The sequence below is a fragment of the Streptomyces sp. NPDC045998 genome (genome assembly GCF_056430285.1).
This window is the reverse complement of the sequence record NZ_JBWKLJ010000007.1, coordinates 393,567-482,608: the sequence shown is the minus strand read 5'-3', so window position 1 is coordinate 482,608 and position 89,042 is coordinate 393,567. Positions and strand designations below refer to the sequence as shown.

At 71.9% G+C, this 89,042-nt stretch carries 79 protein-coding genes and 2 pseudogenes (1 of these 81 only partly in view); 46 read left to right on the top strand and 35 right to left on the bottom strand.

The window, feature by feature from the left end; all coding sequences use genetic code 11:
* Positions 1-147 precede the first annotated feature (147 nt).
* The 17 genes and pseudogenes from AC07FJ_RS23205 to AC07FJ_RS23125 all read left to right on the top strand — a co-directional run bounded on the left by AC07FJ_RS23205 (position 148) and on the right by AC07FJ_RS23125 (position 16,267).
* Positions 148-492 carry a MerR family transcriptional regulator gene (locus AC07FJ_RS23205; protein ID WP_479051237.1) on the top strand — a complete coding sequence of 115 codons (345 nt, stop codon included), beginning with the start codon at positions 148-150 and terminating at the stop codon, positions 490-492.
* A gap of 110 nt (positions 493-602) precedes the next feature.
* Positions 603-907: pseudogene (locus AC07FJ_RS23200) on the top strand (cation:proton antiporter regulatory subunit); the annotation flags it as partial.
* Between the two features lie 127 nt (positions 908-1,034).
* A pseudogene (locus AC07FJ_RS23195) lies at positions 1,035-1,372 on the top strand (cation:proton antiporter); the annotation flags it as partial.
* Between the two features lie 637 nt (positions 1,373-2,009).
* Positions 2,010-2,609, top strand: a complete 600-nt coding sequence (locus tag AC07FJ_RS23190; protein WP_479051236.1) for a YybH family protein — start codon at positions 2,010-2,012, stop codon at positions 2,607-2,609.
* A gap of 226 nt (positions 2,610-2,835) precedes the next feature.
* Complete coding sequence (locus tag AC07FJ_RS23185; RefSeq protein WP_479051235.1) at positions 2,836-4,044, top strand: 3-deoxy-7-phosphoheptulonate synthase; 1,209 nt, start codon at positions 2,836-2,838, stop codon at positions 4,042-4,044.
* Positions 4,032-4,655 carry an isochorismatase family protein gene (locus AC07FJ_RS23180; protein ID WP_479051234.1) on the top strand — a complete coding sequence of 208 codons (624 nt, stop codon included), beginning with the start codon at positions 4,032-4,034 and terminating at the stop codon, positions 4,653-4,655. Before AC07FJ_RS23185 ends, AC07FJ_RS23180 begins: the two co-directional genes overlap by 13 nt.
* Complete coding sequence (locus AC07FJ_RS23175; protein WP_479051233.1) at positions 4,652-6,556, top strand: chorismate-binding protein; 1,905 nt, start codon at positions 4,652-4,654, stop codon at positions 6,554-6,556. Before AC07FJ_RS23180 ends, AC07FJ_RS23175 begins: the two co-directional genes overlap by 4 nt.
* On the top strand, positions 6,553-6,927 hold the full coding sequence (locus AC07FJ_RS23170) for a hypothetical protein (protein ID WP_479051232.1): 375 nt from the start codon (positions 6,553-6,555) through the stop codon (positions 6,925-6,927). Before AC07FJ_RS23175 ends, AC07FJ_RS23170 begins: the two co-directional genes overlap by 4 nt.
* Positions 6,924-7,541: a phenazine biosynthesis FMN-dependent oxidase PhzG gene (gene phzG, locus AC07FJ_RS23165; RefSeq protein ID WP_479051231.1), complete on the top strand. Its 618-nt coding sequence runs from the start codon at positions 6,924-6,926 to the stop codon at positions 7,539-7,541. Before AC07FJ_RS23170 ends, phzG begins: the two co-directional genes overlap by 4 nt.
* Positions 7,542-7,584: 43 nt before the next feature.
* On the top strand, positions 7,585-9,441 hold the full coding sequence (gene asnB / locus AC07FJ_RS23160) for an asparagine synthase (glutamine-hydrolyzing) (protein ID WP_479051230.1): 1,857 nt from the start codon (positions 7,585-7,587) through the stop codon (positions 9,439-9,441).
* 38 nt (positions 9,442-9,479) lie between these two features.
* Positions 9,480-9,971, top strand: a complete 492-nt coding sequence (locus tag AC07FJ_RS23155; RefSeq protein ID WP_479051229.1) for a PhzA/PhzB family protein — start codon at positions 9,480-9,482, stop codon at positions 9,969-9,971.
* Between the two features lie 86 nt (positions 9,972-10,057).
* Positions 10,058-10,459, top strand: a complete 402-nt coding sequence (locus AC07FJ_RS23150) for a VOC family protein (RefSeq protein WP_479051228.1) — start codon at positions 10,058-10,060, stop codon at positions 10,457-10,459.
* A 170-nt stretch (positions 10,460-10,629) separates the two neighbouring features.
* Entirely contained in the window at positions 10,630-11,640 is a 1,011-nt protein-coding gene (locus AC07FJ_RS23145; RefSeq protein WP_479051227.1) for a methyltransferase, read from the top strand.
* A gap of 104 nt (positions 11,641-11,744) precedes the next feature.
* Positions 11,745-12,221, top strand: coding sequence for a DUF488 family protein, N3 subclade (locus AC07FJ_RS23140; RefSeq protein WP_479051255.1), 477 nt, complete (start codon positions 11,745-11,747; stop codon positions 12,219-12,221).
* An 89-nt stretch (positions 12,222-12,310) separates the two neighbouring features.
* Positions 12,311-13,894 (top strand): asparaginase domain-containing protein, encoded by a 1,584-nt coding sequence (locus AC07FJ_RS23135; protein ID WP_479051226.1) that lies wholly within the window; start codon positions 12,311-12,313, stop codon positions 13,892-13,894.
* Between the two features lie 70 nt (positions 13,895-13,964).
* Complete coding sequence (locus AC07FJ_RS23130) at positions 13,965-14,816, top strand: PhzF family phenazine biosynthesis protein (protein ID WP_479051225.1); 852 nt, start codon at positions 13,965-13,967, stop codon at positions 14,814-14,816.
* A 95-nt stretch (positions 14,817-14,911) separates the two neighbouring features.
* Positions 14,912-16,267, top strand: a complete 1,356-nt coding sequence (locus tag AC07FJ_RS23125) for a replication-associated recombination protein A (RefSeq protein ID WP_479051224.1) — start codon at positions 14,912-14,914, stop codon at positions 16,265-16,267.
* Between the two features lie 56 nt (positions 16,268-16,323).
* Here AC07FJ_RS23125 and AC07FJ_RS23120 read toward each other — a convergent pair whose 3' ends face one another.
* Positions 16,324-16,719 (bottom strand): RidA family protein, encoded by a 396-nt coding sequence (locus tag AC07FJ_RS23120; protein ID WP_479051223.1) that lies wholly within the window; start codon positions 16,717-16,719, stop codon positions 16,324-16,326.
* Between the two features lie 138 nt (positions 16,720-16,857).
* Between AC07FJ_RS23120 and AC07FJ_RS23115 the strand changes: the two genes are divergently transcribed.
* A complete protein-coding gene (locus AC07FJ_RS23115) occupies positions 16,858-17,847 on the top strand; it encodes a helix-turn-helix transcriptional regulator (protein ID WP_479051222.1) in 990 nt (329 codons plus the stop codon).
* Between the two features lie 127 nt (positions 17,848-17,974).
* Here AC07FJ_RS23115 and AC07FJ_RS23110 read toward each other — a convergent pair whose 3' ends face one another.
* The 4 genes from AC07FJ_RS23110 to AC07FJ_RS23095 form a co-directional block, all read right to left on the bottom strand.
* Positions 17,975-18,478 (bottom strand): SpoIIE family protein phosphatase, encoded by a 504-nt coding sequence (locus AC07FJ_RS23110; RefSeq protein WP_479051221.1) that lies wholly within the window; start codon positions 18,476-18,478, stop codon positions 17,975-17,977.
* Between the two features lie 68 nt (positions 18,479-18,546).
* Positions 18,547-20,076, bottom strand: coding sequence for a helix-turn-helix domain-containing protein (locus AC07FJ_RS23105; protein WP_479051220.1), 1,530 nt, complete (start codon positions 20,074-20,076; stop codon positions 18,547-18,549).
* Positions 20,077-20,126: 50 nt separating this feature from the next.
* A complete protein-coding gene (locus tag AC07FJ_RS23100) occupies positions 20,127-20,483 on the bottom strand; it encodes a VOC family protein (protein WP_479051219.1) in 357 nt (118 codons plus the stop codon).
* Positions 20,484-20,589: 106 nt separating this feature from the next.
* Positions 20,590-21,027, bottom strand: a complete 438-nt coding sequence (locus AC07FJ_RS23095; RefSeq protein WP_479051218.1) for a MerR family transcriptional regulator — start codon at positions 21,025-21,027, stop codon at positions 20,590-20,592.
* Positions 21,028-21,093: 66 nt separating this feature from the next.
* Between AC07FJ_RS23095 and AC07FJ_RS23090 the strand changes: the two genes are divergently transcribed.
* Both AC07FJ_RS23090 and AC07FJ_RS23085 read left to right on the top strand, forming a co-directional pair.
* Positions 21,094-22,194: an alkene reductase gene (locus AC07FJ_RS23090; protein ID WP_479051217.1), complete on the top strand. Its 1,101-nt coding sequence runs from the start codon at positions 21,094-21,096 to the stop codon at positions 22,192-22,194.
* Positions 22,195-22,311: 117 nt separating this feature from the next.
* Positions 22,312-23,178, top strand: a complete 867-nt coding sequence (locus tag AC07FJ_RS23085) for an AraC family transcriptional regulator (RefSeq protein WP_479051216.1) — start codon at positions 22,312-22,314, stop codon at positions 23,176-23,178.
* Between the two features lie 48 nt (positions 23,179-23,226).
* On the opposite strand, the gene AC07FJ_RS23080 is transcribed toward AC07FJ_RS23085, so the two are convergent.
* A complete protein-coding gene (locus AC07FJ_RS23080; protein ID WP_479051215.1) occupies positions 23,227-23,931 on the bottom strand; it encodes a 2-phosphosulfolactate phosphatase in 705 nt (234 codons plus the stop codon).
* 203 nt (positions 23,932-24,134) lie between these two features.
* Between AC07FJ_RS23080 and AC07FJ_RS23075 the strand changes: the two genes are divergently transcribed.
* The gene (locus tag AC07FJ_RS23075; RefSeq protein WP_479051214.1) at positions 24,135-24,899 is read left to right on the top strand and encodes an SAM-dependent methyltransferase; all 765 of its coding nucleotides are present in this window, start codon (positions 24,135-24,137) and stop codon (positions 24,897-24,899) included.
* 257 nt (positions 24,900-25,156) lie between these two features.
* A complete protein-coding gene (locus AC07FJ_RS23070) occupies positions 25,157-27,949 on the top strand; it encodes an aconitate hydratase (protein ID WP_479051213.1) in 2,793 nt (930 codons plus the stop codon).
* Positions 27,950-28,047: 98 nt separating this feature from the next.
* Here the strand turns inward: AC07FJ_RS23070 and AC07FJ_RS23065 are convergent, their stop codons facing one another.
* The 4 genes from AC07FJ_RS23065 to AC07FJ_RS23050 all read right to left on the bottom strand — a co-directional run bounded on the left by AC07FJ_RS23065 (position 28,048) and on the right by AC07FJ_RS23050 (position 33,987).
* Entirely contained in the window at positions 28,048-28,974 is a 927-nt protein-coding gene (locus AC07FJ_RS23065; protein WP_479051212.1) for an FG-GAP repeat domain-containing protein, read from the bottom strand.
* A gap of 249 nt (positions 28,975-29,223) precedes the next feature.
* The gene (locus tag AC07FJ_RS23060) at positions 29,224-29,460 is read right to left on the bottom strand and encodes a hypothetical protein (RefSeq protein WP_479051211.1); all 237 of its coding nucleotides are present in this window, start codon (positions 29,458-29,460) and stop codon (positions 29,224-29,226) included.
* A gap of 102 nt (positions 29,461-29,562) precedes the next feature.
* The gene (locus AC07FJ_RS23055; protein ID WP_479051210.1) at positions 29,563-30,078 is read right to left on the bottom strand and encodes a hypothetical protein; all 516 of its coding nucleotides are present in this window, start codon (positions 30,076-30,078) and stop codon (positions 29,563-29,565) included.
* Between the two features lie 54 nt (positions 30,079-30,132).
* A complete protein-coding gene (locus AC07FJ_RS23050; protein ID WP_479051209.1) occupies positions 30,133-33,987 on the bottom strand; it encodes a GH92 family glycosyl hydrolase in 3,855 nt (1,284 codons plus the stop codon).
* 408 nt (positions 33,988-34,395) lie between these two features.
* Between AC07FJ_RS23050 and ngcE the strand changes: the two genes are divergently transcribed.
* The 9 genes from ngcE (at position 34,396) to AC07FJ_RS23005 (ending at position 46,922) form a co-directional block, all read left to right on the top strand.
* Positions 34,396-35,850: an N-acetylglucosamine/diacetylchitobiose ABC transporter substrate-binding protein gene (gene ngcE / locus AC07FJ_RS23045; protein WP_479051208.1), complete on the top strand. Its 1,455-nt coding sequence runs from the start codon at positions 34,396-34,398 to the stop codon at positions 35,848-35,850.
* A gap of 113 nt (positions 35,851-35,963) precedes the next feature.
* Positions 35,964-36,887, top strand: a complete 924-nt coding sequence (locus AC07FJ_RS23040; protein WP_479051207.1) for a carbohydrate ABC transporter permease — start codon at positions 35,964-35,966, stop codon at positions 36,885-36,887.
* Between the two features lie 17 nt (positions 36,888-36,904).
* Entirely contained in the window at positions 36,905-37,900 is a 996-nt protein-coding gene (locus tag AC07FJ_RS23035; protein ID WP_479051206.1) for a carbohydrate ABC transporter permease, read from the top strand.
* A gap of 229 nt (positions 37,901-38,129) precedes the next feature.
* Complete coding sequence (locus tag AC07FJ_RS23030; protein ID WP_479051205.1) at positions 38,130-39,329, top strand: ROK family transcriptional regulator; 1,200 nt, start codon at positions 38,130-38,132, stop codon at positions 39,327-39,329.
* A gap of 121 nt (positions 39,330-39,450) precedes the next feature.
* Positions 39,451-40,551 (top strand): substrate-binding domain-containing protein, encoded by a 1,101-nt coding sequence (locus AC07FJ_RS23025; RefSeq protein WP_479051204.1) that lies wholly within the window; start codon positions 39,451-39,453, stop codon positions 40,549-40,551.
* Positions 40,552-40,814: 263 nt separating this feature from the next.
* Positions 40,815-41,609, top strand: coding sequence for an ATP-binding cassette domain-containing protein (locus AC07FJ_RS23020; RefSeq protein ID WP_479051203.1), 795 nt, complete (start codon positions 40,815-40,817; stop codon positions 41,607-41,609).
* Positions 41,606-42,889: a sugar ABC transporter permease gene (locus AC07FJ_RS23015; RefSeq protein ID WP_479051202.1), complete on the top strand. Its 1,284-nt coding sequence runs from the start codon at positions 41,606-41,608 to the stop codon at positions 42,887-42,889. Before AC07FJ_RS23020 ends, AC07FJ_RS23015 begins: the two co-directional genes overlap by 4 nt.
* A 436-nt stretch (positions 42,890-43,325) precedes the next feature.
* Entirely contained in the window at positions 43,326-45,239 is a 1,914-nt protein-coding gene (gene dxs, locus AC07FJ_RS23010) for a 1-deoxy-D-xylulose-5-phosphate synthase (protein ID WP_479051201.1), read from the top strand.
* Between the two features lie 198 nt (positions 45,240-45,437).
* Entirely contained in the window at positions 45,438-46,922 is a 1,485-nt protein-coding gene (locus AC07FJ_RS23005) for an amino acid permease (RefSeq protein ID WP_479051200.1), read from the top strand.
* A 5-nt stretch (positions 46,923-46,927) separates the two neighbouring features.
* Here AC07FJ_RS23005 and AC07FJ_RS23000 read toward each other — a convergent pair whose 3' ends face one another.
* The 6 genes from AC07FJ_RS23000 to AC07FJ_RS22975 form a co-directional block, all read right to left on the bottom strand.
* Positions 46,928-47,314, bottom strand: coding sequence for an NYN domain-containing protein (locus AC07FJ_RS23000; protein WP_479051199.1), 387 nt, complete (start codon positions 47,312-47,314; stop codon positions 46,928-46,930).
* Positions 47,315-47,402: 88 nt separating this feature from the next.
* Positions 47,403-49,532, bottom strand: coding sequence for a 3-hydroxyacyl-CoA dehydrogenase NAD-binding domain-containing protein (locus tag AC07FJ_RS22995; protein ID WP_479051198.1), 2,130 nt, complete (start codon positions 49,530-49,532; stop codon positions 47,403-47,405).
* Positions 49,529-50,755: a thiolase family protein gene (locus tag AC07FJ_RS22990; RefSeq protein ID WP_479051197.1), complete on the bottom strand. Its 1,227-nt coding sequence runs from the start codon at positions 50,753-50,755 to the stop codon at positions 49,529-49,531. Before AC07FJ_RS22990 ends, AC07FJ_RS22995 begins: the two co-directional genes overlap by 4 nt.
* Before the next feature lie 199 nt (positions 50,756-50,954).
* On the bottom strand, positions 50,955-52,259 hold the full coding sequence (locus AC07FJ_RS22985; protein WP_479051196.1) for a ribonuclease D: 1,305 nt from the start codon (positions 52,257-52,259) through the stop codon (positions 50,955-50,957).
* A 78-nt stretch (positions 52,260-52,337) separates the two neighbouring features.
* Positions 52,338-52,997 carry a response regulator transcription factor gene (locus AC07FJ_RS22980; protein WP_355364634.1) on the bottom strand — a complete coding sequence of 220 codons (660 nt, stop codon included), beginning with the start codon at positions 52,995-52,997 and terminating at the stop codon, positions 52,338-52,340.
* Between the two features lie 291 nt (positions 52,998-53,288).
* A complete protein-coding gene (locus tag AC07FJ_RS22975; RefSeq protein WP_479051195.1) occupies positions 53,289-53,960 on the bottom strand; it encodes a DUF3000 domain-containing protein in 672 nt (223 codons plus the stop codon).
* Between the two features lie 91 nt (positions 53,961-54,051).
* On the opposite strand from AC07FJ_RS22975, the gene hemE reads away from it, so the two are divergent.
* Positions 54,052-55,125 carry a uroporphyrinogen decarboxylase gene (gene hemE / locus AC07FJ_RS22970; RefSeq protein WP_361424668.1) on the top strand — a complete coding sequence of 358 codons (1,074 nt, stop codon included), beginning with the start codon at positions 54,052-54,054 and terminating at the stop codon, positions 55,123-55,125.
* Between the two features lies 1 nt (position 55,126).
* On the opposite strand, the gene AC07FJ_RS22965 is transcribed toward hemE, so the two are convergent.
* Together AC07FJ_RS22965 and AC07FJ_RS22960 are read right to left on the bottom strand one after the other, a co-directional pair.
* On the bottom strand, positions 55,127-56,515 hold the full coding sequence (locus AC07FJ_RS22965) for an FAD-dependent oxidoreductase (RefSeq protein WP_361424671.1): 1,389 nt from the start codon (positions 56,513-56,515) through the stop codon (positions 55,127-55,129).
* 9 nt (positions 56,516-56,524) lie between these two features.
* Positions 56,525-57,397 carry a DUF4349 domain-containing protein gene (locus tag AC07FJ_RS22960; RefSeq protein ID WP_479051194.1) on the bottom strand — a complete coding sequence of 291 codons (873 nt, stop codon included), beginning with the start codon at positions 57,395-57,397 and terminating at the stop codon, positions 56,525-56,527.
* Between the two features lie 163 nt (positions 57,398-57,560).
* Here AC07FJ_RS22960 and hemG point away from each other — a divergent pair, with 163 nt between their 5' ends.
* Together hemG and hemQ are read left to right on the top strand one after the other, a co-directional pair.
* Positions 57,561-59,021 (top strand): protoporphyrinogen oxidase, encoded by a 1,461-nt coding sequence (gene hemG, locus AC07FJ_RS22955; RefSeq protein ID WP_479051193.1) that lies wholly within the window; start codon positions 57,561-57,563, stop codon positions 59,019-59,021.
* 4 nt (positions 59,022-59,025) lie between these two features.
* A complete protein-coding gene (gene hemQ, locus AC07FJ_RS22950; protein WP_361424680.1) occupies positions 59,026-59,739 on the top strand; it encodes a hydrogen peroxide-dependent heme synthase in 714 nt (237 codons plus the stop codon).
* Positions 59,740-59,864: 125 nt separating this feature from the next.
* On the opposite strand, the gene AC07FJ_RS22945 is transcribed toward hemQ, so the two are convergent.
* The 4 genes from AC07FJ_RS22945 to AC07FJ_RS22930 form a co-directional block, all read right to left on the bottom strand.
* Entirely contained in the window at positions 59,865-60,860 is a 996-nt protein-coding gene (locus AC07FJ_RS22945) for a TIGR04222 domain-containing membrane protein (protein WP_479051192.1), read from the bottom strand.
* A gap of 5 nt (positions 60,861-60,865) precedes the next feature.
* Positions 60,866-62,233: an MbnB/TglH/ChrH family RiPP precursor modification enzyme gene (locus tag AC07FJ_RS22940; protein ID WP_479051254.1), complete on the bottom strand. Its 1,368-nt coding sequence runs from the start codon at positions 62,231-62,233 to the stop codon at positions 60,866-60,868.
* A 124-nt stretch (positions 62,234-62,357) separates the two neighbouring features.
* Entirely contained in the window at positions 62,358-63,119 is a 762-nt protein-coding gene (locus AC07FJ_RS22935; protein ID WP_361424818.1) for a DUF4142 domain-containing protein, read from the bottom strand.
* A gap of 66 nt (positions 63,120-63,185) precedes the next feature.
* Positions 63,186-63,890, bottom strand: a complete 705-nt coding sequence (locus tag AC07FJ_RS22930; RefSeq protein WP_479051191.1) for a peptidyl-tRNA hydrolase — start codon at positions 63,888-63,890, stop codon at positions 63,186-63,188.
* 70 nt (positions 63,891-63,960) lie between these two features.
* On the opposite strand from AC07FJ_RS22930, the gene AC07FJ_RS22925 reads away from it, so the two are divergent.
* Complete coding sequence (locus tag AC07FJ_RS22925) at positions 63,961-64,638, top strand: AIM24 family protein (RefSeq protein WP_479051190.1); 678 nt, start codon at positions 63,961-63,963, stop codon at positions 64,636-64,638.
* Between the two features lie 61 nt (positions 64,639-64,699).
* Entirely contained in the window at positions 64,700-64,891 is a 192-nt protein-coding gene (locus AC07FJ_RS22920) for a hypothetical protein (protein WP_479051189.1), read from the top strand.
* A gap of 21 nt (positions 64,892-64,912) precedes the next feature.
* Here the strand turns inward: AC07FJ_RS22920 and AC07FJ_RS22915 are convergent, their stop codons facing one another.
* From AC07FJ_RS22915 to zapE, 5 genes are all read right to left on the bottom strand, one after another.
* Entirely contained in the window at positions 64,913-65,179 is a 267-nt protein-coding gene (locus AC07FJ_RS22915; RefSeq protein ID WP_479051188.1) for a DUF2087 domain-containing protein, read from the bottom strand.
* An 89-nt stretch (positions 65,180-65,268) separates the two neighbouring features.
* Complete coding sequence (locus AC07FJ_RS22910) at positions 65,269-66,114, bottom strand: polysaccharide deacetylase family protein (protein ID WP_479051187.1); 846 nt, start codon at positions 66,112-66,114, stop codon at positions 65,269-65,271.
* A gap of 94 nt (positions 66,115-66,208) precedes the next feature.
* A complete protein-coding gene (locus tag AC07FJ_RS22905; RefSeq protein ID WP_479051186.1) occupies positions 66,209-67,564 on the bottom strand; it encodes an alkaline phosphatase PhoX in 1,356 nt (451 codons plus the stop codon).
* A gap of 252 nt (positions 67,565-67,816) precedes the next feature.
* Positions 67,817-68,242, bottom strand: a complete 426-nt coding sequence (locus AC07FJ_RS22900) for an OsmC family protein (protein ID WP_479051185.1) — start codon at positions 68,240-68,242, stop codon at positions 67,817-67,819.
* A 41-nt stretch (positions 68,243-68,283) separates the two neighbouring features.
* Entirely contained in the window at positions 68,284-69,348 is a 1,065-nt protein-coding gene (gene zapE / locus AC07FJ_RS22895) for a cell division protein ZapE (protein ID WP_479051253.1), read from the bottom strand.
* A gap of 60 nt (positions 69,349-69,408) precedes the next feature.
* Between zapE and AC07FJ_RS22890 the strand changes: the two genes are divergently transcribed.
* The 4 genes from AC07FJ_RS22890 to msrB all read left to right on the top strand — a co-directional run bounded on the left by AC07FJ_RS22890 (position 69,409) and on the right by msrB (position 72,723).
* Positions 69,409-70,209 (top strand): pyrimidine reductase family protein, encoded by an 801-nt coding sequence (locus AC07FJ_RS22890; protein WP_361424706.1) that lies wholly within the window; start codon positions 69,409-69,411, stop codon positions 70,207-70,209.
* A gap of 136 nt (positions 70,210-70,345) precedes the next feature.
* The gene (locus tag AC07FJ_RS22885; protein ID WP_479051184.1) at positions 70,346-70,831 is read left to right on the top strand and encodes an indole-3-glycerol phosphate synthase; all 486 of its coding nucleotides are present in this window, start codon (positions 70,346-70,348) and stop codon (positions 70,829-70,831) included.
* 43 nt (positions 70,832-70,874) lie between these two features.
* Positions 70,875-72,305 carry a UDP-N-acetylmuramate--L-alanine ligase gene (gene murC / locus AC07FJ_RS22880; protein ID WP_479051183.1) on the top strand — a complete coding sequence of 477 codons (1,431 nt, stop codon included), beginning with the start codon at positions 70,875-70,877 and terminating at the stop codon, positions 72,303-72,305.
* A 10-nt stretch (positions 72,306-72,315) separates the two neighbouring features.
* Positions 72,316-72,723: a peptide-methionine (R)-S-oxide reductase MsrB gene (gene msrB, locus AC07FJ_RS22875; RefSeq protein ID WP_479051182.1), complete on the top strand. Its 408-nt coding sequence runs from the start codon at positions 72,316-72,318 to the stop codon at positions 72,721-72,723.
* 25 nt (positions 72,724-72,748) lie between these two features.
* Here the strand turns inward: msrB and AC07FJ_RS22870 are convergent, their stop codons facing one another.
* The 4 genes from AC07FJ_RS22870 to AC07FJ_RS22855 are packed head-to-tail and all read right to left on the bottom strand — an operon-like array spanning position 72,749 to position 77,589.
* Positions 72,749-73,750, bottom strand: a complete 1,002-nt coding sequence (locus AC07FJ_RS22870) for a GNAT family N-acetyltransferase (RefSeq protein ID WP_479051181.1) — start codon at positions 73,748-73,750, stop codon at positions 72,749-72,751.
* A complete protein-coding gene (locus AC07FJ_RS22865) occupies positions 73,747-75,105 on the bottom strand; it encodes an MFS transporter (protein ID WP_479051180.1) in 1,359 nt (452 codons plus the stop codon). Before AC07FJ_RS22865 ends, AC07FJ_RS22870 begins: the two co-directional genes overlap by 4 nt.
* Positions 75,102-76,352, bottom strand: a complete 1,251-nt coding sequence (locus tag AC07FJ_RS22860) for an ATP-grasp domain-containing protein (RefSeq protein WP_479051179.1) — start codon at positions 76,350-76,352, stop codon at positions 75,102-75,104. Before AC07FJ_RS22860 ends, AC07FJ_RS22865 begins: the two co-directional genes overlap by 4 nt.
* 1 nt (position 76,353) lies before the next feature.
* On the bottom strand, positions 76,354-77,589 hold the full coding sequence (locus AC07FJ_RS22855) for an ATP-grasp domain-containing protein (protein ID WP_479051178.1): 1,236 nt from the start codon (positions 77,587-77,589) through the stop codon (positions 76,354-76,356).
* Between the two features lie 295 nt (positions 77,590-77,884).
* Here AC07FJ_RS22855 and AC07FJ_RS22850 point away from each other — a divergent pair, with 295 nt between their 5' ends.
* Both AC07FJ_RS22850 and AC07FJ_RS22845 read left to right on the top strand, forming a co-directional pair.
* Positions 77,885-79,330 (top strand): coproporphyrinogen-III oxidase family protein, encoded by a 1,446-nt coding sequence (locus AC07FJ_RS22850; protein WP_479051177.1) that lies wholly within the window; start codon positions 77,885-77,887, stop codon positions 79,328-79,330.
* The gene (locus AC07FJ_RS22845) at positions 79,327-80,427 is read left to right on the top strand and encodes a DUF1152 domain-containing protein (protein WP_479051176.1); all 1,101 of its coding nucleotides are present in this window, start codon (positions 79,327-79,329) and stop codon (positions 80,425-80,427) included. The genes AC07FJ_RS22850 and AC07FJ_RS22845 overlap by 4 nt, the downstream gene beginning before the upstream one ends.
* A gap of 124 nt (positions 80,428-80,551) precedes the next feature.
* On the opposite strand, the gene AC07FJ_RS22840 is transcribed toward AC07FJ_RS22845, so the two are convergent.
* Entirely contained in the window at positions 80,552-80,950 is a 399-nt protein-coding gene (locus AC07FJ_RS22840; RefSeq protein ID WP_479051175.1) for a VOC family protein, read from the bottom strand.
* Between the two features lie 49 nt (positions 80,951-80,999).
* On the opposite strand from AC07FJ_RS22840, the gene AC07FJ_RS22835 reads away from it, so the two are divergent.
* Positions 81,000-81,635 carry a nucleoside/nucleotide kinase family protein gene (locus AC07FJ_RS22835; RefSeq protein WP_479051174.1) on the top strand — a complete coding sequence of 212 codons (636 nt, stop codon included), beginning with the start codon at positions 81,000-81,002 and terminating at the stop codon, positions 81,633-81,635.
* A 99-nt stretch (positions 81,636-81,734) separates the two neighbouring features.
* Entirely contained in the window at positions 81,735-82,859 is a 1,125-nt protein-coding gene (locus tag AC07FJ_RS22830; protein WP_479051173.1) for a M24 family metallopeptidase, read from the top strand.
* A 16-nt stretch (positions 82,860-82,875) separates the two neighbouring features.
* Here AC07FJ_RS22830 and treZ read toward each other — a convergent pair whose 3' ends face one another.
* The gene (gene treZ / locus AC07FJ_RS22825; RefSeq protein ID WP_479051172.1) at positions 82,876-84,630 is read right to left on the bottom strand and encodes a malto-oligosyltrehalose trehalohydrolase; all 1,755 of its coding nucleotides are present in this window, start codon (positions 84,628-84,630) and stop codon (positions 82,876-82,878) included.
* Between the two features lie 129 nt (positions 84,631-84,759).
* Positions 84,760-85,668, bottom strand: a complete 909-nt coding sequence (locus AC07FJ_RS22820; protein ID WP_479051171.1) for a GNAT family N-acetyltransferase — start codon at positions 85,666-85,668, stop codon at positions 84,760-84,762.
* Positions 85,669-85,796: 128 nt separating this feature from the next.
* Here AC07FJ_RS22820 and AC07FJ_RS22815 point away from each other — a divergent pair, with 128 nt between their 5' ends.
* The gene (locus AC07FJ_RS22815) at positions 85,797-86,354 is read left to right on the top strand and encodes a DUF1707 and FHA domain-containing protein (protein WP_361424739.1); all 558 of its coding nucleotides are present in this window, start codon (positions 85,797-85,799) and stop codon (positions 86,352-86,354) included.
* Positions 86,355-86,403: 49 nt separating this feature from the next.
* Here the strand turns inward: AC07FJ_RS22815 and treY are convergent, their stop codons facing one another.
* On the bottom strand, positions 86,404-88,728 hold the full coding sequence (treY, locus tag AC07FJ_RS22810; RefSeq protein WP_479051170.1) for a malto-oligosyltrehalose synthase: 2,325 nt from the start codon (positions 88,726-88,728) through the stop codon (positions 86,404-86,406).
* 90 nt (positions 88,729-88,818) lie between these two features.
* Here treY and AC07FJ_RS22805 point away from each other — a divergent pair, with 90 nt between their 5' ends.
* On the top strand, positions 88,819-89,042 hold the beginning of the coding sequence (locus AC07FJ_RS22805) for an MFS transporter (protein WP_479051252.1). It continues 988 nt past the right edge of the window; only the first 224 of its 1,212 coding nucleotides appear in the window; the start codon lies at positions 88,819-88,821; the stop codon falls past the right edge of the window.

The following is an 89,042-nucleotide window of genomic DNA, read 5'->3' as shown; positions in this document are numbered from 1 at the left end:
CTCCTCCCCGTGCTCCCTCTTTTGGGGAAGGAGCCGGGAGAGAAGAGGGAGTGGGGGGTGTGGGTGGGGGGGGGTGGGGGACTTTTTGTTCCCCCCCCCCCCCCCCCCCCCCCGGCCCCCCCGACGCGTCCCCGAAAGAAGAGGTCTATGCCCCCTGGCAGTTCCCGCCACGTCGCCAACCTCGACGACGATGACTACCCCGCCTACACCATGGGCCGGGCCGCCGAGATGCTCGGCACCACCCCCGCCTTTCTCCGGGCCCTCGGCGAGCACCGCCTGATCAGCCCCGGACGCTCGCCGGGCGGCCACCGCCGCTACTCCCGCTACCAGCTGCGCATCGCCGCCCGAGCCCGTGAACTCGTCGACGAGGGCACCCCCATAGAGGCCGCCTGCCGCATCGTCATCCTCGAGGACCAGCTCGAAGAAGCCCAACGCATGAACGAGCAACTGCGCAACCAACGCGGCGAGTCCCAGCCGACGAGCCCCGCCTGACCAAGCCCCGGGGCGCCTCCGGGAACGAGCGGGGGCACCCCGGGCGCGGATGCCGCCGCCCCGTCGGCCGGCACTCGTGCGGGCCACGCGGGGCGGCGGCATCCGCCGGTCAGACCGAGGCGCTCATCAACGCGCTGATGCCCGATCACCGCGCCCCAACCTGCTGTCCACCACGGACCCGGCGCTTCTCGCCGAGCGGATCGAACTGCCGGCCACCTCGCACTGGAACGGGCGGGTCCTCGGGGAGGCCCGGATGCGTACGGAAACGGGCGCGTCCGTCGTCGCCGTGCTGCGGCGGGCCGAGGTGATCCCGTCCCCGGCGCCGGACTTCCGACTGGCAGGCGGGGACACCCTCATCGTGATCGGTACCCGTGAAGGCGTCGAGGCCGCCGCCGCGATACTCGGCCGGGAGTGAGCGCCCGTGCACTCCTCCGCGGTCTTGCTCGTCGAGTTCGGCGCGATCATCCTCGCCCTGGGGCTGCTGGGCCGGCTCGCCGGACGTCTCCGGTTCTCCCCGATACCCCTCTACCTCCTGGCCGTTCGTGCCCGCCCTCGCCCTGGCCGTGGTGACGGCGGGCACGAAGATCGCGACCGGTTACTGGGCCGCCCGGCGTGCCGGGATCTCCGCCAAGGGCCGGTGGCGGGCCGGTGGCGGGCCGGGGGCACCCTCGTGGCACGCGGGGAGTTCTCGATCGTCATCGCCGGCCTCGCGGTGACCGCCGGGATCGAACCGCAACGCGGGCCGCCGGCCACGGCGTACGTCCTCATCCTGGTCATCGCCTGGCCGCTCACCGCCCGCTACACCGAACCGATCGCCACCTATCTGACGGGCCGCCGGCGTACGGCCCCGGCCTCGGCCCCCGAGTCCCGGAGGCAGGCGAGTCCCGGGAGGCCCGCGAGTCCCGGGCGCCCGCGGTGGAGGGCCTGGAGCCGGTGGACGACGGCGCCGCTCGCGACCGACCCTCTGTTATCGGCATGCATCAATCGGTCAACGGACCGGGAAGTTCGTGTGGCATATTCACTCGCGGCGAGCTGCGGTCCAGGCCATTCATTCGGCGCGTCCGGAATTCAACTTTCCTCTTCCTTTATCTGGCGGTGGCCTGCGTCGCGCGCTCACCGGTGAGTGAAATGGTGTGGCGGCCCTCACTTGAGAGGCGCCTGACCGGGGCGATATCGCCGCAAATCGGGCGACCTGCAGAGGTGTCGGCGGCTGGAATTGACGGTTCCTGGTCGCCGACCTCTCCGACCCGCCACCCGGATTCGTGGTGGGCGGTGTTCCGGGAGCGGTGATTGCCGCAGGTCATCATGGCGTGGCCGATATTCCGCTTCAACGTTCGCCCGGAGGAAATAGCGGGCCGGTGCCCCGCGCATTACTAAAACGTTGACAGGGGCCTGTTCCGGACTGTTGTATGACTGTCATCAAGGGGGCGGGATGGCCAATGGGGGAGTGCCAGAGGGCCCAACGCCGTAGACGCGTTGTATCGACCCGTTGCCATCTCCAGTTCTGGGGGGATGTCATGAGCAAAATCAAGCACACGCTTCCGATCGCTGTCGCGGCCATTGCGCTGACGGCCGGAAGCATTGTCGGCCCCACCTTCATACAGACCAAGTCGGTTGCTGCCAGCGCGTCAGCCGACACCACGACACCGGACAGTGACAGCGCCGTCGCCGCGCGGCCGGGCGCGAAGACCCCCGCCGAGTTGCTCCAGCTCCTCGGCGAGAGGATCAAGGCAAAGGACGTCGACGGAATCATCGCTCTCCATGAGCCCGAAGCGGCGATCGTCAATTACGACGGTTCGATCATCCGGGGGCACAAGGAGATCCGGGCGTTCTACATCGACTGGTTCAAGTCGGATCCGGTGCTCACCGTCAACCCTCGCCAGACCGTGCTCGCGGGCGGCAAGCGTACAGGTGACGGCAGGGTGCGCGGCCGCACGGCGGCCATCATGGGCGACTACTCGCTGGAGCAGAACGCCGCGGACGGTACCCGCGAGAGCTTCACCGGGAATTTCTGCGACACCGTGCAGGAGCAGCCGAACGGCACGTGGCTGTACGTGCAGGACAACCCGTACCCGCCCCACGGTGAAGCCGCGCCAGCGGCCCGGGCGCACCACTGATCAGGCCATTTCGACGGCCTTGAATTTCTGCGGACTGAGCTGCCCCGTCGGTTAACCGGCCGGGCAAAATCCGGGATTCACCGTGCCCGCACGCAAGTGCCGCCCATAAGGATTTCCCGGGGGAGTCTCCTGCCGCCCTGTTGGGCTTCGCCATTGGCCCTGATGACCGGCCATTGGCCGACGCCCGGATAGTGCTGTGCCGACATATTGGAGGTGGGAAGCAAAATTGAACATCACCTCGCTCGAAATCTCGCAAACCCCGGTTGCGCGGCAGCAGCCCCAGTGGGAAGACCCGTCACAGGTCCAGCACGTCAGGGACGTGCTGGCAACCCTCCCCCCGCTCGTGGAGCCCGCATCGCTGGGCCGGCTCCGGGGGCTGCTCGCCGCAGTCGCCGCCGGGCAGGCGCACGTGGTGCAGGCGGGGGACTGCGCGGAGGATCCGGCGGAGTGCACCGCCTCTGACGTGCGGCGGAAGGCGGTACTCCTCGACGTACTGGCCGGCGTCATGAGCGCGATCACCCATCAGCCGGTGGTGCGGGTGGGCCGGATCGCGGGCCAGTACGCCAAACCCCGGTCGGCGCCTACGGAGTCGGTCGGCGGCGTCGAGATCCCGGTGTACCGGGGGCACATGGTGAACGGTCCGGAGCCGGACCCGGAAGCCCGACGGCCCGACCCCCAGCGCCTGCTGGCGGGCTACCGGGCGGCGAGCCGGCTCATGGCCCATCTCTGCCCGACGCCGCAGGCGCGCCTCGACCCGGCCGTGTGGACCAGCCACGAGGCTCTGCTGCTCGACTACGAGATCCCGATGCTCCGCCGCGACCGGGAGGGCCGGCCGGCGCTCACCTCCACGCATTGGCCGTGGATCGGCGAGCGGACCCGCCAGCTCCACGGGGCCCACGTCGCGCTGCTGGCGGATGTGGTGAATCCCGTCGCGTGCAAGGTCGGGCCGCGCATGACGGTCACCGAACTGCTCGGCCTCTGCGCGCGGCTCGACCCCGGACAGGAGCCGGGCCGACTCACCCTGATCGCCCGGATGGGCGCCGACGCGACCATGGATCTGCTGCCGCCCCTGGTGCGAGCCGTGCGCGCCGCCGGACACCCGGTGATCTGGCTGGTCGACCCCATGCACGGCAACACCGTGACCACCGCCGAGGGACGCAAGACGCGAGTCGTGCAGACGATCACCCGGGAGGTCATGGCCTTCCAGGCGGCCGTCCGCACCGCAGGCGGCATCGCGGGCGGGATTCATCTGGAGACGACGCCCGACGAGGTGACCGAATGCGCCGATGCGCCGAACCGCACCGACCGGGTCGGCGACAAGTACACGACGTTATGCGACCCACGACTCAACCCTCGTCAGGCGGTGGCGGTGGTCTCCGCCTGGCAGACGCGAACGATGACGGAGAGGTCCGAAGGAGAACCGTGCCGGGCATAGCGCCGATCTCTGCCTACCCACTGCCCACGACGGCTGAACTGCCCACCAACACCGCACAGTGGACCCTAGACCCGCGCCGTGCGGCCCTGCTCGTACACGACATGCAACGCTATTTCCTCGCGCCGTTCCCCGCGTCGGTGCGTGACCCGCTGGTGCGCCACTGCGTGCGGCTGCGGGACCGCTGCGCCGCACTCGGCGTACCGGTGTTCCACACCGCGCAGCCCGGTGGCATGACGGATGAGGAACGGGGCCTGCTCAAGGACTTCTGGGGTCCGGGCATGCGGGTGGACCCCGTCGACCGTCAGATCGTCACGGAGCTCGCACCGCGGCCCGCGGACCACGTCCTCACCAAGTGGCGCTACAGCGCGTTCTTCCGCTCGGACCTGCTCGCGCGGATGCGCGACCAGGGCCGCGACCAGCTGATCGTCTGCGGCGTGTACGCGCATGTCGGCGTACTGGCGACGGCCCTGGAGGCGTTCACCAACGACATCCAGCCTTTCCTGGTCGCCGACGCCGTCGGCGACTTCTCCGCCGAGTACCACCGGCTGGCCCTCGACTACGCGGCCGCTCGCTGCTCGGTGGTCACCACCACCGAGGAGGTGTTCCGATGAACGCGCGAGAGCTGCTCGACCACGTGCTGGGGCCCAACCCCGGTGCCTTCGCCCTGCTGCACCGCCCCGAGACGCTGGGGCCGGACCACGTGGAGATCCTGCGGGGCCGGGTCAGCACCCCGGCCCGGCTCGCCGACATCCCGCAGGCCGGCCCGACCGGGCGGCCCGGTGACGCCCGGCACGAAACGCTGGTCCTGGTGCCCCACCAGCAGATCACGGAGCGCGGCTTCGCGGCCGCGACGGACGGCTCACCGCTGCTCGCGATGTCGGTGACCGACCAGGGGCGGGTCACCACGACCGAGGCGCTCAGATCCCTGCCGGACGAGCCGATCACCCTGACCGGCGGCCGTTTCGACACCGACGACGACGCCTACGCCGATACGGTCCGCGCGGTGCTCGCCAACGAGATCGGCACCGGAGAGGGCTCGAACTTCGTCATCAAGCGCTCCTTCGTCACCACCATCACCAACTACTCCACCCGCAGCGCACTGAGTCTGTTCCGCAGGCTGCTCACCCGGGAGAGCGGCGCCTACTGGACCTTCCTCATCCACACCGGCGCGCGCACCTTCGTCGGCGCCACCCCGGAGCGCCACATCAGCCTGCGGGGCGGCATCGCGGCGATGACCCCGATCAGCGGCACCTACCGCTACCCGCCCACCGGGCCGGTTCTGTCGGAGGTGATGGAGTTCCTCACCAACGGCAAGGAGACCGACGAGCTGTACATGGTCCTGGACGAGGAACTCAAGATGATGGCCCGGGTCTGCCAGGGGGGCGGCCGGGTGCGGGGGCCGTTCCTGCGGGAGATGGCCTGGCTCGCGCACACCGAGTACGTCATCGAGGGGCGCAGCGACCTCGACCCCCGGGACATCCTGCGGGAGACGATGTTCGCGCCCACGGTGACCGGCAGCCCTCTCGAGAACGCCTGCCGGGTGATCGAGCGCTACGAGCCGCGCGGCCGCGGGTACTACGGGGGTGTCGCGGCCCTCATCGGCCGCGACGCCGACGGCGCGCGCACCCTGGACTCGGCGATCCTCATCCGTACCGCCGACATCCGGGCGTCGGGCGTCGACGACAGCGGTCACGTCGAGGTCGGGGTGGGGGCGACCCTGGTCCGGCACTCCGACCCCGACACCGAGGTCGCCGAGACCCGCACCAAGGCCGCCGGCCTGCTCTCGGCGCTGGGCGCCGACGAGCGGCTCGACGCGCACCCGCTCGTCCAGGACGCCCTGGGGCGGCGCAACGAGACCATCGCGCGCTTCTGGCTCAGCGACGCCGACTCGCGGGCGCGACCGCATCCGCTGCTGGCCGGGCGGCGGGCGCTCATCATCGACGGCGAGGACACCTTCAGCTCGATGCTCGCCCATCAACTGCGCGCCATCGGGCTGACGGTGCGACTCAGCCGCTACGACGCGTCCCACCGCTTCGATGACCACGACCTCGTCATCGTGGGCCCGGGACCCGGCGACCCGCGGGAGACCGACCACCCCAGGATGGCCTCCCTCACGTCGGCGCTCGAACACCTGCTGGCCCGGCGCATCCCCTTCCTGGCCGTGTGCCTGAGCCATCAGTTGCTGTGCCGGCACCTCGGGTTCGAACTGAGACGCCGGGACGTCCCGAACCAGGGCACCCAGCGCGAGATCGACCTGTTCGGCTCGCGGGAGCGGGTGGGTTTCTACAACTCCTACGAGGCCCGCGCACGAGCCGAGCAGGTGGAGTGCCCCGGCGTCGGCGAGGTGAAGGTCAGCCTCGACGCCGGTACGGGTGAGGTGCACGCCCTGCGCGGGCCGCACTTCAGCTCGGTGCAGTTCCACCTCGAATCGGTGCTCACCCAGGGCGGGGAGCGCGTCCTGGGCGAGCTGCTGGCCCCGCTGATGAAGACCCCGGAGGCACTGAACGCATGAAAGCCACCATCTCCTGGTGGGACCTCTCCGCGTCCGACCAGACCATCGACTCCTTACGCGTCTATCTGCGGGACGAGGGCGTGGACCCGTGGGCGCGGATCCACGGTCTGCGGTTGAAGTTCTGGATCTCCGATCGGCGGACCAACCGCTGGGGCGCGGTGATGCTGTGGGACTCCGCGGCCGATCTGACGGCACCGATGCCCCCGAACCGGGCCACCGAGCTCATCGGATACCCGCCGACCGACCGCATGGCGACCGACATCGAGGCCATCGTCGAAGGCGTCCACTCCGGCCGCCTGGCCGAACGCGGCCTGGCCTTCGAAACCTCCGACGACTTCGAAGCCACCGAACCGACCAGGAAGACATTGTGAGCGCGCCGACCCGATCCCGGGAGGACGAGGAGTTCTCCACCCCACCCGCCGAACCGGTGGGCCTGCTCCAGGCCTGGTTCGACAGCGCCGTCGCGAACGCCGTCCGCGAGCCGGGCGCGCTGGCACTGGCCACCTCCGACGCCCGCGGCCACGCCTCCAACCGGATCGTGCAGGTGCTCGCCGTCCGCGACACGGGTCTGGTCTTCGCCAGCCACGCCGACAGCCGCAAGGGCCGGGACCTGGCCGAGACGGCCTGGGCATCGGGCGTGCTCTACTGGCGCGAGGCCGGCCGCCAGGTGAGCGTGAGCGGCCCCACCCGGCCGTTGCCCGACGAGGAATCCGACGCCTTGTGGGCTGCCCGGCCGGTCGTTACGCACCCGATGTCCGTGGCATCGCATCAGAGCGCGCCGCTGCTGGACGAGGGCGCGCTGCGGGAGCAGGCCCGGGAACTGGGACGCGACGGCGTGGCACTGCCTCGCCCGGCCCGCTGGCTGGGCTATCTGCTGGAGCCGGCGTCGGTGGAGTTCTGGCAGGCCGACCCGGACCGGCTGCACCGGAGGCTGCGCTACGAGCGCGACGGTGCCGGCTGGCGCGTGGACCGGCTCCAACCCTGACCCTGCACAGGACCGTTGACTCGAGAGGAAGAAGGGCACGTCGATGTGTGGAATCACGGGCTGGGTCTCGTTCACCCGGGATCTGACTCAGCAGCGTTCGCAACTGGACGCGATGACGCAGACCATGGCATGCCGGGGGCCGGACGCCGCGGGCACCTGGCTCGACCGGCACGCGGCGCTCGGCCACCGCAGGCTGGCGGTCATCGACATAGAAGGTGGCACCCAGCCCATGGTGGTGCCCACCGACGACGGACCGGTGGCGATCACCTACAGCGGTGAGGTCTACAACTACACGGAACTCAGGGGCGAGTTGATCCGCCGAGGCCACCGGTTCCGGACCCGCAGCGACACCGAAGTGGTGCTCCACGGCTACCTGGAGTGGGGCGTGGCGGTCGCCGAGCGGCTCAACGGCATGTACGCCTTCGCCGTCTGGGATGCCCGGGTCGACAAGCTGGTGATGATCCGCGACCGGATGGGCGTCAAGCCGCTCTACTTCTCCCGCACCGACGATGGCGTGCTGTTCGGCTCCGAGCCGAAGGCGATCCTCGCCAATCCGCTGGCGGACCGGGCGGTCGACCTCGAAGGACTGCGTGAACTGGTCAGCTTCACGCAGACGCCGGGGAGCGCGGTCTGGTGCGGGATGCGCGAGGTGGTACCGGGTGGCGTGGTCACCGTCGACCGCTCCGGGCTGCGTGAGCGCCGCTACTGGACTCTGCCCACCCGCCCCCACACCGACGACCTGAAGACCACCATCGCCACCGTGCGCGAGCTCCTCGAGGACATCGTGAGCCGCCAGCTGGTCTCCGACGTACCGCGCTGCACCCTGCTGTCGGGCGGTCTGGACTCCAGCGCGATCACCGCACTGGCGGCCGCCAAGCTCGGCCGGCCCGGGGAGCACGGCGAACCCGGTGAGAAGGTGCGCAGCTTCGCCGTGGACTTCGTCGGGCGGGACGACGACTTCGTGGCCGACGAACTGCGCCCCACGTCGGACGCACCCTACGCGCGTGAGGTGGCCGCGCACGTCGGCTCCCGGCACGAATCGATCGTGCTCGACCACGTCGCGATCGCCGACCCGGCGGTGCGCCGAGCCGTCATCACCGCGCGGGACAGCCCCCTCAGCCTCGGCGACATGGACACCTCGCTCTACCTGCTGTTCCAGACCATCCGCGAGCAGTCCACGGTCGCCCTCTCCGGGGAGTCCGCGGACGAGGTCTTCGGCGGATACCGGTGGTTCCACCAGCCGGAGGTCCAGGCCGCGGACACCTTCCCTTGGATGGCGGTCTTCGTCAGCGGCGCGCGGGCCCAGGTGTCCGATCGGTTCAACGCCGACATCACCGCTGCCCTGGACCTGCCCACCTACATCCGCGACCGCTATGCCGACGCGGTCGCCGAGGTCGAGCGGGCCGACGGTGAGAGCGACCATGAGCTGCGGATGCGGGTGATGTGCCACCTCCATCTGACGCGCTTCGTCCGGATGCTCCTGGAGCGCAAGGACCGGATCAGCATGGCCGTCGGACTGGAGGTCCGGGTCCCCTTCTGCGACCACCGGCTCGTCGAGTACGTCTACAACACCCCGTGGTCGATGAAGACCTTCGACGGCAGGGAGAAGAGCCTGCTCCGCGCCGCGACCGCCGACCTGTTGCCCGCGTCGGTGCTGCATCGGGCCAAGGCCCCCTACCCCGCCACCGTGGATCCGCATTACACGGACGCTCTGCTGCAGCAGTCCAAGGAACTGCTCACCACCGACGACCCGGTGTTCGGCCTGGTCGACCGCAGCTGGCTGCAGGACATCACGCGGCAGGACGCGAGCACGATGCCCATCGACGTCCGCAACGGTATGGAGCGCGTACTCGACCTGAGCACCTGGCTGGACATCTACCGCCCCGAGCTCCGGCTCTGACCACATTCCACGCTCAACAAAGGATGGGGGGATTCGAGATGGGAACGGACAACACTCGGCCCGAGGGCTTCGGCACCGACCTCGACCTGCGCGCCCGGAACCGTGCCGTCGTCGCGGATTACATGAGCCGCAAGGGCGAGAACCGACTGACGCGCTACCTGCTCTTCGCGGAGGACGGCAGCGCGGGCCTGTGGACCAGCGACACCGGCGAACCGATCGTCTCCCACGGGCACGAGAAGCTCAAGGCGCACGGCGAGTGGTCGCTGCGCATGTTCCCCGACTGGGAATGGAAGAACGTCGAGATCTTCGAGACACAAGACCCCAACAGGTTCTGGGTCGAGTGTGACGGAGAGGGACAGATCCTCTACCCGGACTATCCGCCCGGCTACTACCGGAACCACTTCATACACTCGTTCCTGCTCGAAGACGGAAAAATCAAGCAGAACCGCGAGTTCATGAACCCGTTCCAGCAGCTGCGCGCGCTGGGTATCGAGGTGCCGAAGGTCAATCGAGGCGGAATCCCCACGTAGGGATGTCCTCTTCCCGGTCCACGGTGTTCCCGGGGTCTCGTCGTCCCCGGGTCCACGTTGTTCGCACTCACAGCAAGGAGCACCAGGTGGGATCTCAGCTCAACCCGTACATCGCCTTCAACGGGAACGCACGGCAGGCGATGGAGTTCTACCACGAAGTCCTCGGCGGCGAGCTGGAGCTGGGCACCTTCGGCGACTTCGGCTCGGCGGAGATGCCCGACGCCGACAAGATCATGCACGCCACGCTCAGCACCGCGGACGGTTTCACGGTGATGGCGTGGGACGTCCCGGAGCGGGTCCCTTACAACCCGGGCACCAACGTCGCGCTCTACCTCGGCGGCGACGACGCCGAACTGCGCGACTACTTCGAGAAGCTGTCCGTCGGCGGCTTCGTGGCGATGCCCCTGGCGAAGCAGTCCTGGGGTGACGAGGCCGGCACGCTCGTGGACAAGTTCGGGATCACCTGGATGTTCAACATCAAGCAGTAGCCGGCCCGCTATCGGGCGGCGGTCCTTCCGCGCCAGGCCTCGGCCGCGCGCGGAAGGACCGCCGCTTGGCCGACCCGCGCGGGTGGCCAAGCGTTGTGACGTGCCGCGGAGGACCGCGGCAGAGCGGGCCGAGCGGTATGGGCCCGGAGGCCGGGATGGGGAGCTCTCACATGACAGTCGACGTACAGGCCACTCGAGACGTGGTCGACATCATCACCGGTGGCTGGAGGGCGCAGGCGCTCTACACCGCGGTCAAGCTCGGCCTGCCCGACCACGTCGAAGCCGGCCTGACCACGAGCGCCGAGCTCGCCAAGGCGGCCGGGGCGGACGAACAGGGCGTGCACCGCCTGATGCGGCTCCTGGTCGCCATGGGCGTATTCGAGGGCGGCGAGACCACCGGGTACCGCGGTACGCACGTGAGCGCGGCACTGCTCGACGGCCCCCAGTCCCTCCGCGACATGTGTCTGCTCTACGGCGAGGAGTTCTACGCCGCCTGGGGTCACGCCCACCACGCCGTCAGCACGCGGAGCTCCGGCTTCGCGGTCGCCTACGGCCGGCCGTTCTACGACTATCTCGGCCAGGACGCGACCACCGCCGGGCGATTCCAGCAGACCATGAATGCCGCGAGCATGTTCTTCCACCAGGTACCCGGGATCTTCGACTTCTCCGGCGGCAAGACGGTCGTGGACGTGGGCGGAGGGGGCGGGCACCTGCTCGCCACGATACTCCGCGCCACACCGGATGCCAGAGGCACGCTCCTCGACCGCGCGCACATGATGCCCAAGGCGCGCGAGCACCTGGCCGCCACCGTCGGACTGGACCGTGTCCAGCTGGTCGCGGGCGACATGTTCGAAGACGTCCCGGCGGGCGGGGACGCCTACATACTCTGCCGGGTGCTGGCCGGGTGGAGCGATGACGCGGTCGTCGGCGTCTTCGAGAACTGCCGCCGCGCCATGGCGGATTCCTCGGCGCGCCTGCTGATCCTCGACCGCTTCGTCGAGGACGAGAATCCCACCGTGCTGCCCGCGCTGTGGGACCTGCACCTCCTGGTGACAACCGGCGGTGAACACCGCACCCTCGGCAGGATCACCGAACTGCTCAACCGGGCCGGCCTGGACCTCACCGGCTCCGCCGAGTTGCCCATGGAGACGACCGCCCTGATCGCCGCGCCGCGCCCCTGACTCCACGGGTCCCCAAGGGACGGCGTCACCACGAAAAGAGCCCGCGCGGAACCGGCGGGCGGGGCACGAGTAACAGCTCGAACAGGAGATCCCCGGTGCTCAAGATGGCAACGATCGGCGTCTATGGCTTCGACGGCGATTCCTACCTGCAACGACTGCGACAGGCGGACGTCCGCCTGCTGATCGACGTACGTCAGCGCCGCGGTGTCCGCGGACCCGACTACGCCTGGGCGAACTCACGGCGGCTGCAGGCGGCCCTCGCCGACGCCGGGATCGCCTACGCGCACCACCGTGAACTCGCCCCGACCACCGAGCTGCGTCACCTCCAGTACGCCGAGGACGACCGCCAAGGGGTCGGCAAGCGCTCCCGCCGCGAGCTCGCCGCCGAGTACACCCGCCGCTACACCGCCGAGATCCTCGACCACGCCGACCTCGCGTCCGTCGTGTCGGCGCTGCCGAGCGACGGGACGGCCGCGCTGTTCTGCGTCGAGACCGACCCCGAGGCCTGCCACCGGTCGTTGGTCGCCCAGCGGCTGGCCGAGCGGTTCGACGTCACGATCGAGCACCTGAGGCCACTGTGAGGCGCGACACTCGCCCGGACGGCGCGCCGCGACCGCGGATCGCGGTGTTCGCCGGGCCGACGGCGACGATTCTGAACACACCTGACCTGGTGACATCGAACAAGGCGCGCGCACGTCACGGTCTGCCGCCGAGCCCCTCGCGCTTCGACGTCCTGCGCCCTCAGCGGCTCGCGGCACCTGTGACGGTGTACATCGAGGCATTCAGCGCGCACCCGCTCGAACGCGACGCGGCCGACCTGTACGCCCCTCCGGACGGCTGGCTCGACAAGGACGGCACCTTCCACCCCGAGCGGCCCCACGACGACGCCACACCGGTGTACGTCGCCGAGCTCGACCCCGCCGACGGCCTCTACCCCCTCCCGTACATGGGCAGACAGGCGAACGGGTCCGCTTGGGAGGAGACCTCCACGGCACCGTTCGCACCGCCGGGAGCCGCTCGGCAGACCTTCTACCCCGACGCCCGCCGCCTGTACGAGGAGATCGAGCGATTCGGCCTCGCCGACCATGGGACCCCGGTCGAGCTGTGGTCGGTCGCCGATTTCGACTTCTTCCGCGCCGCTCCGTCCGGCGGGTACACCACGGGTCCGGATTCCGAGCGCCTCGGGCAGGACTTCTTCGTCTACTACCCCTACCACCTGCAGACCGAACCCGGCCTGGGGAACCTCGCCCAGGCGACCAACCAGGTCCAAGCCGTCCTCGCCACGGGCGAGTACGCCGGCGTGCAGTGGCTCGAAGGGAGCCCGACCGTCGACGAGACCCTGTACTGGCTCGGACTGATGGTCGACACGACGGCGCCCCTCGTCGGACACGCCGCTCAGCGCCGCCACCAGTCCCTGAGCGCGGACGGCGACCGCAACGTGGTGGACGGGGTGAAGTACATCGTCTCGGGGGTCGCCCTCGACGAACGGGGCGAAGACCGCGTCGGTGCCTGCGTGATCGTCGATGAGCTCGTCTACTCGGCCCGGGACGTGACCAAGGTCGACGCCCGACCGGGCGGTTACGAGGTCACCGGCGGACACGGGGGAGTCGTCGCCGACCTGGGTGGGTACGGCCCCCCTCAGCTCACCTACCTCCCCGCCCGCGGCCACACCCACCGCTCCGCCCTCCGTCTGACCGAGCTCCCCAAGCGGGTGACCGGTGTCGCCGGGGCGTTGGGGCCGGGCGTGTCTTTGGTCGACGTCCCGACGAAGGACGCCGACGGACTCCTATCCGGCGCGATGCCGCACGTCACGATCACCAAGTACAGCCGGTACGCGGCGACGGGGGCCGGCCCCGACAGCCCGCCCGCCACCGACGACGAGGTCGAGATCCTCGCGCGGATCAGCGCCAACCTCGCCAACGCGCCACTGGCCGGCTTCGTGTGCGAGGGCATGTCGCCGTTCGGGATGGCGGACCCGACGAGGAACGCGGCACTGAGCGTCGCCATCTTCGCCGGCATGCCGGTGGTCCGCACCGGACGTGGCAATACCGGCGGCATGGCGTACCGGACCGACCCGACGTTCATCTCGGGCAACAACCTCACAGCCACCAAGGCGCGCATGCTCCTCATGGCGGCGCTGCTCAAACTCGGGGCCCTGCCCCCGGCGGCGGACCCCTTCAACCCGACCCCCGAGGAGCGCGCGGCCACCGAGCGGGCAGTCGCTCGCTACCAGACTCTGTTCGACACCCACTGAGCCGCTTCGAGACCGACCCACTTCGAGACCGACCTGCTTCAAGACCGACCCACTTCGAGAACGGGAAACCATGGTTGCGTACGAGTACGTGGTGGCCGACGTCTTCACCGAGGTCCCACTGGAAGGAAACCCGACCGCGGTCTTCCTGGATTCCTCCGGCATCCCCGCCCCGCGCATGCAGCAGATCGCACAGGAGATGCACCTGTCGGAAACCGTCTTCGTCCTCCCGGCCGAAGACGACGGTGACGTGCGAGTCCGGATCTTCACCCCGGTGAACGAACTGCCGTTCGCCGGACATCCGACCCTGGGCACCGCCATCGTGCTCGGCGAGTCGAAACCGGCGGACACGCTCCGGATGGAGACCGCCATGGGCACCGTGGCGTTCGACCTGGAGCGGGCCGGCGACGGCGCGGTCGGCGCGGCCAGCATGTGGCAGCCCGTCCCGACCTGGGAACCGTACGACCGGGCCGACGAGTTGCTCACCGCCCTCGATCTCACGGCGACCGGCAGCACCCTGCCGGTCGAGATCTACCGCAACGGACCGCGGCACGTGTTCGTCGGCCTGGACAGCGTGGACGCGCTCTCCGCCCTGGAGCCCGACCAGCGAATCCTCGCGAGACTGCCCGACATGGCCGCCAACTGCTTCGCGGGCTCGGGCACGCGGTGGAGACTGCGGATGTTCTCACCCGCCTACGGCGTCGTGGAGGACGCGGCCACCGGCTCGGCCGCGGGAGCGCTCGCCGTACACTTGGCCCGGCATGGTCTGATCCCCTTCGGTGAGTGGATCGAGATCCGCCAAGGTGTCGAGATGGGCCGTCCTTCGACGATGCGGGCCCGCGCCCTGGGGACGCCGGAGCGGATCGAGTCGGTCCAGGTGGCGGGGTCGGCTGTCATCGTCGCCCGGGGAACGCTGTACGCGTAGCCGCCGGGACGCAGGAGTGACCAACCCACGGATGAAGGGCCGCCACGCGTGTCCAGGAGAGCATCTTCCACCGACCACCCCGAGGTGGGGCCGCGATGACCGACGAGGACGAGGGACTGTTCGCGTTACCGGCCTCCGACCTCCCGACCGCAGAGCCGGCGCCCGCGCGGGCCACCGCGCCGTTGGCGGTGCGGATGCGGCCGCGCACGCTCGATGAGGTTGTGGGCCAGGCGCACCTGCTGAGCCCCGGCGCGCCACTGCGGCGGCTGGTGGAGGGCGGGGAGGCGGCGTCGGTGCTGCTCTACGGCCCGCCCGGCACAGGGAAGACCACGATCGCGCGCCTGCTCGCGACCGTCGCCACCCGGCACTTCGTCGCCCTCTCGGCGCTGTCCAGCGGGGTCAAGGAAGTGCGCGACGTGATCAGCGACGCACGCCGTCGCCACGACCGCCAGAACCGGCGGACCGTGCTGTTCATCGACGAGGTGCACCGCTTCTCCAGGACCCAACAGGACGCGTTGCTCGGGGCCGTGGAGGACAGGCTTGTCCTGCTCGTCGCCGCCACCACGGAGAACCCGTCGTTCTCGGTGGTGTCGCCACTGCTCTCCCGGCTGCTGGTGCTGCAACTGCGGTCCCTGACCGAGGACGAGGTACGGGAACTGCTGCGGCGGGCGGTGAAGGACGAGCGCGGCCTCGACGGTTCGGTCTCGCTGGCCCCCGAGGCCGAGGACGCCCTGGTACGCCTCGCGGCCGGTGACGCCCGTAGCGCGCTGACCGCGCTGGAGGCGAGTGCCGACGGCGTGACCGGCACGGGCGGCACGGTGATCGACGTGCCGGACGTGGAGCGCGCCATCGCCGAGACCACCGTGCGCTACGACCGCCAGGGCGACCAGCACCACGACGTCATCAGCGCGTTCATCAAGTCGATCCGCGGCTCGGACCCCGACGCCGCGCTGCACTACCTGGCCCGCATGCTGGTTGCCGGGGAGGACCCGCGGTTCATCGCGCGGCGGCTGTTGGTGCACGCCAGCGAGGACGTCGGGCTGGCCGACCCCACGGCGCTCCAGGTGGCCGTCGCGGCGGCACAGACGGTCCAGCTGATCGGCATGCCCGAGGCACGCCTCGCATTGGCGCAGGCCACCGTGCACCTGGCCACGGCACCCAAGTCGAACGCCCTGATCGTCGGCATCGACGAGGCGATGGCCGACGTGCGAGCGGGCGCCGTGGGCGAGGTGCCCGCCCACCTGCGCTACGGCCGCTACGCGGGCGCCGCGGAGCTGGGCAACGCGGTCGGCTACCGCTACCCCCACCGTGTGTCCGACGGCGTCCTGGAGCAGCAGTACCCGCCGGACGCACTGGTGGGGAAGGACTACTACCGGCCCACGCGGCACGGCGAGGAGCGCGTCCTGCGTGAGCGCCTCACCAAGCTCCGCCGCACGGTTCGCGGCGAGTGAAGCCCGCTGCCCGTGCCGGTTCGACCGGCACGGGCAGCGGAGGGGGCGAGGTCAGCTCACGCGACCGCGGTTCCCTCCAGCTCGACCATCTGGCCGGGGATCGCCAGGCGCGTCACCCCGAGCATCGTGGTCGTCGGCGCGACCCCGGCGGCGCCCAGCCGGCCCGCCAGCACGCCGTAGTGCTGGAAGAGCAGGTCGACGTCGGTCGTGTAGACGTTGAGCCGGACGAGGTTCGCGAGAGACATGCCGGCCTTGGCGAGGACGGCCTCGATGTTGTCGATGCTCAGCGCCAGCTGCGCCGCCATGTCACCATCGTGCTCGGGCTTGCCTTCGCTGCTCATCGCGGTCTGCCCCGAGATGTACAGGGTCCGTGAGTGGCCGGAGACGACCTCACCCTGGTTGAAGCCCATCTCGACCGACCAGTTCACCGGGTTGACCGCAGATCGTTCCATCGTCGCACTGGCTCCATTCGCTTCATTGACAGTACGGGCGTTCCAACCACCGTGCGTATGCCGGGGCTTGACGCCGTGTGAAGGAGCCTGCCAAGAAATCATGACACCCTTGGTCAGGTATTTCGTTAAAGTTCTGGCATGCGCGCCGACCGCTTGGTCTCCCTGGTGCTGTTGCTGCGGCAGCGCGGTCGGATGACCGCGGACACCCTGGCCCGCGAGCTGGAAGTGTCCACCCGCACGGTGCTGCGCGACATAGAGGCGCTGTCCGCGGCCGGTGTCCCGGTCTACGCCGAGCGCGGCCGGCACGGCGGCTTCGCGCTGCTGCCCGATTTCCAGACCGCGCTCACCGGACTGAACCATGACGAGGCGCTCGCCCTGCTGGTCGCCGGATCACGGCGAGGCGCGCAGCTCTTCGGCCTCGGCTCGGCGCTCGCCTCGGCCATGCTGAAGGTGGTGGACGCCCTGCCCGAGGGCCTTCGGGACACCGCGGCCGACGCGGCGCGGCGCCTACTCATCGACCCGGAGACCGACCTTCTCTCGCGCCGCGTGGCCGCCGAAGAGCTGCCGGAAACCATGGTGGCCGAGGTCCGGCGCGCGGTCTTCGGCGGGCACAAGCTGCGGATCCACTACGCGGCTCCGGGCCAGGCCCCACAGTGGCGCACGGTGGACCCCATCGGCCTGGTCACCGTGCGCGACCAGGGCTATTTGCTGGCCATGAGAGCAGGTGCGGACCGGACCTACCGGCTGTCCCGGGTGCTGGCCGCCGAGGAGCTCGACGAACCCGCCCAGCGACCGGACACCGTCGATCTGGACCGGACCTGGCAGGAACGCAACACGCGGTTCCGGGCCGGCGGCGACCAGGTCGCCGTGCGGCTACGCGTGGACCCCGCGCGCCGGGAGGAGCTGGTCGGCACTGCGCTGGCCGTGTGCGCCGAGGAACCCGACGCGGACGGCTGGCTGCGGTTGGACGTGATCTTCCAGGACTCCCGGCACGCCGAGTGGGCACTGTGGCAGCTCGCCACGAGCGCGGAAGCCCTGGCCCCGCAGTGGCTGCGCGCCTCCCTACACGACCGCGCCGCCGCGACCGCCACCCGCTACGCGGCACCCCCCACAGAGTCCGGTCCGTGAGGTGACGCCGTTCGGAGCGGCGGATCCGGGGCGGGACCCCCGGGCGCGGCCCATGGACCGGGAAAGCGAGACACCATGAACGTGAGTGCCGCGCCACCGCCGAGGCGTAGGGCGGTAACCCGGACGACTACGTGCCCGGCGCCAATGTCAGCGTGGACTGGAGGATGAGCCGCAGCCGGATCGGGCCCTTGCCGTAGCGGATCGCGTTCGTCACCAGTTCGCTGACCATGAGCTCGGTGGTGAAGGACAGGTCGCCGACCTCCCAGGCGGTCAGCCTGTCGGAGGTGAAGGCGCGGGCCCCCGAGACGGCCGCCGGGTCGGAGGGGAGGTCCAGTGTGGCGACCCGCCCCGGTTCGAGCGCCCGGGTCCGCGCCACCAGCGGGGCGACGTCATCGGCGGGGCGGCTGGGCAGCAGCGCGGCGAGCAGCCGGTCGCAGATCTCGTCGGGTGACCCGGACGGCCCGGAGGAGCCGGGGGAGCCGGGCGATCCTGGCGCCCCTGCCAGGACATCGCGCAGCACCGCCCGTGCGGTGTCCACATCCCGGGTGCGGCTCTCGATGAGGCCGTCGGTGTACAGGGCCGGCAGACTGCCCTCCGGCAGCTCGAACTGGGCGGTCTCGAGAAGTCCCACAGCCACCGCCGCACCGCCATCTGCCCAGCGTATTCTCAGGTCAGAAGGGGTGCGGCGGTGCTGTTCCATCAGATGTCGCGGAAGATCTCGATCTGCGCGCCCACCGAGTTGAGCCGCTCCGCCAGGTCCTCGTAACCGCGGTTGATGACGTAGACGTTGCGCAGGACCGACGTGCCCTCCGCCGCCATCATCGCCAGCAGCACGACCACCGCCGGGCGCAGGGCCGGCGGGCACATCATCTCGGCCGCGCGCCAGCGGGTGGGGCCCTCGACCAGGACGCGGTGCGGGTCGAGGAGCTGGAGGCGGCCGCCGAGGCGGTTGAGGTCCGTCAGGTAGATGGCGCGGTTGTCGTAGACCCAGTCGTGGATGAGGGTCTGGCCCTGGGCCGTCGCCGCGATGGCCGCGAAGAACGGCACGTTGTCGATGTTCAGGCCCGGGAACGGCATCGGGTGGATCTTGTCGATCGGCGCCTCCAGCTTGGAGGGGCGCACGGTCAGGTCCACGAGCCGCGTGCGGCCGTTGTCCGCGGTGTACTCCGTCGAGCGGTCGTGGTCGAGGCCCATCTCCTCCAGCACCGCGAGCTCGATCTCCAGGAACTCGATCGGTACGCGACGGATCGTCAGCTCCGACTCGGTGACCACCGCGGCGGCCAGCAGGCTCATCGCCTCGACCGGGTCCTCGGAGGGGGAGTAGTCGACGTCCACGTCGATGGCCGGCACGCCGTGCACCGTGAGCGTCGTCGTACCGATGCCCTCCACCCGTACGCCCAGGGCCTCCAGGAAGAAGCACAGGTCCTGGACCATGTAGTTGGAGGAGGCGTTGCGGATGACGGTGACGCCGTCGTGGCGGGCGGCCGCCAGCAGGGCGTTCTCGGTCACCGTGTCGCCGCGCTCGGTCAGGACGATCGGGCGGTCCGGCGCGATGGAGCGGTCCACCTGCGCGTGGTAGAGGCCCTCGGTGGCGGTGATGTCCAGGCCGAAGCGGCGCAGCGCGATCATGTGCGGCTCGATGGTGCGCGTACCGAGGTCGCAGCCGCCGGCGTACGGGAGCTTGAACTGCCGCAGCCGGTGCAGCAGCGGGCCCAGGAACATGATGATGGAGCGGGTGCGGCGCGCGGCGTCCGCGTCGATGGCCTCCATGTCCAGGTGCGCCGGCGGGACGATCTCCAGGTCCATCCCGTCGTTGATCCACCGGGTGCGGACGCCGATGGAGTTCAGCACCTCCAGGAGGCGGTACACCTCCTCGATGCGGGCGACGCGCCGCAGGACCGTGCGGCCCTTGTTGAGGAGGGAGGCGCACAGCAGCGCCACGCAGGCGTTCTTGGAGGTCTTGACGTCGATGGAGCCGGACAGCCGGCGCCCGCCGACCACCCTGAGGTGCATGGGTCCGGCGTAACCGAGCGACACGATCTCGCTGTCGAGCGCCTCGCCGATGCGGGCGATCATCTCAAGGCTGATGTTCTGGTTTCCGCGCTCGATGCGATTGACCGCGCTCTGGCTGGTGGCCAGGGCTTCGGCGAGCTGCGTCTGCGTCCAGCCGCGGTGCTGACGGGCGTCACGGATGAGCTTGCCGATGCGTACGAGGTAGTCGTCTGCCATGGCCGCAGGTTATCTCAGATATGAGATGGCGCTCGCGGTGGGGTAGGTCATTAGGGTGACACGCTGTGAGCTGTGGGGTGGCGCGGCTCGTACAGCGGCAGTTCGGCGCCGCTCGGCAGCCGCACGGCCGCGAGCAGCCCCCACCCCTGGTCGCTGACCGGGCGCGCGAGCTCCGCCCCACGTTCCGTCAGCTTGCGCAGCACGCTCTCGATGTCGTCGCACATCAGGTAGAACTCCTGCCGCGGCTCGCCCGACGACGGGTGTACGGCGACCTCGGCGGGCGGCAGCTTGAAGATGAGCCACCCGCGCCCCGCGTCGACATGCGGAAACCCCAGCACCTCGCGGACGAAGGCCCGGTCCGCGTCGGCGTCGTGGGTGTACATGATGACGTGCGCGCCGCTGAACATGCCTCCATGCTCGATACCGTACGAAACCGCCGCAACCGGGGCGCGGCTGGGCGAGCGAGCGACAGGACAAGCCGGGCATGTCGGATAGTTCAGTAATGACGCTCCGTTACGCCGAGTGGGCCGCCTCCGCCCGCCTCCCGCTCTCCACCAGGCGGCCCGCTGCGGCCGAGGCCGCCGCCGAGGCCTCGGCTTCCGACGCCGCGACGATCACCTCGTCCAGCACCTCCCGCGACCGCACCAGATCGCCGATCATCCGGTCGATGCGCTCCCGCTCCTCGGTGAGCTCCGCGACCAGCCGCGCGGTGGCGACCTCGGACGGGCCGCCGTCCGCGTCCCGCATGCACGGCAGCAGTCGCGCGATCTTCGTGCTGTGCAGGCCGGCGGCGTAGAGCGCCTGGATGCGGATGACCCGGTCGACGGCCCAGTCGCCGTACTCGCGGTGGCCGCCCGGCGTGCGCTCGGACGTCAGGAGGCCCTGCTTCTCGTAGTAGCGCAGCGAGCGCTCGCTCACTCCCGTGCGCCGCGCCAGTTCACCGATCCGCATGCCCCACCCCGTCCGCGTACCAAGCGACTTGAATCTGACACTGGTGTCAACTTCTACGGTACCGGCATGACGCAGACACCCGCGGCCTCGCCGCTCCTCGAACCCGCCCGCCTCGGGCCCCTCCACCTGCCGAACCGGCTGGTGATGGCCCCGCTGACGCGCAACCGCGCGGGCGCCGACGGCGTCCCCGGGCCGATGATGGCCACGTACTACGCGCAGCGCGCCTCCGCCGGGCTGATCATCGCAGAGGGCACCACGCCCAACGCCGTCGGGCAGACCTACCCCAACATCCCCGCGATCCACAACGACGCCCACGTGGCCGGCTGGCGGCGGGTCACCGACGCGGTCGGTGCCGCGGGCGGCCGGATGTTCCTCCAGCTCCAGCACGGCGGCCGGGTCGGCCACCCCGACAACAGCGGGCTGCTGCCGCTCGCCCCCTCGCCGATCCCGCTGCCGGAGACCATCCACACCCCCGGCGGGCGGAAGGACGCCGTCGTGCCGCGCGAGATGACGCTCGACGACATCCGCTCCACCGTGGCCGACTTCGCCACCGCCGCCCGCAACGCGCTCGACGCCGGGTTCGCCGGGGTCGAGGTGCACGCCGCCAACGGCCACCTCCTGCACCAGTTCATGGCGCGGAACACCAACCACCGCACCGACGCCTACGGTGGCTCCGTCACCGGCCGGATCCGGTTCGCCGTGGAGGTGGTCCAGGCCGTCGCCGCGGCCATCGGCCCGGAGCGCGTGGGGGTGCGCGTTTCGCCGGGGGTCACCGTCAACGGCATCGACGAGGGCGACACCGAGGCCCTCCACCCGGCGCTCGCCGCCGCCCTGGCGCCCCTGGACCTGGCCTATCTGCACGTCGTGTTCGCCGACCCCGACCAGCCCCTGTTCCACACGCTCCGCAGGGCATGGCCCGGCACGCTGATGGCCAACCCCGCCCTGCCGTACCCGGGCCCCCTCCCCGCCGACGGCGGCCGCCGCGAGGGCGAGCGGCTGCTCACCGCCGGAGCGGACCTGGTCTCCCTCGGCCGGGCCTTCCTGGCCAACCCCGACCTGGTCGAACGCCTGCGCCTCCGCGCCCCGCTCAACCCGGTCCGCGACGACGGCCTGATGTACGTGGGCGGGGAGGCGGGCTACACCGACTACCCGGTGCTGGCGGCGTGACGGAGCGGGCCGACGCCGCTCCTCCTCCGGACCCGACCCGATCGGGCACAGGATGTCGGGTCCGGCAGGGGGCGCGCTCCCTAGCGTGGTGATCGTCAAAAGGAAGGAAAACCGGGCATGCTGGAGCGGCTGAACCAGGCCATGGAGCACATCGAGCGGCGTCTCGACCAGGACATCGCGGTCGATGAGCTGGCGCGCATCGCGGCCACGTCGGAGTACCACCTGCGTCGGATGTTCTCCGCGCTCGCCGGCATACCGCTGTCGGAGTACATCCGGCGACGGCGGCTCACCCTCGCGGGCGCCGAGGTGCTCGCGGGCCGCGAGACGCTGCTGGAGATCGCGGTGCGCTACGGCTGCGGCTCCGGCGAGGCGTTCGCGCGGGCGTTCCGCGCCATGCACGGCATCGGACCGGGCGAGGCCCGGCGTACCGGCGCCGCGCTCAGCTCCCAGCCCCGGATGACCTTCCGCCTCACCATCGAGGGGAGAAGCAGTATGCGATACCGCGTTGTGGACAAGGCGGACTTCACCGTCGTCGGGCTCAAGACCCGGGTACCGCTGGTGCACGCGGGGCCGAACCAGGCGATCATCGACTTCGTCCGCGGGATCGACCCGCAGACGCTGGAGGGCCTGGAGAAGCTGTCGGACCAGGAGCCGCACGGCGTCGTCGCCGTCTGCGACGACCTGGACCCCAGTCGTGCCGAGGGCACCGAACTCGACTACTACCACGGTGTGATCACCTCCGCGGCCGCTCCCGAGGGCACGTCCACGCTGACGGTCCCGGCCGGTACGTGGGCGGTCTTCACCACCTCCGGGCCGGTGCCGCAGGCCATCCAGGAACTGTGGCGGGACGTCTTCACCGAGTGGTTCCCGTCGAACCCGTACCGCAGCCGCACCGGTCCCGAGATCCTGCGCACCCGACTGTCGCCGGACAAGACGGAGGCCGACGCCGAGCTGTGGCTCCCGGTGGAGCCCGAGCACGGCTGACCGCCGCGTGTCAGCGCTCCGGCAGGCCTCCCGGCCCGGCCGGAGCGCTCAGCCGCCCGCCACCCCTTCCGCCGGCGACCGCACGGCGCGCCGGCGGAGGACCATGAGCGAGTCCTCCACGGCCGCCACCATGGCGAAGGGGAACCGGTCGAGCTCCAGGCAGAGCGCGACGTCATCGGGGTGGACTCCTTGACGCACACCCTCCCTCAGCTCGGCGGCGGCGCGCGACGCGCCGGCGCGGCGGAGGAACGCGGCCGCATCCGTCTCGGCTTCGGTGGTCCTCCGGGCGATGTACTGAGCGCACGCCAGGTCCTCGTCGGCCCGCCCGTCCTCGCCGGTGACCACGAACGTGACCGTGTCGCGGGCGTGGGTACGCAATACCCGGGCCGTCGCCTCCGCCACCACGAAACCGGCGCACAGCACCAGCGACGCCTCCTTGACCGCGAGGGCACCGACCGTCCCCGCCGTGGTCTTCTGCACGACGGTCCGTCCGCCCAGGTCCCGGGAGCGCAGCAGGCCCGGCGAGTTGACGGCGTCGAACCCGGGCGCCGACGGCCCGTCCTTGAGCGCCACCCAGTCCGGGTGGCGCGTCTTGAGCACGAGGGCCTCGTCCAGCGACTCGGCGAGGACGATCTTCTCCGCTCCCTGGGCGAAGGCCCAGGCGGCCACCGTGAAAGCCCGCATGACGTCGACCACGACCGCCACGGAGGGAGTTTCGGCCAACTCGTCGATACCAAGGAAGCGCGCGTCCATCCGGTCATGATCGCGCAGGCCCGGCCCGGAACCCTCTGCTGGTGACGCGCATCACAGCGGCGGGCGCGGACCGCACCGCGCGCCCGCACATCCGGCTCGCACGCGTCCGGCTCGCGCGCACCCCTCTTCGGGTGTGCCCAGGAGGGGCGAGCCACGGTGAAAAGCGCTCGGCACACCACTCCGGAAGAACTAGCGTCCGGCCCATGACCTCCTCCGGCCTTCCCCCGCGTCTCGGCGCTCTGACCTTCCACGGCCCGCTCTCCGCAGGCCGCGCCGCGCGCATCGTCACGCGGCTCGCCGACGCCTCGCCCGCCACCGTCCTCGACATCGGCTGCGGCTGGGGCGAACTGCTGCTCCGCGTCCTGGAGTCCGTCCCGGGAGCGACGGGCGTGGGCCTCGACATCAACGCCGAAGACCTGGCCAGGGGCAGGGACCTCGCCAAGCGGCGGGGGCTCACCGAGCGGGTGGAGTTCGCGGAGGAGTCGGCCTTCGGCACGTCGCGCGGGCCCGTGGACGCGGTGCTCTGCCTAGGGGCCGGTCAGGCGCTGTGCGAGCCCGGGCAGCCGTACGATCCCGGCGTCGTCCTCCGTGAGCTGCGCCGCCTGGTCCGCCCGGGCGGGCGTGTCGTCCTCGGCGAGGGCTTCTGGGAGCGCTCCCCGACGGACGTGGAACTGGCCGCCATGTGGCCCGGTGCGCACGCGAGCGACCATCTGAGGCTCGGGCCGCTCGTCGACCTCGCCGTCGAGTCGGGTTTCCGGCCGGCCTGGATCGAGACGGCGGGCCGTGAGGAGTGGGAGGAGTTCGAGTCCGGCTACCGCCATGACACGGAGCTCTGGCTCGCAGCTCACCCGGACCACCCCCTCGCCGCCGAGACCCGCGACCGGGTCGACCACCAGCGGTCGACATGGCTCAACGGCTACCGCGGCGTCCTCGGCATCGCGTACCTGACGCTCGTACCGGTCGCCTGAGCCCGGACGCGGCCGATCCGCCCGCTCCGCCCAGGGGGGCCGAAGGAAGTCCGGTGCGGCAGGTCACGCGGCGCGCGCATGACCCGGCAGCCCTCATGTACTAGAGTTATCTCGACATCGAGATATCTGCCGAAAAGACGCACCGCAGCCGCGCCAGCCGGTAAGGGTTACCTAACTAAGTCTTACCTTAGCGGATCGGCGAGGAGCCATCACGGCAGGATGCGGTAAGAACGCGCACATTGATGAAGGAGACTGTCGTGTCGGCGAACAGCTTCGACGCCCGCAGCACGCTGCGCGTGGGCGACGAGTCGTACGAGATCTTCAGGCTGGACAAGGTCGAGGGCTCCGCGCGCCTCCCCTACAGCCTCAAGGTGCTCCTGGAGAACCTCCTCCGCACCGAGGACGGCGCGAACATCACCGCCGACCACATCCGAGCCCTCGGCGGCTGGGACTCCCAGGCGCAGCCCAGCCAGGAGATCCAGTTCACGCCGGCCCGCGTGATCATGCAGGACTTCACCGGTGTGCCCTGCGTCGTCGACCTCGCCACCATGCGCGAGGCCGTCAAGGAGCTCGGCGGCGACCCGGCGAAGATCAACCCGCTCGCGCCCGCCGAGCTGGTCATCGACCACTCCGTCATCGCCGACAAGTTCGGCACCAACGACGCGTTCAAGCAGAACGTCGAGCTGGAGTACGGCCGCAACAAGGAGCGCTACCAGTTCCTGCGCTGGGGCCAGACCGCCTTCGACGAGTTCAAGGTCGTCCCGCCCGGCACCGGCATCGTCCACCAGGTGAACATCGAGCACCTGGCCCGTACGGTCATGGTCCGCGACGGCCAGGCGTACCCCGACACCCTCGTCGGCACCGACTCGCACACCACCATGGTCAACGGCCTCGGCGTGCTGGGCTGGGGCGTCGGCGGCATCGAGGCCGAGGCCGCCATGCTCGGCCAGCCGGTCTCCATGCTCATCCCGCGCGTCGTCGGCTTCAAGCTCACCGGCGAGCTGCCCACCGGCACCACCGCCACCGACCTGGTGCTCACCATCACCGAGATGCTGCGCAAGCACGGCGTCGTCGGCAAGTTCGTCGAGTTCTACGGCGAGGGTGTGGCGGCGACGAGCCTCGCGAACCGCGCCACCATCGGCAACATGTCGCCGGAGTTCGGCTCCACCGCCGCGATCTTCCCGATCGACGACGAGACCATCAAGTACCTGAAGCTCACCGGCCGCTCCGAGCAGCAGCTCGCGCTCGTCGAGGCGTACGCCAAGGAGCAGGGCCTCTGGCTGGACCCGGCCGCCGAGCCGGACTTCTCGGAGAAGCTGGAGCTCGACCTCTCGACGGTCGTCCCCTCCATCGCCGGCCCGAAGCGCCCGCAGGACCGCATCGTCCTCGCCCAGGCCGCCGAGCAGTTCAACAGCGACGTCCTCAACTACGTCCCGGCCGGCCAGGGCGGGCAGGACCTGTCCTCCCCGGTCGACGAGGCGAGCGACGAGTCCTTCCCGGCCTCCGACGCCCCGGCCTACGGCCACGAGGACAACGGCGCCGGTGCCCCGCAGCACTCCGCCGTCGTCCCCGGCCCCGGCCCGTCCAACCCGGTCACCGTCACCGGCGCCGACGGCGTCTCGTACGAGCTGGACCACGGCGCCGTCACCGTCGCCGCCATCACCTCCTGCACCAACACCTCGAACCCGTACGTCATGGTCGCCGCCGCGCTGGTGGCCAAGAAGGCGGTCGAGAAGGGCCTCACCCGCAAGCCGTGGGTGAAGACCACCCTCGCCCCGGGCTCCAAGGTCGTCACCGACTACTTCGACAAGGCGGGCCTGACCCCGTACCTCGACAAGGTCGGCTTCAACCTCGTCGGCTACGGCTGCACCACCTGCATCGGCAACTCCGGCCCGCTGCCGGAGGAGGTCTCCAAGGCCGTCAACGACAACGACCTCGCCGTCGTCTCGGTGCTCTCCGGCAACCGCAACTTCGAGGGCCGGATCAACCCCGACGTCAAGATGAACTACCTGGCGTCCCCGCCGCTGGTCGTCGCGTACGCCCTCGCCGGCTCCATGAAGGTGGACGTCACCAAGGACGCCCTGGGCACCGACCAGGACGGCAACCCGGTCTTCCTCAAGGACATCTGGCCGTCGGAGTCCGAGGTCAACGACGTCGTCGCCAACGCCATCGGCGAGGACATGTTCTCCAAGTCCTACAGCGACGTCTTCGCGGGCGACGCCCAGTGGCAGGCGCTGCCGATCCCGACCGGCAACACCTTCGAGTGGGACCCGCAGTCCACCTACGTCCGCAAGCCCCCGTACTTCGAGGGCATGACGATGGAGACGACGCCGGTCACCGACATCACCGGTGCCCGCGTCCTCGCCAAGCTGGGCGACTCGGTCACCACCGACCACATCTCCCCGGCCGGCGCCATCAAGGCCGACACCCCGGCCGGCAAGTACCTCACGGAGCACGGCGTCGAGCGCCGCGACTTCAACAGCTACGGCTCGCGCCGCGGCAACCACGAGGTCATGATCCGCGGTACGTTCGCCAACATCCGCCTGCGCAACCAGATCGCGCCGGGCACCGAGGGCGGCTACACCCGCGACTTCACCCAGCCCGACGCCCCCGTGTCGTTCATCTACGACGCCTCCCGCAACTACATCGAGCAGGGCATCCCGCTCGTCGTCCTCGCGGGCAAGGAGTACGGCTCCGGTTCGTCGCGCGACTGGGCCGCCAAGGGCACCGCGCTGCTCGGCGTCAAGGCCGTCATCGCCGAGTCGTACGAGCGCATCCACCGCTCGAACCTCATCGGCATGGGCGTCCTGCCGCTGCAGTTCCCGGAGGGCCAGTCGGCCGAGTCCCTCGGTCTGACCGGCGAGGAGACCTTCTCCATCGCCGGCGTGACGGAGCTCAACGAGGGCCGTACGCCGCGCACGGTCAAGGTCACCACCGACACGGGCGTGGAGTTCGACGCGGTCGTCCGCATCGACACCCCCGGTGAGGCCGACTACTACCGCAACGGCGGCATCATGCAGTACGTGCTGCGCTCGCTGATCCGCAAGTAAGCGGACCCGGCCCGGCCGGTACGCGAAAGGGCCGCACCCCTCGGGGTGCGGCCCTCTTCGTGCTGTCACGCCGGTGGGAACACCGGTGGGAGCACCGGTCAGAACATCATCGGGTAGCCGTTCCAGCCCGAGGTACCGATCTTGGTCGGCTTCGCGAACGGGGCGGCGGCGTTGCCCGTCCCGTTGTAGCGCCACAGCGCGCCCGCGCCGTCGCGTGCGATCAGGTCGGTGCGGCCGTCCATGTTCAGGTCGCCCGTCGACATCAGGTGGTTGAAGGCGTTCCAGCCCCCACCGACCTTGGTGCCCTTGGCGAACGGGGCCGCGGCGTTGCCGGTGCCCTTGTAGAGCCACAGGACACCGGACTTGTCGCGGGTCACGACGTCGGCCCGCCCGTCGCCGGTCAGGTCGCCCTGGCCCGCGATCTGGTTGAAGGCCTGCCAGCCCGAGCCGACCTTCGTCCGCGCGGACAGGGTGCCGTCGCCCTTGCCCTTGTAGAACCAGAGCACGCCGGCCTTGTCACGGGCCAGCACGTCGGCCGGGGTGGTCCCGCCGAGGTTGCCCGCGACGACGATCTTGTCGTAGGCGTCCCAGCCGCGGCCCAGCTCGAGGGTCTCGCCTTCGCCGGTGTAGTACAGGTAACCCTGCTTGTCCCAGGTGTACAGGCCGTCGGCGTTGCCATCGGCGTCCTGGTCGGCCTGGGCGGCGCCCCGGAAGGCGTCCCAGCCGCTCGTGACGTGCTCGCGGGCGCCGAGCCCGCCCCGGCCGTTGGGCCCGTACACGTAGAGGTCGCCGTACTTGTCCATCGCGAACAGCGCGAAGACGGGGGCCGCCGCGCTGGCGGCGAGCGTGCCGTTCTGCGGGACCGGCTGGGTGAAGCCGTCCTGGTTGATGCTCTTCAGCGGTGCGGGGGCCGGCGTGTCCGCCACCGCGGAACCGGCGGAGGCGCCGACCAGGGTGGCGGCTATGGCCGATACGGCGAGACGCGACAGCGCGCGCCCGCGCTTGAGGCCGGAGAATTTGGCCACGTATGTTCTCCATGAGAAAGGGGGTGCGACGATCTCGGGTGGTGGTACGCCCCAGTCGCCGCGGGATCATGGAGATCCTTGCACAACACCTTTACGGGGCAACTGGTTTAAGCCCGGGAAGCGCCCCTGGAAATCAGCCCTTATCGGGATGAAAAGACCTACGCGCCAGGGGCTGCCGCCCTGACGCGCCGTCAATCTGTGACGAACTGGTGACGAAGTAACCGTCGCCACCGGAGCGTGGGCCCGGCCTCACGCCCGCGGCGCCATCGGGTACCAGATGAGGTCCCGGCGGGCGAGGATCCGCACGCCCCAGTACAGGATCATGAACACGCCCGCGGCGATGAACGCGCCCGCCGTCACGGCGGACGCCCGCCGCGGGTCGGCGGCGAACCAGGCGCCCGGCCGCTCACCGGCCACCAGGGCCATCACCACGAACAACACCGCCATGACCAGCACGTTCCCGAGCGCCTGCAGCCCGAACGCCACCGCCCCGTACAGGACGCTGTGACTCTCGGGCCGCGTCCCGGAACAGCTGCCGGGGCAGCGGGAAGGGCCGCCCGATGAGGAACGCGCCGATGAGCGCGCCCATCACGAACATCGGCGCGCCGCGAAAGCGCGCCGAGACGCGCGCCAGCGGGTCACGGGCCAGCCCCAGCGCGGCCAGCCGGACACCACCATGACGAGCCCGATGACGCCGAACACCACCATGGCCTGGATCAGCCGGGGAGACAGACCGGCCGACGCCCCGCCCGGCGCGCTCTCCTGGAACTGCGGCATGCCCGTACCGACGAGCGCGACCACCACGCCGTAGGCCGCCGACACCACCACCGCCCCGGCGGCCGGCGGCCCCAGCGGCCGCAGCACCCGCCCCAGCCGGCCGCGCCGGGTGCGTACGGTGCCCGCGCCCGCCAGCGGCGCGATGGCGCCGAACGCGGCGACGTTGCAGGCGGTGAAGGTACCCGCCACCCCGGTCGCGAGCGCGAGCGCGAAGGCGATACCGGCGAGGGCGCCGCCGATCGGCGCGTCGTGCGCCTCGTGGCCGAGGAGGGCGGCGGCGACGTTCCCGCCGATGGTCCGGTCGACGAACTCCGCGGACCACACCACCGTCAGGGCGAAGCCGAACAGGCCCGGCCTCCGCGCGCCGCTCGTTCTCCCTGCTCAGCCCAGCAGTTCGACCTCCGCCAGCACGCCGCCGGAACCGGCCGACGGGACCAGCCGGTAGTGCCGGTACGAGCCCGGCCGGGCCACCGTGAACACCCGCGTCTGCCGGTCCCAGGCGAAGCTCTCGCCCGTACGCCGGTCCAGCTCCGTCCACGTCGCCCCGTCCGCCGACCCCTGCAGCGCCCAGCCTGTCGGGGCCGCGGCCCGGTCCGACGACGTCAGCGTGTACTGCACCGCCCGCGCCGGGCCCGGGACGCGCAGCTCCAGCGGCGCCGTGAGCTCCGCCGCCGTGGCCGAGGTGTCGTCGAGGAGCGCGCCCCCGCCGCTCGCCAGGTCGCGGCGCGGCGACGGCACCTCGTCGCCCCGGGTGATCGAAACCGGCGCCGCGCCCGGCCCGGTGCCCCACGCCGACGGCCTCGGCCCCATGGCGAACTCCAGGGTGCCGCCGCGCGCGAGGAGGTCGTGCGGCAGCGCCGTCGACGTCCAGCGCTCGCCGTTGACCCGTACCCCCTGCACGTAGACGTTCCGGGCGCTGTTCTCCGGCGCCTTGACCACCAGCGTGCGGCCGTTGTCCATCCGCACCGTCGCCTTGGTGAACAGCGGTGAGCCGATCGCGTACTCCCCGCCGCCCATCACCAGCGGGTAGAAGCCGAGCGCCGAGAACAGCCACCAGGCGGACTGCTCGCCGTTGTCCTCGTCGCCGTGGTAACCCTGGCCGATCTCGCTGCCCGTGTAGAGCCGCGACAGCACCTCGCGCACCTTCTCCTGCGTCTTCCAGGGCTGACCGGCCGCGTTGTACATGTACGTGACGTGGTGCGCGACCTGGTTGGAGTGCCCGTACATGCCCATCCGCACGTCGCGCGCCTCCGTCATCTCGTGGATGACGGAGCCGTACGAGCCCGTGAACTCCGGGGAGGCCGTCTCGGGCGTCGAGAAGTAGGTGTCGAGCTTCTTCGCCAGCCCCGCCCGCCCGCCGTACAGGTTGGCCAGGCCCCGGCTGTCCTGCGGCGCGGTGAAGGCGTAACCCCAGCCGTTCGTCTCGGTGTAGTCGTACCCCCAGATCCTCGGGTCGTACGCCTCCGACGGCACGCGCCACTCGCCCGTGAGACTGCGGCCCTGGAAGAAGCCGGCCCGGGAGTCGAAGAGCGTGACGTAGTTGCGGGCCCGGTTGAGGAAGTACGCCGACTCGTCCTTGTACCGGGCCTTGCCGGTCCTGGCGAAGAGCGCGTCGGCCATCCTCGCCAGGCCGTAGTCGTTGAGGTAGCCCTCCAGGGACCATGACAGGCCCTCGTGCGTCTCGGTCGAGGCGTAACCGAGGAAGGGGGAGGTCTCCATGCCCTTGCGGCCCACGCCCTTGCCGGGCGGCACGACGGTCGCGTTCTTCAGCGCCGCCTCGTAGGCCGCCTCCGCGTCGAAGTCCACGCCCTTGACGTAGGCGTCGGCGAAGGCGACGTCCGACGACGTGCCGGTCATCAGGTCGGCGTAGCCGGGGGAGGACCAGCGGGAGATCCAGCCGCCGTCCTTGTACTGCTGCACGAAGCCGTCCACCAGCTCGCCCGCCTTGCGTGGCGTGAGGAGCGCGTAGGCGGGCCAGGTGGTGCGGTAGGTGTCCCAGAAGCCGTTGTTGACGTAGACCCGGCCGTCGACGATCTTGGCGCCGGTGTGGGTCGGGGTGTCGGGGCCGGTCTGCGGCGAGAAGGGGCTGGCGTAGCGGTCCTCGCCGTCGACGCGCTCGAAGCCCGAGTTGGGGTAGAGGTACAGCCGGTAGAGGTTGGAGTAGAGCGTGACCAACTGGTCGTGGGTCGCGCCCTCCACGCGGACGCGCCCGAGGATCCGGTCCCAGGCGGCCTGCGCCCGCTCGCGGACCCGCTCGAAGCCGGTGCCCATCGGGATCTCGGCCGCGAGGTTGCGCTTCGCCTGCTCCACGCTGATGAGGGAGGTCGCCATGCGCAGGGTCACCGTGCGGTCCGGGCCCGCGGCGAAGCGCAGGTGGCCCGTGACGCCCGCCGAGGCGGAGTCGGTGACCGGCGCGTCGAAGACGCCGTACACGAACATGCGCGTGGCGCCGGTCGACAGGCCGCTCTTGACGTCGGAGAAGCCGGTGAAGGAGCCGTTCGCCGGGTCGAGGGTCAGCCCGCCCTCCTCCGTCACGTTGTCGAAGACGACGGAGGCGTCGGCACCCGGGTAGGTGAACCGCATCATCGCGGCGTGGTCGGCCGGGGCGATCTCGGCCTTCAGGCCGTTCTCGAACGTCACCGCGTAGTGGTGCGGCCTGGCCGTCTCCCGCTCGTGGCGGAAGGGGAGCGCGCGAGCGGTACGCGCGGTGGGCGGGGCGCCGGGCGCGGCCGACGGCATCAGCTGGAAGGTCTGCCGGTCGCCCATCCAGGGGCTCGGCTCATGGCTGGCGCTGAACGCCTGCACGGTGGGCAGGTTGTCGGCGTTGTTGCCGCGCGCGTACTCGTACAGCCAGCTCTTGGAGGCGGCGTTGGTCACCGGCGTCCAGAAGTTGAAGCCGTGCGGGACGGCCGTCGCGGGGAAGGTGTTGCCGCGCGAGAAGGAGGAGCTGGAGTTGGTGCCGCGGACGGTCGAGGCGTAGTCGGACACGCGGGGCAGCGGTTTCACGGGGGCCGCGCGCCCGAGGACGATGTCGTCGATCCAGCCCTGGAACTTCGCCGGGCCCTTCGGCGCGTCGTACGCCACCAGGATCCGGTCCACCGTCCTGCCCGCGGCCACCGTGCCGATGGAGGCCCGCACCTGGTTCCACTGGTTGACGTAGAGCCGCTTGGCGGCGCCCTGGCCCTGGGGGCTGAGGCGCCCGCCGTGGCTGTCGAGCGCGCCGAGCTCGCTCAGATGGGTGCCGTCGGTGAAGGCGAGGTCGACGGAGACGTGCGTCGCCGGGTAGCCGAGGTCCGTCTCCGGCATGGAGGGGAAGATCCGGTACGACAGCTCGGTGTCGCGGGCGACGCGCGTGTCGACGTCGAAGACCTTGTTGTAGGAGTACGCGCGCCCCGCCGGGTGGTGCGTACCGGCGTAGCGCAGCGCCCGCTTGCCGGTGAACCCGGCGTTCGCCTTGGCGGTGGGGGAGCCGCCCGGGCCCCGGTCGACATGGCTGCGCATGTCGGGCGGCACGGGAGCGGAGGCGTCGCCGTTCGAGAACTGGACGTCGGCGAGCTGGGTGATGCCGGTGGCACCGTTGTTCCGGCTGATCTCCAGCCGGTAGTGCGCGTACGGCGCCGCGCGGCTCGCGTCGACGTCGTACGTCCGCGTCTCGAAGCGCTTGGCGAACGTCTCGCCCTGGCGGGTGTCGAGGACCGTCCACTCCTTGCCGTCCGCGGAGCCCTTGAGGGTCCAGTCCCGGGGGTCGCGGGGGGCGGCGTCGTTGGCGGAGGTCAGGGCGTACGTCACCACCTTGACCGGTTCGTCGAGGTCGAACTCGACCCAGGCGGTGGGGGCGAAGGTGAGCCATTTGGTGCTGGGCTGGAGGTCGACCAGGTTCTCCTTGGTCTCCCCGGCGGCGCTGTTCTCGCCGCTGGCGCGCAGCTCCGTCACCTTCTCGGTGACGTCGCCCGGTAAGCCAGCGGAGTAGGCGCCGTCGACACCGGCCGACCGCTTGCGGCCCTCGGCGTCCAGGTCGACGGTGTCGCGCCAGGTGGGTGGCGGTTCACCGGCTTCGAAGGAGGTCGTGAAGGAGGTGCCGGACTCCGTGGCGGCGGCCGCGGCCTGGTGCGGGAGCGGCTGCGCCGCCGACTGACCGGCCGTCACGGTCAGGGAGACGGCCAGGGAAGCGGTCACGGTGGCGGCCGCCACGAGGGCGGCCGTACGTCGCTTGAGCGATCGTGGTCTGGGCTGCATGCCGCGTCGTGCCTCCTGCTCCTGCCGAAGCGCGTCGGACGTCCGTCGGTGGTGCGTCGGTTGGCCGCCGGTCGTACGCGGACAACGTTGTCAGCTGATCTGCGCAGCACCCAGTAGGAGGTAAGTGGCGTGTGGTGTCAAGGGTGTTGGCGCGGCCGGACGGCTGAAAAAACTTCCTGGCGCCGCGCTCTTTCCGGCAGGTCTCAACTCGGAGAAGACTGCTGCCGAAAGTCCGCCTCGATCTTGCTCAGGCGACGCGAAGTGGACTATACCTGTCGGCAACCCAGCACTGTAGCACGACCCACCTGCACAAGACCGCGCGGTGGCGGGGGCCCTTCGCCTGAGGCGAGAAGCGGTTCGGGGCGACCGGCACACCGCCTGAGTCCTGGAGAAGGCGAGTACTTGAGCATGGGATCCACCTCCGCCCGCCATGACCACGAGGGCCCCGGCCGCCGCGAGCTGATCAAGCGGTCCGCCGCACTCGGGCTGATCAGCGTGCCGACGATGAGCTTCCTGTCCGCCTGCGCCACCGGTGGCGGCGGTGGCGGCAGCGAGAAGGAGACGAAGGCGCCCGCCGGCGAGAAGTCGGCCAAGAACCCGCTCGGCGTGGCGCAGGGCGCCCCGCTGGAGGCGTTCATCTTCAAGGGCGGCCTGGGCGACCAGTACGCCAAGGACGCGGAGGCCGACTACAAGGCCACCTACGGCGCCGAGGTCAAGCACACCGGCACCCAGCAGGTCGGGCCCAAGCTCACCCCGCGCTTCGCGGGCGGCAACCCGCCGGACGTCATCGACAACTCCGGCGCCGACCACCTCGACATGAACAAGCTGTCCACCCAGGGCCAGCTCCAGGACCTCGCCCCGCTGCTGGACGCGCCCTCGCTGGACGACCCGGCCAAGAAGGTCCGCGACACCCTCCACCCCAGCACCCTGGAGAAGGGCAAGCACGGCGACAAGGTCGACGTGCTCTACTACGCCTTCACCATCTACGGCACCTGGTACTCCCAGAAGCTGCTGGCCGACCGCGGCTGGACGTACCCCAAGACCCTCTCCGAGATGGTCGGCCTCTGCGCCGAGATCAAGAAGGCGGGCATCGCCCCCTGGACGTACGCCGGAAAGTATCCGTACTACGTCCACTTCAACCTCTTCGCCCAGATCGCCAAGATCGGCGGCATGGAGAAGTGGATCGCCATCGACAACCTGGAGCCCAACGCCTGGACCTCGAACGACGCGGTCAAGGAGGTCGTCGAGCACTACGAGGAGCTCGCCGCCAAGAAGTACTTCCTCGAAGGCAGCCAGGGCCTCACCCACATCCAGTCCCAGACCGCCTGGAACCGGGGCAAGGCCGTCTTCATCCCCAACGGCTCCTGGGTCGAGAACGAAGCCGCCCCCACCACGCCGAAGGACTTCGGCATGGCGGTCGGCGCCCTCTTCGACGGAACCGGCGACAAGATGCCGCACGGCACCCTGCGCGGCGAGCCGAGCGAGCCGTACCTCGTCGCCAGCAAGGGCAGGAACCCGGCGGGCGGCATGGAGCTGCTGCGCATCATGCTCTCGAAGAAGCACGCCCAGAACTTCGCCACCAAGGTGAAGTCGCTGACCTGCGTCATGGACGCCACCGAGGGAATGACCCTCTCGCCCGGCCTCGCCTCCGCCAGCAAGGCCTTCAAGGAGGCGGGCGACAACCTGATCAGCCTTCAGCTGCAGGAGTGGTACCCGGCGCTCACCGACGAGAAGATCGGCGGTCTGACCGGTCAGCTGCTCACGGGCGAGCTCAAAGCCGCCGATTGGATCAAGAAGACCCAGCAGGAGTGCGACCGGGTCGCCAAGGACGACTCCGTGACCAAGTTCAAGCGCACGGCCTGACGCCGGGAGCGCACCGCCTCACGTCACCAGCTACGCACCGCCTGACGCCACCAGCGACGCACCGCCTGACCGACCGCCGGGCGGACACCCAGAGGGGAAGGGCCGGGGAGCCCATGCAACACGGCAAGTACCGATTCATCGTGGGCTTCCTGGCCCTGCCTCTGCTCATCTACGGCGTCTTCGTGATCTCGCCCTTCGTCCAGGCCTTCCAGATCTCGATGACGGACTGGTCCGGACTCGTCGGCACCGCGAAGTTCGTCGGCCTCGACAACTTCGGAAGACTCTGGGAGAACGACGACTTCTGGAACGCCCTGCGCCACAACGTCTACATGCTGGCCCTGGTCCCGGTGGTCACGCTCGCCCTCGGGCTGTTCTTCGCCTTCATGCTCAACGTGGGCGGCCGCCGCCGGAAGAACGAAGTCGTCACCGGGGTCGCCGGGTCCCGCTTCTACAAGTTCGTCTTCTTCTTCCCGCAGGTCATCTCGGTCACCATCGTCGCCGTCATCTGGTTCAACATCTACAACCCCGACCCGGACGACGGCATGCTCAACTCCCTCCTCGGCGCCGTCGGCCTGGACGCCCTGCAGAACTCCTGGCTGGGGGAGAAGAACCTCGCCCTCTGGTGCATCAGCGCGGTGATGGTGTGGAGCCACGTCGGTTTCTACGTGGTGCTGTTCTCCGCCGCCATGGCCTCCATCCCCCGCGACATCTACGAGGCGGCGCTGCTCGACGGGGCCGGCCGCTTCCACACCTTCTTCCGGATCACCCTCCCGCTGCTGTGGGACACCGTCCAGACCGGCTGGGTGTACATGGGCATCATCGCGCTGGACGCCTTCGCGCTCGTCCACATCATGTCGGTGAACATGGGCGGCCCGGACGGCGCCACGGACGTGATGCCGCTGAGGCTGTACCTGACGGCCTTCCGCGACAGCCAGTTCGGCTACGCCGCCGCCATGGGCGTCGCGATGCTCATCGTCACCATGACGTTCGCCGTGCTCACGATGCGCTTCGCGCGCCGTGAGCGGATCGAGTACTAGGGGGAGGGGTGCGCCGGATGACAACCGACGAGATCCGGGACGAGGACGAGAACGGCGCGGTGAGCAAGGAGCAGGCCCCGCCGCCCGCCAAGGCCGCACGGCGGCGGCTCGGCCCGACAACCGGCCGCGCACGCCGCACCGGTCGCACGGGCGGCCCGGGCCGCGCCGGCCGGGGGGCCGAGGGCGGCGTACTGAACGTCTTCTCGCACGGCATCCTCATCGTGTGGGCCCTGATGGTCGGCGTGCCGCTGCTCTGGGTGCTGTGGAGCGCCTTCAAGGACAGCAACGGCATCCTCACCGACCCGTGGGGCCTGCCGACCGCGCTGCGGTGGGAGAACTGGTCCAACGCGTGGGACGACGCGAACATGGGCCAGTACTTCGTCAACACCGCGATCGTGGTGGGCGGCTCGGTCGTCGGCACGATGGTGCTCGGCTCGATGGCCGCGTACGTCCTGGCCCGCTTCACCTTCCCCGGCAACCGGTTCGTCTACTACCTGTTCGTGGCCGGCATGTCCTTCCCGGTCTTCATGCTCGTCATCCCGCTCTTCTTCGTCCTGCGGGACTTCCCCGGCAGCTCGCTGCTGGCCACGTACCACGGGCTGATCCTCGTCTACATCGCCTACTCGCTGCCCTTCACCGTCTTCTTCATGACGGCGTTCTTCCGTACGCTCCCGGCGTCGGTCGCGGAGGCGGCGATGATCGACGGCGCCTCGCACACCCGCACCTTCTTCCAGGTCATGCTGCCGATGGCGAAGCCGGGCCTGATCAGCATCGGGATCTTCAACTTCCTGGGGCAGTGGAACCAGTACCTGCTGCCGATGGTGCTCAACCAGCAGGAGGACAAGTACGTCCTCACCCAGGGCCTGGCGATGATCGCGCTCCAGCAGGGGTACGAGAACGACTGGGGCGCCCTGATGGCCGGCATGATGATCGCGATGCTGCCGGTGCTCGTCGTCTACACGGTCTTCCAGCGGCAGGTCCAGTCCGGCCTCACGGCGGGCGCGCTGAAGTAGTCCGTCACTCCCACGGCCCCGCGCCCTCCGCGTTTTCCCGAACCGCCCGCCGATAGCCCACCCGCTATCGGCGGGCGCTTTTCTTCCCTCGTGAGCGCTTGCGCCCGCTTTGTCCCCCTGTCATTCGCTCATCCGAGGCCCGGAACGCTCAAGGTCTTGACGGGGAGCAACCCGAAAGGCTCAGCTTAGAGTTCACATGTTGGAGAAAACGGCAGGAGTGAGAGAGTCGATGGAGACTCCGGGGTCGCAGACATCTCTGCATCGGGCCAACCTCGAGCGCGTCGTACGCGCCGTCCGCATGGCCGGGTCTCTGACCCAGGCGGAGATCGCCAGGACCACCGGCCTCTCCGCCGCCACGGTCTCCAACATCGTCCGGGAGCTCAAGGACGGCGGCACCGTCGAGGTCACCCCCACCTCGGCGGGCGGCCGCCGGGCCCGCAGCGTCTCGCTCAGCGGGGACGCCGGCATCGTCATCGGGGTCGACTTCGGCCACACCCACCTGCGGGTCGCCGTGGGCAACCTCGCCCACCAGGTGCTCGCCGAGGAGGCCGAGCCGCTGGACGTCGACGCCTCGTCGGCCGAGGGCTTCGACCGGGCGGAACGGCTGGTCAAGCGGCTGATCGCGGCGACCGGCATCGGCCAGGACAAGGTGATCGGGGTCGGTCTCGGCGTCCCCGGCCCCATCGACGTCTCCTCCGGAACCCTCGGCTCCACGTCCATCCTGCCGGGCTGGACCGGCATCAACCCGAGCCAGGAGCTCTCCGGCCGCCTCGGCGTCCCGGTGTACGTCGACAACGACGCCAACCTCGGCGCCCTCGGCGAGCTGGTCTGGGGCGGCGGCCGGGGGGTCAAGGACCTCGCGTACATCAAGGTGGCCAGCGGTGTGGGCGCCGGTCTGGTGATCGACGGCCAGATCTACCGGGGCCCGGGCGGCACCGCCGGCGAGATCGGCCACATCACGCTCGACGAGTCGGGCCCGGTCTGCCGCTGCGGAAACCGCGGCTGCCTGGAGACCTTCACCGCCGCGCGTTATGTCCTGCCGCTGCTCCAGCCCAGCCACGGCGCCGATCTCACCATGGAGCGGGTCGTGCAGCTGGCGCGCGAGGGCGACCCGGGCTGCCGCCGCGTCATCGCGGACGTCGGCCGCCACATCGGCAGCGGTGTCGCCAACCTCTGCAACCTGCTCAACCCCAGCCGCGTGGTGCTGGGCGGCGACCTCGCGGAGGCCGGCGAGCTGGTCCTCGCCCCCATCCGGGAGTCGGTCTCGCGGTACGCCATCCCCAGCGCCGCGCGCCAGTTGTCGGTCGCTCCCGGAGCCCTCGGCGGTCGCGCGGAAGTGCTCGGCGCCCTCGCCCTCGTACTGAGCGAAATGGGGGATTCGACCCTTCTGCAGAGTGCGCTGCCGGGGTCGGCTCCTGCGTTCACTTAGATAACGAATGGCACCGTTGTCATCTCGTTGTCAATTTACTCCTTGACGACGGGGTGGCGGCCGAGTTGACTTCCAGCCACCTCGGCCGCAACGTCGCGGCCTCGTCAGGGAGGCAACCCACATGAACGCATTGACGCGACGCCTTGTCATAGGCACCGCCGCGGTGTCCATGGCCGCGACCCTCGCCGCCTGTGGCAAGGCCGGCGACGGCGACGCCGCGGGTGGCGGCGGCGGCGACGGCAAGACCATCGGTCTGCTGCTGCCGGAGAACAAGACGACCCGTTACGAGACGTTCGACCGCCCGATCATCGAGGCGAAGATCAAGCAGCTCTGCGACGACTGCGAGGTCAAGTACAACAACGCCGCGCAGGACACCGAGACGCAGAAGAAGCAGTTCGACGCGCTGGTCACACAGGGCGTCAAGGTGATCATCCTCGACTCGGTCGACTACAAGGCCACCAAGAAGTGGGTCCAGAGCGCCGAGAAGCAGGGCGTCAAGGTCGTCGCGTACGACCGCCTCGCCGAGGGCCCGATCTCCGCCTACGTCAGCTACGACAACGAGAAGATCGGCCGCCTCCAGGGCGAGGCCCTGGTCAAGGCGCTCGGTGCCCAGGCCAAGGACGCCAACGTCGTCATGATCAACGGCTCGCCGACCGACCCGAACGCCCCGCTGTTCAAGAAGGGCGCGCACAGCGTCCTCGACAAGCAGGTCAAGAAGGTCGTCTACGAGCAGGACATCCCGGACTGGTCGCCCGACGAGGCCAACAAGAAGATGGGCGCCGCCATCGACTCCCTGGGCAAGGACGGCTTCCAGGGCGTCTACTCCGCCAACGACGGCATGGCCGGCGGCATCATCACCGCCCTCGCCAAGCAGGGCATCAAGGTCCCGGTCGGCGGCCAGGACGCCGAGCTCGCCGGTCTGCAGCGCATCCTGAAGGGCGACCAGGCCTTCACGATCTACAAGCAGATCAAGCCCGAGGCCGAGACCACCGCCGCGATCGCCGTCCGCCTGCTGAAGGGCGACAAGATCGACGACCTGGTGAGCGCCAAGGTCACCAGCCTGACCGGTGAGTTCAAGGACATCCCGGCCAAGCTGTACGACGCCGAGATCGTGACCAAGGACAACATCGCCTCCACGATCCTCGCCGACAAGGTCTACACCGCCGCGGACATCTGCACCGCCGAGTACAAGGCGGCCTGCGAGGCGGCCGGCATCAAGTAACCGCCGGCACCCCACCCCCTCCACGCGAGCACCCCCCACGCGAGACCCCTCGCCCGCGAGCACCCCTCGCCCGCGAGCACCCCGCCCCCCACGCGCGAAGGCCGCGCACGCGGCCTCCCCACGCCGGTCCGGCGCCCCGCCCCGTCCATGCCCCGCAAGCACCGGGGGCGGGCGCCGGACCCGCTCTCGCACCCGCTCGCACCCCCTCGCACGCTTCCTCAGCTCATCGCACCACCATCCCCGCCGGACAGGCGGCGAAGGAGATGATTCACGTGTTCGCTACGCCCGTGCTGGCGTTGCGCGGAGTCTCCAAGCGGTTCGGCGCCGTCCAGGCGCTCACCGACGTAGACCTGGAGATCCACGCCGGTGAGGTGGTCGCCCTGGTCGGCGACAACGGCGCCGGCAAGTCGACGCTCGTCAAGACGATCTCGGGTGTCCACCCCATCGATGAAGGCACCATCGAGTGGGAGGGCCGGCCCGTCCGCATCACGAAGCCGAACGAGGCCTCCGACCTCGGAGTCGCCACCGTCTACCAGGACCTGGCGCTCTGCGACAACCTCGACGTCGTCGCCAACCTCTTCCTCGGCAACGAGCTGCGCCGCGGCTCCGTCCTCGACGAGATCGCCATGGAGAAGCGCGCCAAGGAGCTGCTGGACACCCTGTCCATCCGCATCCCGAGCGTCCGCATCCCCGTCGCCGCCCTCTCCGGCGGCCAGCGCCAGGTCGTGGCCATCGCCCGCGCCCTGATCGGCGACCCCAAGATCGTCATCCTGGACGAGCCGACCGCGGCCCTCGGCGTCGAGCAGACCGCCCAGGTGCTCGACCTCGTCGAGCGGCTGCGCGAGCGCGGCCACGGCGTCATCCTCATCAGCCACAACATGGCCGACGTCCGCGCCGTCGCCGACAAGGTCGCCGTCCTGCGGCTGGGCCGCAACAACGGTGTCTTCAACGTGAAGGACACCACGCACGAAGAGATCATCGCCGCCATCACCGGCGCCACGGACAACGCCGTGACCCGCCGCCAGGCGCGTACGGCCACGAAGGGGGACGCGAAGTGAGCGACCTCACCAAGACCTCCGCAAGCGAGAACGCGGAGTCCGCCGCCCCCGTCCCGGCCGTCGACCCCCGCCTGCTCGTACGCGAAGAGGGCCTCAAGGGCTACTGGACCGAGTTCACCCGCAAGGTGCGCGGCGGTGAGCTGGGCTCGCTCCCGGTCTTCATCGGCCTGATCGTCATCGCGATCGTCTTCCAGTCGCAGAACGCGAACTTCCTCTCCGCGAGCTCCGTCGCCAACATCGCCGTCTACACCTCCGGCCTCGGCATCATGGCCGTCGGCATCGTCTTCGTCCTGATCCTGGGCGAGATCGACCTGTCGGTCGGCTCGGTCGCGGGCGTCGGCGCCGCCGTGTGGGCCGTGCTCAACGTGAGCAACGGCATGAACGACTGGCTCGCCGTCGGCATCGCCGTCCTCTGCGGCCTCGCGCTCGGCCTGCTCCACGGCTTCTTCTTCGCCAAGATCGGCGTCCCGGCCTTCGTCGTCACCCTCGCCGGCTTCCTCGGCTGGAGCGGCCTGCAGATCTGGCTGATGGGCAAGGAAGGCTCCATCAACGCGCCGACCGGCTCCATCGTCGAGCACCTGACCGGCTACTACTTCGAGGACAAGGCGGCCGCCTACGGCCTCGCCCTGATCGCCGTCCTCGCCTACGCCGCCTCGCTCCTCCTGGACCGGCAGCGCCGCAGGGCCGCCGGCCTGCTCGCCCGCCCCACCAGCGAGGTCGTCCTGCGCACGGCCGTCGTCGCGGTCCTGTGCTTCGTCGTCGCGTACGTGCTCAACGAGCCCGCCGGCGCCCGTGGTCTGCCGCTCGCGCTGGTGCTCTTCCTGGTCGTCCTGGTCGTCGCCGACTTCGTCGCCCGCCGCACCACCTTCGGCCGCCAGGTCTTCGCGGTCGGCGGCAACGCCGAGGCCGCGCGCCGCGCCGGCATCAACGTCGACCGGATCCGGATCACCGTCTTCGGCCTCTCCGGCCTGCTCGCCGCCTTCGGCGGCCTCTTCGTGGCCAGCCTCTCCGGCGGCGCCACCAAGAGCCTCGGCGGCGGCAACACCCTGATGCTCGTCATCGCGGCGGCCGTCATCGGCGGCACCAGCCTCTTCGGCGGCCGCGGCAAGGTATGGTCCGCCCTGCTCGGCATGATCGTCATCCAGGCGATCCAGCAGGGCCTGAACATGCTCGGCATGGCCTCCGAGATCCAGTACATGATCACCGGCGCGGTGCTCCTCGCCGCCGTCGTGATCGACTCGGTCTCCCGCCGCACGCAGAAGACCGCGGGCCGCGCGTAGGTCGTGTCCGCAAAGTCCCGTCTGCCTGGCGGCGTCTGGCACGCACTCCCCCAGAGCTACGCCTGGGGGTGCCCCCAGCCGCGTTGTCGTCAGTCGCCAATGGCCCCCGTAGCCCTTCGGGCACGGGGGTGCCCCCACCGCAGTGGCTCCCTCCTCCGCCTTGCGATCGCACGCTCCCCCAGAGCTGCGCCTGGGGGTGCCCCCAGACGCCGCCAGGCCCGCCCTCCGGGCGGACGACGCTACTTTGCGGACACTCCCTAGCCTCACGGGTGAGATGCGCCGCAGTGCCCGGCACCGCTGAACCGGTGCCGGGCACCGCTGCGTCTGCGCCAATGTGATGACGTAGGGGGACCCGCCCGATGATGATGATCGGGAGCGGAACATTAGACTCGACAAAATCGGCAGCTCGACCAGCTCAACACGCAAGGAGGCACGGGTGGCTCTGCTGACCCGTATCACGGGCCCGCGCGATCTCGACCGGCTCTCCCCGGAGCAGCTGGAGCAGCTGGCCGCGGAGATCCGGTCCTTCCTCGTGGACGCCGTGTCCAAGACAGGCGGACACCTCGGCCCCAACCTCGGTGTGGTCGAGCTGACCATCGCCCTGCACCGGGTCTTCGAGTCGCCCAAGGACAAGATCCTGTGGGACACCGGCCACCAGTCCTACGTCCACAAGCTGCTCACCGGCCGGCAGGACTTCTCGCGGCTGAAGATGAAGGGCGGCCTGTCCGGCTACCCGGCCCGGGCCGAGTCCGAGCACGACGTCATCGAGAACAGCCACGCCTCCACGGTCCTCGGCTGGGCCGACGGCCTCGCCAAGGCGAACGAGGTGCTGAAGAAGGACGACCACGTCGTCGCCGTCATCGGCGACGGCGCGCTCACCGGGGGCATGGCCTGGGAGGCCCTGAACAACATCGCCGAGGCCAAGGACCGCCCGCTCGTCATCGTCGTCAACGACAACGAGCGCTCCTACGCCCCGACCATCGGCGGCCTCGCCAACCACCTGGCCACGCTGCGCACCACCGACGGCTACGAGCGCTTCCTCGCCCGTACGAAGGAGATCCTCGACCGCACCCCGGTCGTCGGAAAGCCGCTGTACGAGACGCTGCACGGCGCCAAGAAGGGCCTGAAGGACTTCATCGCCCCGCAGGGCATGTTCGAGGACCTCGGGCTGAAGTACGTCGGCCCCATCGACGGCCACGACATCGAGGCGCTGGAGTCCGCCCTCTCCCGCGCCAAGCGGTTCGGCGGCCCGGTGATCGTGCACTGCCTCACCGAGAAGGGCCGCGGCTACCAGCCCGCCCTGGCGGACGAGGCCGACCGCTTCCACGCCGTCGGCAAGATCCACCCGGACACCGGCCTGCCGATCTCCTCCTCCGGTGCGGACTGGACCGGGGTCTTCGCCGACGAGATGGTCAAGCTCGGCCACGAGCGCGAGGACATCGTCGCCATCACCGCCGCGATGCTCCAGCCGGTGGGCCTCGACAAGTTCGCCAAGGCCTTCCCGGACCGGGTGTACGACGTCGGCATCGCCGAGCAGCACGCCGCCGTGTCCGCGGCCGGCCTCGCCACCGGCGGCCTCCACCCGGTCGTCGCCGTGTACGCGACCTTCCTCAACCGCGCCTTCGACCAGGTCCTGATGGACGTCGCGCTGCACAACTGCGGCGTGACCTTCGTCCTGGACCGGGCCGGTGTCACCGGCACCGACGGCGCCTCCCACAACGGCATGTGGGACATGTCGATCCTCCAGGTCGTCCCGGGCATCAGGATCGCCGCCCCGCGCGACGCCGACCAGGTCCGCGCCCAGCTGCGCGAGGCCGTCGAGGTCAAGGACGCGCCGACCGTCGTGCGCTACTCCAAGGGCGCGGTCGGCCCGGCCGTCCAGGCCGTGGGGCGCGTCGGCTCCATGGACGTGCTGCGCGAGGCCGGCACCGACTCCCCGGACGTGCTGCTGGTCTCGGTCGGCGCGCTGGCGCCGATGTGCCTGGAGATCGCCGGGCTGCTCGACCAGCAGGGCATCTCCACCACCGTCGTCGACCCCCGCTGGGTCAAGCCGGTCGACGAGGCCATGGCGCCGCTCGCCGCCCGCCACCGCGTGGTCGTGACCGTCGAGGACAACGGCCGCGTCGGCGGCGTCGGCTGCGCGGTCGCCCAGGCCCTGCGCGACGCGGGCGTCGACGTACCGCTGCGCGACTTCGGCATCCCGCCGCGCTTCCTGGACCACGCCTCGCGCGCGGAGATCCTGGCCGAGATCGGCCTGACGGCCCCGGACATCGCCCGCCAGGTCACCGGGCTGGTCTCCACGCTCGACGGCCGGTACGACGAGGCCGAGATCCAGGCCGCGCGCGACTGACACCGCCGCCACCGCCACCGCCGCGCACCTGATTGGACCGGTCGGAGTACCCGAGGGGTTTCCGGCCGGTCCATTGGTGTGAAAGGGCCCCTCACGGCGGGCGCCGCCCCGTACCCCTCCCGATCATGGCCTTAGGGGCCGATGGGTACGTACGGAGGTACGCCGGTGAGCACAGGCCAGCAATCACGCGATACCGGGATGTTCCGGACGAAAAGCGTGGAGCAGTCGATCCAGGACACCGAGGAGCCGGAGCACGCGCTCAAGAAGTCCCTCTCCGCCTGGGACCTGACCGTGTTCGGCGTCGGCGTCATCATCGGCACCGGCATCTTCGTGCTCACCGGCAAGGTGGCGAAGGAGACCGCCGGCCCCGCCACCGCGCTGGCGTTCGTCGCGGCGGGCGTCGTCTGCGCCCTCGCCGCCCTCTGCTACGCCGAGTTCGCCTCCACCGTCCCCGTGGCCGGATCGGCGTACACCTTCGCGTACGCCTCCCTCGGCGAGCTGCCCGCGTGGATCATCGGCTGGGACCTGGTCCTCGAGTTCGCCCTCGGCACGGCCGTGGTGGCCGTCGGCTGGTCGGGCTACGTGCGCTCGCTGATGGACAACGTGGACTGGCACCTGCCGGCGGCGCTGCAGGGACCGGACGTGGCGGACGGCACCTTCGACCTCCTCGCCTTCCTGCTGGTCCTGGTCCTGACCGCGATCCTCGTGCTCGGCATGAAGCTGTCCGCCAACATCACCGCGCTGGTCGTGGCCATCAAGGTGACCGTGGTCATGATCGTGATCATCGCGGGTCTGTTCTTCATCGTGGGGGACAACTACTCGCCGTTCATCCCCGACCCGGTGACCCCGCCGGCGTCCTCCGGCTGGGACGCGCCGCTCGTGCAGACGATCTTCGGTTACGAGCCGACGAACTTCGGCGTCATGGGCATCTTCACCGCCGCGTCCGTCGTCTTCTTCGCCTTCATCGGCTTCGACGTGGTGGCCACCGCGGCCGAGGAGACCAAGCTCCCGCAGCGCGACATGCCGCGCGGCATCCTCGGCTCGCTGCTCATCTGCACCGTCCTCTACGTCGCCGTCTCGCTCGTCGTCACCGGCATGCAGCACTACAGCAGGCTGTCGGTCAGCGCCCCGCTCGCCGACGCCTTCAAGGCGACCGGACACCCCTTCTACGCCGGTGTCATCAGCTTCGGCGCCGCCGTCGGCCTCACCACCGTGTGCCTGATCCTGCTCCTCGGCCAGACCCGGGTCTTCTTCGCCATGAGCCGCGACGGCCTGCTGCCGCGGTTCTTCTCCGTCACGCACCCGAAGTTCCGCACCCCGTACCGCCCGACCATCCTCCTCGGCGTGCTCATCGCGATCATCGCCGGTTTCACCAGCATCAACGAGCTGGCGACCCTGGTGAACATCGGCACGCTCTTCGCCTTCGTCGTGGTCGCGCTCGGCGTGATCATCCTGCGCCGCACCCGGCCGGACCTGCACCGGGCGTTCCGCACGCCGTGGGTCCCCTTCATCCCGATCCTGTCGGTCGCGGCGTCGGTGTGGCTGATGCTCAACCTGCCGGGGGAGACGTGGTTCCGGTTCGCCGTCTGGATGGCGTTCGGCATCGTCGTGTACTTCCTGTACGGCCGCTCCCACAGCCGGCTCGGCGGCCGCCGGGTCCCGCTGGGCACCCGCGACGCCTAGGGGTTTCAGGAGGGCGGTCCGTGCACCGCCCGGGGCCCGGCGCACTCGGCGCCGTACGCCTCCACCCGCCGCCGCAGCTCCCGGTCGGCCGTGACCACCAGGCACGGCCGGCCGGCCGCTTCCCGGGCCTCGCGCGCCAGCTCGGCGATGAGGTCGTCCCCGCTGCCGGGCGCCGACTCCACCCGCACCCCCGGTACGGACTCCACGCCGCGCGCCCGCCCCTCCACGACCAGCACGACCTCGACCGGCCCCGGGCGCCCGTCCACGCCCTCCGTCGCGTACGGCACCAGCCGGTCCCGCAGCCGCTCGGCGGCGGCGCGCCGGTCGCGCCACCAGCCGTCCGGGACGGAGCCCACCACGTTGGCCGCGTCGACGACCACCAAGACGCTCATGGCCCCAGCCTCCCATCCGGTGCCGACAACGCCACCGCCCCGGCACCGCGAGCGCGCGGTGCCGGGGCGGTGAGGCATGACAGACGGGTTACGCCGGGACGCTCGCCACGCCCTGCGGCAGGAACCGCTTGCCGTTGACGCGCTCCGAGACGCCCTCACGGTCCAGGTACGGCGTGATGCCGCCCAGGTGGAAGGGCCAGCCGGCACCGGTGATCAGGCACAGGTCGATGTCCTGCGCCTCGGCGACGACACCCTCCTCCAGCATCAGGCCGATCTCCTGCGCCACCGCGTCCAGGACGCGGGCGCGGACCTGCTCCTCGGTCAGGACGACGTCGCCCTGCTTGAGGAGCGCGGCGACCTCGGGGTCCAGCTCCGGCTTGCCGGAGTCGTAGACGTAGAAGCCGCGCTTGCCGGCCTCGACGACCGCCTTGAGGTTCGGGGACACCTTGAAGCGGTCCGGGAAGGCGCGGTTGAGCGTCTCCGAGACGTGCAGACCGATCGCCGGGCCGACCAGCTCCAGCAGCACCAGCGGGGACATCGGCAGACCGAGCGGCTCGATGGCCTTCTCGGCGGTGGCCACCGGGGTGCCCTCGTCGATGACGTTCTGGATCTCGCCCATGAAGCGGGTCAGGATGCGGTTGACGACGAACGCCGGGGCGTCCTTCGTCAGCACGGCCGTCTTCTTCAGCTTCTTCGCGACACCGAAGGCGGTGGCGAGCGACGCGTCGTCCGTCTTCTCGCCGCGCACGATCTCCAGCAGCGGGAGGATCGCGACCGGGTTGAAGAAGTGGAAGCCGACGACCCGCTCCGGGTGCTGGAGCTTCGACGCCATCTCCGACACGGACAGCGAGGAGGTGTTGGTGGCGAGGATCGCGTGCGCCGGGGCGACCGCCTCGACCTCCGCGAACACCTTCTGCTTGACCGACATCTCCTCGAACACGGCCTCGATGATGAAGTCCGCGTCCGCGAAGCCCTCGGCCTTGTCCAGGACACCGGAGACCAGGCCCTTGAGGCGGTTGGCCTTGTCCTGGTTGATGCGGCCCTTGCCGAGCAGCTTGTCGATCTCGCCGTGGACGTAGCCCACGCCCTTGTCGACGCGCTCCTGGTCGATGTCGGTCAGCACGACCGGCACCTCCAGGCGGCGCAGGAAGAGCAGCGCCAGCTGGGAGGCCATCAGACCGGCGCCGACGACGCCGACCTTGGTGACCGGGCGGGCCAGGCTCTTGTCCGGCGCGCCGGCCGGGCGCTTGGCGCGCTTCTGCACCAGGTTGAAGGCGTAGATGCCGGAGCGCAGCTCGCCGCCCATGATGAGGTCGGCCAGCGCCGTGTCCTCGGCGTCGAAGCCCTTCTGGAGGTCGCCGTCCTTGGCCGCCTCGATGATGTCCAGGGCGCGGTACGCGGCCGGGGCCGCGCCGTGCACCTTGGAGTCGGCGATGAACCGGCCGCGGGCGACGGCCTGGTCCCAGCCCTCGCCGCGGTCGACGTCCGCGCGCTCGACGACGATCTCGCCCTTGAGGACGGAGGCCGTCCACAGCAGGGACTGCTCCAGGAAGTCCGCGCCCTCGAAGATCGCGTCGGCGATGCCGAGCTCGTAGACCTGAGCGCCCTTGAGCTGCTTGTTCTGGTTGAGCGAGTTCTCGATGATGACCGAGACCGCGCGGTCCGCGCCGATCAGGTTCGGCAGGATGGTGCAGCCGCCCCAGCCCGGGACCAGGCCCAGGAAGACCTCGGGCAGCGAGAACGCCGGCACGGCCGCCGACACGGTGCGGTAGGTGCAGTGCAGACCGACCTCGACACCGCCGCCCATCGCCGCGCCGTTGTAGTACGCGAACGTCGGCACGGCCAGGCCGGACAGCCGCTTGAAGACGTCGTGGCCGCCCTTGCCGATGGCGAGCGCGTCCTCGTGGCGCTTCAGCAGCTCGACGCCCTTGAGGTCGGCGCCGACGGCGAAGATGAACGGCTTGCCGGTGATGCCGACACCGACGATGGCGCCCTCGGACGCCTCCTTCTCGACCTGGTCGATCGCCGTGTTCAGGTTGGCGAGCGACTGCGGGCCGAAGGTGGTCGGCTTGGTGTGGTCGAAGCCGTTGTCCAGCGTGATCAGCGCGAACTTCCCCGCGCCGAACGGCAGGTCGAAGTGGCGTACGTGCGCGCTCGTGACGACCTCGTCCGGGAACAGCTCGGCCGCACCCTTCAGGAGCTCAGCGGTGGTGCTCACTTCTCGCCTCCGGCGTCCTTGTGGTTCGGGTTCTCCCAGATGACCGTGGCGCCCATGCCGAAGCCGACGCACATGGTGGTGAGGCCGTAACGGACCTCCGGCTGCTCCTCGAACTGCCGCGCCAGCTGCGTCATCAGGCGTACGCCGGAGGAGGCGAGCGGGTGGCCGAACGCGATGGCGCCGCCGTACTGGTTCACGCGGGCGTCGTCGTCGGCGATGCCGTAGTGGTCGAGGAAGGCCAGGACCTGGACGGCGAAGGCCTCGTTGATCTCGAACAGGCCGATGTCGCCGATGGACAGACCGGCCTTGGCCAGCGCCTTCTCGGTCGCCGGGATCGGGCCGTAGCCCATGACCTCGGGCTCGACGCCGGCGAAGGCGTAGGAGACCAGGCGCATCTTGACCGGCAGGCCGTTCTCGCGGGCGAAGTCCTCGGACGCGATGATCGACGCGGTGGCGCCGTCGTTGAGGCCCGCGGCGTTACCGGCGGTGACGCGGCCGTGGGTACGGAACGGCGTCTTCAGGCCGGCCAGGTTCTCCAGCGTGGTGCCCGGGCGCATCGGCTCGTCGGCGGTGACCAGGCCCCAGCCGGTCTCGCCGGCCTCGGCGTTGGTGCGGCGCACCGAGATCGGCACCAGGTCGGCCTGGATCTTGCCGTCGGCGTACGCCTTGGCGGCCTTCTCCTGAGAGCGCACGGCGTACTCGTCGGCGCGCAGCTTGGTGATGTGCGGGTACCGGTCGTGCAGGTTCTCCGCGGTCATGCCCATGAAGAGGGCCGACTCGTCGACCAGCTTCTCGCTGACGAAGCGCGGGTTCGGGTCGACGCCCTCACCCATGGGGTGGCGGCCCATGTGCTCGACGCCACCGGCGATGGCGACGTCGTACGCGCCGAAGGCCACGCTGCCCGCGACCGAGGTCACGGCGGTCAGGGCGCCCGCGCACATGCGGTCGATGGAGTACCCGGGCACCGACTGCGGCAGACCCGCCAGGATGCCGGCCGTGCGGCCGATGGTCAGGCCCTGGTCACCGATCTGGGTGGTCGCGGCGATGGCGACCTCGTCGATCGACGCGGGGTCCAGGTCCGGGTTGCGGCGCAGCAGCTCCCGGATCGCCTTCACGACGAGATCGTCGGCACGGGTCTCGTGGTAGATGCCCTTCGGGCCCGCCTTGCCGAACGGGGTGCGGACGCCGTCGACGAAGACGACGTCCCTGACGGTACGAGGCACGATGGCTCTCCTCCAGGGTGCGGGATGGCACTGCACTGCTGCGGACGCGGCTAAGCGTGCGCTTGCAGCCCCCATGCTACTTACGAGTAACCAGGCTGCACAGTCCCCCCGCCCGGAGCGGTGAACGTCACACTGCGTGGTCACAACAGAAGGGTGCCCCCTCCGCCGGAGGGGGCACCCTTTTCCGCTGCTCCTACGCCTACTGCTGTGGCTCGTTCGCGCCGGCCAGCGCCGCCACCAGCACCGGCGTCACCTGCTCGACCTGCCAGGGCCGCGCGCCGTAGCCCGCGAGCGCGGCCGCGACCGCGTCGGGCGTCGGCTCCTTCGGGGGCTCCCAGCAGACCCGGCGGACCGTGTCCGGGGTGATCAGGTTCTCCGGAGGCAGGTTCAGCTGCTCCGCGAGGGCCGACACCGCCGCGCGGGCGGCCGAGAGGCGGGCCGCGGCCGCCGGGTCCTTCTCCGCCCAGGCGCGCGGGGGCGGCGGGCCCGTCACCGGCTGGCCGGGCTGCGGGAGCTCGGCGTCCGGCAGGGCCTTGGCCCGGTCGACGGCCGCCTGCCACTGCTCCAGCTGGCGGCGGCCCATGCGGTGGCCGAAGCCGCTCAGCGCGGTGAGCGCGTGCACGTTCGCCGGCAGGGCGAGGGCGGCCTCCACGATCGCGGCGTCGCTGAGCACCTTGCCCGGCGACACGTCGCGCCGCTGGGCGATCCGGTCGCGGGCCGTCCACAGCTCCCGGACGACCGCCATCTGGCGGCGCCGCCGCACCTTGTGCATCCCGGACGTACGGCGCCAGGGGTCCTTGCGCGGCGGGGGCGGCGGGGCCGAGGCGATCGCGTGGAACTCCTGGTGCGCCCAGTCCAGCTTGCCCTGCCGGTCCAGCTCCTTCTCCAGTGCGTCACGCAGGTCGACGAGGAGCTCGACGTCCAGCGCGGCGTACCGGAGCCAGGGGTCGGGCAGCGGGCGGGTGGACCAGTCCACCGCCGAGTGCCCCTTCTCCAGGGCGTAGCCCAGGACCGACTCGACCATCGCGCCGAGGCCGACGCGCGGGAAGCCCGCGAGCCGCCCGGCGAGCTCGGTGTCGAAGAGCCGGGTCGGGACCATGCCTATTTCGCGCAGGCACGGCAGGTCCTGCGTCGCGGCGTGCAGGATCCACTCGGCGTCGCCGAGCGCCTCGCCGAGCGCGGACAGGTCCGGGCAGCCCACCGGGTCGATCAGCGCGGTGCCCGCGCCCTCGCGGCGCAGCTGCACCAGATAGGCGCGCTGCCCGTAGCGGTAGCCGGAGGCGCGCTCCGCGTCCACGGCCACGGGTCCGGTGCCCTCGGCGAAGGCGGCGATCACCTGCGCGAGGGCATGCTCGTCGGCCACCACGGGCGGCACCCCTTCGCGGGGCACCAGCAAGGGGATCGGCGTCCCGTCGACTGCGCCGTCTGCGACGCCGTCGTCCGGAGGGCCGCCCCCGGTGATGCGCAGTACGGTCTCTGCTGCGGTCTCTTGGGCGTCGCTCACCTGTCAAGGGTATCTGTGAACGGCAAGCGCCCGCCGACGGAACGTTCCGTCGACGGGCGTGGATGTGGTGTGAACCGGTCAGTGGATGATTCCCGTACGAAGTGCCACGGCGACCATCCCGGCCCGGTCGCCGGTGCCGAGCTTGCGGGCGATGCGGGCGAGGTGGCTCTTGACGGTCAGCGCGGACAGGCCCATCGAGACGCCGATGGCCTTGTTCGACTGCCCCTCCGCCACGAGGCGGAGCACCTCCACCTCACGGCCGGAGAGCTCGCGGTAGCCGCCCGGGTGGCTCGGGGCGCCGGGGGGACGGCGGTGCATCCGGGCGGCGGCGCCGATGGGGGCGGCGCCGGGTCGGGTCGGGTGGCCGATGTTGGTGCGCGTACCGGTGACGACATAGCCCTTGACTCCGCCCGCGAGGGCGTTGCGCACGGCGCCGATGTCGTCCGCCGCCGAGAGGGCCAGGCCGTTGGGCCAGCCGGCGGCGCGGGTCTCGGACAGCAGGGTCAGCCCGGAACCGTCGGGCAGGTGGACGTCGGCAACGCAGATGTCGCGCGGGTTGCCGATTCTGGGACGAGCCTCCGCGATGGACGACGCCTCGATGACGTCACGCACGCCGAGTGCCCACAAGTGGCGGGTCACGGTCGAGCGGACGCGCGGGTCGGCCACGACGACCATGGCCGTCGGCTTGTTCGGGCGGTAGGCGACCAGGCTTGCGGGCTGCTCGAGGAGAACGGACACCAGGCCTCCTGGGAAGGTGCGGGACACAGCCGGCTCGGGGAAAAGCCGGGGCGAACCGTGTTTGAAGGGTCACAGACCTCTTCGGCAGCCCACCCGTCCGCCTTTAGGGGAAGATCACGATTTGGTGAGTAACAATTGGGGCAATTCGGACGGGCGATCGATCATCCTACGAGCGCCCCCCTGCGATCGGGGCCGCGCGCCCCCGCACTCCGGCGCCGCCGGACCCGTACGCGGCCGCCCGGTCGTCGCATCGTAGGGCTCGTAACGGCGCGCGAGCGCTCCCGTGGACGGTCAGGGGTGCTGCGGGCCACGCCGCTGCGGCAGCGACACCACGCCCGCGCCCGGCGACCCCGCGCCCCCGTCCAGCGGTCCGGGGGCCGACGGCGGGAGCCCCGCGATCTGGCACAGCAGGTCGCACCAGGCCGTCAGGTGCCCCGCCGCGTCCGGCACGCCGCCCCGCCCCTCGCGCGGCGTCCAGGAGGCGCGGATCTCGATCTGCGTCGCCGGACGGCGTTCCGCGAGTCCACCGAAGTAGTGAGACCCCGCACGGGTGACGGTCCCGCTCGCCTCCCCGTACGCGAGGCCCCGCGCCTCCAGCGCACCCGTCAGCCACGACCAGCACACCTCCGGCAGCAGCGGATCGGCGGCCATCTCCGGCTCCAGCTCCGCGCGCACCAGCGTCACCAGCCGAAAGGTGCCCTTCCAGGCGTCGTGCCCCGCCGGGTCGTGCAGCAGCACCAGCCGCCCGTCCGCCAGGTCCTCCTCGCCCTCGACGACCGCCGCCTCCAGGGCGTACGCGTACGGGGCCAGCCGCTGCGGCGGGCGCGTCGGTTCCGCCTCGACCTCCGGCCGGACGCGCGCCGTGCGCAGGGCGTCGACCGCCAGCGCGAAGGCGGGCGGCACGCCCTCGGGGCCCTCGGAGTGGGCGGGGTGATCGGAGAACTGTCCCTGAGCCGCAGCCATGCGGGGAAGAGTAGGCGGAAGGAGCCCCTCGCGCAGGGAGGGACACCCGCACCGGCGAAGCGGCTTGCGCCCGCATGCGAAGATTCTGGGCGTGAGTGCCATCGACAGCCCCTCGGGCCAGCAGCCGCAGACCAACGCCGTCGCAGATTCCGCCTTCCTCAAGGCGTGCCGGCGCGAACCCGTGCCCCACACCCCGGTGTGGTTCATGCGCCAGGCGGGTCGCTCGCTGCCCGAGTACCTGAAGGTGCGCGAGGGCATCCCGATGCTCGAGTCCTGCATGCGGCCCGAGCTCGTCACCGAGATCACCCTCCAGCCGGTCCGCCGCCACAAGGTCGACGCCGCGATCTACTTCAGCGACATCGTCGTCCCCCTCAAGGCCATCGGCATCGACCTCGACATCAAGCCCGGTGTCGGCCCGGTCGTCGCGGAACCGATCCGCCGCCGCGAGGACCTCGCCCGGCTGCGCGACCTCACCCCGGACGACGTCGCGTACGTCACCGAGGCCATCGGCATGCTCACCGGCGAGCTGGGCGCCACCCCGCTGATCGGCTTCGCGGGCGCGCCCTTCACCCTCGCGAGCTACCTCGTCGAGGGCGGACCGTCGCGCAACCACGAGCACACCAAGGCGCTCATGTACGGCGACCCCGAGCTCTGGGCCGACCTGCTGGACCGGCTCGCCGAGATCACCGCCGCCTTCCTCAAGGTGCAGATCGAGGCCGGCGCCTCCGCCGTCCAGCTCTTCGACTCCTGGGTCGGCGCCCTCGCCCCCGCCGACTACCGCCGCTCGGTGATGCCCGCCTCCACCAAGGTCTTCGACGCCGTCGCCTCCTACGGCGTGCCGCGCATCCACTTCGGCGTCGGCACCGGCGAGCTCCTCGGCCTCATGGGCGAGGCGGGCGCCGACGTCGTCGGCGTCGACTGGCGCGTCCCGCTGGACGAGGCGGCCCGCCGCGTCGGCCCCGGCAAGGCGCTCCAGGGCAACCTCGACCCGGCGGTCCTGTTCTCCACCCCCGAGGCCGTCGAGGCGAAGACCCGCGAGGTGCTGGACGCCGCGGCCGGCCTGGAGGGCCACGTCTTCAACCTCGGCCACGGCGTCCTGCCGACGACCGACCCGGACGCCCTGACGCGCCTGGTCGAGTACGTCCACACGCAGACCGCGCGCTGAGTCAGCCCGCCGCCCGCACCGCCGCCACGGCCTTGCGGGCGGCGACCTGGACCGGGTCCCACACCGGGGAGAACGGCGGGGCGTAGCCCAGGTCAAGGGCGGCGACCTGGTCCACGGTCATGCGGGCGGTCAGCGCCACCGCCGCGATGTCCACCCGCTTCGCGGCGCCCTCGCGGCCGACGATCTGGACGCCGAGGAGCCGGCCCGTGCGGCGCTCGGCGAGCATCTTCACCGTCATCGGGGCCGCGCCGGGGTAGTACCCGGCGCGGCTCGTCGACTCGACCGTCACCGCCACGAATCGCAGCCCCACCGCCTCGGCGTCCCGCTCGCGCAGGCCCGTGCGGGCGATCTCCAGCGAGCAGACCTTGCTCACCGCCGTACCGACGACGCCCGGGAAGGTGCCGTAGCCGCCCGCCACGTTCGAGCCGATGACCTGGCCGTGCTTGTTGGCGTGGGTGCCGAGCGCGATGTGCCGCTCGCGGCCGGAGACCAGGTCCAGGACCTCCACGCAGTCGCCGCCCGCCCAGATGTCGTCCCGGCCGCGCACCCGCATCGACAGGTCGGTCAGCAGCCCGCCGTACGCGCCGAGCGGCAGCCCCGCCGCCCGCGCGAGGCCCGTCTCCGGCTCCACGCCCATGCCGAGGACGACGACGTCCGCCGGGTACTCGGCGTCCTCGGTCGCCACGGCCCGGACCCGGCCGTCGTCACTCGTGAGGATCTTGGTGACCTCCGCGCCGCCGACCGTGGTGATGCCGAGGCCGTCCATCGCCTCGTGCACCAGCCGCCCCATGTCCGGGTCGAGCGTCGACATCGGCTGCTCGCCCCGGTTCAGCACCGTCACCTCATAGCCCCGGTTGAGCAGCGCCTCCGCCATCTCCACGCCGATGTACCCGGCGCCGACGACGACGGCCCGCCGCCCCGGTGTGCCGTTCAGCGCCGTGAGCGTGTCCAGCAGCGCCTGCCCGTCGTCGAGGGTCTGCACGCCGTGCACGCCGGGAGCGTCGATGCCGGGCAGCGGGGGCCGCACCGGGCGGGCGCCCGTCGCGATCACCAGCTTGTCGTACCGCTCCCACACGTCGGTGCCCGACTGCAGGTTCCGCACGCGTACCCGCCGCTTGTCCGGGTCCAGCTCGGTCACCTCGCGGCGCAGCCGCACGTCGATGCCGCGCGCCCGGTGCTCCTCGGGGCCGCGCGCGATGAGCCGGTCGCGGTCGTCGACGTCGCCGCCGACCCAGTACGGAATGCCGCACGCGGAGTACGAGGTGAAGTGGCCCCGTTCGAAGGCGACGATCTCCAGCTCGTCCGGACCCTTGAGCCTGCGGGCCTGCGACGCGGCGGACATGCCCGCCGCGTCGCCGCCGATGATGACCAGTCGTTCTCGTCGTCCCATACCGACACGCTACGTCGCCGGCGTGTCCGGCCTCTTGCGCTTCGGCAGCCTCGGCCGCACCAGCCACCGCCACACCCCGTACGCCGCCAGCAGCACCGCCAGCCACGGCGCCACCGCCGCCAGGACGATCACCGCCCACGTCAGGGCCGTCACCAGCGCGTTCCAGCCCCCGCTCAGCGCGTCCAGGAAGCCGGGACCGCCGTCGTCCGTCTCCCGCGCCGCGTCCTCGCGCTCGGTGAGCTCCAGCGTGATCGTGGCCATGGTCGTACGGTCCTTCAGCGACGCCTGCTGGGACAGCAGCGACTCCAGGTCCGCCTGACGGCGGCTCAGCTCGCTCTCCAGCGTCACCACGTCCTCGAGCCTGGTCGCCTCGTCCATGAGCGCGCGCACCCGCGCGACGCTCGCCCGCTGCGTGGCGATCCGGCTCTCCACGTCGACGACCTGCTCCGTGACGTCCTTCGCCTCCGCCTTGCGGGACAGCAGCTTCCCGCCGCCCGCCAGCTTCCCGAGGACGGAGTCGTACGAGGCCTGCGGCACCCGCAGCACGATCCGGGAGGTCACGTGGTCGTCGTCGACGCGCTCCGTCGTCTCGTTCGCCACGTGCCCGCCCGCCTCGGCGGCGGTGGCACGGGCCGCGGCGAGCGCCTCGGCCGCGTCCGCCACCTCCACCGCCAGCTCGGCGGTGCGGATGACGTGCTGGGGCCGCGGGGCCTTCTCGGGCGCCTTCGCCCCGGACCCGGCGGACTCCGCGGGCTTGTCGGCCGTGAAGCCCTGACCCCCCTCGTCGGCGCGCGCCGCGCCCGGCTTCGCGGCGCCCGCGCTCCTCTCGTCCCCGGCGCTGCAGCCGGCCAGCGCGAGCGATGCGCCGATCAGTACCGCCACCGCGACGGAGTGTCGTCGTGTACGCAAGATCCCCCCAGGATCCGTGATGAGTGCTGTCCCTTCGACGTATGGGGCGCCCGGGCCGGTTGCCTGCCCGGCCCGCGAAACGGCTTACGAACCGGTCACGGTCGGGACTCGGAACGGCGTTTGCCATAGTTGAACCATGAACGCGGACACAGTGCACGGTGGCTCCGACGGCCACGTGGTCGTCATCGGCGGTGGCATCGCCGGTCTCGCCGCCGCCCACCGGCTGGCCCGCGCCGGCCGGCGCGTGACCCTGCTGGAGGCCACCGGCCGCCTCGGCGGCAAGCTCCACGCCGGCGAGATCGCGGGCGTCCCCGTCGACCTCGGGGCCGAGTCGATGCTGGCCCGCCGCCCCGAGGCGGTCGACCTCGCCCGCGCCGTCGGCCTCGGCGACCGCCTCCAGCCGCCCGCCACCGCCACCGCCGCCGTGTGGACCCGCGACGCCCTGCGTCCCATGCCCAAGGGCCACGTCATGGGCGTCCCCGGCGACGCCGCCGCCCTCGCCGGGCTGCTCTCCGCCGAGGGCGTCGCCCGCATCGCGCGGGAGCGCGACCTGCCGCCCACCGACCCCGACGCGCTCGGCGACGACGTCGCCGTCGGCGCGTACGTCGCGCAGCGCCTCGGCCGCGAGGTCGTCGACCGGCTCGTCGAACCGCTCCTCGGCGGGGTGTACGCGGGCGACGCGTACCGCATCTCCCTGCGCGCCGCCGTACCGAAGCTCTTCGAGGCCGCGCGCGCCCACCGCACCCTCACCGACGCCGTACGCGCCGTCCAGAGCGCCGCCCGGCAGCAAACCGGCCCCGCGTTCATGGGCATCGCGGGCGGCATCGGCACGCTCCCCGCCGCCGTCGCCGCCGCGGTCACCGCCCACGGCGGCGAGGTCCTCACCGACACCCCGGTGCACGCCCTGACCCGCGGCGCCGCCGGCGGCTGGCGCATCCGCACCGACGGGCGCCTCCTCGACGCCGACGCCGTCGTCCTCGCCACCCCCGCCTGGTCCGCCTCCGCACTGCTCGCCGCAGAGTCCCCGGCCGCCGCGGCCGAACTCGCCGCCGTCGAGTACGCGTCGATGGCCCTGGTCACCCTCGCCTTCCGGCGCACCGACGCGGAAGCGGCGCTGCCCGAGGGCTCCGGCTTCCTCGTGCCGCCCGTCGACGGCCGCACCATCAAGGCGTCCACCTTCTCCACCCGCAAGTGGAAGTGGACCGACGAGGGCGCCGGCGACCTGCTCGTGCTCCGCACCTCCGTCGGCCGGTACGGCGAGGAGGAGCACCTGGAGCGCGACGACGCCGACCTCGTCTCCGCGTCCCTGCGGGACCTCGCCGCCGCCACGGGGCTGGCCGCCAAGCCCGTCGCGAGCGAGGTCACCCGCTGGATCGGCGGCCTGCCGCAGTACCCCGTCGGCCACCTCGCACGGGTCGCCCGCATCCGCCACGCCGTCGCCGAACTGCCCGCCCTGCGCGTCTGCGGGGCCGTGTACGACGGCGTCGGCATCCCCGCGACCATCGCGAGCGCGCACCGCGCGGCCGACGAAATCCTGGCCGCCACCCCCGCCACGCCGACCCTGGCGCAGGGCACCCTGAGTGACGAGCGAGAATAGCCGTATGAGTGCGCCCGAAAAGATCCCGAACGCCGGTAAGAAGGCGAAGGACCTCAACGAGGTCATCCGCTACACCCTGTGGTCCGTCTTCAAGCTGCGCGACGTGCTGCCCGAGGACCGCGCCGGCTACGCCGACGAGGTCCAGGAACTGTTCGACCAGCTCGCCGCCAAGGACGTCACCGTGCGCGGCACGTACGACGTCTCCGGCCTGCGGGCCGACGCCGACCTGATGATCTGGTGGCACGCCGAGACCTCGGACGCGCTCCAGGAGGCGTACAACCTCTTCCGCCGGACCAAGCTGGGCCGCGCCCTGGAGCCGGTCTGGTCCAACATGGCGCTGCACCGCCCCGCCGAGTTCAACCGCTCGCACATCCCGGCGTTCCTCGCCGACGAGACGCCGCGCGCCTACGTCTCGGTGTACCCCTTCGTCCGCTCGTACGACTGGTACCTGCTGCCCGACGAGGAGCGGCGGCGCATGCTCGCCGACCACGGCAAGATGGCGCGCGGCTTCCCCGACGTGCGCGCCAACACCGTCGCCTCCTTCTCGCTCGGCGACTACGAGTGGCTCCTGGCCTTCGAGGCCGACGAGCTGTACCGCATCGTCGACCTGATGCGCCACCTGCGCGGCTCCGAGGCGCGGATGCACGTCCGCGAGGAGGTCCCGTTCTACACCGGCCGCCGCAAGTCGGTGGCGGACTTGGTGGCGGGGCTCGCGTAAGCCGCGCCGCCCCACAGACCCGGAAGATCAGACGGCGGGCGACTGCGCCCGACGCTCCAGCGACACCGGGTCAGGCTCCGGGTGCGGCGCGCGTCACGCGCGCCGCACCGGCGTCCTTTTAACCCCTACGAACTCGACCCGCCTCCGCAGCTCGACCCGCCACCGCCGCCGCCGCAGCTCGAACCACCGCCGCTCCCACTCCCGCAGCTGGAGCCGCTGCCGCTCCCGCAGCTGGATCCGGTGGAGGAACCGCAGCCGGAACCGGAGCCGCAGCCCGACCGCCCGGGCTCGGAGCCGCCGCACCAGACCCCGCCGGGCGCGCCGTCGGCGAGCAGCGCGGCCGAGACGGACGTGGTGCCCGAGCCGCCGCTCGGATACATCCGGCGCGCCGAGACGAGATGGCCGCGAAAGTCCGGATCCGGGACCGCCCGCACCCCCTGCAACGCCACCACGTGCGCCGGATCGCCGAGGTGGCCATGGGCCCTGCCGTACGCGGTGAGCGCCGCGCGGCCCGCGCGGGTCATCCCCGAGGCGACGAGGCGGCCGCACCAGAGGGCGACGACACCGCCGACGGCGAGGGCCGGGCCCACCGTGACGATGAGCGGCAACGGCGGGTCATCGTCCACCAGGCGCCACGTCAGCTGCACCAGGGTCACGGGAATGCCCGCGAGGAGCAGCAGCAGACAGACCATCCCCTGGGCGACGCTCCAGCGGCGCCACACCCGCCGGGTACCGGGCGGTACGATCAGGCCCCGCGCGGCCAGGTCGTCCCCCACCTCCTGCACCGCCGGGTGCCGCATGGCGGCCGCCCGCACCAGGTACAGCGCGCCGCTCGGCGCCCCGTGGTACGCGTCGATCACGGCGCGCTCTATCGCGTCGCGGGGGACCGGGTGCGGTACGGAGACGACGCCGGGCCCGGCGACGACGAGGCGCCCGTCCGCGTGGAGCGCCGCGATGGCGCTGTCCACGACGCGGGCGGGCCCGCCGCCCAGGAAGGCGGCCTCCCCCCAGTCGCGGACCTCTCCCGTGGAGCCGCGCGGCCGGGAGGCGAGGGTGCCGGACAGCAGCACCAGGGAGGAGGCGAGGACGGTCGCGACGATCGCGTAGGCGAAGACGTCCACGGCGTTCACCGCCGGGCCAGCACGGACCGGACGAGACGGGTCACGCGCCCCGGCGGCCGGGCCCCCGCGCGCTCCTTCCACCACCGGGTGAGCCGCCGCCGCGCGACCGGGTCGGCCGGCTCGTCGGCCGCGAGCAGGTGCTCGACGAAGTCCAGCGCGTCGCGCCGGTAGCCGCCGCGCATGGGCCGGGCCAGGGCGTACTCCACGAACGAGGCGCGGTAGCCGTCGCCGAGGATCTCCGGCACCTCGGGCGCGAGCTTGGCCACCACCCGGGCCCGCTTGGCCGCCAGCGCCCGGCTCTGCACCCGCACCCGCGCCCGGTCGAACCCCTCGGGCACGGGCGTCCCGGCGACGAGCGCCGACAGCAGGGCGGTCTGCGCGACCCACAGCCGCTCGCGGGCCGCGTCGGGCGCGCCGTCCTCGCGGGGGCGGGGCGCGGCGGGGGCGGGGATGCGCGGGCCCCTCCCGACGCCCGCGCCCACGCCCGCACCCACCGGTATCGCCGCACCCACCGGTGTCGCCGCACCCGCCGGTGCCGCCGCAGCCCGCCGTACCGCGTGCGCCCCGAGGCGCACCGTCTCCCGTATCGCCGTCAGCTCCGCGGCCAGCTCCGCCGCCGGCGGGAAGTCGTCGTCGCGCTCCAGCAGGACGCCCGGCGGCGAGACGCGGGAGGACAGGTCCGCGAGGATGTCGAGGACCGGGCGGGGGACGGGGTGGGCGTGGGTGTCGTGCCAGACGCCGTCCCGTTCGACGCCGCCCGCGACGTGGACGTACGCGATCGCCTCGACGGGGAGCTCGTCCAGCGCCTTCGCGGGGTCCTCGCCGCGGTTGACGTGGTTCGTGTGGAGGTTGGCCACGTCGATCAGGAGCCGCACCCCCGTGCGGGCGACCAGCTCCGCGAGGAACCGGCCCTCCGTCAGCTCCTCGCCCGGCCAGGAGACCAGCGCCGCGATGTTCTCCAGCGCCAGCGGCACCGGCAGCGCGTCCTGCGCGATGCGGACGTTCTCGCAGAGCACGTCCAGCGCGTCCCAGGTGCGGGGCACCGGCAGCAGGTGCCCCGCCTCCAGCGGCCCGGCGGGTCCCCCGGCCCGTACGAAGGCGATGTGCTCGGTGACCAGCGGCGCGCCCAGCGCCTCCGCGGTGGCGGCGAGGGCCGCCAGCCGCCCCGCGTCCGGGCGGTCCGCGCCGCCCAGGCCGAGGGACACGCCGTGCGGGACGACCGTGACCCCGCGCTCGCGCAGACGCAGCAGCGGATCGGGGAGGTGGTCGGCGCAGACGTTCTCGGCGACCACCTCCACCCAGTCCACCCCGGGCAGTCCCGCCACCGCGTCCGCGATCTCCGGACGCCAGCCGATGCCGGTACCCAGCCTCAGTTCCGTCATGTCCCTGTCCCCCTCCTGCACGTTCGTGGAGGGGTGATGGCCCCGGCGGGGAGTGATCAACCCACCCCGGGGAAGGTTCAGAGGTTGATTTGAGCTTCCGCCCGCCGGAGGGGCCTCACGGGCGGTTGGTGTTGATCGCGGTCGGCGGCCCGGGCTGCGTCGACGGCCGGGAGGTGAACTGCTGGTCGCCCGAGGGCACGGCCGGCGACGGCGCCGGCGGCAGGTTGCCGTTGGGCGCCGGGGGACCGGACGGGCTCGCGGTCGCCAGCCCCGCCGCCTCGTTGGCGATCGCGTCGAAGTCGACCTTGCCCGTGGCTTCCAGCATCGTGATGTGGTCCAGCACCGTCTGGTTGGCGTCGCTCGCCAGCTGCCGTATCAGCGTGTTGCGGGTGGTGTGCCGCACCTGGGCGACGAGCGCGAAGACCTTGCCGTGCGCGTTGCGCAGCAGGTTGGCGAACTTCCGCTCGTACTCCTCGCCGCTCGCCGCCGACAGCTCCCGCAGCCACCCCTGCTGCTGCTCCGACGGCTGGTTCGGCAGCTCCACGCCCAGCTTCGCCGCGACGTCCCGCGCACGCTGGTCCAGGTCGGTGTGGCCGACGACGAGGTGGTCGCCGGCCTCCTTGATGGCCTGGCTGGGCGCCCGCTCGATCGCCTGCTGGCCGGCCGGCAGCTCCCACAGGCCGGCCAGCCGCACCTTCACCAGGAAGTCCCGGTCGGTCGCCGACAGCGGGCCCCACTGGGTGGCCACGGTCGACGCGTTGAGATTGGCCTCGCCGGTGCCGGAGCGGTCGGCGTACGACCAGACCGGGAACGCCAGCGCGCCGACCGTGGCGACCAGCGCCGCGATGATGAGTGCCGTGCCGTTGATGCGTCGCAACAACAAGGTGGAGCCTCCCGAACCGAATGGCATTACTGGGAGGTACGTATACCGGTGGTGCGGCGTTCAGTTGACCCGTACGGGAAAGTCGGCGACGACCGTAGTGCTGTTTGGAGCGACCTCCGTGAACCCGGCGTCCCGCACGACGGGCCGCCCGCTCGCGGTCAGCTCCGCCCACCGGCCGGGGTCCGCGGTGCGCACCGCGAGCGGGAAACCGGCCTCGCGCCACGCCTTGCGCCGGGCGTCGTCCAGGGCCCACCACAGCAGCTGCGCGCCGTGCCCCACCTGGGCCATCTCCTTGCCGGTCGACATGCGCAGCCCGGGGTTGAGCCACAGCACCACCTGCCCCGGCCCGACGTCCGGCAGCGCTCCGGTGTCGTCCAGCTCGGTGCCGGAGACCTGGAGCTTGGCCAGCTCCTTGGGCCAGCCGTCCACCGGTACGGGCGGGAAGACCCGCACCTCGGCGGTGCCACCGGTGACGGTGATGCCCGGCAGCCGCGACGCCTTGCGCCACTCCGCGCCGCGCGCCCGGCGCACCACCTTGCGGATCCGCGCGTCCTCCCAGTCCCGGACGGCCCGGGCCCATGCGCCGTCGCCCAGGGACCGGTCGTCGGAGAGCATCACGACCACCGCGCGTGCCGCGGTCTCCAGGGCGTCGGTACGCGCGGGCGGACCGTCCCGCTCGATGCGTACGACGAGGGGAAGGGCGAACTCGGGGCGTGCGGGGACTTCGGGGGTTTCCGGGGCTCCGGGGGCTTCTGCGCTGCTCACCGGGACAGTCTGCCAGCCGGGCCGGAGGAGCTCCTTGGCGGAGCCGCGGATTCCGGGACAGGATGCCCGTATGAAGAGCGATCTTTTCGCGTCCGACAACCTGGCGCAGCAGGCCGCGGCGCCCGGCATGACGCTCCAGAACGCCAAGTCGGTCAAGTACGCGGTCAACGGCGAGATGTACGCCCGGCAGGGCTCGATGATCGCCTTCCGCGGCAACCTCCAGTTCGAGCGCAAGGGCCAGGGCTTGGGCGGCATGCTCAAGCGCGCCGTCACCGGCGAGGGGCTGCCGCTGATGGCCGTGCGCGGCCAGGGCGAGGCGTGGTTCGCCCACGAGGCGCAGAACTGCTTCCTCGTCGACATCGAGCAGGGCGACGCGCTCACCGTCAACGGCCGCAACGTCCTGTGCTTCGACCCGACCCTCTCGTACGAGATCAGGACCGTGAAGGGTGCCGGCATGACCGGCGGCGGGCTCTTCAACAGCGTCTTCACCGGGTACGGAAAGCTCGCCGTCGTCTGCGACGGCAGCCCCATCGTCATCCCCGTCACCGCCCACCAGCCCGTGTATGTGGACACCGACGCCGTCGTCGGCTGGAGCGCCCAGCTCGACACCGGGCTCCACCGCTCCCAGTCCGTCGGCTCCATGATCCGCGGCGGCTCGGGAGAGGCGGTGCAGCTGATGCTCCGGGGCGAGGGTTTCGTGATCGTCCGGCCCAGCGAGCTCACTCCGCAGAAGGTGGCACAGAGCTGACCCTCCCCGTGGCGCGGGCGTGCTGGCTCACCGCGTGGCGCGAGTGAGTACGCTCGTACGTATGGACGATCCGTACGACGACGCGTACTGCGAGACGGAGACGAAGCCGGTTCCCCCGGCTGCCGGCGAGGGGCCGTACGCCGCCTGCGTCCTGTGCCAGGAGCCGACCGAGTACCCGGAGTCGACCAAGGGCATCACGCTGTGCCCGGTCTGCGAGTGGCGCGAGGCCGAGCGCACGGCCTGCTCCGGCTAGTCTCCGGCGGCGTTCCGCGTCCTACGCGGCGCGGCGGTAGCTGCTGCCGTCCCTGGTACGGGTCAGCAGCCCCGCCACCACCAGGTACCGGCGCAGGGCGGAGTAGTCCTCGTGGACGGTCAGCAGCGCGTCGTTGACCTCGCGCTCGGTGTAGCCCCGGTCCCGCTCGAACAGCGTTTCCGTCAGGTGGTTGAGCAGCTGCTCGCGGCGGGCCGCCTTGCGCGGGATGGCGGTCAGCCGGCCGCGCGAGAAGAGGGCGGCCACGCCGCCGTGGGTGGTGTCGGACATGGCCGGAAGCCTGGCAGCCGGGCCTCCGGCCGGGCAACGCCTTTTCGTGCGACGGCTTTGCGTGCGACGCCTTGTCGGGCGGCGCCGCTTCACCTGCCCATCAGCTCGGACACCTTCACGAACCGGTAGCCGCGCCTGCGCAGCTCCGGCACGATCGTGCGGACCGCCTGTTCGGTCACGGGCGCCGCGCTGCGGGTGCAGTGCAGCACCACCAGGGAGCCCGGTCGCACACCGGCGAGGACCTGTTCGGCCACCGCGTCCGGGTCGGTCGCGAAGGCGTCGCCGCCGACCACGTCCCACTGCACGGCGGTCACCCGCGCGGGCGCCAGGGCGCGCAGCGCGTCGTCGTCGTAGCAGCCGCCGGGGAAGCGGAAGTACGGCACGACGTTGCGCACGCCCGCCGCCCGGAAGGCGTCGAAGGCGCGGCGTACGTCGGCGGCCATGGCCCGCCCGTCGCCGGCCTCAAGGGCGGGGAGCCCGTAGCAGGGCGCCTTGAAGGCGTAGTGGCTGTAGGAGTGGTTGGCGACCTCGAAGCGCGGGTCGGCGCCGATGGCCTTCGCCTGGTCGGGGTACTGCTCGGCCCAGCGGCCCGTCATGAAGATCGTCGCGTCGACCTCCAGGCGCTTGAGCGTGGCGATCAGCTGCGGGTTGTCGAACCGCTCGCCGCTCGCCGCCCGCGACCCCTGGCCGGCCGTCATGTCGGCGTCGAAGGTCAGGGCGACCGTCTTCTCGGTCCGGGCGGGTCCCCGGGTGAACACGGGCGTGAGGCCACCGGGGCCGGGCGCCATCGTCGGCGGCGTACGCGGGGCGACGCGTGCGGGGGAGGGGGACGGGGAGGCGCTCGGCGACCCGGCGGGCGGCGGGGCGTGTGCGACGCCGGAGCCGCTTCCGCCGCAGCCGGTCAGAGCGGCGGCGAGAGCGGCGAGAGCGGTCACCGACGACAGCTTCCGGACAGCACACCGTACAGGTTCGATCACATAGTGAAACTATATGATTAATGGACGGTCCGGGCGGAGCGCTGCGCCCGTGTCACCGCCACGGACCGGTGACGGCGAACGTCGTCCCCGGGGAGTAGCAGTTCACGTACATCGTGCCGCCGTCCGGCGAGAAGGTGACGCCCGCGAACTCGCCCCACTCCGGCGCCTCGGGCGTACCGATGTTCTGCGCGTTGCGCGCCATCGGGTACACCTCGCCGTGCTTGGTCAGCCCGTACACGTGCTGCCCGCCGTCGCCGTCCTCGCACACCATCAGCCCGCCGCTCGGCGCCAGGCAGATGTTGTCGGGGGACTCGCCCGGCAGCTGGAGGTCGGTGCTCGGCCCGAAGACGACGACCAGCGTGAGCCGGCGCCGGTGCGGCTCGTACCTCCACACCTGGCCGTAGTGGTCGGCCGCCGATCCCTGCGAGGCGCGCGCGAAGCTGGAGACGAAGTAGACGGACCGGCCGCCCCAGTAGCAGCCCTCCAGCTTCTGGGCGTGCGTGATGCCCTTGCGCCCGAAGTCCTGGATGCGGATGGGGGTCTCGCGCGCCTGCGGGTCGGGTACGGGCACCCACTCGATGCCGTCGAACACCGCCCCGGTCTCCTGGATCGCGGACAGGTCCGGCACGCCCGGCACCCGCATCGCCTCCAGCTCGCCGCCCGCGCGCAGCGAGCCGGTGCCGCCGAGCGGCTTGTCCGGCAGGAAGCGGTAGAAGAGGCCGAACGGCTGCTGGAAGGCGTCCTCCGTCTCGTACACGATCCCGCTGTACGGGTCGACGGCGATCGCCTCGTGCTGGAATCGGCCCATCGCGGTCAGCGGGACGGCCCCGGTGTTCCGCGGGTCGACGGGGTCGACCTCGAAGATGAAGCCGTGGTCCTTGGTGTAGCCGTTGGTGCCCGCCTTGGACTCGTTCTCCTCGCAGGTGAGCCAGGTGTTCCAAGGAGTGGGCCCGCCCGCGCAGTTGACGGCCGTGCCGGCGACGCCGACGCGCTCGCCGAGGACGTTGTTGCGTGCGTCGAGCTCTATGACCGTGCAGCCGCCCCGTGCCCCGGGGTCGTAGGTCAGTCCCCCTATCGTCGGCACCGGAGCCCTGCCGCTGTGGCTGTTCTCGTGGTTGCGCACGAGCAGGACCCGGCCGCGCGGGCCGCGGAAGGCGCCCATGCCGTCGGGGTTGCTCGGCACGCGGCCCTCGGACCCGAGCGGGCCGCCCTCGCGGGAGAGGACCTTGTAGCGGAAGCCCTTCGGCAGGTCGAGCAGGCCGGCGGGGTCGGGCACGAGCGGACCGTAACCGGCGTGGCCGCGGGCGGCGGCCGTACCCGCGAAGACCTCGGAGACGGCCCCGGTGAAGGCGATGGAGGCGACGGACGCCCCGGTACGGGCCAGGATCTGACGGCGTGTTGCGGACATGAGGCACCAACCTTCTGCTGGCGGCGACAGGAGGTGTGACGTGACCCGCACGTGTGTATCACGCGGTGTGGTGACACGTGAACAGTGCGGACGGTGTGAACCGCGGGGGCCGTGCGGGCCACGTCGCCTCACCCGTACGAGAGGAGCCGGACGGACGCGTCGGGCGATCGTCGCGCGGCCGTCAGGCGCCCGACAGGCGGAGAGACGGACGGAGAGACGGACGGAGAGACAGGTGGAACCTCGGGCGGAGCGTCAGGCGAGCTTCGCCGTGAGGGTGATCTCCGTGCCCGTGAGGGCCTGGCTGACCGGGCAGCCCGCCTTCGCGTCCTCGGCGGCCTTGACGAAGCCGGCCTCGTCCAGCCCCGGCACCTCGCCCTCCACGGTGAGGTGGATGCCCGTGATGCCCTTGCCGGGCTGGAAGGTCACGTCGGCCTGGGTGTTCAGGCGGGTGGGAGGGTTGCCCGCCTTGGTGAGGGCGCCGGAGAGGAACATCGAGAAGCAGCTGGAGTGCGCGGCGGCGATGAGCTCCTCCGGGCTCGTCTTGCCGTTCGGCTCCTCGGCGCGGGCCGGCCAGGAGACCGGGTAGCTGCCGATGCCGGACGAGTCGAGGGACACGGTGCCCGTGCCCTCGGTGAGGTTGCCTTCCCAGACGGTGTGCGCGTGACGCGTGGTGGCCATGTGGGTTCCCTTCGGAAGGACGGTCCCGACTGGCCCCAAACCTACTGCTCCACCAGCCGCTTCGCGTCGCGCGCCAACGCGGTGAGCCGCGAGATCGCCCGGAAGTACTTCTTGCGGTACCCGCCGTTCAGCATCTCGTCACTGAACAGCTGGTCGAACGGCAGCCCGGAGGCGAGGACCGGCACCTCCCGGTCGTACAGCCGGTCGGCCAGGACGACCAGCCGCAGCGCCGTCGACTGGTCCGGCACCGGCTCCACGCCGGTGAGGCAGACCGCCGCGACGCCGTCGGTCAGCGCCCCGTACCGGCTCGGGTGGACCCGGGCCAGGTGCTCCAGCAGACGCGGGAAGGAGTCGAGCGACGCGCCGGGCGTGGCGTGCGCCGCCTTCGTCACCTGCTCGTCGGCGTACGGCGGCGGGGCCTCGGGGAGCCCGCGGTGGCGGTAGTCCTCGCCGTCGATGCGCAGCGGCCGGAAGTGGGCGGAGAGGCCCTGGATCTCGCGGAGGAAGTCCGCGGCGGCGAACCGGCCCTCGCCGAGCTTGCCCGGCAGCGTGTTCGACGTGGCGGCCAGCGCCACGCCCGCCTCGACCAGCTTGCCGAGGAGCGTCGACACGAGCACGGTGTCGCCCGGGTCGTCCAGCTCGAACTCGTCGATGCACAGCAGCCGGTGCCCGCTGAGCGTGGCGACGGTCTGCTGGAAGCCGAGCGCCCCCACGAGGTTCGTCAGCTCCACGAAGGTGCCGAAGGCCTTGAGCGACGGCTCCGCCGGGGTGGCGTGCCACAGCGAGGCCAGCAGGTGCGTCTTGCCGACGCCGTACCCGCCGTCCAGGTACACCCCGCGCGGCGCGGAGGGCGCGGCGGGCTTCCGCTGGAACCAGCGGCGCTTGCCGGCGCCGCTCGCGTGCGCGCCCCCCAGCCCGGCGGCGAACGAGCTCAGCACCTCGACCGCCTGGGTCTGGCTGGGCTGGTTCGGGTCGGGGATGTACGTGTCGAAGCGCACCGCGTCGAACCGCGGCGGCGGCACCATCTCGGCGACCAGCCGCTCGGCGGGGACGCGCGGCTCGCGGGCACACAGGGACAGCGGGGCCGGGGCCGCTTCGGTGGTCATGGCACGGGGGGCACTGGTGGACACGTTTCCCACTCTAAGCGCCGTGTCAGACTGCACGGCATGCGACGCCTGTTCCCTGTGACCGACCCGACACCCGCGGCGGCCGAGCACCGCGAGTGGTCCCTCGACGAGCTGGCCGAGGCCTACGCGTACCCCGACCGGCAGCCGGACCCCCGGCCCGGCGCCTCGCCGGGAGGCCTGTCGTGGCTGCGCGCCAACATGGTGTCCTCCCTGGACGGGGCCGCCCAGCACGACGGCCGCTCCGAGCCCATCTCGTCCGCCGCCGACATGCGGATCTTCGGCACCCTGCGGGCGCTCGCCGACGTGGTGATCGTCGGCGCCGAGACCGTACGGGCGGAGGGCTACCGCCCGGCACGCGCGCGTGAGGCCTTCGCGGCGCGCCGGGCGGCGGCCGGACAGGGGCCCGCTCCCGCGATCGCGGTGGTCAGCGCCTCGCTGGCCCTGGACTTCTCGGCTCCGCTGTTCACGCAGCCCCTCGTGCCGACGCTGCTGCTCACCGGGGCCGCGGCGCCCCCGGAGCGGGTGCGGGAGGCCGAGCGGGCGGGCGCCGAGGTGCTCGTCGCGGGCGACGGGCCGGGCGTCGAGCCGGCGCGGGCGGTACGGGTGCTGGCCGAGCGCGGCCTGACCCGCCAGCTCACGGAGGGCGGGCCGCGGCTGCTGGGGCAGCTGGTGGCGGCCGGGGTGCTGGACGAACTGTGCCTGACGGTTTCGCCCACCCTCACCGCGGGGAACGCGCAGCGCATCGCCGGCGGGCCGTCGCTGGCGGTGCCGGAACGATTCGCGCTCGACTCGATCCTGGAGGAGGAAGGTTTTCTCTTCACCCGGTACCGGCGCCCCTGAGGGCGTGCCCCGGGGGCCCTCCCGCTCGTGGCAATAAGCGGAATAGGTCGTTCCGGTTCGCTCCGGGTGGGCACACTAATCTCGCAGTCCCCGTGCGGCCACGGGGAAGGATGGTTTCCGCAGAAGGGCATCCGAGGTGTTCACAAGCGTTCTCATGATCGAAAAGCCGCTGTCCCGGGTGGACGTGGATTTCGTCACGGACCTGCACGGAGACGAGGGCGCTTCCTTCATCGTGCTGATGCAGCCCCGCGGCGACCAGTCCGTCGTCCTGCTCCGGGCCATCGACGACGTCGCCATGGGCGACCTGAAGGAAGCGGTCCGCGAGGGCAAGCAGCCCGAGGGAAGAGCCGCCGAGCTGCCCGCCCGGCAGGCCCTGGAGCACTCGCTCCAGGCGCTGCGCGACGCGGGCTGCGAAGCCGTGGGCCAGGTCGTCGAGGACCACCCCCTCGACAAGCTGAAAGCCGTCGTGGAGGAGGCGCAGGCGGACGAGGTCATCGTGCTGACCGCACCCCACTACGTCGAGGAGTTCTTCCACCGCGACTGGGCCTCCCGCGCCCGCCACAAGGTCGGCGTACCGGTGCTGAAGCTGTTCGCGCACAACGACGAGGCGCCGACCGAATAGGCTGGGGCCGCTCACGTACCGCCACACCCGGGGAGACACACGCATGGCACCCGCCATCCCTGCCGCCGCTGCCGCGATTCCCGCAGCCATGGAACGGCCGCACTTCATCGGCATCGGCGGCGCCGGAATGTCGGGCATCGCCAAGATCCTCGCCCAGCGCGGGGCGAAGGTCGCCGGCAGCGACGCGCGCGACTCCGAGACCGCCGCCGCCCTGCGCGCCCTGGGCGCGACCGTCCACATCGGGCACGCCGCCGAGCACGTGGCCGCCGACACCAGCTGCGTCGTCGTCTCCAGCGCCATCCGCGCCGACAACCCGGAGCTGGCCCGCGCCACCGAGCTCGCCATCCCCGTCGTCCACCGCTCCGACGCGCTCGCCGCCCTCATGACCGGCCTGCGCTCCATCGCCGTGGCCGGCACGCACGGCAAGACCACGACCACGTCGATGCTCGCCGTCGCCCTCACCGAGCTCGGCCTCGACCCCTCGTACGCCATCGGCGGCGACCTCGCCGGGCCGGGCACCAACGCGCTCCACGGCGACGGCGGCATCTTCGTCGCGGAGGCCGACGAGAGCGACCGCAGCTTCCAGAAGTACGACCCCGAGGTCGCCATCGTCCTCAACGTCGAGCTGGACCACCACGCGAACTACGCCTCCATGGACGAGATCTACGAGTCCTTCGAGGCCTTCGTCGCCAAGATCCACCCGGGCGGGACCCTGGTCGTCGGCGAGCACGCGGGCGCCCGCGAGCTGGCGGGCCGGGTCTCGGGCCGGCCGGACCTGCACGTGGTGACCGTGGGCGAGGCGGAGCACTCCGACGTCTGGATCCGCAGGATCACGCCCAAGGGCATGACCAGCGAGGTCAGCGTGGTCCTCCCGGACCGCCACGACGAGATCGTCTTCACCGTCTCGGTGCCCGGCCGCCACTACGCCCACAACGCCGCCGCCGCCCTCGCCGCCGGCGCCCGCCTCGGCATCGACCCGGCCGCCCTCGCCCAGGCCCTCACCGCGTACACCGGCGTCGGCCGGCGCCTCCAGCTCAAGGGCGAGGCCGCGGGCGTCCAGGTCATCGACTCGTACGCGCACCACCCCACCGAGATGACCGCCGACCTGGAGGCGATGCGCGCCGCCGCCGGGTCCGAGCGCCGCCTGCTGGTCGTCTTCCAGCCGCACCTGTTCTCCCGCACCCAAGAGCTGGGCACCGAGATGGGCCAGGCGCTGGCGCTCGCCGACGCCTCCGTGGTCCTCGACATCTACCCGGCCCGCGAGGACCCGATCCCGGGCGTGACCAGCGCCCTGATCATCGACGCGGCCCGCGCGGCGGGCGCCGACGTCACGCCGGTGTCCGACAAGGACACCGTGCCGGACGTCGTCGCGGGAATGGCCGGGCCCGGCGACCTCGTTCTGACGATGGGCGCGGGCGACGTCACGGACCTCGGGCCGAGGATCCTGGACCGCATCGCCCGCCTGGCGAACTGAGGAGGGCCCGATGGCGTACGAGGTCGAGAAGCCGGACGAGCAGTGGCGTGCGGAGCTGTCCCCGGAGGAGTACCACGTCCTGCGCGAGGCCGGCACGGAGCGCCCCTTCACCGGTGAGTACACCGACACCAAGACCAAGGGCGTCTACTCCTGCCGCGCGTGCGGGGCGGAACTCTTCACCTCCGACACGAAGTTCGCATCGCACTGCGGCTGGCCCTCCTTCTACGACCCGAAGGAGAGCGACGCCGTCGAGCTGATCGAGGACCGCACGTACGGCATGGTCCGCACCGAGGTCCGCTGCGCCCGCTGCGGCTCGCACCTCGGGCACGTCTTCGAGGGCGAGGGCTACCCGACGCCGACGGACCAGCGGTACTGCATCAACTCGGTCTCGCTGCGGCTGGTCCCCGACGGGGACTGAGCGCGGCGGGCCGGGTCCCGGGCGCTCAGGCGCCCGGGACCGCCCACAGCGGCGCGGTGACCGCTCCGCGGAGCGTCTTGGCGCGGAGGGACTCCATGCCGAGATGGAGGGCGGTGGCCCCGTGGGCGCACGCGTCCTCGATGGGCAGGTAGTACACGAGGTTGAAGTACTCGTGCGCGCCTCGCAGCCGCGCGTAGTCGTAGCCGGTGGCGCGGAGCCAGACGGTGCCCGCGTGGCGGTAGAAGAGGCTGAAGGCGACCATGCGGTCTTCGGCGTACGCGGCGAGGACGGTTCCGCTGTCGCCCATGCCGTCGGCCTGGTCGCGCAGCAGCCGGGCCATGACGGCGGGGTCGGCCGGGTGGCCGTGGCGCTCCTGGAGCTGGGCGAGGAGGGCGCCGGCGGCGTCGGCGCACGCGGAGAGCCGCAGGGTGCGCACCTCGTATCCGGCTTCCGCGAAGGCCCGGCGCTCGCGGCGGACGGCGACGCGCCGCTTCGACGGCAGGCCCGCGAGGTAGGCGTCGAAGGTGCCGCCGCTCAGCGGGATGCGCGCGTCCTCGCCCAGCCGTATCGGCTCGGTGCCGCAGGCCTCGGCGAGTTCGGCCGCCGCCGTGTCGGTGACGTACAGCCACCACGGCTGTGCCTCCCGGGCGGCGGCGAGGGACGCGGCTGCGGACACGAGCCGGCCCAGGGCCTCGCGCCGCCGGGCGGGGCCGAGGCCGGGATGGAGGAGCGGGGCGTTGAGGTAGCCGCGGCGGGCTCCCGCGAGCAGGGGCCTGGCCGGTGCGCGGCCGGGGAGCAGCTCGTGCACGCGGTAGAGGGCGTTGGGCTCGGAGTCGACCGCGTACAGCGGTGCGGCGGCGATCAGCCGGCCGTCGTCGTGCACCAGGGCGTAGCGGACCTGGGCGGTGGAGTCGTGCTGCTGGGCGGCGAGCCACCGGTGGGAGAGGTAGAAGCCCGCCTGCGCGGCCAGCGCGTCCCAGGACGCGGCGGGGACGTCCATGACGTCGGACACGAGGGTGACGATCACGGCAGAGGTTCCTCCGGGTCGGCGGGTGGGGCGAGGGCGCGGGCCGCGGGGACGGCGAGCACGCTGAGGCAGGCGAGGAGCAGCCAGGGCAGTACGGGCTGCCGGCTCAGGAGCGCGGTGAGGACGACGGGCGCCGCGGCGCCGCCGAGGGACCAGGACAGCTGGAAGGCTGCGTGGTGGCGGCCGCCCGCCTCGGCGGGGGCCAGGCTGACGGAGAGTTCGTTCAGTGCGGGGGAGCTGAGGATCTCCGACAGGGTGAACAGCAGCATCGCCGCCACCAGGACGGAGGCCACGGTCCAGCCGGGCGCACCCTTCCAGGCGAGGGGCGCTGCGAAGAGGGCGAAGGCGCCGGCGCCGACGAGGAATCCGCCCGCGATCGCACGGTGCGGGCGGTGGCGTGCCGAGCGGCGGGTGAGCGCGGGGGTGAGGAGGGCGACGGCGGCCGTGTTCACGACCAGCAGGGTGGCGGGGAGCCACGCGCCCGCGCCCAGGGTGCCGGTGACGTACACGGCGAGCAGGACCGGCGGCACCATCTGTGCGAGGACGAACGCGAGATTGACCGCGACGAGCAGGAGGTAGCGGCCGTCCCGGAGGAGGGCGGGCCGGCGCCTCCGCCGAGCCGGCGCGGCACCGCCGTCCCGTGGGCCGGTCAGGGTCTTCGGTTCCGGTGGCGTCTTCGGTTCCGGCGGGCGTCCGGCGGGCTTCCAGGTGAAGAACAGCAGCGCCGCGCACAGGAACGTGGCGGCGTTCGCGGCGATGAGCACGGAGAGGCTGCCCGGCCCGAACAGGGCCAGGGCGACGGCCGAGACGGCGGCCCCGGCTCCGATGCCGAGGTTGCGCAGGGACGAGATGAACCCGAACCACAGGCGCTCCTCGCCCGGCACACTCGCCAGGGGCACCAGGCTGCGGGCGGCCGTCCAGTAGAGGTTGATACCGGCCTGGACGACGAGGTAGGCGAAACTGATCTGCCACGGCGAACGGACCCCCAGGAAGACCGCGAACCCGGCGGCGGAGACGAGGTTGGCGACCGCGACGACCGCCTTCGGACCGAAGCGGTCCAGCAGGAACCCGCCGAGCGCGGGGGCGGGCAGCGCGAGGAGGTTCCCCAGGGTGAGCGCCGCACCGATCTCGGTGAGGGAGAGGCGGGTGGCGTGCGTGAGGTAGACGACCGTGAAGGCGAACATGAGACCGGTGCCGAGGCTGTCGACCGCGTGTGCGGCGACGAAGCGGCCCGCTCCGGTGAGTACGGGCAGCCCCGCCCGTGCCCGCAGCCCGCCGCCGCCCGGTCCGTCACCCGGTGCGTCCCCCGGGGCGGTGAGACGGCGTGCCGATCGCCTGCCGGTGCGGATCCTCACGGGACCGCGGGGGTCAGGAGGCGGCGGATCTTGTCGAGCCGGGAGGCCGAGAGGAAGCCGGTCCGCGCGCACAGCTCGGACAGTTCCTTCACCGCGCGCCGCTCGTCGCCCCGCTCCACGGTGAACGTCAGGATGCCGCCGTGGTCGCGGCCGCCCATGACCAGGTCGTGCCAGGTGACCAGGTTGATACGGGCGCGGAGTTCGGCGACCAGCGCGGGGGTGGGGCTCGCGGTGAGGCACTCGATCGCGAAGCGCTCGGCCGGGGCGTCCGTGCGGGTCGGCCAGGTGCCGTCCAGGATGTCGAGGAGCGCCACGAAGGTGTTGAGCCCACTGGCGGCGATGGACAGAGTGGTGGCGCCGCCGATCCGGGGGTTGATCTCCAGGACGTGGTAGACGCCGTCGGCGTGGATCATGTCGATGTTGACCGACCCCTCGACCCCGAGGTCCGCGCACAGCTCCACCAGGCGCCGCGCCGTGGGGCCGAAGTCGTCCTCCCGGGTGGGATCGACGGAGCGCACGTCCTCGAAGGTGAACGCGGGCGGACCTCCCGCGGTGCCGGTCCAGACGAGCGGCATGACGGTGTAGTGGCCGCCGGCGCCGACGATGTCGACCGAGCAGAGCCGCCCGCCGACACACTTCTCCAGGACCGCGTGCGCCGCCGGCCGGGCGGCCAGGTACCCGTCGAGCGCGGCCCGGTCGGGCAGGAACTCGATGCCCATGCTGGTGGAGTCCCACAGCGGCTTGGCCATGAGGGGGTAGCCGAGGTCCTGGGCCGCGAGGCGGACGGCGTCCGGGTAGGCGGGGACGGGCAGCGCACGGCCGTTGAGGAGGTCACCGTCGACCAGGACGGCGGGCGGGGTGGTGAGGCCGTGCGCGTGCAGGACCCGCTTGGTCTCCCACTTGTCGCACAGGACGCGCGTGGCGGCGAGAGGCGTCATGACCGTGCGGACGCCCAGCGCCTCCAGCTTCGTCTTGACGACGGCGTCACGCAGGGCGTGCTCGTCCGGCAGGGAGATCGCCACGGCGGCGTCGGCCCCCCAGGCGCGCACACGCCCGACGAACTCGTCCGGGGTCGCGGTGCGGTCGAGCCGCTCGCTCGTGCCCGGGAACAGCTCGGGGCCGCCGTCCCCGTGGGTGTGGAAGAGCCGGGCCTCGGCTCCGAGCCGCGCCAGGGCGGGCGCGATGCCGTGGATGTACGGGTCGGCCCTCCGGATGTCGACGGACCGGAGGAACGCGATGCGCTGCATGTCAGCTCACTTCGATGCGGGTGTGGGCGAGTGCGTGGGCGGCGTCGGTGTTGACCTGGCCGGGGGTCGCGGCGGCGAAGACCAGGTGGCCGATGCGGGCCGAGTTGTCGCGGGCACTGCCGACGGCGGTGCCGGGTGTGGTCGTGATGTGCCGGCCGACCAGGCCGTCGTGCCGGCCGAGGATGGTCACCCCGCGGAAGGTGCCCGCTCGCGGCGGGGTGAGGAACCGGATCGCGCACGCCCCTTCCCGGGGCGCGGGTACGTCCGGCTTCTCGTCGAGAACCGCCTGGAGGTACGCCCGGGCCTCGTCGATGCCGGAGGCGCGGCGGACGACCTCCACGAGGTGGTCCCCGGGCAGGCGGGCGCCGACCTCGATGACGACGGGGCCCGCGCCGGACGGGATCTTGAGCTCGGTGTGGGCGACGCCGTTGCGGATGCCGAGCGCCTTCAGGGCCCGTTCGGTGGCCGCCCGCAGGGCGCGGACGTCGGCGGGCGGTAGGGTGGCGGGGCAGGTGTGGCCGGTCTCCGCCCGGTAGGCACCGCCGGTGGTGTGCTTCTCGACCACGGGCAGGTGCACGTACTCGTCGCGCCAGACCACGGTGTCGAGGCTGAACTCGGGCCCGGAGACGTACTCCTGGAGGACGACGCGCTGGTCCATGGGCAGGCCGTGCGGGGCGGCGACCGGCCAGGACTGGGCGTGCCGTACGGCGAGGTCCAGCTCTTCGGGCCTCTTGACCACGCTGACACCCCACGAGCCGCCCTGCTCGGCCGGCTTGACGACCACCGGGAACCCGATGCCGGCGCGGTCGAGTGCGCGCGCCGCCTGCCCGGCCGTGTGCACGGTGACCGTGCGCGGCGCCGCCACCCGGCCCGCCGCGAAGGCCAGGGCCATCTCGGCCTTGTTCCGGCACGCCTGGGCGCGCAGCGGGTCGTTGCCGGGCAGCCCGAGGCGCTGGGCCAGCCGGGCGACGAGCGGGGTGAAGAGCTCCCAGCAGCCGGCCACCGCGTCGATCCCCGTCGCCCCGGCGAACGCGGACAGGTCCGCCAGCGCCCGCTCCGGGTCGGTGAGGTCGGTGAACACCGTGCCGTCGATCCCGTCGCGCAGCGCCGCGGGGTAGCTCGCGTACACGTCCTCGTGGGTGGCGACGAAGACGTCGTGCCCGAGCGCGTGGGCGGCGTCCAGCAGATACGGGCCCGAATTCGCGAGTGCTTCGATCAGCAGGATCTTCTTCTTCACGCAGCGCAGTAGACCTCACCCGCTGGACCACGGCCATGAACGTAACCACCAGAGCGCGGCATTGATCAGGCGTCAGCGGTTGGAGCAAGCTACAGCCGGGGGCGGAAGCGCGAGATCTTAGAGTTTCAGTTTTGCGGAAGCGACTGTTCCGCTGGAGTTAGGGTCATCGCACGGGACAACAGCCCCCAAAAGACCCGGTTTTCGTGGGTACCGGGTGTGGGTTCCGGCCACCGATCGCGGCTTGACTCTCGGATTGACCCGAACCGTCACACCTGTACGAGAGGGACAACTTCGCGTGACCGGCTACGCCGCACAGCTCACCGACTTCATCCGCCAGGGCGTCATCCCGCCGTACAACTACTCCTACCCGTCGCGCTCCACCTACCGGCCGCTCGACGGCCGCTGGACCGTCGAGGAGGCGTGGCAGCGGGACCTGAGCGTCCATCAGGTACCCGAGCTCAACCTGTACCTGCACGTGCCGTTCTGCCGCTACAAATGCGGCTTCTGCAACCTGTACACCGTCATCAGCGAGGACGCCGACGTCTACACGGCGTACATGGACGCGCTGTGCACCCAGCTCCGCGACCACGCCGACATCATCCGCGCCCGCCGGCTGCGCACCGTCTACATCGGCGGCGGCACCCCGAGCCTGCTGTCGCTGCGCCACTTCGAGAAGCTGTTCGGCACGCTGGACGAGGTCTACCCCAACTGGCGCTCCACCGTCGAGGAAGTGGCCATCGAGGCCACCCCGGACTCCATCGTCAACGAGCCCGCCACCCTCGAAGGCCTGCTGCAGCTCGGCCTGACCCGGGCCAACATCGGCATCCAGTCGCTCGTGCCGAAGGAGATACGCGAGGCCGGACGGGGCCAGGCGGGCGAGCAGGTCATCCGCCGGGCCGTCGAGATCGTGCAGGACAAGGGCCTGCCCGACCTCTCGACCGACCTCATCATGGGCTTCGCCGGCCAGACCGACGAGACCTGGCGGACGTCGGTCGACGAACTCGCGAAGCTCGAACCGACCACCATCAGCACCTACTTCCTGACCGTGCGCCCCGACGCCTGGTTCTCCAAGACGGGCGCCTACCAGTACGCCCAGTCCCCGAACCTGTACGAGCGCTACGACTACGCCCGGCAGGTCTTCACCGACCACGGTTACGTGCAGGAGGGCTCCGTCCGCTACAAGAAGCTCGGCCGCGGCGGCTACCGGCAGAAGGTGCTCACCTTCCACGGCGTGCCGCTGCTCGGGCTCGGTGTGGGCGCCCGCTCCTACACCGGCGTCCTCGACTACATGGTGGGCTCCGTCAAACCGTCCATGTCCGAAGTCGCCGACTACATCGCCAAGGCCAACGCCCACGCGCTGCAGCCCCTCACCGGCTTCGTCCTCGACGACGAGGAGATCATCCGCAAGCGCCTCGTCCTGGACACCTTCGACCTGGACCTGGCCGAACTGGACCGGTTCGGCTACCAGGACAAGGCCCACCTCTTCGAGCCGATCCTGGACGCCGCCGAGGAGACCGGACTCCTGCGCCGACTCGGCCGCCGCGTCCAGCTCACCCCGGAGGGCTTCAAGTACCGCGACATCCTGTCCTGGATGTTCTTCTCCGACGCCGTCGTCCAGCTCGACCGCGAGTACTACGAGGGTCTGCACGAGCAGAACGAGCGGGCCCGGAAGCACATGGGCACGCCGATCGGCATCTCCGGCATCCGTACGGGCACGCGTACCGCCGGGGCGGCTTCGTGACCGAGCTGTTCATCGCGGCGGGCGGCGGCGGCGACCCGGTCGGCACCGCCCTCGTCCACGCGAACCTGGGCGCCGGGGCCGACGCCGTGGTCCTCACCTACGCCTGGGAGCGCCTCACCGTCGATCCGCTGCCCGGCGCCCTCGCCCCGGACCACTTCACCGGTCTCGACCACGCCACCCTGCCCGTGCCGCTCGTCACCCCCGGCACGAAGCCGGTCGCGCCGCGGGTGTCCACCCTGCCCCGGCTCGCCGGACGGCTGCCGACGAGGCTCGGGCTCCTCGACCCCTACGCCGGGGTGGAGGGCCTCGCCGAGCAGATAGGCCGGACCGCCCGCGCACTCGGCGCCGACCACATCGGCGTCGTGGACATGGGCGGCGACATCCTCGCCCACGGCGACGAGCCCACCCTCGCCAGTCCCCTGCTCGACGCGCTCGTGCTCGCGGCCTGCCGGCTGGCGGGCGTGCGCACCACCGTGTACGTCGCCGGCCCCGGCCTCGACGGAGAGGTACCCGAAGAGACCCTGCTGCCCCGCCTCGTCGGCGACGGCACCACTCTCGACCCCACCCTCCCGGCCTGGGCGGTGGACGTCCTGCGCTGGCACCCGTCCGAGGCCAGCACCCTGCTCGCCGCTGCCGCGACCGGGCTGCGCGGCCCCTGCGTCACGCGGTCGGGCGAGACGGTCCCGATCCCGCTCACCGATCGCAGCGGGCGCGTCTGGGACCTGTCGCTCACCCACGCCCTGGACCACAACGGCCTCGCCCAGGGCCTGCTGGACAGCCGCCCCGACACCCTGGCAGGCGCGGAGGAGGTGAGCCTGAAGCTGTACGGGTTCAACGAGGTGGAACGCGAGCGCCGGCGGGCGACCGTCGGGGGGAACACGGCCCGCGGCCGGATCGACGACACGGCCTTCCTGGGCGAGCTGGACGCCTGGCTCGACGTCCAGCGCGCCGGCAACCCCGGCGCCCGGTACGCGAGCGTACGCTGCGCCGTCGAGTCCCTGGGCTACGACTGGCGCCTGACGGAACACGTCCGCGACCTGCTGACCCGGCACCGTCCGGGCGTGGACGCCTTCCCGCTGCTGTCGCTGACGGACTGACGGACTGACGGGCCGAGCGCGTGTGGCGCAAGGCGCGTGGCACGTGGGGGAGGGGGAGAGGGGTGGCGTCGGGCAGCGGGCCCGCCCCTTCCGCAGCCGTCCCACCGGTCCGGCCCGGCCGGCCTCACGCGGGCTGCAGCAGGTCCCAGCGGTTGCCGTAGAGGTCCTCGAAGACCGCCACCGTGCCGTACGGCTCGTGGCGCGGCTCCTCCAGGAAGCGCACGCCCGCCGCGCGCATCCGGGCGTGGTCGGCGGCGAAGTCCCCGGTGTGGAGGAAGAACCCGACGCGCCCGCCGGTCTGGGCGCCCACGCTCGCCTCCTGCTCCTCGCCCGCCGCCCGGGCGAGGAGCAGCCCGGTCGCCGCGCCGGCGCCGCGCGGGCGGACGACCACCCAGCGGCCGCCGTCCGGCCGGGGGCTGTCCTCGACGAGCTCGAAGCCGAGCGCGCCGGTGTAGAAGGCGAGGGCTTCGTCGTAGTCGCGGACGACGAGGGTGACGAGGGCGATGTACGAGGTGGGGCTCATGGAGTCAGGTTATACGTATGACGGGCACCAGGTGGGGCACCTGGGAACAATGCCGTCCATGGATGCGCAGCAACTCGCCGAGCTCACCGCCCGCGCCCGCCGCCTCGCCGTCCCCGGGGCCCGCCGGGTCCTGGGCCTCGCCGGCGCACCCGGCGCGGGCAAGTCCACGCTCGCGGGCCGCCTGGTCGACCGCCTCGACGGGCTGGCCGTCCTCGTCCCGATGGACGGCTTCCACCTCGCCCAGGCCGAGCTGCGGCGCCTCGGTCGCGCCGACCGCAAGGGCGCCCCCGACACCTTCGACGCCGCCGGATACGTCGCCCTCCTCACGCGGCTGCGCGCCGCCGAACCCGGCGTCACCGTCTACGCGCCCGCCTTCGACCGCGCCCTGGAGGAACCGGTCGCCGGCAGCATCCCCGTCGCCGCCGACGTCCCGCTCGTCATCACCGAGGGCAACTACCTGCTGCACGGCGAGGGGCAGTGGGCCGCCGTGCGCGGACTCCTCGACGAAGTCTGGTTCCTGGAGCTGGACGACCGCCGCCGCGTCCGCCGGCTCGTCGAACGCCACGTCCGCTTCGGCAAGGCGCGGCCGTACGCCGAGCGCTGGGTCCGCGAGTCCGACGAGGCCAACGCCCGCCTGGTCGCCGCCGGCCGCGACAGCGCGGACCTCGTGGTGCCGGTGTCCTGAACCTCTCGTACGCGGTCGTCGGCCGCGAGCGTCTCGGTTGCGCGGCCGGCGAGCCGCCGCGGAGGATGGCCTGGCCGAGGACCAGGGAGGAAGCACCCCATGGACAGCACGCCCGCTCCGTTCACCGCCGACGACTACCGTGCCCGCATGGCCCGCGCCGCCGACGCCGCGGCGGCGGCCGGGCTCGCGGGGCTGCTCGTCGCGCCCGGCCCCGACCTGGTGTACCTCACCGGGTACCGCGTTCCCGCCGACACCGAGCGGCTCACGCTCCTCGTGCTCGTGCCCGGCGAGGAGCCGGTGCTCGTCGTACCGGCGCTGGAGGCCCCCGACGCCGCGCGGGCCGCGGGCGCCGCCGCGCTCACGCTGCGGGACTGGACCGACGCCGTGGACCCGTACGCCGTCGCCGCGCCGCTCCTCGACCCCAAGGGCCGCTTCGGCGTCAGCGACAACGCCTGGGCCCTGCACCTCCTCGGGCTCCAGCGGCGCCTGCCCGACAGCGCGTACGCCGCGCTCACCGAGGCGCTGCCCATGCTGCGCGCGGTCAAGGACGCGCGGGAGCTGGAGCGCGTGGAGGCGGCCGGGGCCGCCGCCGACGCGGCGTACCGCGAGATCCTCAAGGTGCGCTTCTCCGGGCGCAAGGAGACCGACGTCGCCGCCGACCTCGCGGCGCTGCTGCTGAACTTCGGCCACTCCCAGGTGGACTTCACCGTCGTCGGCTCCGGCCCCAACGGCGCCAACCCGCACCACGAGGCGGGCGACCGCACCATCGAGGAGGGCGACATGGTCGTCCTCGACTTCGGCGGCCTGAAGCACGGGTACGGCTCCGACACCTCCCGTACCGTCCACGTCGGCGAGCCCACCCCCGAGGAGCGCCGCGTCCACGACCTCGTACGGGAGGCGCAGCAGGCCGGGGTCGCGGCGGTCCGGCCCGGGGTGGCGTGCCAGGAGGTGGACCGGGCCGCCCGCGCCGTGATCACCGAGGCCGGGTACGGCGAGCACTTCATCCACCGCACCGGCCACGGCATCGGCGTCACCACGCACGAACCGCCGTACATGATCGAGGGCGAGGAGCTGCCGCTCGTCCCCGGCATGTGCTTCTCCGTCGAGCCCGGGATCTACCTCCCGGGCCGCTTCGGCGTGCGGATCGAGGACATCGTCACGGTCACGGAGGACGGTGCCCGCCGCTTCAACACCACCTCGCGCGAGCTCGCGATCGTGGAGTGACCGCGGGTGGACGCGCTCAGTGGTCGGTCGCGTCCGTGAGGACCACGCAGGACTCCGGGGGCAGGAGCACCGTGCCCTCGCCGTCCGGGTCCTCGACCGGCTCCCAGGCCGCCAGCACCCGCGCGGGCGCACCCAGCGGCACCCGGGCGGGCTCCTTCGCGAAGTTGACGACCACGCGCAGGTCCCCGCGCCGGTACGCCAGCCAGCGCGCCGACGCGTCGTAGGAGACGCGGATCGCCGCCAGGTCCGGGTCGGTCAGATCGGGCTGGGCGGCCCGCAGCGCGATCAGCTCCCGGTGCCAGGCCAGCAGCCGCGCGTGCGGCTCCCGCTCGCGCTCCGCCCAGTCCAGACAGGACCGGTCCCGCGTGGCCGGGTCCTGAGGGTCCGGCACGTCCTCCTCGGCCCAGCCGTGCGCCGCGAACTCCCGCCGCCGCCCGTTGCGTACGGCCTCGGCCAGCTCCGGGTCCGTGTGGTCGGTGAAGAACTGCCAAGGCGTGCCCGCGCCCCACTCCTCGCCCATGAAGAGCATCGGCGTGAACGGCGCGGTCAGTACCAGAGCCGCCGCGCACGCGAGCAGCCCGGGGGAGCAGGACGCCGAAAGCCGGTCGCCGGTGGCGCGGTTGCCGATCTGGTCGTGGGTCTGGGCGTAGCCGAGGAACCGGTGCGCGGGCGTCGTCTCCCGGTCGACCGGCCGGCCGTGCGTGCGGCCCCGGAAGGAGGAGTAGGTTCCGTCGTGGAAGAAGACGTGCTGGAGCGTCTTGGCGAGCGCGGCGAGCGGGGCGCGTGCGAAGTCGGCGTAGTAGCCCTGGGACTCGCCGGTGAGCGTGGTGTGCAGGGCGTGGTGGAAGTCGTCGTTCCACTGGGCGTGCAGCCCGAGGCCCTCCTCCTCGCGCGGCCGCGTCGTGCGCGGGTCGGCCTGGTCGGACTCGGCGATCAGGAACAGCTCACGGCCCTGCTCGGCGGCGAGTTCGTCCACCGCCGCCGACAGCTCCTCCAGGAACGGCAGCGCCCGCGTGTCGGCGAGCGCGTGCACCGCGTCGAGGCGGAGGCCGTCGATCCGGTAGTCGCGCAGCCAGGCGAGTGCGCTGCCCAGCAGGTACGCGCGGACCTCGTCCGACCCGGGCGCGTCCAGGTTCACGGCCGCGCCCCACGGGGTGTGGTGGGTGTCGGTGAAGTACGGACCGAAGGCGGGGAGGTAGTTGCCGGACGGGCCCAGGTGGTTGTGGACCACGTCCAGCACCACGCCGAGGCCCAGGCCGTGTGCGGTGTCGACGAACCGCTTCAGCGCCTCGGGGCCGCCGTAGGGCTCGTGCACCGCCCACAGCGACACCCCTTCGTAGCCCCAGCCGTGCCGGCCGGGGAAGGGGCACAGCGGCATCAGCTCCACGTGCGTGACGCCCAGCTCGACGAGGTGGTCCAGCCGCGCGGCCGCCGCGTCGAACGTGCCCTCGCGCGTGTACGTGCCGATGTGCAGCTCGTACAGCACGGCGCCGCGCAGCCCGCGCGGGGGCGAGCCGTGCCGCCACTCGTACGCCGCGTGGTCCACGACCGCGCTCAGCCCGTCGGGCCCGTCGGGCTGGCGGCGCGAGCGCGGATCCGGCAGGACGGGCCCGCCGTCCAGCGCGAAGCCGTACCGCGCGCCCTCACCGGCCGCCGCCTCGGCCAGCCACCAGCCGTCCCGCCGCATGTCGCGCGCCATGGGGTGCCGGGCACCCTCCAACTGGAGCTCGACCCGTTCCTCCGCCTCCGGCGCCCACACCTCGAACAGCACTGGCGATCCCCTTGTCGTCGAATCCCCCGATGCCTCCATCCTGGCAAGATCGAGAACCGGAAGCACGACACTTGGCCGAACGCGCGAGCCGCGTCGCGAGCCGCGCCGCCGGCCCGCGTCGGCCGTCGGTCACACCAGGTGCACGCGCTCCTGCACGACGGGGTGGTTGGCCCGGGCGAAGTGCTTCGCCATGGGGAAGTTGCCCTGGTCGGTCGCCCCGGCGATGAACTGCGCGCCCCGCTCGGCCAGGAAGTGCGTGCACTCGACCAGCAGGTCGTACGCGTACCCGTGTCCGCGCTGCTCCGGTACGACGCCGATGAAGCCGACGATCGGACCGGCGGTGTTGCGCGCGGGTATCTGGAGGCCGACGACCTCGCCGTCCGGCGTGTACGCCACCTGCCACCACTCGCGCGGCGACGGCCACCAGCGGAAGAAGTCCAGCTCCTCCTGCGCGGCCGCGTCCGGGCCGCCCTGGGCGATGGCGTGGAGCGCGTGCGCGTCCAGCGTGACGGAGTGGACCCGGCGCAGGATCTCGAATATCACGTCGTCGTCCGGCTCCGGCCGGAACTCCAGCCGGCCGGGCCGCTCCGGGAGCCCGCACTCCGGCGTCCAGTGGTACCGGAACCGCTCGACGAGGAGCCGCATCCCCGCCGCCTGGGCGGCCGCTATGCGTGCCTCACCCGCCGCCCGCACGCCGGGCTGCTCGCGCCACCCGGCCGGCAGGATCAGCTCGTACTCGGTCCGGTGTGCGGCGCGGCGCAGCAGTTCGGCGCCGGCCTCGTCCTCGCCGTCGGCGAAGTCGAACCAGTTGAGCAGCATGGGCTCGGTGTCGTCCGGCCCGCCCCACCAGGCGGCGCGGGCGACCACCTCGCCGTCGCGCTCGGCGACCCAGGTCCACTCCGGGCGGTAGTCGCCGCCCTCCGCCACCGTGCGGTAGTCGACACCGGTGATGACCCGGCCCACCAGCCCGGGGTCCCGCAGCGTGTGGAACAGCCGTGCCTCGTCCGCGCCGAGAGCGCGTACGGTCAGATCGCTCATGTGCTCTTCTTCCCCCTGAAGTCCCCCGCGGTCCCTCGGAGGGATCACGTATCAAGACCGTACCAAGGGCGTCTGACAACGGGGTTCTGTCTGGACACCCCGGGCCGACCGGACCGACAATCACACATGTGACGTCGCATTCCGAGTTCCACACGTATTCCGCCCGGCTGTCGGACGCCGAACGGGACCGTGTCCTGGGGATGCTCCGCGAGGGCGCCGCGCAGGGCAAGCTGTCGCACGACACCTTCCTGCACCGCATGGAGCTCGCCCTCGTCGCCCAGCGCCCCGACCAACTGGCCGCGCTCACCGCCGACCTGCGCACCGAAGGCCGCTGGGCGAAGCGGGTGTTCGGCGTCGTCGAGCGGATGTCGGCCTTCACCGTACGTCTGGGGCGGGCGTGGCAGGCCGAGCGGCTGCCGAAGCTGCTGCTCCCCGAACCCGGCCCGTACCCCCTGCGCATCGGCCGAGACCCCGCCAACGGCCTGCGGCTCAGCCACGAGACGGTGTCCCGGGCGCACGCCGAGCTGTCCCTGCAGGGCGACCACTGGCTGCTGCGCGACCTCGGCTCCACCAACGGCACCACCGTCAACGGCCGTCGCGTCACCGGCACGGTCGTCGTACGGGCCGGCGACCTGGTGGCGTTCGGACAGATGAGCTTCCGCCTCACCGCGCGCTCCACCCGCTGACGCGCGGTCAAGGGGCACGCGGTCAGGGAGCCGCGGGAGGCGAGGCTCGTCAACCCGCCGACGCGCGCTCCCTGGTCAGCAGCGCCACCGGCCGCGCGGCGAACAGCTCCGCCAGGGGCACCGCCCCGCCGAACTCCCGCCCGTCCAGCGCGTCGTACCAGAGCCCGTCCGGCAGCCTCAGCGCCGTGTCGCCCCAGCCGCCCGCCTCCGCCAGCCGCAGCGCCAGCCGGGTCACCGCCGTGACCGCCTCCCCGGAGCGGCAGAAGGCGACGCAGTGCTCCGCCGCCGGCCCCGCCGCGCTCAGCGGCTCGTACGTCCCCGACGTACCGAAGGCGTCCGGACGGCGCCGCCGCAGCAGGAGCGCCGCACGCGTGAGCGCCGTCTTCTCGTCGGGCGGGCCCTCCCGGAACGGGTCCCGGTTGTCCGGGTCGACCAGGGCCCGGTACTCCCGCTCGGTGCCCTGGTACACGTCCGGCACCCCCGGCATGGTCAGGTGCAGCAGGGCCGCGCCCAGCACGTTGGCCCGTACGTACGGCTCCACTTCGCGCGCCAGCTCCCCGGCCAGGTACTGCGGCGCACCCGCCGGGCCCGCCGCCGTGAAGTCCGCCACGGCCCGCTCGTACGCCGGGTCGGACTCCGTCCAGCTGGTGTGCAGCCCCGCCTCCCGTACGGACTTCAGCAGGGCCTGCTCCAGCCGCTCCGGCGCGGCCCGTCCGAGCCCGAACGCCGTCTGCCACGCCACCCACGCGAGCTGCCCGTCCGGCGCGGGCGCCGCCGTCCGCCCGGCCACGTCGTCCAGCAGCTTCTCCCACCGCTGCGGACACTGGGACAGGACCGCGATCCGCGCCCGTACGTCCGCGCTGCGCTTGGTGTCGTGCGTGGACAGCGCGGTCCCGGTGGCCGGCCAGTCGCGGGCCAGCCGCGCGCAGTACGCGTGGAACTCCTCCGGGCTCACGGCGGGCCGACCGGGCTCCCCGCCCACCTCGTTCGCCGACACCAGGGGCGTGTACCGGTAGAAGGCCGTGTCCTCGACGGACTTCGCCCGCAGCGCCGACGACGTCTGCGCGAAGCGCACCAGGAACGCCCGGTGGTCCGGACCGTCCCCGAGCCGGCCGAGCGCCAGGTCCCGTACGACGTCGACCGCGTCCGCCTCCTCCGGCACCGTGAAGGTGGCCTTCGCCTCACGGGCCGCGTCGGCGGTGAGGACGTCCTCCGCGCCGGGCCCGTACGGCCGGTAGACCGGCACCCGGATCAGCAGCTCCCGGACGGCGGCCCGCAGCGCCCAGGGCGCGTGGTCGCGCAGAGCCGGGTCGGCGGCACAGACGCGGGCGGCCGTCCGGGTCAGGAAGGCCACCTCCGAGGCGAGTGCGTGCGTCACCACCTTGTACGCCGCCCGGCGCGCCGTCGCCTCCCAGTGGCCGCCCCGGTCTCCGGCCGGGTGCGCGTAGCGCCGGTACAGCTCCGCCAGTTCCTCCGCGCCCGCCTCGTCGACGAAGAGGCCGTCGACGCGGTACAGCGCGTCATAGCCGGTGGTGCCCGCGACCGGCCACCGCGCGGGCAGCCGCTCCTCCCCGGTGAGGATCTTCTCCACCACCGTCCAGCAGGCCCCGCCCGTCGCTTCCCGAAGCTCGCTCAGGTACGCGCGCGGATCCGCCAGCCCGTCCGGGTGGTCGATCCGCAGCCCTTCGATCACCCCGTCCCGTACGAGTTCCACGATCTTGGCGTGGGTCGCGGCGAACACCTCCGGATCCTCGACCCGCACTCCGATGAGGTCCGAGATGGTGAAGAACCGGCGGTAGTTCAGCTCCGTACGGGCCAGCCGCCACCAGCCGAGCCGGTACCACTGGGCGTCCAGCAGCTCCGGGAGCGCCAGCCCCTCCGTACCGGCGCGCAGCGGGAACTCCTGGTCGTAGTAGCGCAGCGTCCCGCCGACGACGCTCAGGCGGTCCAGCTCGTCGCCGATCCGCCCGCCCAGCACCGGCAGCAGCACCTTGCCGCCGCCCGCCGCCCAGTCGATGTCGAACCAGCGGGCGTACGGGGAGTCCGGGCCCTCCCGCAGGACCTCCCACAGGGCCCGGTTGTGGCGGGGCGCGGCGGCCATGTGGTTGGGCACCAGGTCCACCACCAGGCCCAGCCCGTGCGCGCGTGCGGTCCGGGCGAGGGCACGCAGCCCGTCCTCGCCGCCCAGCTCCTCCCGCACCCGGCTGTGGTCGGTGACGTCGTAGCCGTGCGCCGACCCGGGGACGGCCTCCAGGACCGGCGACAGGTGCAGGTGCGACACCCCCAGGGAGGCGAGGTACGGCACCGCTTCCGCGGCGGCGGAGAAGGGGAACTCCGGCTGGATCTGGAGCCGATAGGTCGAGTTGGGCGTCATGCGAACGTACGTACCCGCTTGGGGGGCTTCTGGTGCATCACCCCATGCGATTTACGTCCGACGCTACGTTACGTTCGCGTGATGTTCCGGATGTATCGCGACGTCATCGCCCTGATAGGGCCCCTGCTCCCGGTGGTGTCCTTCCTCGGACGGCTGCCCACCGCCATGTGCCAGCTCGGCAGCCTCCTGCTGGTCGCCGAGACCAGCGGCTCCCTGACCACCGCCGGGCTCGCGGGCGGGGCGCTGGCCGCCGGACAGACGGTCGCCGGGCCCCTGCTGGGACGCGCCGCCGACCGGCACGGCCAGCGGGGCGT

Excerpts from the sequence above, each read along its gene's own strand:
- AC07FJ_RS23205 (WP_479051237.1), top strand. The coding sequence starts at position 148 with ATGCCCCCTGGCAGTTCCCGCCACGTCGCCAACCTCGACGACGATGAC.
- AC07FJ_RS23190 (WP_479051236.1), top strand. The coding sequence starts at position 2,010 with ATGAGCAAAATCAAGCACACGCTTCCGATCGCTGTCGCGGCCATTGCG.
- AC07FJ_RS23175 (WP_479051233.1), top strand. The coding sequence starts at position 4,652 with ATGAACGCGCGAGAGCTGCTCGACCACGTGCTGGGGCCCAACCCCGGT.
- AC07FJ_RS23170 (WP_479051232.1), top strand. The coding sequence starts at position 6,553 with ATGAAAGCCACCATCTCCTGGTGGGACCTCTCCGCGTCCGACCAGACC.
- asnB (WP_479051230.1), top strand. The coding sequence starts at position 7,585 with ATGTGTGGAATCACGGGCTGGGTCTCGTTCACCCGGGATCTGACTCAG.
- AC07FJ_RS23155 (WP_479051229.1), top strand. The coding sequence starts at position 9,480 with ATGGGAACGGACAACACTCGGCCCGAGGGCTTCGGCACCGACCTCGAC.
- AC07FJ_RS23145 (WP_479051227.1), top strand. The coding sequence starts at position 10,630 with ATGACAGTCGACGTACAGGCCACTCGAGACGTGGTCGACATCATCACC.
- AC07FJ_RS23140 (WP_479051255.1), top strand. The coding sequence starts at position 11,745 with ATGGCAACGATCGGCGTCTATGGCTTCGACGGCGATTCCTACCTGCAA.
- AC07FJ_RS23130 (WP_479051225.1), top strand. The coding sequence starts at position 13,965 with ATGGTTGCGTACGAGTACGTGGTGGCCGACGTCTTCACCGAGGTCCCA.
- AC07FJ_RS23125 (WP_479051224.1), top strand. The coding sequence starts at position 14,912 with ATGACCGACGAGGACGAGGGACTGTTCGCGTTACCGGCCTCCGACCTC.
- AC07FJ_RS23120 (WP_479051223.1), bottom strand. The coding sequence starts at position 16,719 with ATGGAACGATCTGCGGTCAACCCGGTGAACTGGTCGGTCGAGATGGGC.
- AC07FJ_RS23115 (WP_479051222.1), top strand. The coding sequence starts at position 16,858 with ATGCGCGCCGACCGCTTGGTCTCCCTGGTGCTGTTGCTGCGGCAGCGC.
- AC07FJ_RS23105 (WP_479051220.1), bottom strand. The coding sequence starts at position 20,076 with ATGGCAGACGACTACCTCGTACGCATCGGCAAGCTCATCCGTGACGCC.
- AC07FJ_RS23100 (WP_479051219.1), bottom strand. The coding sequence starts at position 20,483 with ATGTTCAGCGGCGCGCACGTCATCATGTACACCCACGACGCCGACGCG.
- AC07FJ_RS23095 (WP_479051218.1), bottom strand. The coding sequence starts at position 21,027 with ATGCGGATCGGTGAACTGGCGCGGCGCACGGGAGTGAGCGAGCGCTCG.
- AC07FJ_RS23090 (WP_479051217.1), top strand. The coding sequence starts at position 21,094 with ATGACGCAGACACCCGCGGCCTCGCCGCTCCTCGAACCCGCCCGCCTC.
- AC07FJ_RS23085 (WP_479051216.1), top strand. The coding sequence starts at position 22,312 with ATGCTGGAGCGGCTGAACCAGGCCATGGAGCACATCGAGCGGCGTCTC.
- AC07FJ_RS23080 (WP_479051215.1), bottom strand. The coding sequence starts at position 23,931 with ATGGACGCGCGCTTCCTTGGTATCGACGAGTTGGCCGAAACTCCCTCC.
- AC07FJ_RS23075 (WP_479051214.1), top strand. The coding sequence starts at position 24,135 with ATGACCTCCTCCGGCCTTCCCCCGCGTCTCGGCGCTCTGACCTTCCAC.
- AC07FJ_RS23050 (WP_479051209.1), bottom strand. The coding sequence starts at position 33,987 with ATGCAGCCCAGACCACGATCGCTCAAGCGACGTACGGCCGCCCTCGTG.
- ngcE (WP_479051208.1), top strand. The coding sequence starts at position 34,396 with ATGGGATCCACCTCCGCCCGCCATGACCACGAGGGCCCCGGCCGCCGC.
- AC07FJ_RS23040 (WP_479051207.1), top strand. The coding sequence starts at position 35,964 with ATGCAACACGGCAAGTACCGATTCATCGTGGGCTTCCTGGCCCTGCCT.
- AC07FJ_RS23035 (WP_479051206.1), top strand. The coding sequence starts at position 36,905 with ATGACAACCGACGAGATCCGGGACGAGGACGAGAACGGCGCGGTGAGC.
- AC07FJ_RS23030 (WP_479051205.1), top strand. The coding sequence starts at position 38,130 with ATGGAGACTCCGGGGTCGCAGACATCTCTGCATCGGGCCAACCTCGAG.
- AC07FJ_RS23025 (WP_479051204.1), top strand. The coding sequence starts at position 39,451 with ATGAACGCATTGACGCGACGCCTTGTCATAGGCACCGCCGCGGTGTCC.
- AC07FJ_RS23020 (WP_479051203.1), top strand. The coding sequence starts at position 40,815 with ATGATTCACGTGTTCGCTACGCCCGTGCTGGCGTTGCGCGGAGTCTCC.
- AC07FJ_RS23005 (WP_479051200.1), top strand. The coding sequence starts at position 45,438 with ATGTTCCGGACGAAAAGCGTGGAGCAGTCGATCCAGGACACCGAGGAG.
- AC07FJ_RS23000 (WP_479051199.1), bottom strand. The coding sequence starts at position 47,314 with ATGAGCGTCTTGGTGGTCGTCGACGCGGCCAACGTGGTGGGCTCCGTC.
- AC07FJ_RS22975 (WP_479051195.1), bottom strand. The coding sequence starts at position 53,960 with ATGGCTGCGGCTCAGGGACAGTTCTCCGATCACCCCGCCCACTCCGAG.
- AC07FJ_RS22965 (WP_361424671.1), bottom strand. The coding sequence starts at position 56,515 with ATGGGACGACGAGAACGACTGGTCATCATCGGCGGCGACGCGGCGGGC.
- hemG (WP_479051193.1), top strand. The coding sequence starts at position 57,561 with ATGAACGCGGACACAGTGCACGGTGGCTCCGACGGCCACGTGGTCGTC.
- hemQ (WP_361424680.1), top strand. The coding sequence starts at position 59,026 with ATGAGTGCGCCCGAAAAGATCCCGAACGCCGGTAAGAAGGCGAAGGAC.
- AC07FJ_RS22925 (WP_479051190.1), top strand. The coding sequence starts at position 63,961 with ATGAAGAGCGATCTTTTCGCGTCCGACAACCTGGCGCAGCAGGCCGCG.
- AC07FJ_RS22920 (WP_479051189.1), top strand. The coding sequence starts at position 64,700 with ATGGACGATCCGTACGACGACGCGTACTGCGAGACGGAGACGAAGCCG.
- AC07FJ_RS22915 (WP_479051188.1), bottom strand. The coding sequence starts at position 65,179 with ATGTCCGACACCACCCACGGCGGCGTGGCCGCCCTCTTCTCGCGCGGC.
- AC07FJ_RS22905 (WP_479051186.1), bottom strand. The coding sequence starts at position 67,564 with ATGTCCGCAACACGCCGTCAGATCCTGGCCCGTACCGGGGCGTCCGTC.
- AC07FJ_RS22900 (WP_479051185.1), bottom strand. The coding sequence starts at position 68,242 with ATGGCCACCACGCGTCACGCGCACACCGTCTGGGAAGGCAACCTCACC.
- zapE (WP_479051253.1), bottom strand. The coding sequence starts at position 69,348 with ATGACCACCGAAGCGGCCCCGGCCCCGCTGTCCCTGTGTGCCCGCGAG.
- AC07FJ_RS22890 (WP_361424706.1), top strand. The coding sequence starts at position 69,409 with ATGCGACGCCTGTTCCCTGTGACCGACCCGACACCCGCGGCGGCCGAG.
- murC (WP_479051183.1), top strand. The coding sequence starts at position 70,875 with ATGGCACCCGCCATCCCTGCCGCCGCTGCCGCGATTCCCGCAGCCATG.
- msrB (WP_479051182.1), top strand. The coding sequence starts at position 72,316 with ATGGCGTACGAGGTCGAGAAGCCGGACGAGCAGTGGCGTGCGGAGCTG.
- AC07FJ_RS22860 (WP_479051179.1), bottom strand. The coding sequence starts at position 76,352 with ATGCAGCGCATCGCGTTCCTCCGGTCCGTCGACATCCGGAGGGCCGAC.
- AC07FJ_RS22840 (WP_479051175.1), bottom strand. The coding sequence starts at position 80,950 with ATGAGCCCCACCTCGTACATCGCCCTCGTCACCCTCGTCGTCCGCGAC.
- AC07FJ_RS22835 (WP_479051174.1), top strand. The coding sequence starts at position 81,000 with ATGCCGTCCATGGATGCGCAGCAACTCGCCGAGCTCACCGCCCGCGCC.
- AC07FJ_RS22830 (WP_479051173.1), top strand. The coding sequence starts at position 81,735 with ATGGACAGCACGCCCGCTCCGTTCACCGCCGACGACTACCGTGCCCGC.
- AC07FJ_RS22820 (WP_479051171.1), bottom strand. The coding sequence starts at position 85,668 with ATGAGCGATCTGACCGTACGCGCTCTCGGCGCGGACGAGGCACGGCTG.
- treY (WP_479051170.1), bottom strand. The coding sequence starts at position 88,728 with ATGACGCCCAACTCGACCTATCGGCTCCAGATCCAGCCGGAGTTCCCC.